The following is a 115,343-nucleotide window of genomic DNA, read 5'->3' as shown; positions in this document are numbered from 1 at the left end:
GGCTTTCGACGTGGCGGTGATGACCAATCTGTCCCGTGACCATCTCGATTACCACGGCACCATGGAGGCGTACGCGGCCGCCAAGGCCAAGTTGTTCGCCTGGAGTGACCTGCGCTGCCGTGTGGTCAATCTTGACGACGCATTTGGTCGACAGCTCGCTGCGGCGCCTCACCCTTCGCGCCTGGTGACTTACAGCCTGGAAGACAGCAGTGCTTATCTGTTCTGCCGTGACGCGCATTTCGATGACGACGGCGTGCGCGCGACCCTGGTAACGCCCCAGGGCAGCCATGCGTTGCGCAGCAGCCTGCTGGGCCGTTTCAACCTGAGTAATGTGCTGGCTGCGGTCGGCGCGTTGATGGGCCTTGATTATCCGCTCGACGACATCTTGAAAGTACTGCCGACGCTGGAAGGCCCTGCTGGCCGGATGCAGCGTCTGGGCGGTGGTTCACGTCCGCTGGTGGTGGTCGATTACGCCCACACCCCTGACGCGCTGGAAAAAGTGCTCGCGGCGTTGCGTCCCCATGCAAAAGGTCAACTGACCTGCCTGTTCGGCTGCGGCGGCGATCGCGATCGCGGCAAGCGCCCGCTGATGGCGGAAGTGGTCGAGCGTCTGGCCGACAAAGTGCTGGTCACCGACGACAACCCGCGCAGCGAAGACCCGTCCCGTATTTTCGATGACATCCGTACCGGATTCGTCTCGGCTAACGCAGTGGATTTCGTTGCCGGGCGTGGTCAGGCCATCGCGCAAATCGTTGCACAGGCGTCCGCCGCCGATGTGATCGTGCTGGCCGGCAAGGGCCACGAGGATTACCAGGAAATCAACGGAGAGCGTCAGCCGTTTTCCGATCTTGAAGAAGCCACCAAAGCGCTCGACGCCTGGGAGGCTGCACATGCTTAAGCCGCTCTCGTTCAGCGAGCTGCTGGTGCCGCTCGACGCACGTCGTGTCGGCCATGACTGCAGTTTTTCCGGTGTCAGTATCGACAGCCGTGCGATCACGCCCGGCCAATTGTTCGTGGCGCTGACCGGCCCGCGTTTTGATGGGCACGATTACCTCGATCAAGTAGCCGCCAAAGGGGCGGTTGGCGCGCTGGTTGAGCGCGAGGTCCCGTGCAGTTCGCTGCCGCAGTTGATCGTCACCGATACCCGCAAAGCCCTCGCGCAACTCGGCGCGCTGAACCGCAATGCCTTTATAGACAAGCCGGTCGCTGCGATCACCGGTTCCAGCGGCAAGACCACCGTGAAGGAAATGCTTGCGAGCATCCTGCGCACCCGTGGTCCTGTGCTGGCGACGCGGGGGAACCTGAACAACGAACTCGGCGTGCCGCTGACGCTGCTGGAGTTGGCGCCGGAATTCGAAGCCGCGGTCATTGAGCTGGGCGCATCCCGTGTGGGCGAGATCGCGTTTACCGTCAGCCTGACCAAGCCCCACGTCTCTGTCCTGACTAATGCCGGGACCGCTCATGTGGGCGAGTTTGGCGGTCCGGAAAAGATCGTTGAAGCCAAGGGTGAGATCATCGAAGGCCTGGACGCTCGCGGTACTGCGGTGCTGAACCTTGACGACAAGGCGTTCGATATCTGGGTGGCTCGCGCCGGCTCGCGCAAGGTGTTGAGCTTCGCGCTCAACAACAGCCGTGCTGACTTCTACGCCAGCGACCTGGGCATCGATGCGCGCGGTTGCCCGGCGTTTACGCTAAACACCCCGAACGGCTCCGCGCCGGTGCAATTGAACCTGCTCGGCACCCACAACGTTGCCAATGCATTGGCCGCGGCCGCTGCTGCCCACGCGCTGGATGTATCGCTGGCAGGCATCGTCACCGGGCTCGACAACGTACAGCCGGTCAAAGGCCGCACCGTCGCGCAACTCGCGCCGAGCGGCATGCGCGTCATTGATGACACTTACAACGCCAACCCCACTTCCGTCGCTGCCGCGACCGACATCCTCACCGGTTTCCCGGGCCGCAAGGTTCTGGTGCTGGGCGATATCGGCGAGCTGGGCGCCTGGGCGGAGCAGGGCCATCGCGATGTCGGCGAATACGCAGTCGGCAAAGTCGACGCCCTGTATGCCGTCGGTCCGTTGATGGCCCATGCGGTCAAGGCTTTCGGGCAGGATGCCCGCCATTTTGAAACTCAGGCCGAGCTGATCGAAGCCCTCGGCGCCGAGCACGATAAAAACACCACCATTTTGATTAAAGGTTCACGCAGCGCTGCGATGGAAAACGTCGTAGCGGCCTTATGCGGAACACGCCTGGAGAAACATTAATGCTGCTGCTGCTGGCCGAGTATCTGCAACAGTTCTACAAAGGCTTTGCGGTCTTTCAGTACCTGACCCTGCGCGGGATTCTTGGCGTGCTCACTGCATTGTCACTTTCCCTGTGCCTGGGCCCGTGGATGATCCGCGCCCTGCAGAGCAAGCAGATCGGTCAATCCGTGCGCAACGACGGACCTCAATCGCACCTGTCCAAGTCCGGCACGCCGACCATGGGTGGCGCGCTGATTCTGTCTGCAATTGGCATCGCCACGTTGTTGTGGGCCGACCTGAGCAACCGCTACGTGTGGGTCGTGCTGATCGTCACGTTGCTGTTTGGCGCCATCGGCTGGGTCGACGACTACCGCAAAGTGATCGAGAAGAACTCGCGAGGCCTGCCGAGCCGCTGGAAATACTTCTGGCAATCGGTGTTCGGCCTGGGCGCGGCGATCTTCCTTTATATGACTGCGCAATCGCCAGTGGAAACCACGCTGCTGGTGCCGATGCTCAAAGACTTCAGCATCCCGATGGGCATTGGTTTCATCGTGCTGACCTACTTCGTCATCGTCGGCTCCAGCAACGCCGTGAACCTGACCGATGGCCTCGACGGCTTGGCGATCATGCCAACCGTGATGGTCGGCGGCGCGCTGGGGATCTTCTGCTACCTGTCGGGTAACGTGAAGTTCGCGGAATACCTGCTGATCCCTTACGTGCCGGGCGCGGGCGAGCTGATTGTGTTCTGTGGCGCGCTGATCGGTGCGGGTCTGGGCTTCCTCTGGTTCAACACCTACCCGGCTCAGGTCTTTATGGGCGACGTCGGTGCACTGGCACTGGGCGCGGCATTAGGCACCATCGCGGTCATCGTCCGTCAGGAAATCGTCCTGTTCATCATGGGCGGCGTTTTCGTAATGGAAACCCTGTCAGTCGTCATTCAGGTCGCATCGTTTAAGTTGACCGGCCGCCGCGTTTTCCGCATGGCGCCCATCCATCACCACTTTGAACTCAAGGGCTGGCCCGAGCCGCGTGTGATCGTCCGTTTCTGGATCATCACCGTGATTCTGGTGTTGGTCGGCCTTGCCACGTTGAAACTGAGGTAGAACGAGTGTCACTGATCGCTTCTGACCACTTCCGCATCGTTGTCGGCCTCGGCAAGAGCGGCATGTCCCTGGTTCGCTTCCTGGCGAACCGGGGCGTGTCGTTTGCTGTCGCCGATACGCGGGAGCACCCGCCAGAACTCGCGACGTTGCGCCGTGATTACCCGCAGGTCGAAGTGCGCTGTGGTGCGCTGGACGTTGAATTCCTGTGCCGCGCCGATGAGCTGTATGTCAGCCCCGGTCTGGCGCTGGCCACCCCGGCCCTGCAGCAAGCGGCCATGCGCGGCGTGAAGCTGTCCGGCGACATCGAGCTGTTCGCTCGCAATGCCAAGGCGCCGATCGTGGCCATCAGCGGATCGAACGCGAAAAGCACGGTCACCACGCTGGTGGGCGACATGGCGGCGGCAGCGGGCAAGCGTGTTGCTGTGGGCGGCAATCTCGGCACGCCGGCGCTGGATCTGCTCAGCGATGACGTGGAGCTGTATGTAATGGAGCTGTCGAGCTTCCAGCTGGAAACCACCGATCAGCTCGGCGCTGAAGTGGCGACCGTGCTGAACATCAGCGAAGACCACATGGACCGCTACACCGGCCTGCCGGCTTATCACCTGGCCAAGCACCGGATTTTCCGTGGCGCGCGGCAGGTGGTGGTCAATCGTCAGGACGCGCTGACCCGCCCGCTGATCGGTGAAGGCGTACCGTGCTGGACCTTCGGTTTGAACAAGCCCGACAGAAACGGCTTTGGCTTGCGCGAGGAGAGCGGCGAGAAATATCTGGCCTTCCAGTTCGACAACCTGCTGCCGGTCCGCGAGCTGAAAATCCGTGGCGGCCACAATCAGGCCAACGCCCTTGCTGCGCTGGCGCTGGGTCATGCGGTGGGCCTGCCGTTCGACGCCATGCTTGCCAGCCTCAAGACATTTGCAGGTCTCGTTCATCGCTGCCAGTGGCTGCGTGCGCTCAACGGCGTGAATTACTACGACGACTCCAAAGCGACCAACGTCGGTGCTGCACTGGCAGCGATCGAAGGCCTTGGCGCCGACATCGACGGCAAGCTGGTGCTGATTGCCGGCGGCGATGGCAAGGGCGCGGATTTCACCCCGCTGAAAGCCCCGGTTGCCGCCCATTGCCGCGCCGTGGTCCTGCTGGGCCGCGATGCGGATTTGCTCGCCGCGACCTTCGGCGATTCGGTGCCTCTGGTACGCGTCACTACATTGGAAGAAGCCGTGCAACGTGCTGCTGATATCGCTCTGGAAGGGGACGCCGTATTGCTGTCGCCCGCCTGCGCAAGCCTGGACATGTTCAAGAATTTCGAAGAGCGCGGACAACTGTTCGCCCGGGCCGTGGGGGACTTGTCATGATTTTTGGCGTGATCAAGCCGTACCCGTCGCCGATCATCAGCGGCCGTGGCGTTGACGTCGATTTCCCGATGCTCGCCGGTTGCCTCGCGTTGCTGGGCCTGGGCCTGGTCATGATCACTTCCGCATCGTCGGAAGTGGCCGCCGTGCAGTCGGGCAACGCGCTGTACATGATGACCCGTCACCTGATCTATCTGGTGCTGGGCCTGATCGCCTGCGTCGCGACCATGATGGTGCCGGTCGCCACCTGGCAGCGTCTGGGCTGGCTGATGCTGATCGGCGCGTTCGGTCTGCTGATCGCGGTGATCGTGCCCGGCATCGGGCGCGAGGTGAACGGTTCGATGCGCTGGATCGGCTTCGGCATGTTCAACGTGCAGCCGTCGGAAATCGCCAAAGTCTTCGTGGTGATTTTCCTCGCCGGTTACCTGATTCGTCGCCAGCAGGAAGTGCGCGAGAGCTGGATGGGCTTCTTCAAGCCGTTCATCGTGCTGCTGCCGATGGCGGGTCTGCTGCTGATGGAGCCGGACTTCGGCGCCACGGTCGTGATGATGGGCGCAGCGGCGGCAATGTTGTTTCTCGGCGGCGTGGGCCTTTTCCGTTTCAGCCTGATGGTCGCGTTGGCGGTCGGTGCGGTGTTCGTGCTGGTTCAGGCTCAGCCGTACCGGATGGCGCGTCTGATTACCTTCACTGACCCGTGGTCCGATCAGTTCGGTTCCGGCTACCAGCTGACCCAGGCACTGATCGCCTTCGGGCGCGGTGAATGGTTCGGCGTCGGCCTGGGCAACAGCGTGCAGAAGCAGTTCTACCTGCCGGAAGCACACACTGACTTCGTGTTCTCGGTACTCGCCGAAGAGCTGGGCGTGGTGGGTTCGCTGGCCACGGTCGGGCTGTTTGTGTTCGTGAGTATCCGTGCGATGTACATCGGCATGTGGGCCGAGCGCGCCAAGCAGTTTTTCGCCGCGTACACCGCGTATGGCCTGGCCTTCCTGTGGATTGGTCAGTTCCTGATCAACATCGGCGTGAACGTCGGTTTGCTGCCGACCAAGGGCCTGACCCTGCCGTTCCTCAGCTACGGCGGCAGTTCGTTGATTATCTGCTGCGCCAGCCTGGGCCTGTTGCTGCGCATCGAGTGGGAATCGCGCAACAACATGGGCAGTGAAGAAGCCGAGTTCCAGGAAAGCGACTTTGCCGAGGAGCCGACCCATGGCCGCCGGTAACGTTTTGATCATGGCGGGCGGCACCGGTGGCCACGTGTTCCCGGCGCTGGCGTGCGCCCGTGAGTTCCAGGCCCGTGGTTACACCGTGCATTGGCTGGGGACGCCACGCGGCATCGAAAACGAGCTGGTCCCCGCGGCTGGTTTGAAGCTGCACTTGATCAACGTCACCGGTTTGCGTGGCAAGGGGCGCCTGTCGTTGCTCAAGGCGCCGTTCATGTTGCTCAAGGCGTTGTTGCAGGCGCGCAGGATCGTGGGCGAGTTGAAGCCGGTCTGCGTCGTCGGTTTCGGCGGTTATGTGACAGGCCCTGGTGGTCTGGCGGCGAAGCTCGCCGGTGTGCCGCTGATCATCCATGAGCAGAACGCTGTCGCGGGGACGGCCAATCGCAGCCTGGCGTCCTTCGCGGCGCGGGTGTGTGAAGCGTTCCCGCAGACCTTCGCCGCATCGGCCAAGCGTCGCACCACCGGTAACCCGGTGCGCGCCGAGCTGTTTTTCGAAACACCGCGCCAGACCCTGATCGGCCGCCGGCCGCGTTTGCTGGTGCTGGGTGGAAGCCTGGGCGCCGAGCCGCTGAACAAATTGCTGCCGGAAGCCCTGGCGCAAGTGCCTGCCGACATCCGCCCTGAAGTGTTTCACCAGGCCGGCAAGCATCACGATGAAGTGACCGCCGAGCGGTACCGCGCCGCCGGTGTCGAGGCGCAGGTCGCCCCGTTCATCAAAGACATGGCCCAGGCCTATGGCTGGGCGGATCTGGTGGTCTGCCGCGCAGGTGCGTTGACCGTCAGTGAACTGGCTGCTGCCGGGCTGCCGTCGTTGCTGGTGCCTTTGCCCCACGCGATCGACGATCACCAGTCGCGCAACGCCGAATATCTGGCTCGCGAGGGCGCTGCCTTCGTCATGCCGCAAGCGACAACTGGCGCCGCCGAAATGGCCGCTCGCCTGAAAGAGGTTTTGATGCAACCCGAACAATTGAACCGCATGGCCGTCACCGCTCGCCAACTGGCCAAGCCTGATGCCACCAACACCGTCGTCGACATCTGCCTGGAGGTGGCCCATGGTTGAGAATCAACGCGCCATGCCACAGCCGGAAATGCGCCGCATCCGTCGTATCCACTTCGTGGGCATTGGCGGCGTGGGCATGTGCGGGATCGCCGAAGTGTTGCTGAACCTGGGCTATGACGTGTCCGGTTCCGACCTCAAGGCTTCGCCGGTGACCGAGCGTCTCGAATCGTTTGGCGCGCAGATCTTCATCGGCCATCGCGCAGAAAACGCTTCGACGGCGGACGTGCTGGTGGTGTCCAGCGCAGTGAACACCTCCAACCCGGAAGTGGCCACTGCCCTTGAGCGTCGCATTCCCGTGGTGCCACGGGCCGAAATGCTGGCCGAACTGATGCGCTATCGCCACGGCATTGCGGTCGCCGGTACCCACGGCAAAACCACGACCACCAGCCTGATCGCTTCGGTGTTCGCGGCCGGTGGCCTTGATCCGACCTTCGTGATCGGCGGGCGTCTGAACGCTGCCGGCACCAACGCCCAGCTCGGCACTAGCCGTTACCTGATCGCCGAAGCCGACGAAAGCGACGCGAGCTTCCTGCACCTGCAGCCGCTGGTGGCCGTGGTCACCAACATCGACGCCGACCACATGGCGACCTACGAAGGCGACTTCAACAAGCTGAAGAAGACCTTCGTCGAATTCCTGCACAACCTGCCGTTCTACGGTCTGGCCGTGGTTTGCATCGACGATCCGGTGGTGCGCGACATCCTGCCTTCGGTCAAGCGTCCAATCATGACCTACGGCTTCGATGACGCCGCCGACGTGCGCGCGATCAATGTACGTCAGGACGGCATGCACACACACTTCACCGTGCTGCGTCGTGACCGCGAGCCGCTGGACGTGTCGGTCAACATGCCGGGCAAGCACAACGTGCTGAATTCGCTGGCGACCATCGCCATCGCCACTGACGAGGGCGTCTCTGACGAAGCCATCATTCAGGGGCTGTCGGGTTTCCAGGGTGTCGGTCGTCGTTTCCAAGTCTATGGCGAGCTGCCGGTGGAAGGCGGCAACGTGATGCTGGTCGACGACTACGGTCATCACCCGCGCGAAGTGGCTGCCGTGATTAATGCCGTGCGCGGTGGCTGGCCGGACCGTCGTCTGGTCATGGTCTACCAGCCGCACCGCTACAGCCGCACCCGCGATCTGTACGACGATTTCGTGCAGGTGCTCAACGAGGCCAACGTGCTGCTGCTGATGGAAGTCTATCCCGCCGGTGAAGAGCCGATTCCGGGCGCGGACAGCCGTCAGTTGGCCCACAGCATTCGTCAGCGCGGTCAGCTTGATCCGATCTACATCGAGCGTGGCGTCGAACTGGCCCCGCTGGTCAAACCGCTGCTGCGCGCCGGCGACATTCTGCTGTGCCAGGGCGCCGGCGACATCGGCGGGCTCGCACCGCAATTGCTGAAAAGCCCGCTGTTCACCGGCGCCATCGTGGCCTCAACCGAAGGTAAGCTGAAATGACAGCCGCCCTGCAGTCCGCCCTGTTCTCGACGCTGGAGCCGAAACGCTTCGGGCGCGTCGCCGTGCTGTTTGGCGGCAAGAGCGCGGAGCGGGAGGTTTCCCTGAAATCCGGCGGCGCGGTGCTTGAAGCCCTGCAAAGCGCAGGCGTCGATGCGTTCGGTATCGACGTGGGCGAGGATTTCCTGCAGCGGCTGGTCAGCGAAACAATCGATCGCGCGTTCATTGTGCTGCACGGTCGCGGCGGCGAAGACGGCACCATGCAGGGTCTGCTGGAATGCCTGGAAATCCCTTACACCGGCAGCGGCGTACTCGCGTCGGCGCTGGCGATGGACAAGCTGCGCACCAAGCAGGTCTGGCAGAGTCTCGGCTTGCCGACACCCCGTCACGCCGTGCTGAGCAGCGAGGCGGATTGTATTTCTGCGGCGACGGAACTGGGCTTTCCTTTAATCGTCAAACCCGCCCATGAAGGTTCCAGTATCGGTATGGCCAAGGTGACCGGCGTCGACGAATTGATCGCTGCCTGGAATACCGCCAGTACCTACGATTCGCAAGTGTTGGTTGAACAATGGATTGAAGGTCCGGAGTTCACCATCGCCTCTCTGCGTGGGCAGGTATTGCCTCCCATCGGTCTGGGTACTCCCCACAGTTTTTACGACTACGACGCCAAATACCTCGCTTCCGATACCCAGTACCGGATTCCGTGCGGCCTCGATGCAGCCAAAGAAGATGAACTCAAGGCACTCACGGCTCGGGCCTGTGAAGCGGTCGGCATTGCCGGCTGGGCGCGCACCGATGTCATGCAGGACGCTAACGGCAAATTCTGGTTGCTGGAAGTGAACACCGTTCCCGGCATGACCGATCACAGTCTTGTGCCCATGGCCGCACGTGCTGCCGGGCTCGATTTCCAACAGTTGGTGTTGGCGATTCTGGCCGACAGTGTCCAGGTGCGAGGGTAAATCATGCACGGCGCACAGGTTCGTCATCAGCAATCCGCTACCGGCCGCAACAAGCCGGTACCGCGTGGTGCCAGCCGCATGGTTGCCAAGGAGCCCATGTCGTCGCGCATGTCGCGACCGAACTTCGGTTTCCTGCGCAGCCTGATGTGGCCAGTGCTGCTGGTGGTGTTTGGCTTCGGTACGTACGAAGCCGCCCAACGCCTGCTGCCTTACGCCGACCGGCCGATCTCGCGGATCAACGTGCAGGGCGACCTGAGCTACATCAGTCAGCAGGCCGTGCAGCAGCGGATTGCGCCGTTCGTGGCGACCAGCTTCTTCAACATCGACTTGGCCGGCATGCGCACCGAGCTTGAGCAAATGCCGTGGATTGCCCACGCCGAGGTCCGCCGCGTCTGGCCGGATCAGGTGGTGATCCGTCTGGAAGAGCAATTACCGGTTGCACGCTGGGGCGATCAATCCCTGCTGAACAACCAGGGTCAGGCATTCACTCCGCGTGAACTGGCCAACTACGAACACCTTCCGCAGTTGTTCGGGCCTCAACGGGCTCAACAGCAGGTGATGCAGCAGTACCAGGTGCTGAGCCAGATGTTGCGCCCGTTGGGGTTCTCCATCGCTCGCCTGGAACTGCGCGAGCGAGGCAGCTGGTTTCTGACCACCGGCGCAGGCAATGCAGGCCCTGGCCTGGAACTGCTGCTGGGACGAGGCAACCTGCTTGAAAAGATGCGCCGCTTTATCGCCATCTACGACAAGACACTGAAAGACCAGATCACGAACATTGCGCGAGTCGACCTTCGTTACAACAACGGCCTGGCCGTTGGTTGGCGCGAGCAGGCAGCAGCGCCAACGACGGACAAACCCGCCGTCGCGAAGAATTGATAAGAGGCAGGACCCATGGCAAACGTGCAAAGCGGCAAAATGATCGTCGGATTGGATATCGGCACCTCCAAGGTGGTGGCGCTGGTAGGCGAAGTCGCGGCTGATGGCACGCTGGAAATCGTCGGTATCGGCACTCACCCGTCCCGCGGTCTGAAGAAAGGCGTGGTGGTGAATATCGAATCCACCGTGCAATCGATCCAGCGCGCCGTAGAAGAAGCGCAGCTGATGGCCGGTTGCCGGATTCACTCGGCCTTCGTCGGCGTGGCGGGCAACCACATCCGCAGCCTGAACTCCCACGGCATCGTGGCTATTCGCGACCGCGAAGTGAGCTCGGCCGACCTTGAACGCGTGCTCGACGCTGCCCAGGCCGTGGCGATCCCGGCTGACCAGCGCGTGCTGCACACCTTGCCGCAAGACTACGTCATCGATAACCAGGAAGGCGTTCGCGAGCCACTGGGCATGTCGGGCGTGCGTCTGGAAGCCAAGGTTCATGTGGTGACCTGCGCGGTGAACGCGGCGCAGAACATCGAAAAATGCGTGCGCCGCTGCGGCCTGGAAGTCGACGACATCATCCTTGAGCAACTGGCCTCGGCTTACTCGGTGCTGACCGACGACGAGAAAGAACTGGGCGTGTGCCTGGTGGACATTGGCGGCGGCACCACCGACATCGCGATCTTCACCGAAGGCGCGATCCGCCACACCGCCGTGATCCCCATTGCTGGCGACCAGGTCACCAACGACATCGCGATGGCGTTGCGTACACCGACCCAGTACGCCGAAGAAATCAAGATCCGTTACGCCTGCGCCCTGGCCAAACTGGCCGGTGCCGGCGAAACCATCAAAGTGCCAAGCGTCGGCGACCGTCCGCCCCGTGAACTGTCCCGTCAGGCTCTCGCCGAAGTGGTCGAGCCGCGCTATGACGAGCTGTTTACCCTGATTCAGGCAGAACTGCGTCGCAGCGGCTACGAAGACCTGATCCCGGCCGGCATCGTGCTGACCGGGGGCACCTCGAAAATGGAAGGCGCGGTCGAACTGGCCGAAGAAATCTTCCACATGCCGGTCCGCCTCGGCGTGCCGCACAGCGTCAAAGGGCTCGCGGACGTTGTTCGCAACCCGATCTACTCAACCGGCGTCGGCCTGTTGCTGTACGGACTGCAAAAGCAGTCTGACGGCATCTCGCTGTCCGGCCTGTCCGGCTCCGGTAGCAGTTATAGCGATGAACCGAAGGCCCCAGTGTTAGAGCGTCTGAAGCGCTGGGTTCAGGGGAATTTCTAAGATTCAAAAAGCGGTAGGCAGGCAACAGGCGACATAAAACTAGAGAACTGAAGGAGAGGGAACATGTTCGAGCTCGTAGACAACATCCCACAAAGCCCGGTAATTAAAGTTATCGGCGTTGGTGGTGGCGGCGGCAACGCAGTCAATCACATGGTCAAGAGCAACATCGAAGGCGTCGAGTTCATCTGCGCCAACACCGATGCTCAGGCACTGAAAAACATTGGCGCACGTACCATTCTGCAATTGGGTACCGGCGTGACCAAAGGCCTGGGCGCAGGTGCGAACCCTGAAGTTGGCCGTCAGGCTGCACTGGAAGACCGCGAGCGTATCGCTGAAGTGCTGCAAGGCACCAACATGGTCTTCATCACCACTGGCATGGGCGGCGGTACCGGTACCGGTGCGGCTCCGATCATTGCCGAAGTGGCCAAGGAAATGGGCATTCTGACTGTTGCGGTCGTGACTCGTCCGTTCCCGTTCGAAGGCCGCAAGCGCATGCAGATCGCCGATGAAGGCATCCGCGCGCTGTCCGAAAGCGTCGACTCGCTGATCACCATTCCCAACGAGAAACTGCTGACCATCCTCGGTAAAGACGCCAGCCTGCTGTCGGCTTTCGCCAAGGCTGACGATGTACTGGCCGGTGCCGTTCGCGGTATCTCCGACATCATCAAGCGTCCGGGCATGATCAACGTCGACTTCGCTGACGTACGCACCGTGATGTCCGAAATGGGCATGGCGATGATGGGCACTGGCTGCGCCAGCGGTCCGAACCGTGCGCGTGAAGCCACCGAAGCTGCTATCCGCAATCCGTTGCTGGAAGACGTGAACCTGCAAGGTGCTCGCGGCATTCTGGTCAACATCACTGCCGGTCCTGATCTGTCTCTGGGTGAGTACTCCGACGTGGGTAGCATCATCGAAGCGTTCGCCTCCGAGCACGCGATGGTCAAGGTCGGTACCGTTATCGATCCGGACATGCGCGACGAGCTGCACGTGACTGTGGTTGCCACCGGCCTGGGTGCAAAAATCGAGAAGCCTGTGAAGGTCATCGATAACACCATGCAGACCGCTCAAGCCGCCCCTGCGCAGCAACACGCCGCACGCCAAGAGCTGCCTTCGGTCAACTACCGCGATCTGGACCGTCCAACCGTGATGCGCAATCAGGCACACGCGGGCGCAACAGCCGCAGCGAAGATGAACCCGCAAGATGATCTGGATTACCTGGACATTCCAGCGTTCCTGCGTCGTCAGGCTGATTAATGGGTTCTATCAGGGGTATAAGGGTGATTGGTGTTCAGCAAAGGCGGGGTCTGCTATCATCGCCAGCCTTTGTTGATACTAATTCGCGATACGCGCTGAAGCGGCCAATGCCATGATTAAACAACGCACCCTGAAAAATATTATCCGTGCCACAGGTATCGGCCTGCACTCTGGGGAGAAGGTTTACCTGACCCTCAAACCAGCGCCTGTGAACGCTGGCATTGTGTTTTTCCGTACCGACCTTGAGCCGGTGGTCCAGATCAACGCTCACGCGTTGAATGTGGGTGACACCACGCTTTCCACGACGCTGTTCAATGGCGACGTGAAGGTCGATACGGTCGAGCACTTGCTGTCGGCCATGGCCGGCCTTGGCATCGATAACGCCTACGTTGAGCTTTCTGCCTCCGAAGTTCCAATCATGGATGGCAGCGCAGGTCCCTTCGTATTCCTGATTCAATCGGCTGGCCTGGAAGAACAGGACGCACCGAAGAAATTCATCCGCATACTTAAAGAAGTGTGCGTAGAAGAAGACGGCAAGTCCGCCAAGTTCTTACCGTTTGAAGGGTTCAAAGTGGGGTTCGAGATCGATTTCGATCACCCTTATCTGAAGAATCGCACTCAAACCGCTTGCGTGGATTTTTCCAGCACTTCGTTTGTTAAAGAAGTAAGCCGTGCGCGGACATTCGGTTTCATGAAAGACATCGAGTATCTGCGTAAGCACAACCTGGCTCTGGGCGGCAGCGTTGAAAACGCGATCGTCGTGGACAAGGACGGCGTGTTGAACGAAGACGGTCTTCGTTATGAAGACGAGTTCGTGAAGCACAAGATTCTGGATGCCATTGGTGACCTGTATCTGTTGGGCAACAGTCTGATCGGCGAGTATCAGGGCTTCAAGTCGGGACACGGTCTGAACAATCGTTTGCTGCGTGCGTTGATCGCTCAGGAAGACGCTTGGGAAGTTGTGACCTTCGAAGATGCCAGCACCGCACCGATCTCTTACATGCGCCCCGTTGCGGCGGTGTAACAGTCTCTTCTTCCTAGTTTTGATGTTTTCAGGCCACCTTCGGGTGGCCTTTTTTATGGATTGTCGATTGGATAGCGTGCATATCCGTTTTTTGTGTGTACTGGAATTATGGTTCCGCCCTTACGGCGGGTCACTTTTGGCAAGAGCGCCCGGATTGCCGGCCCAGCCAAAAGTAACCAAAAACGCTTTGCTCCTGGTTTGGCCCGACTTCGTCGGGTTCCTTCACTCCGGTCCCGCTCCGTGGGCCCGCGCCGAACGGGCATCCATGCCCTGACGGCGCTCTCGCCGCATCCATGCGGCTCGGCCCCCTACGCGAGACCTGCGTTCAGCCTGCACCCAAGTCGCGTTTTGCGGTGAATGAACCTCTTGCGTATGAAGATCAAGATCAAAAGCAGATCAAAGGCAGAAGCACATCAAAAGCTTCCCGGCTGAGGCCGGTGCTACGGGGGGGGGCGCCGCCGGCCCAACTGGCTGCACGCGGCGTTATTGTAGGACCGGCTTTAGCCGGGAAGAGGCCTTGGCGGGCGCTGGCATTCTCGGACTTGCCAACACCACTGATGCTGGTCGTGCCCACGCTCCGCGTGGGTATGCATCCCTTGGGGCTCCGCGTCCGGTCTCTAGCTGAATGCTGCGAATCGGAGGGGAGGGGTGGGCAGTATCATGATTTCTCAGCCTCTTTCGTCACGGCATGCGCGGCCAGCCGCTCAAGCGCAGCACGCAGTTTCGGGTCGGTGATGCCTTCCGCTGTGGCGGTGATGGTTTCGGCTGCGGACACCGAAAGGTCTCGCAAATGTCCCACCTCTCTCCGGTGGGTTCTCGCGGGCTGTACCTTCAGTTGCAGCCGGGTGAGGTTGGCGAATTCCTTGAACGCGACCAGTTGCCGTTGCAACCGCTTCTGTTGATAGCGCAGTCGAGTAGCCCAATGGCCGTCGGTGACGATGAGCAGCAGTGTGCCTTCGCGCCATGACGCGACGTGGCAGTGCTCGCGCGCTGCGGGTTGCAGCTGGCTTTCCAGCAGACGCTGCAAGTGCGCGAGGCGTTGGGCGTGGCTGAAGATGGCTTTGAGCGGCCGGGCTTCGCGCAGGAGAACAGCCGGTGCGCGCGCCGGTAGGGGACGAAATGCCATGATAGGGTTGCCTTGTGTTGCCAGGGCGGGATCTTAGCAGAATCGGCTGAAGCACCCTCAGGTCAGGCGTTTCGGCTGCAAATGCGCTACGCGATCATGAAAAAACATTAATAAAACTTCTGGCCTTCATGGGTTGAAGTCACGGGAAATGACCCTATTGTACTTCTGCCCCGTAACATTGCTGTGCCAGCATCGTGGAATAACGCCACTTTCCTCACCACCATTTCCGGGTAGAATGCTCGTTCGCATGCGGCCATCAGGGCTGCTCGGGCGACTCACGGGGCCGCCCTCCATCCCTATGTGTGGAAGATCCTTTCGATATGTTTGCACCTTTGTTAAAAAAACTTTTCGGAAGCAAAAACGAGCGCGAAGTGAAGCGCATGCTCAAGACGGTCCAGGTCGTCAACAGCTTCGAAGAGCAAATGGTCGCCCTCTCGGACGAACAGCTGCGCGCCAAGACCGATGAGTTAAAGGCCCGCATAGCCAAAGGTGAGACCCTCGACCAGCTCTTGCCCGAAGCCTTCGCGGTCTGCCGCGAGGCGGGTAAACGCATCATGGGCATGCGTCACTTCGACGTACAGCTGATCGGCGGCATGACACTGCACGAAGGCATGATCGCCGAGATGCGTACCGGTGAGGGTAAAACCCTCGTCGCGACCCTCGCGGTTTACCTCAACGCACTGTCCGGGAAGGGCGTGCACGTGGTCACGGTGAACGACTACCTGGCACGTCGTGACGCCAACTGGATGCGCCCGCTGTATGAATTCCTCGGTCTGACCGTAGGCGTGGTCACGCCTTTCCAGCCGCCGGAAGAGAAGCGCGCCGCCTACGCCTCCGACATCACCTACGGCACCAACAACGAATTCGGTTTCGACTATCTGCGCGACAACATGGCATTCAGCCTGGAAGACAAATTCCAGCGTGAACTGAATTTCGCCGTGATCGACGAAGTGGACTCGATCCTCATCGACGAAGCCCGTACGCCGCTGATCATCTCCGGCCAGGCCGAAGACAGCTCCAAGCTCTACACCGAGATCAACAAGCTGATCCCCAAGCTCGAGCAGCACATCGAGGAAGTGGAAGGCCAGGTCACCCAACAGGGTCACTACTCCATCGACGAGAAGTCCCGTCAGGTGGAGCTGAACGAGTCCGGTCACCAGTTCATCGAAGAGATGCTCACCGAAGTCGGCTTGCTGGCTGAAGGCGAGAGCCTGTACTCCGCGCACAACCTCGGTCTGCTGACCCACGTCTATGCCGGTTTGCGTGCCCATAAGCTGTTCCATCGCAACGTCGAATACATCGTTCAGGACGGCCAGATCCTGCTGGTTGACGAACATACCGGCCGTACCATGCCGGGTCGTCGTCTGTCCGAAGGCCTGCACCAGGCCATCGAAGCGAAGGAAGGCCTGAACATCCAGGCCGAGAGCCAGACCCTGGCCTCGACCACCTTCCAGAACTACTTCCGTCTCTACAACAAGCTGTCCGGCATGACCGGTACGGCGGACACCGAAGCGTTCGAATTCCACCAGATCTACGCCCTGGCGGTGATGGTCATCCCGCCGAACAAGCCGTTGGCGCGTAAAGACTTCAACGACCTCGTCTACCTGACCGCCGAAGAGAAGTACGCGGCGATCATCACCGACATCAAGGCCTGTCTGGCCGAGCAGCGTCCGGTGCTGGTGGGTACGGCGACGATCGAAACCTCGGAGCACATGTCCCGCCTGCTGGTGCAGGAAGGCATCGAACACAAGGTTCTGAACGCCAAGTTCCACGAAAAAGAAGCTGAAATCATTGCCCAGGCCGGTCGTCCGGGTGCGCTGACCATCGCCACCAACATGGCCGGTCGCGGTACCGACATTTTGCTGGGCGGCAACTGGGAAGTTGAAGTCGCCAGCCTTGAAGACCCGACGCCAGAGCAGATCGCGCAGATCAAGGCCGACTGGCAGAAGCGCCATCAGCAGGTGATCGAAGCGGGCGGTCTGCACGTTATTGCGTCCGAGCGTCACGAATCCCGCCGTATCGACAACCAGCTGCGTGGTCGTGCCGGTCGTCAGGGTGACACGGGTTCGAGCCGTTTCTACCTGTCGCTGGAAGACAGCCTGATGCGCATCTTCGCCTCTGACCGGGTGAAGAACTTCATGAAGGCGCTGGGCATGCAGTCCGGCGAAGCGATCGAGCACCGCATGGTGACCAACGCGATCGAAAAAGCGCAGCGCAAGGTCGAAGGCCGCAACTTCGACATCCGCAAGCAACTGCTCGAGTTCGACGACGTGTCCAACGAACAGCGGAAAGTGATCTACCACATGCGTAACAGCCTGCTGGCTGCGACCAACATTGGTGACACCATTGCCGAGTTCCGCGAAGAAGTTCTTGATGCCACCATCTCCGCGCACATTCCGCCGCAGTCGTTGCCTGAGCAGTGGAACGTGGCCGGTCTGGAAGCCGCGCTGAACAGCGATTTCGGCGTGAAGCTGCCGATCCAGCAGTGGCTCGACGAAGACGATCACCTGAACGAAGACACCCTGCGTCCGAAGTTGATGGAGGCCATTCTGGCGGCCTACAACGAGAAAGAAGACCAGGCCAGTGCCGAGGCGCTGCGCACGTTCGAGAAGCAGATTCTCCTGCGCGTACTGGACGACCTGTGGAAAGATCACCTGTCGACCATGGACCACCTGCGTCACGGCATTCACCTGCGCGGTTACGCTCAGAAGAACCCGAAGCAGGAATACAAGCGCGAGTCGTTTGCCCTGTTCCAGGAGCTGCTCGATTCGATCAAGCGCGACGCCATCCGTGTGCTGTCCCACGTTCAGGTTCGCCGCGAAGATCCGGCCGAGGAAGAGGCGCGTCTGCGTCGGGAAGCCGAGGAGCTGGCCCAGCGCATGCAGTTCCAGCACGCCGAAGCACCAGGCCTGGAGCAGCCGGACCTGCTCGCTGAAGACGGTGAAGACGTCGCGGTAGCCGCTGCGGCCGCACTGTCGCCGGTTCGTAACGACCAGAAGCTGGGTCGCAACGAATTGTGCTGGTGTGGTTCGGGCAAGAAATTCAAGCACTGTCACGGTCAGATCAGCTGAATCGCCGACCGCGACAGGCTGTAGCTGAACTGTAAAATCTCGCCGCGACCGGCTCTGCCGTCGCGGCGTTTTTCAATCAATCGAGCCGTGTCGGCAAGGCCGCGCGGTGTGACTGTCTTTCAAGGAGCGCACTTCATGGCTGTTGGTCTTGGTCCTTTGCCGACGCTGCACCCGGTTCCCGGTTTTGAACTTGGCATCGCTTCCGCCGGCATCAAGCGCCCGGGGCGCAAAGATGTCGTGGTCATGCGCTGCGCCGAAGGCTCCAGCGTCGCGGGTGTGTTTACGCTGAACGCCTTTTGCGCGGCGCCGGTCATCGTCGCCAAACAGCGCGTGCAGGGCACCGTGCGTTATTTGCTGACCAACACCGGCAATGCCAACGCGGGCACGGGTGAACCTGGGCTGGCGGCTGCCGAGCGGACCTGCGCGAAGCTGGCCGAGATCACCGGCGTGGATGCCAGCGCCGTGCTGCCGTTTTCCACGGGCGTGATCGGCGAGCCATTGCCTGTCGAGAAGATCGAAGGCGCGCTGCAGGCGGCGCTGGATGATTTGTCCGTCGACAACTGGGCTGCGGCGGCCACCGGCATCATGACCACCGACACGCTGCCGAAGGGCGCGAGCCGTCAGTTCGTGCTTGATGGCGTGACAGTCACCGTGACCGGCATCAGCAAAGGCGCGGGCATGATTCGTCCGAACATGGCGACCATGCTCGGTTACATCGCCACCGACGCCAAGGTGGCGCCGGGCGTGCTGCAGGACCTGATTCGCGACGGCGCCAACAAGTCGTTCAACCGCATCACCATCGATGGCGATACATCGACCAATGACTGCTGCATGCTGATCGCCACCGGCCAGGCCGATTTGCCTGCAGTGACCGAGGCCAAGGGTCCGCTGTTCGAAGCGTTGAAAAAGGCCGTATTCGAGGTGTGCATGGACGTCGCGCAAGCTATCGTCCGTGACGGCGAGGGCGCCACCAAGTTCGTGACCGTTGAGGTGAACGGCGGCGGCAATCATCAGGAATGCCTGGACGTGGGTTACACCGTCGCGCATTCGCCGCTGATCAAAACCGCGCTGTTTGCATCAGACCCGAACTGGGGCCGAATCCTGGCGGCCGTGGGTCGCGCAGGCGTGCCGAACCTCGACGTCAGCAAAATCGACGTGTTTCTGGGTGACGTCTGCATCGCCAGCAAAGGCGCTCGGGCCAGCACCTACACTGAGGAGCAAGGCTCGCTGGTGATGGCGCAGGAAGAAATCACCATCCGCATCGAGCTGGGCCGTGGCGACTGCAGCGAAACCATCTGGACCACCGATCTGTCGCACGAGTACGTGAAGATCAACGCGGAATACCGTACCTGAGTCACGAGCGAGTCCACCGGTTTCAACGGAGCCAAGACATGAGCCTGCACCTGATCATCGGCGACAAACGTTATTCCTCATGGTCGCTGCGCCCGTGGCTGGCGCTTGTGCTGACCGGTGAGGCGTTCACCGATCAGGTGATTCGCCTGAATCAGGCTGACACCACGCGCTTGATTCTCGAGCATTCGCCGACCGGTAAAGTCCCTGCGCTGAAGTGCGAGCACGGCACCATCGTTGATTCGCTGGCGATCTGTGAGTACCTGGCGGAGCGCTTTCCAAAGGCAGGATTGTGGCCGGCGGACGTTGCCGCCCGCGCTCAGGCTCGGTCGGCGTGCGCGCAGATGCACAGCGGCTTCGTCGGTCTGCGCTCGCGTTTGCCGATGGATTTGCGTCAGGACGAGGCGCTGGAAGTCATCGCGGTCGAAGCTCAGGCCGATATCGACCGCATGATTGCGCTGTGGCGTGAATGCCGCGCGGTGTCGGGTGTGAAGGAGGGCTTCCTGTTCGGCACGCCGGGCATCGTCGATGCGTTCTTCGCACCGGTCGCCGTGCGATTTCGCACCTATCGCGTCGCGCTGCCAGCGGACGCGGCCGCCTACGTCGAAACGATTTATCAGTGGCCTGCGTTCAAGCGCTGGCAGCAGGCGGGTCTGGAGGAAGGTTGAACGTGAAACGCATCCATGTGGCCGCGGCGGTTATTCGTGGCACCGACGGCAAGATCCTCATCGCCCGACGCGCCGACAAGCAGCATCAGGGCGGCTTGTGGGAGTTTCCCGGCGGCAAGGTTGAACCGGCTGAATCGGTCGAGGCCGCGCTGTCCCGCGAGCTGCACGAAGAGCTCGGCATCATCGTTACTGCGGCGCGTCCGCTGATCAAGATCAAGCACGACTACCCGGACAAACAGGTGTTGCTGGACGTCTGGGAAGTCTCGTCGTTCACCGGCGAACCCCACGGTGTTGAAGGCCAACCCCTGGCGTGGGTATCGCAACGGGAACTGGCCGAGTATGAATTTCCGGCGGCGAATCGGCCGATTGTGGCCGCTGCGCGTTTGCCGGGTGAGTACCTGATCACCCCGGACGATCTGGATACCCCAGAGCTGCTGCGCGGTATACGCACGGCGGTGCCTGGCGGCATCAAGCTGGTTCAGCTTCGCGCGCCGAACATGTACGACCCGAAATACCGTGACGTCGCGGTTGACGCGGTCGGGCTGTGCGCGGGCAAGGCGCAGTTGATGCTCAAGGGGCCGCGGGAATGGCTAGGCGACTTTCCGGCGGCGGGCTGGCACCTGACCAGCGAACAGCTGCGTAAATACGCCAGCAAGGGCCGTCCGTTTCCTGAAGATCGCTGGCTGGCAGCCTCATGTCACGACGCTGAAGAGTTGAGCCTGGCCGAGCAGATGGGCGTGGATTTCGTCACCCTCTCGCCCGTGCTGCCAACGCAGAGCCATCCGGACGCCCAGCCGCTGGGTTGGGAAAAGGCCCGCACGTTGATCGAGGGCTTCAGCAAGCCGGTTTATCTGCTGGGCGGGGTAGGGCCGACGGACCGTCAGCACGCGTGGGAATGTGGCGCGCAGGGTGTGGCCGGAATCAGAGCGTTTTGGCCGCAAGGCTAATCAATACCTACATCGTTATAAGAGCCTGCAAGCTGTCTCTCATCGCACAGAGAGACGCCACAGATGCACCTGCTGACGAAGGAGTTGTGGGAGCGAGCTTGCTCGCGAAGAGTCCTGTACATCTACTAGATATCTAGTGGCTGAAATGCAGTCTTCGCGAGCAAGCTCACTCCCACAGGTTTTGCATTTGCCAGCTGATTAGCGGTGTATCAGCACATCATCACCGCAGCGCAGTCCTGCTTACTCCCTAGCCAATCACTGCGGCTTCTTCGCAGGCTCCCACAAAATCTCCGCCACGCCCTCACGCCGGGCAATGATCCGCGCCGCAACAAACAGCAGATCCGACAGCCGATTGATGTACGCCAGACCAACCCCGGCCAGTGGCTCGATCGCGTTCAGGTGCTGACAACGCCGCTCCGCCGTACGCGCCAGGCTTCGGCACACATGGGCCTGGGCGATCAACGTCGAACCGCCCGGCAGGATGAAATTCTCCAGCGGCCCCAGCTCTTCATTCCAGTGATCGATCGCCGCTTCCAGGCGCTCGATCTCTGCCGCATTCAGCGCCTTGTATTCCGGCATCGCCAGCTCGCCGCCCAGGTCGAACAACCGATGCTGACAGGGCGCCAATACGTCGATGACTTCCTGCAGCGCCGGATGACTCGCGACTGCTGCCGTAAGGCCGGCCAGCAATACGCCCACCTGACTGTTCAGCGAATCAACTTCCCCAATGGCCTCGACCCGCGGGTGATCCTTCGGCACTCGGCGACCATCGCCCAAACCCGTTTCGCCGGTGTCACCCGTGCGCGTGTAAATTTTCGACAAGCGAAATCCCATGGCTCTACTCCCGGTCGTTCTGACCAATGACCTGTGGTGCAGGCATATCTATCGAATTGTCCACCAGCGGCAGACGCAAGGTGAAACAGGTGCCTTGGCCGAGGGTGGAATGCACCTCCATCTGGCCCTTGTGATTGTTGGTGATGATGAAATACGACACCGACAGCCCGAGGCCCGTGCCCTGGCCGATTTCCTTGGTGGTGAAAAACGGCTCGAAGGTGCGCTTGCGTACGCTTTCCGGCATGCCGATGCCATTGTCTTCTACCTGAATTTCAGCCCAGGGCGGGTTCAGGCGCGTGCGCAAAATAATGCGCCCCGGCTCACTGGCATTCTCACGCTGATGGATGGCCTGAGCGGCATTCTTCAGCAGATTGAGCAGCACCTGCTCCAGCTCGTTGGCCGTCGCAGGCACCGGGCCCAGATCAGGATCGAACTGGCGAATGATGTTCTGGCCCTTGAAGTCAAAACCGATGGTCAGGTCAAAGTCGTTGCTGGCGATCTCCACCGCTTGATCAATCAGTGCCGGCAGATCACACGGCGCCAACTGACGGTTGCTGCGGCGGCTGAAGCTGAGCATGTGGCTGACGATCTTTGCCGCCCGCGCTCCGGCTGACTGGATGCCGTCCAGCAACTGCGGCACTTCGCGCGCGATCAGGTATCGATTCACCGCCGCCAGCTCGATGCCTTCCTGCTGGGCCTGCTCGAGATTCTTTGGCAAATCGGGCGACAGCCGACGGCGGATGTTCTGCACGTTGTGCATGATTGCCCCGAGGGGGTTGTTGATTTCATGGGCCATGCCGGCGGCGAGCCCACCCACCGAGAGCATTTTCTCCGACTGCACCATCATTTCCTCCAGCGACAGGCGCTGGGTGATGTCATCGATGCGGATCACCGCGCCACGGCCGGCATCGCCGGTCAGGGGATAGAAGGTGAGGGCGTAATGGCGCGACTCTTCGCCTTTGACCCAAGTCACGCGCTCGATTTTGGTGACGGTGTGGCGTTCGACGGTCTGTTTGATCTGCGGCAAAAACGCGCGCATCGGCGGGAACGCCGAGTAAATCGGCTGGTTCAGCGCTTCGTCCAGTGGCGTACCGGACAGGGCGCCGGCCTCCTGATTCCACTGGGTAACGTACAACTGCTCGTCCAGGGCGATCAGCGCCGACGGCATGGAGTCGATGATGCTGTTGAGGTAGTTCTGAAAGCCCGTAAGCTTCTTCTCGATCTTGCTGCGCACCTGAACTTCAAGCTCCAGCTTGCGGTTGGTGTGACGGGTTTCTTCCGCCAGACCCTGCGCCTGATCGTAGGCGTCCTGGGATTCATCGCGGGCGCGTCTGAGCTGCTGCTCACGGGCTTCCATGCGCGAAAGCATGGTGTTGAACGCCTCGGCCAGCGAACCGATTTCGTCCTTGTTGCCGGGCGTCGCCCGCAGCGCGTAGTTCTCCTCGCGGGTAACCCGCCGCGACAGGTCTTCCAACTGGTAGATCGGCTCGGTGATAAAGCGCCGAATCTGCCGGGCCACACCGGCCCAGAGCAAGATGCTGAAAATCAGGATGCCAAGGCTGGCGGTCAGCGTGCCGGTGTAGAACGCCGTCGGCAATTCGCTGCTGGCGACCAGCAACAGATGGCCCTGCGCCTGTCCGGCTTTGGGAATGGGGATGACCTGAGTGTTGCGAAACTCGGTAACGCGCCAGCTCTCCAGATCCCGGTAGTGGTCGGGCATGCGCAGCTTGTTGCCCTGCTGCATCTGCGCCAGACGCGTACCGCTGCTGTCGTACACCGCCGCCGCCCGTAACGGGCCGTAGTTTTTCAGTTCACTGAGCAACGTCTGGGCGTTGGAGGTCGAAGACAGAGCGTGCTCGGACAGGCCGGGATTGCTGATCAGCCGACCGATCGTTTGCAAAGCCTGGGGCGCCATCGCTTCCTGGGAAATGTAATAGGCGGCGCTGATGAACGTCAGGTTGGCGACCACCAGCACGGTGGTGAGCAGTACCAGCAGGGCGGCCAGGAGCTTTTGACCGACCGGAAGGTTTTCGAGGCGCTGGCGCAATGGCATGGGGCAGGTCACCGGAATGAGGAGCGGGCAGGTTAGCGCTGTTCAGCCGTTGCGCAAACCGTCAGTCGCTGGGCAGGCCGCGGGCGTTGAGGTGTTCGATCAGGCGCAGGCGTAACTGATTCAGCATCGGCGCAGGACAATCGAGGGCAGCCGCCGTGGCGCAGGCATGCCCGAGCAGGTAGCGGATCTCGGTACGACGACCTTGGGCAACGTCCTGATACATCGAGGAATAATTACCGGCGGTGGCGGCAATTACCTGTTGCACTTGATCCAGCAGCCCTTCAGCCGCGCCGGGCTGACCACAGCCGTGCAATACGTGGCCGAGCTCGACGCACAGCGCCGTTACTTCTTCTGCATGAGCCTGGAGCTCTCCGTTGCGGCATTGATGCAACACGGTCAGCGGGTTGATGGCGCAGTTGAGCGCAAGCTTGCGCCAGAGGCGTTCGGATAGGTCGGCGGTCCACTGATGGGGAATGCCGGCCTGCCTGAGGTCGTCCAGCCAGGCGGGCGATGCGCCGTGTTGCGTGTCCCCCAGCCAGTTGAAGCCCTGTCCGGCAAACACCGCGCTCCAGTCTTCATCGCGGTAGGCGCCTTCGGTGCTGGAGACGAAAATGCAGCGTGCATCCGGAATCATGGCGGCTACGGCGTCCTGGCTGCCCAAGCCATTTTGCAGGAGCAACACATCAGCCTTGTCGGTCAGGCGATGGGCGACGGCTGCAACCGCGCGTTCGGCGTCGTAGGCCTTGCACGCCAGCAACAGACGCTCGATGGGCTCGCCTGCGCTGGCGGTCTGTGCCGGGATGGCAAACCTCTGGCGCTCGCCGTTTTCGATAAGTGCCAGACCCGCTTGCGCGTTATAGGCCGCCAGTCGGGCCTCGTCGCGCAAGATCAACCGCACGGGCAGACCCGCCCGGGCCAGTCGCGTGGCCCAGAGAATGCCCAGACTGCCCGCGCCCAGAACGTGCCAGCACACGGGATTCAAAAGAAATCACGCCCGATGACGAAGATCTCGGTGGGCAAGGAAAACGAAATCAACATCGCAGGCTCACATGATCGTGGGAAAAGTCTCGTTATAATGACCGGGCTTTCATACCGTCAAGTCAGGCGTGCTCCATCCATATGTTGAGCCGCGCCGTATCAATTGGAGAATCTACATGCCCTCGTTCGACGTAGTGTCCGAACTGGATAAACACGAAGTCACGAATGCCGTCGACAACGCGATCAAGGAGCTGGACCGCCGCTACGACCTCAAAGGCAAAGGCAGCTTCGAGTTCACGGAAAAAGACCTGCTGATCAAGATGACCGCCGAAGAAGGCTTCCAGCTCGAAGCCATGATCGAGATCCTCAAGCTGGCCCTGGTCAAGCGCAAGATCGATGTGCAGTGCCTGGAACTGAAAGATCCCTTCGCGTCCGGCAAGGTCATGAAGCAGGAGGCCACGCTCAAGGAAGGCATCGACAAGGAGCTGGCGAAGAAGATTGTTGCTCACATCAAGGAAGCCAAGCTCAAGGTTCAGGCGGCGATTCAGGGCGAGCAAGTGCGCGTTACCGGCAAGAAGCGTGACGACCTGCAAGAAGCGATTGCTGCGCTGCGTGGTCACGAGTTCGGCATGCCGCTGCAATTCAACAACTTCCGCGACTGATCGCCCCGCGATTTGCCCTGCGATTTCATGTTGGCTCAGGAACCCGAGGGGTTCCTGTGCGTCCGAATGCAGGTCTCGCTGAAATAACGGGCCCACTCGGCGCCGTTGCTTCAGCCTTCCATGTCGCGACCCCGAGGAGAAATAGATGGACTTGGATTTAAACAGCCAGGTAGACCATCTGGTGAAAGCGTCTCAGGCCTGGATCCCGATGGTCATGCAGTACGGCAGCAAGGTGCTGCTGGCAGTGGTGGTCCTGCTGGTCGGCTGGTGGCTGATCAACAGACTGACTTCCCGCGTGGGCGCGTTGTTGGCGCTGCGCCACGTCGACCTGGCGTTGCAGGGCTTTATCAGCAGCATCACCAACATCATTCTGAAGATCCTGTTGATCGTCAGTGTCGCCTCGATGATCGGGGTAGAAACCACTTCATTCGTTGCCGCGATCGGTGCGGCGGGTCTGGCGATCGGCCTGGCGTTGCAAGGCAGTCTGGCGAACTTCGCCGGCGGCGTTCTGATTCTGCTGTTCCGTCCATTCCGCATTGGCGACTGGATCGAAGCCCAAGGTGTATCCGGCACCGTGGACGGGATTCAGATCTTCCACACCGTGCTGCGCACCGGCGACAACAAAACGGTGATCCTGCCCAACGGCAACCTGTCCAACGGGATCATTACCAACACCAACCGCCAGCCAACGCGCAAGATCACCTTCGACGTGGGCATCGACTACGACGCCGACCTCAAGCAGGCGCTGCAAGTGCTGATGGACATGGCGGACGATCCGCGCATCTTGCAGGACCCGGCGCCGCAGGCGGTGGTCGCGGCATTGGGCGACAGCTCGATTACCGTGTCCCTGCGTGTGTGGACCAAGACCGGTGACTTCGGTGACGTGTCGAACCGCTTCAACGCTGAAATCCGCGACCGCCTGCGCGCGGCCAACATCGACATTCCGTTCCCGCAGCGGGTGATTCGTGTGGTGCAGGACGAGCAGCCCACGAAGGCGTAACGCTCGACCGCAGAAAGCCCCGACTCGTGAGAGTGCGGGGCTTTTTGTTGAGTGGGCCACGGGAGCGTGCACGTCAAACATGGCGACACTGCGGATCGTGAACGCGGACGACAACTTGTGGGAGCGAGCTTGCTCGCGAAGGGGCCGGAGCATACGAAGCATCTTTAGCGGTCGGGCTAGAGTCTTCGTGAGCAAGCTCACTCCCACATTTACGGAGTATCCTGCGCGATCGCACATGGTCCGGACGATAAGCGCTGCCTAGAGCACCGAGTCCACAGGCTTGGCCGGCTCTTCGCCTTCTGCCGCTTCTTCCCGTGCTTCCCGGCGGGCTTCCTGCGCCCAGTGCAGGGCGATCATGAACAACGTCGGCACGCCCATCAATGCGGTCGCCAGGAAGAAGTTGTGATACCCGAGCTTTTCCACCATGACCCCGGAATAGCCGCCGATCAGACGCGGCAACAGCAGCATGATCGAACTGAGCAGCGCGTATTGGGTCGCCGAAAACTTGAGGTTGGTCAGGCTCGACAGGTAGGCCACGAACGCCGATGTCGCGAGTCCCGAGCTGAAGTTGTCCAGCGAGATCGTGACGATGAGCATCTTCAGGTTCGGGCCCATGTCGGCCAGCATCAGGAACAGCAGGTTGGTGGCTGCCGACGTGATACCGCCGATGAACAGGATCGGCAGAATGCCGAAACGCACGATGGCCAGTCCGCCAAATGCCGCGCCGGCCAGGGTCATGACCAGACCGAAGATCTTGCTGACGCTGGCAATCTGATCCTTGGTGAAGCCCTGGTCGATGTAAAACACGTTCGCCATTACGCCCATGACCGTGTCGGACATGCGATACGTGGCGATCAGCCCCAGCAGCAGAAAGGCCTGCCAGCGATAACGCAGAATGAAATCGTTGATCGGCGTCAGCACCGGCGCCAGGCCGCGGCGGCCCATGGACGACAGGCAGGCCACGGTCAGCAGCGTGTAAAGGATCGCACGCAAAAAGGCGCGGTCTTCCATCAGCAGGTCTTTCCAGGTGGTGCCCTGAAACAGCACGCTGGCGAAGTCGGTGTTGTACAGCTGGGTGAACATCGCTGGCACCGAGACCAGCAGAATGATCAGCACGAACACCGAGGCCAGCTGGTGAGCAAAGCCGTAGCGCACGGCCGACAGCTGCGTGCGGATCGGCACGGACGGTTCACGCATGATCAGGCTGGTGATCAGCGCAGGCACCATGAGCAGGCCGAACAGCACGTACGTGCCGGCCCAGGCCGAGTGTTTGTAGGCGAAGCCGGTCGAACCGAAGCCTTCGGCGAAGTACAGCGCGCCGGCAGTGGCGAGGAGGGCGGCGACGCGGTAACCCGCCATGTAGCTGGCGGCAAGGGTCGCTTGCTGGCTGTCGCTGGCGATTTCCAGGCGGTAGGCGTCGATGGCGATGTCTTGGGTCGCCGAGGAAAACGCGACCAGCACGGCAATCGCGATCAGCCACGACAGGTGCTGCTGCGGGTCACAGAAGCCCATGCCGATCAGGCCCAGGGTGACCAGCGATTGCGAGAGTACCAGCCACGAGCGCCGTCGGCCGAGCCGGCCCAACAAAGGCAGGCTCCATTGATCGAGCAGCGGCGACCAGACCCACTTAAAGGCATAGGCCAGACCGATCAGGCTGGCATAGCCAATGGTTTCACGCGCGACGCCGGCTTCACGCAGCCAGACCGACAGCGTGGAGAACACCAACATGTAGGGCATGCCCGCGGCAAAACCGAGCAACAGGAGCACAAACGTAGAGGGGCTGGCATATGCGGCGAGCGCGGCGCGCCAGGTTTTGCGGGGCATGGGCTGGAATCTGCCTCAGGTTACGTAAACAAAGCGCGCACTCTAACCGTTGTGCTCTGTCGGGCGCCAGCCATGACGCTGCATATCCACACGATTGTTACGGATGGTCACGCCCTCGGCCCGCAACCGTGCGCGTTGCTCTTCGCCCGAGACGGTTCCGGGGGCCAGGCTGATGCGCCCGCCAGCGCCGAGGACGCGATGCCAAGGCAGACTGCTGCCGTCCGGCAACTGACTCAGCGCTCTGCCAACGAAGCGTGCCGCTCGTCCCAAACCGGCCAGCTCGGCCAGTTGGCCGTAACTGACCACTTTGCCCTCCGGGACTTGATGCAACGTAAGGTATAACGCCGTGCGCCGTGCCTCTGCGGGAGAGAGACCGTTCGGGTCGCCGTGCGCGGGAGATTGTTCGATCACGCATTCGTTCCTGTAAAAGGGATGAACGGGAATTTTCGATAAGGAACTTGAGAAATTTCCTGCTGTCAGTGTTACCTGTGTCGGCGGTCTGCCGATTGCCACGACGTTATCCATCCGGATAATGCCCGATTTCCCGCGAACCAGAGCCTTGTCGTTGCTTATGTTGTCCAGAACCCTGTTGTGCGTTGCGTTTGCCAGTGCCTCTACTCCATTGCTCGCTGACACCGTCTGGTTGAAGAACGGTGACAAGCTGACGGGGACTATCAAGGTCTTCGACGGCGGCAAGCTGCTGCTCAATACCAAATATGCAGGCGACATCCCGCTGGACTGGAAGGAAATCAAAACGCTGGAAAGTGACCAGCACCTCCTGGTAAAGCAGGACGCCACTACAGGCGAGATCTCCAAATCGCTGCAGCCGGCCGAAGACGGCAAGGTCACCCTGGCCAACGGCGATGCGCCGAAGACGGTTGAGCTGGCAAGCATTCAGCAGATCATGAAGCCCAAGCCGGTGGTCACCGATCTGGTGTGGAAGGGCAATATCGATGCAGCGCTCGACTTCCAGCGCGCCGAGAACGACACCGACGATTACAACATCGCCTTCAAAACCTCCGCGACCCACGGCCAGTGGCGCCACAACGCCAAGGGCGAGTACAACCGCGAGTCGCAGGACAGCCTGACCACCACCAACAACTGGGACGCCGAGTACTCGGTCGACCGGTTCTTTACGGACAAATGGTTCTGGGACGGTCGCATTACCTACAAGCGTGACACCATTGAAGACCTGGCCCGTCAGCGCACCGTCGGTACCGGTCCGGGCTACCAGTTCTGGGACGACGAACTGGGCGCGTTCAAAGTCGGCGCGCTGCTTAACCGCACCGATTTCGAATACTCCAACGGCGAGAAGGACAACTTCTATTCCGTGTCCGGCACGTGGGACTACAACCGTTACCTGATCGGCAAGAAGGTCGAGTTCTTCACCAACGGTGAAGTCGGCAAGCCTATCAGCGGCGTAGCTGACTATAGCCTCGAGACGGAAGTGGGCCTGCGCTACAAAGTCACCGAATGGGCGTCGCTCAATCTCAAGGCCGAGAAGGACATCATCAGCGGTTCCGACAACGGCGATCTGGACAAGACCCGCTATACCGCCGGTTTCGGTGTGGCCTGGTAACGTCTTCTCTATAACGGCTGCGCGCGCGTAAACGGAATCCTGATGCGCGCGCCGGTCGGTTTCATTTTCCACGCGTATTCTTTTACGCGAACCCTCCGCAAAATCGTCACTCCCGCTCAATCTGGCACCTTCCACCGATAACGCTTATCGTGTGGCATGCGTCGCCGTCAGCTGCTTCGCGTCCCCCGATGCTTTCGTTTTTTGTTCAGGAGCCCCATATGAGCGCCAGCGCCAACCGGCAAGCCCGTACCTTGCTGCTCAAGGAATACCGTGGCGTGTTGTCGACCCATTCCAAGTCGATGCCCGGTTATCCGTTTGGCTCGGTGGTGCCTTACTGTCTGGACGATCAAGGCCGTCCGCTGATCCTCATCAGCCGCATCGCACAACACACCCACAACCTGCAACTCGACGCCAAGTGTTCTTTATTGGTGGGCGAGCGCGGCGCCGAGGATGTGCAAGCGGTGGGGCGCGTCACGCTGATGGCCGAGGCTGAAAAAATCATCGACCACGCCCAGGTTGAAGCCGCCGCTCAGCGTTACTACCGTTATTTCCCGGAATCCGAGAGTTACCACAGCGCCCACGATTTCGATTTCTGGGTGCTGAAGCCGGTGCGCTATCGCTTCATCGGCGGGTTCGGCGCGATCCACTGGCTGGACGACGCAGCGCTGGCCAATCCCTTCGCTGGCGCTGCCGAGCTGAGCATGGTCGCGCACATGAATGCCGACCACGCCAAAGCCATCGCCCACTACGTCGAACTGGCCGGTCTACCGAAGACTGAACTCGCCACGCTGGTGGGCATCGACAGTGAGGGCATGCACTTGCGCCTGGGCCAGAGTCTGTACTGGCTGGCCTTCGCAGAGCCCTGTAATACGCCGACACAAGTCCGCCAAGCCTTGACTCAGCTGGCTCACGCTGAAAAATGGCCCACACTTGAACAGGCTGAGGCTTGAATTAACGACTTTGCGACGTCACGTAAGGTCTACTGGAAGCCTTCTTCCGTCTAGGAACTCACTTTGATGCGCGTTTTTCTTTTGCTTTTATTGCTTTTTCCGGTGCTCGAATTGTTCGTGCTGGTGAAAGTCGGGATGTCGATCGGCTTTCTGCCGACCTTCCTGCTGGTCGTTGCCGGGTCGATGCTCGGTGTTTTCGTGGTGCGGATCGCCGGTGTGGCCACCGCGTTGAGCGCCCGACAGAGTCTGGCCCGTGGCGAACTGCCCGCTCAGCAGATGCTCGACGGGCTGATGATGACCATCGGCGGTGGCTTGCTCGTGCTGCCTGGCTTCATCAGTGACGTGCTGGGCCTGCTTTTCCTGATGCCTTTTACCCGTCGCCTGATCGTCGGCAAGGTGCGCAACCGTGCCGAGGCCCAGGCCGCGCGCCAGCGTGCGTTTGCCGAAAACATGCATGCGGCAAATTCGACCGGCTCCATGCACCCCGGTGCTGCCCGTCCTGAAGCACGTCGCCCTGAAGTCATCGAGGGTGAGGTGATCGAAGGCGAATTCGAGCCGCTGGATAAAAAGTGATTCAACGCCACCATGACACGGCACCTGCGGGTGCCGTGTTCGTTTTTGCGACCGCCATTCATGCAAAAAATTTCTACGGTCAGCCTTGAATTCGGCTTGCTCGCCCTTATGTATGGGTCACCGCAAGGTTTCTGGCGCGTTTCGTCAGACCGTATTCTGCGGTTCGCTCGCGAACCGTAACCGGCAAGCCCGGATGTTTTAACCCGCCGGTGTCTGCACCGGGCGTTTAAAAACCATAATTAGGAGATCGACAATGAAGCTTCGTCCTCTGCATGACCGCGTCGTAATCCGTCGCAGCGAAGAAGAAACAAAAACTGCTGGCGGTATCGTGCTGCCTGGTTCGGCTGCTGAAAAACCTAACCGTGGCGAAATCCTCGCCGTCGGTAACGGTCGCATCCTGGACAACGGCGAAGTACGCGCGCTGGCCGTGAAAGTGGGTGACAAAGTGGTGTTTGGCCCTTACTCCGGCAGCAACACTGTGAAAGTAGACGGCGAAGACCTGCTGGTGATGAGCGAGAACGAAATCCTCGCGGTCGTCGAAGGCTGAGTTGATACCCCATTTCCCGTTACTACAAAGTATTTAAGGAATAACGATCATGGCTGCTAAAGAAGTTAAGTTCGGCGATGCTGGCCGTAAAAAAATGCTGGCTGGTGTCAACGTCCTGGCCGACGCAGTAAAAGCAACTCTGGGCCCAAAAGGCCGTAACGTCATCATCGAAAAAAGCTTCGGCGCTCCGCTGATCACCAAAGACGGTGTGTCCGTAGCCAAAGAAATCGAGCTGAAAGACCGTTTCGAAAACATGGGCGCGCAGCTGGTCAAAGACGTTGCTTCCCGTGCAAACGATGACGCTGGCGACGGCACCACTACGGCTACCGTTCTGGCTCAAGCCATCGTCAACGAAGGCCTGAAAGCCGTCGCTGCGGGCATGAACCCGATGGACCTGAAGCGCGGCATCGACAAGGCGACCATCGCCATCGTTGCCGAGCTGAAGAAGCTGTCCAAGCCTTGCACCGACTCCAAGGCCATTGCCCAGGTCGGTACTATCTCGGCGAACTCCGACAACTCCATCGGCGACATCATTGCCGAAGCAATGGACCGTGTAACCAAAGACGGCGTTATCACCGTTGAAGAAGGTTCGGGCCTGGAAAACGAGCTGTCTGTTGTTGAAGGCATGCAGTTCGACCGTGGCTACCTGTCCCCGTACTTCATCAACAAGCCGGACACCATGGTTGCCGAGCTGGACAGCCCGCTGTTGCTGCTGGTTGACAAGAAGATCTCCAACATCCGCGAAATGCTGCCCGTTCTGGAAGCCGTTGCGAAAGCTGGCCGTCCTCTGCTGATCGTCGCTGAAGACGTTGAAGGCGAAGCGCTGGCGACTCTGGTCGTGAACAACATGCGCGGCATCGTTAAAGTTGCAGCGGTCAAGGCCCCTGGCTTCGGCGACCGTCGCAAGGCCATGCTGCAGGACATCGCTGTTCTGACTGGCGGTACCGTTATCTCGGAAGAGATCGGCCTGAGCCTGGAAACCGCTACCCTGGAACACCTGGGTAACGCCAAGCGCGTTGTGCTGAACAAAGAAAACACCACAATCATCGACGGTGCCGGCGTTCGTGGCGACATCGACGGTCGTATCGCGCAGATCCGTCAGCAGATCGGCGACACGTCTTCGGACTACGACAAAGAGAAGCTGCAAGAGCGTCTGGCCAAGCTGTCGGGCGGCGTTGCAGTGATCAAGGTCGGTGCTGGTTCCGAAGTTGAAATGAAAGAGAAGAAAGCCCGCGTTGAAGACGCCCTGCACGCAACCCGTGCAGCCGTTGAAGAAGGCGTGGTGCCTGGCGGTGGTGTTGCACTGGTTCGTTCGCTGCAGGCGATTTCCGAACTGCGTGGCGACAATGCTGATCAGAACGTCGGTATCGCGCTGCTGCGTCGTGCGGTTGAAGCACCTCTGCGTCAGATCGTGGCGAACTCGGGCGACGAGCCTAGCGTTGTGGTCGACAAGGTCAAGCAGGGTACCGGTAACTACGGTTACAACGCTGCGAGCGGCGAGTATGGCGACATGATCGAGATGGGTATTCTCGATCCGGCCAAGGTGACTCGCTCTGCTCTGCAGGCTGCTTCGTCGATCGCCAGTCTGATGATCACCACTGAGGCGATGATTGCTGATGTGGCTGATGAGAAGGCTGCCGGTGGCGGTATGCCTGACATGGGCGGCATGGGTGGTATGGGCGGCATGATGTAAGCCAGCCGGTCCCCGATGTAGAAAAAACCCCGCTTAGGCGGGGTTTTTTTATGGGCGGCGCTAAATGACTCCCTCCGCGAGTGACCTTTGAAAAGCCTCAGGATCAAGAGCGTCTGCCTAGGGGCAGACATTTCGCCTCCGGCGAGTTACTTGGAAAAGCACCCCAAGTAACCAAGGGTGCTTGCTCCTGGTTGGGCCCGACTTCGTCGGGTTCCTTCACTCCGGTCTCGCTCCGTGGGCCCGCGCCGAACGGACATCCATGTCCTGACGGCGCTCTCGCCGCATCCATGCGGCTCGGCCCACTGCGCGAGACCTCCGTTCAGCCTGCACCCAAGTCGCGTTTGGCGGTGCTTGGACTTCTTGTGCACGAAGATCAAAGGCAGATGCAGATCAAAGGCAGATGTAGATCAAGGGCTTCCCGGCTAAAGCCGGTCCCACAGGGTGCACGCGGTGCTTTCAGTGGGACCGGCTTTAGCCGGGAAGAGGCCAGCAGGAGCGCTGGCATTGTTGGACTTGATTGAAGGGGACTGAGCTGATCGTGCCCACGCTCTGCGTAGGCATGCATCCCGTGACGCTCCGCGTCACTCTGGAAGCGATTACCCTGTAACGACTTCTCCATTCACCACCACATCCTCCTTCTTCGCCGGTCGGTACAGCACGACGTAATACGCGCCCAGGCAAAGCAGCCAGCAGAACACGGCTGTCCAGATGTTGTGGGAGAAGAAGTGCGCGCCTTGAAGCATTCGACCGATGGAGAAGACGGTGCCCAGGCTCGCCGCGAAGATCAGGCCGGCTTTGGCCAGGCGGGGTTTGCGGTCGCGGAAGACGAAGAACAGGGCGAAGAGTGTGAAGCCGGTCGCGGCATGACCGCCGGGCCAGCAGCGGCCGGGTTTGTCGGTGGGGGGGCGGGGGCTGAGGAGCTCGCTGTAGGTTTCCTGGCCGCCGAACTCTTTCAGGCTCCACGGGCATTGCACCGATGTCACGACTTTCACCGGCGTCACGAAGCTGGTCGATAACGCCATCGACAGCACCATGCAGCCCAGTTCACGTTTCCAGGGTTTGAGCACGCTGACGAAGAAGGAGGCGATGAAGCTGGCAAAGGACAACACCCCGATGGCGATCACGGCCTGTTTGGCGCGGTCGTGCAGGACGTCTTCGAGGAAGAAACTGTGCCGCCCGATGAATTCTCTCGCCACCGGGTCGTAGGCCAGTTTGGCGATGTCCATGTCCAGCGAAGTCAATTCAAGCAGAATCAGAACGACGGCGGCCACGGCCGGGATGCCCAGGTAAACCCAAAAGTTGATCGGACGTGAAGCGGGCCGTTCAAGTGCGTGTGACATGGCGAATCCCGTGTAGTGGGCGAGGGGAGAGCGGGGGGCGTATTGAGCCGGAGCGGTGCGAAGTCTGAGCAGAATGCTGTCGCGGCGCCGTGAACCGCGAGTGAAAAAAACGTTATGCACGGCGGTGCTGGCCCTCGAGCGCGCATCGCCGTAAGCTGCCGCCAACTCAGACCTTGTTGAGCGGCATCTCACGCCGTGTCCCGGGTCTCGCCACACCGCATAGGGAGACACGCGCCATGAGAATTCTGCTGGTTGAAGACAACCGCGACATCCTGGCAAACCTCGCCGATTACCTCGGTTTGAAGGGTTATACCGTTGACTGCGCGCAAGACGGTCTGTCCGGCCTGCACCTGGCGGCGACCGAACATTACGACTTGATCGTGCTCGATATCATGCTGCCCGGCATCGACGGCTACACCCTGTGCAAGCGCCTGCGTGAAGACGCCCGCCGCGACACGCCGGTAATCATGCTCACCGCCCGCGATCAGCTTGACGACCGGTTACAGGGGTTTCGCTCCGGCGCCGACGACTACCTGCTCAAGCCGTTCGCGCTATCGGAACTGGCGGCGCGTATTGAAGCGGTGCTGCGGCGTGCCCAGGGTGGCGGGCGGCGTACCCTGCAGGTCGCCGATCTGATCTACGACCTCGATACCCTGGAAGTGATCCGTGAAGGGCGCCTGCTCAAACTCAACCCGGTTGGGCTTAAGTTGCTCGCAGTGTTGATGCAAAAGAGCCCTCACGTCCTGCGTCGTGAAGTGCTGGAAGAAGCGCTGTGGGGCGATGATTGCCCGGACAGCGACAGCTTGCGCAGCCATGTTCACCAGTTGCGCCAGGTCATTGACAAACCATTCGCCAAACCACTGTTGCAGACAGTCCATGGTGTCGGATACCGCCTCGCAGAGGGGCGTGATGGAGTTTAAGCAGAGCCTCGCCCAACGGATCATCATTGCCTTTGCGCTGATGAGCGCGCTGGTTGCCGGGTGCTTCGCGATGGGTATCGTCGCGACGGTGCACCTGGTCGAAGAAAAGCTGATTTCGGCAGGACTGGGCGGCGACCTGACGCGTCTGCTGCTGATGGACAGCGTCAACGACTGGAACCACCGCCCGGAGCCGGATCAGCTGTTTTACTTCAGCGGCGGTCCGGGGGATTTCGAGCTGCCAAAGGACCTGCGGCATCTTGAACCGGGCTTTCACGAAGTGTTTCGCGGGCCTTTGTCGTACCACGCCATGGTTGAGATCGTCGACGGTCGCCACTATGTCTTGCTCCAGGATCAAAGCGATTTCGAAGAGCGTGAGCGCGTGCTGTTCGCCGTCGTGCTGGTGGGCTTTGTGCTGGCATTGGCGCTGGCGATTTTCCTCGGCTGGATACTGGCGCGTCGAGTGATGGCGCCGGTGGTCCGGCTGGCGCGACAGGTGCGTCATCGCGATCAGTTGCTCGGCCTCGCGCCGCCCCTGGCCCCCGACTACGCCGCCGACGAAGTGGGTGAGCTGGCGGTGGCCTTTGACGCCACGCTGGGCCGTCTCCGTGACGCGCTGACCCGCGAGCGGATGTTCACCAGTGATGTCAGCCACGAACTGCGCACGCCGTTGATGGTGCTGGCGAGTTCCTGTGAGCTGCTGCTGGAAAACCCGGCGCTTGACCAACGCGCACGGGCCCAGGTCGAGCGCGTGGCGAGGGCCTGCGAAGAAATGCGCGATCTGGTGCAGACCTTCCTGATGCTCGCCCGCACCCAGCGCGATGACCTGGCGCTTTATCCCCAGCTGACCCTACACGGCGCTGCCCAACAGCTGATCAGCCTGTGGCGCGAACCGATCGAACGCAAAGGCCTGACCCTGGAATACTTGCCCGGTGAGCCTTCCGAAACGGCTTACAACGCGACCTTTCTTTACGCCGTGATGGGCAACCTGCTGCGCAACGCGCTGCACTACACCGAGATCGGCTTTATTCGCCTGACGCTGCGCGAAGGCGGGTTCATGGTTGAGGATTCCGGCGTGGGCATTCCGGAAGAAAAACGTGAGGCGATGTTTCAGCCATTCGTGCGCGGCACCGAGCAACGGGGCGAAGGTCTGGGGCTGGGACTGTCGTTGGTGCAGCGCATCTGCGAAAACCAGGGGTGGTCGGTCAGCCTGGACACCATGGAGCCAAACGGCTGCCGGTTCAGCGTAGACATGGGTTTGCGCCCTGGCAAAGACCCCATGCGGATCCCGGCGACAAATGTACAGCCTGTGTAAAGGTGCTGAAATGGACCGGGACATGGCCGTATGCTGGCCCTAAGTTCTTGAATAATCTCGTAACATTTGTTCACTTTTCCGGACGCTTTTTTCACATTCATCTGACCTGAGCGTGACGCTTCGCTGCTTAGTTTGGCCCTCTTATCAAAGGAGAGGCAGCCATGAGCAAGCGGATCGAGCTGGATTTTTCGCGTAAATACGACGACGAACACGCTAAAAGGTATCTACGCAAACACAACGACGGACTGGCAAGACGCTTGTCGGATCGCCGGGATAAACAACTGGCGCGTCGCGCGCTGGCGCTAGCGGGCGAACCGGGGCTGGTGCTGGACCTGCCCTGTGGCGCCGGACGTTTTTGGCCAGTACTGGCCGAAAAAGCCAACCGGGTGATTATCGGGGCGGACAATTCGGCGTCGATGGTCAAGATTGCCTGCGAGTCGCAACCTGCGGAAATCGTCAAACGCGTCCAGCCATTGCAGACCTCGGCCTTTGCGATCGAGATGCCGGACAACGCTGTCGACAGCATCTTCTGCATGCGCCTGATGCACCACATCGGCAAGGCTGAAGACCGCGCCGTGTTGCTGAAAGAGTTTCACCGGGTGAGCCGGGATAGCGTGATTGTGTCGCTCTGGGTGGATGGCAATTTCAAGGCCTGGAAGCGCAGACACGCTGAAAAATCAAGGCCGCAACGTGATTACCAGAACCGCTTCGTGCTGCCGGTTGCGACCGTGGAAGCCGAATTTGAACAGGCAGGGTTTCGGATTCAGGAGCGCCTGGATTTCCTGCCGATGTACGCCATGTGGCGTGTGTATCTATTACGTAAGAGGTAACAGGATGGCCGTGGATTTCGCAACAGAGTTAGCCGTTCCCGCCAAGGACCGCTTCGCCTACTTCTGGAATACGCGAGGCGAATGGGTCGAAGAACCTAACGTGCGCCGTGGCGGTGAAAGTGGCGTGCAGCGTGTCGTCTCGGAAAACGGTCGGCTGCTGTATGTGAAGCGCCAGACAGGCCATATCTATCGCAGCTGGTTGCACCCTTTCGGTCGCCCGACCGTTCTGCGTGAGCGCGATGCCCTCGAAGGCCTCCGCCAGCTCGACGTCAATGTGCCGCGCATGGTGTTCTGCGGTGCCGAGCGCGACGAGAACAACGAGTGGCGTGCGTTGCTGGTCACGGCCTCGCTGGACGGCTTCGACGAATTCGAAAACTGGCTGCGCGCCGGCGGGCGCGAGCAATACGGCGAAGTGGTGTACGAGCAGATGCTTCAGGAAATCGCCAGCAACCTGGCCCGCATGCATAAGGGTCGCTGGCAGCACAGCTGTATCTACATCAAGCACGTCTTTGTTCGCGTTGTAGGCGAGGGCGCCAATGCCAAGGCTGAGGTCGCGCTGCTGGATCTCGAGAAGTGCCGTCAGCGCCTGACGTCTTATGCCGCCGCTCAGCACGACATGAAACAGCTTCGTCGCCATTCGTCGTTTCAGCCTGCGGACTGGAGCAAGCTGGTCTATTTTTACGAGACCGCGTTTGGCAGGCCCATCAAAGGTTTACAGCGATGAAGTTAGAAATGGCGCGAGGTTTGTTTTTGGTCGGAGCGTTGGGAGTGACTTCCATCGCTTTGGCCGCCTGGGATCAGCCCGGTCCGAAGATTTTGAGCGCAGTGCATGGCGAAGGCCATTGCCCGCTGCCTCGAGTGGCCAAGGTGTCTGACACGGCCCGACCCGATCACGATCTGCTGTTGTTGATGTTCGGCCTGGCCCAGGGGAGTGGACCGCAAGGCTGACTCCTTCCTGTTGCGTTGACCCAAAGGCCCCGAAAAATCAGGGCCTTTTTTATTGGCGCCGTGGGACGTCAGCATTTGCACGTCCCATTGGCGCGATGTAAATCCCCTACAGAATTGCGTCAGGCACCGCTACTCGTAGGGGGGATACCCGCATCGCCGATGGCACTGCTGTCAGGCTGCGCCTCATCGCGCCGCGCCAGCAGCGTATACACGCACGGCAGCACGAACAGCGTGAACAACGTCCCCACTGACATCCCTGTGGCAATCACCAGACCGATGTCGAACCGGCTGACCGCCCCCGCGCCGGTCGCGAGGATCAGCGGCACCATGCCGAACACCATTGCCGCCGTGGTCATCAGTACGGGTCGCAAGCGAATTGCCGCCGCTTCTTCGACCGCTTCCCGCGCCGTCAGGCCTTTGTCGCGGCGTAGCTGGTTGGCGAATTCGACGATCAGAATGCCGTGTTTGCTGATCAAGCCGATCAGCGTGACCAGACCCACCTGGGTATAGATATTCAGCGACGAGATGCCGAGGAACAGCGGAATCAGCGCGCCGCAGATCGACAGCGGCACCGTGACAAGAATCACCAGCGGATCGCGGAAGCTCTCGAACTGTGCCGCCAGCACCAGAAAAATGATCGCCAGGGCCAGTCCGAACGTGACCCACAACGCATTGCCTTCCTGCACGTACTGGCGCGACGCGCCGGCGTAGTCGTAGGCGAAACCTGGCGGCGATTCTTCGATCGCGATCTGTTTGACCAACTCGATCGCCTCAGCCTGACTCACCAGTGGGAAGCCGGAGATGATCGCCGAGTTGAGCTGCTGGAACTGATTGAGCTGCCGGGGTCTGGCCCGGTCGCTGACAGTGATCAGCGTCGACAACGGCAGCATCTTGCCACCGGTGTTCTTGACGTAGTAATTCGCCAGCCAGGCCGGGTTGTCGCGGTAGGCCCGTTCAACCTGCGCGATGACCTTGTAACTGCGCCCGTCGATGGTAAAGCGGTTGATTTCCGCCTCCCCGAGCAACGTCGCCAGGCTGCCGCCCAGGTCCTGCATCGACACGCCCATCTGCGCGGCTTTGGCGCGGTCGATGTCGACCACCACTTCCGGCTTGTCGAACGCCAGGTCAACGTCCAGAAACGCGAACTTGCCCGAGTCGGCGGCGCGTTTCTTGATGCGATCCGTCACCTCAAGCAGCGCGGCGTAGTCACCCGGTGTATTGATCACGAACTGAAACGGCAGCCCTTCGCCGGTGCCGGGCAACGACGGCAGGTTGAAGCCGAATATCTGCAGCCCGGTAATACCGTTGAGCTTGGCTTGCACTTCGGGCAACAGCTCCATTTGCGTGCGGCTGCGCTCGTCCCATGGCTTGAGCAGGAACCCGCCGACGCCGGTCTGCACGCCATTGAAACCGTTAATCTGGAACGAGGAGTAATACTCCGGGAACGCCTTGAAGAGGCTGATGAACTGATCGGTGTATGTGTTCATGTAATCAAGGTTGGTCGGCTGCGGCGCCGTCGCCATCATGAAGATGATGCCCTGGTCCTCGTCCGGCGCCAGTTGCGACTGGCTGAGCTTTAGAAACACCGGAATCAGGCATAGCACCAGCACCGCAAACACGATGACCACCGGCCGCGTATTCAGCGTGCCGTGAAGGACACGCTGGTAGCGGACCTTCAGGCTTTCGAAGGCGTGATCAAGCTTGTGCGCCAGGCCGCTGGGATTCTCTTCCCGGCGCAGGAGCACGGCGCACATCATCGGCGACAGGGTCAGCGCGACGATCCCGGAAATCACCACCGCACCCGCCAGCGTCAGCGCGAACTCCTTGAACAGCGCGCCGGTCAGTCCCTCCAGAAAACCGATGGGTGCATACACCGCTGCCAGGGTGATGGTCATCGATACCACGGGCATGGCGATCTCGCGAGCGCCCTCGATGGCCGCATCGAAGGGCGTCTTGCCTTCTTCGATGTGCCGGTGAATGTTCTCCACCACCACGATGGCGTCGTCCACCACCAAGCCGATGGCCAGCACCATCGCCAGCAGCGTCAGCAAATTGATCGAATACCCCATCAGCTGCATGAAAAACAGCACGCCGATCATCGACAGCGGGATGGTGATCACCGGGATCAGCACCGAGCGCAATGCACCCAGAAACAGGAACACCACCACGATGACGATGAGCACCGCTTCGATGAGGGTTTTCACCACTTCATGGATCGAAGCCTGAATGAACAGCGTGGCGTCGTAGGCGATGGACGCTTTGAGGCTCGGCGGTAATTGGGCTTCCAGCTCCGGCAGGATGCGCCGCACTTCCTTGATCACGTCCAGCGGGTTAGAACTGGGCGTGCCCTTGATGCCGATGTACACCGACGGCGTGCCGTCGAACGAGCTGACCGTGTCGTAGTTTTCGGCGCCCATCTCTACCCGGGCTACATCACCCAGCAGTACGCGGCTGTCGCCCACGGTCTTGAGCGGAATCGCCGCGAAGGTCTCCGGGGATTTCAGGTCGGTGCTGGCGTTGACGCTGGTGACCACGTACTCGCCCTTCACCTCACCCGCAGCGGACAGGAAGTTGTACTTGCGCACGGCTTCGGTGACGTCGTTGGCGGTCAGGCTGAAACCGGCGAGTTTGACCGGATCGAGCCACAGGCGCATGGCGAACACCTGATTGCCCAGAATCTCCGCTTCGGCCATGCCTGGCAGCGTCGCCAGCTTTGGCTGAATGACCCGGGACAGGTAATCGGTGATCTGCGGGTTGCTCAGCTCGGCGCTGTAGAAGCTGATGTACATCAGCGCCGAGGCGTCGGCGGCCTCCTTGCTCAGGACCGGGTCTTCGGCGTCCTGGGGCAGCTTGTTCTTGACTTCGTTGGCCTTGGCCAGCAGCTCGGTGTAGAGGCGGTCGCTGTTGGAGCCGATGCGCGCATAAATGGAAATGACCGAGAAGTTCTGCCGACTGACCGAGGTCATGTAGTCGATGCCTTCGGCGCTCGCCAGACTTTGCTGCAGCGGCTGGGTGATATAGCCCTGAATGGTTTCGGCGTTGGCGCCAGGGTAGGCCGTGGTCACGGTGATCAGCGCGTTTTCCATCTGCGGGTACTGGCGGATGGTCAGCTTGCTGAACGCCTGAAAACCCAGCAGCACGATCAATAGACTGATCACGCTGGCAAGCACCGGGCGACGGATGAACGGGTCTGTAAAGGCCATGATCGATTCCTTGATCAGTCCGCTTTGGGCTGGCTGTTCTGCGCCGCCGGGGTGGCGTGCGACGGAGTTGCCGGGTCGACCACGATGGCGACGGCGGCGCCGTTATCCAGTTTGAGCTGGCCGCCGGTGACGACCCGTTCGCCGGCTTTCAATCCTTTGCTGATGATCACCAGGCCGCCGCGACGCTCGCCGGTTTCGACAAAGCGCCGCTCGACCATGAGCTGAGGCTCGCCCTTGCTGTTGTTTTCCGGCTGGCCGTCGGCGGTCTTTTTCGGCACGACGACGTACACCGAATTGCCGTACAGCGTGTAAGTGATGGTGCTTTCCGGCAGCACCAACTGCGGTGTGTCCTGCCCGAGCAGCACTTGCAGGCTGGTGAACATGCCGGGCAGCAGCTGGCTGTCGGGGTTGGGCAGGGTGGCGCGAATCAGCACATTGCGGGTGGTGTCTTCGACCTTGGGGTTGATGGCGCTGATGCGTGCAGTGAAGACGCGTTCGGGGTAGGCCGCGACGCTCACCTGCACCTCTTGGCCGAGGGCCAGTTTCGGCAGCATCTGCTCCGGCACGAAGAAGTCGGCGTACAGACGGGTCAAGTCCTGAAGGGTGGCGATCACTGTGCCGCTGGCAAGGTAGTCGCCCACGTCAACCTGACGAATGCCGATGGTGCCGCTGAAGGGCGCGAGGATGCGCTTCTTAGCCAGGGAGGCGTTCAATTGCGCGACGGTGGCAGCGGCCTTCTTCTGGGTGGCGGCGAGCTTGTCGAAGTCGCCGCGGGAGATGGCGGATTCGCCCACCAGTTTGCTGCCGCGGCCGTACTCCACCTGTGCTAGACCGAGGTCCGCTTCGGCGGTCCCAAGCAGGGCCTTTTCCACATCGCTGTCGAGTTGCAGGAGCGGCTGACCGACCTTGACCTTCTGGCCGGATTCGAACTGCACGGCCTTGACCGTGCCCGCGATTTCCAGCGACAGGTCCACGCCCTGGAAGGCCTTGAGCGTGCCGATGGCCGGCAGACGATTCTGCCACTGGCGCGCCTCGACAACCGCCACCGCGACGTTGGTCGGCGGCTTCGGCGCCGTGAATTGCTGGATCTGCTGATAGACCGAAAACGCCTTGTACCCACCCAGGGCCAGCACCACGATCAGGACAATACCCAACATGATCAACATGCGGCGACGCAACATATTCCACTTCCTTGGAAAACCGACGAATCAGGCGAGCACGTTAGTCGTGTCGGGGTTTAGTTGCCAGTGGCGGTGATTGATTTTGAGAGCGCTTCCCGCGAACTGTAGGAGCTCGCGTGCCCGCTCCGGCAGCACCGTTGATAAATGTGGTGCCCTGAATCTGGATTCGTGTAGGGCGATTCCGGATCTTCGTTAGGACGCGTCCCCTTCGTGTTTTCCGTATGGAGTCGCACTTTCAAATCACGCATCTTCACCCGCTTTGGCGCGCAGCGGACTTGCCGCCTGCCGCGATGCACGACTACCCGAAGCAACTTCATGCTTTCAACGAGGAAGGATCCGTCCATGATTACCACTACCTGCGAATCGGGCAGTTGTGCGACGGGCTGCCGGTTGTCAGGCCTGAATTGTCGAAGCGCAAGCCATTGCCTGCTTACCATTTTCCAGATGCAAGCTTCTCGGGTTTCACCGCGCCTTACGACGCTCTCGACCGACGGCATGTATTAGAGGTCTGCCCGTTTCGGGCGTGGTCACTGGTGCTGCACAAGCAGAAAAGGTACAGCTTGGCGAATGCCTACAACCTGGGGCTGATGAGCATTCTGTCGTACAGCAATGAAGACAAAACGCGGCACGGCGCCCCTGCAGAGTTTTTTGCGCGGCAGTGTCTGGACATGTCATGAACGCCGCGGGTTTGGGATGGGGGGAAGAACTGGCCCTGTGTCGTCGCCGACGTCCCTTTTGATGACCGATATGAGCCTTGCGAAGTGTTGAACAGTACCAAAGTAGCCATTCCTCAGGGCGATACTCAACTCTTCTACGTCCGTCTGTGCTGCACTGGAAGTGACACGGCAAGCAGAAGGCGGCCCCGAAGCTTTGTTGCGTCTTGATGCGAGTGTCAGTACATCAGGGGCATGGAATGTTTAGTTTTGCTTCATGTTCAAGAACTACCGTGGCCTGTCTTCTGATATTCGGTTCCGTGGGTGGCTGCGCGAAAGACCTCAGCTTTTCTCCCACCCCGGGAGGCGAGAAGGTGACTATTACGGTCAAGGTGCCCAAGGACCTGATAACTGACTCAATGCATGTCATGTACCGGTCCTCAATCTGTAAACGCATTGCGCACGACAGTAACGGGCGTCCCGAACCGCTTGATGGATACAACGGGTATGAGATGGAGCTCAAGCGTGCAGGAAATGACGACACCTTTACCGCACAGTTATTTGTTGACGGTGGTGGTCCATGCGAGTGGCATTTAAGCAACGTAAGGTTCGGCGTTTCGTACCCTGTGCCCAATGTCTTGGGGGAGGACGTAATAGAGGGGGCAGGTGGGAACATCATTGTGGTGTTCGATCACAATAATCCTCAACTTCAAACGGGCTATTCCTGGACGGCAGAGGGGCCTGATCTGAATGTTGTGAAAGATTACTATCCATGGATACACGAAAGTTACATTCGGGGGCATCAGAAGTGGGCCATGCTTGCCGATGAGGAAGGAGGTACGTTTACCTACGAGGCACGTCAAGCTCGAAACATATATTTCGAGCCCGTACTGCATAGAGACTATGTGGTGCGATCGGCGGAGCCCAAAAAACACAAAAGGGGTGATTACATCACTTTCGTTTATCCCGATGGAACGAAGCAGTTCGACGGGCGAGCGGTGCCTGACTTTGAAAAGATGCAGAAGGTTCGCCTGGGGGGCGACGGCAAATGAATGAGGTTTCTCATTGCACAGCCGCCGCCTGGCCGCCGCATATCCCCAATCAAACCAAATGCAAATGGTTGTCCCACAACCCCGCTGGCAGCTCCAGCGGCTTGGCGACCAGCGCTGTCTCGCGGCAATCATAGAATCGGCAGCGGCCCTGGCCTGAGGTGACGACGAAGCCGTCCGCCACGGCGCCCACCCCGGCGCAATCAGGCAGCGGTGCGTCGAGCTTCAGCGCGCCGCTGTCCAGGTCCCAGATGAAGAAGCGGTTGCCCCTCGGCGCGGTCAGCGCCACCAGCCGCAGGTCGTTATGAATGGCAACGCTGGCGGTGTAATGCGCCATGGCCTGCAACTGCTGCTCCGCCACCGGAAAGGCCTGGAACGGCTGGCCCGGTCGCTTGATGGCGAGCAGCTCGGCGGATTCGTGGGAAGGCCCCATGAACTGCTGCCCCGCCACGATGGTGCCGTCGCTGGCGATCGCCATATGCCGCACGCTGTTCATCTGCTGCGACAACGACTCTTTGCTCAGCAGCGTGCCGTCGCGCTGCATCAGCACCAAGCTCGGTTCCATGGCATCGAGGTTCATTTCGACGCGGCTCTCGGCCTCGGTGCGAATGCCGCCGTTGGCGACTGCGACGGTCTCGCCATCCGGCATCCATGACACCTGATGCGGTCCTACGCCATGGGTGGAAATTTCCCCGGAGCGTTGCAGCCGCTGATCAACGAATCGATACACGCCCAACAGCCCTCGGCCCGGTTCTGTCGTGTCGTTTTCGGTGGCGTACAGCCATTCGCCGTCTTTGTGAATGACCGCGTGGCCGTAGAAGTGTCGGTGGGGTTGCGAGGTGATGGTTTGCAGCAGACGACCGTCGCGCAGGTCGATCAGGTAACTCTCGGTCCCCGGCCGGCGCGCGACGAACAGCGCGATCGGCAGGTTCGGGTGATTGATGATGTCGTGACAGCGCTGGGCAACGGCGGTGGCAAACACTTGCGTGCCGTCGACGCGATAACCCACGGCGAAGTGCTGGCCGTTGCCGTCGTCCCGCGCGGACAACAGCAGCGGGCTTTCGCCTTTTTTCGCGAACAGCGTCCAGCCGCCAAACGTGACGGCGCTGAGCAGCAGGCTGCCCAGACCCAGAGCCTGACGTCGCAACATATCAGTCACCATCATTGGCGTTGAAGCCCAGTTGAATGCCTAACGCCTTGGCCAGTTCGCCTTCGTGCAGGCGATGAACCACGTTGAGGCTGTCGTAGAAAGCGTTGAGCTGCTGGCGGCCTTCTTCGCTGGCCAGCAGATCGCCGAGCGGCGGTTTCAGCGCGGCCAACTGTCGATTGCTCTCGGCGTAGGCGGCGTCGATCTTGTCGGCCAGAGGCTTCTGCTCCTTGGGCAACAGCCCGCGCAGACCCTTGTTGTCGACGCCGGCCCAGACCGTCTGCGCACTGGCCAGACTCGCCTGCAAGCTGCTGAGCGAGGCTTTGCTGCGCCAGGCTTCGGCCTGAAACGGCTGCGGCACGCCCTTGGTGCCACGGCCGAGCGGGGTGCCGAGCTTTTTCTTCAGCGAGTCCAGTGCGGTCACTTGCACGCGCAGCAACTCGGCAATGGCTTCGTGGGAATCGGCGTAGCGCTGGTTGGGAAACTTGCTCAACTGAGCGAGCATGCCGTCGTTGCTGTTCCAGCTGCTGAGGATGTCTTCGGCCAGCGCTTTCTGACGCTCGCCGATGGCCACCAGCAGCGGGCAGTAGCGGGCTTTCTGCTCGGCATTGGCCATGTCAATGTCGGCGTCGAAGAGGATGTATTCATAGGCCGACAGGCCCTGAACCACCACGCTGGATTTGCTCAGGGCGTCGGCGCTGATCTGTGGCTGTGCGGTCACCAGTTGCTCCACCTGACGACCGACCAGGTTTTTCTTGTCCGGCCAGAACTGAATCTGCCAGGCGCGATTGCCTTCGGCGAGCGGCCCGATCAGCAACGGTTGCAGCTCGGCCCAGGCTTTTTGCGCGTGGAGGAAGTCGGCACGGGCGGTTTCCAGGTCGGATTTTCCCTGGCAGTAGGACAGCGCGCTGATCGCCAGCTGCCGGTCGGCATCGACCCAACGGCTGTAGGTCGGCAGGATGACCTGACTGGCGATGGCGGCAGACGTCACGGCTTGCGGGTCCGACGGCGCGCACGCGCCCAGTGCCAGTGCGGCGAGGCTGGTGAGCAACAACTTGGGGCGGAACATGCCCGACTCCTTATCTTCAGAAATACGTTAGAGAGAATTCAAGAACGCCAGCAGCGCTGCGCGTTGTTCCGCGTCGAAAGCCAGCACCTGACGTTGCGCCGGCAGTGCCTCGCCACCGTGCCAGAGTACGGCCTCCATCAGGTTGCGGGCGCGGCCGTCGTGCAGAAACTGCGTGTGGCCGCTGACAGTCTGGGTCAGGCCGATGCCCCACAACGGCGGGGTGCGCCACTGCTGGCCGCTGGCCTGAAATTCGCTGAGATTGTCGGCCAGGCCTTCGCCCATGTCATGCAGCAACAGATCGGTGTAAGGACGGATGACCTGATTCGCCAGCTCAGGCTCGGCGGCGTCAGCGGAGGTAGTGAATTGCGGCGTGTGGCACTGCTGGCAGCCGGCCTTGAAGAACAGGCTCTTGCCCGCCAGCACCTGCGGCTCAGCCACATCGCGACGCACCGGAACGCCGAGGTTGCGGGTGTAGAAGGTTATCAAGCGCAGGATGTTGTCGCTGACCTCCGGCTCACCGTTCGGACCATTGCCATTGGGCGCAGCGAGGCATGCGGTCTGTGACGGTGTGCAGTCGTCGACCGGCATCAGGGTGGACGTCAGTCCCATGTCCCCTGCCAGCGCGTGGGCATTCTGCTGTTTGATGCCGGGTTGCGAAGCTTTCCAGCCGAAACGGCCGAGGACGGATTTCTGCTGTTCATCGTCCCAGACCCAGTTGGGTTTACCGGTGATGCCGGTGCCCTTTTCATCGTTCGGGTTGGCGTTGGCCAGAATCGCCGCCTGTGGGATGGCTTCCAGAAGGCCCAGACCAATCATCGGCGGGGCAATGCGCGCAGAGGCTCGCGTCTGCGGGTGCATCGGGCCGTAACCGGGTTGGGTGATCTGCAGGGTAGGGCGGCGTAGATGCACCGGAGTGCCGTCGCGAAAATGCACGGTCATCGAATCGTAATCGACCCGAACCTTCCCCTCGGGCGTGACGCCGGGGATGGCCATGTCCTGGAGTTGCTTGCCGTATACAGGCTCTGGGGTAAGGCCCAGCCGCTTGATGTCCTCGACGAACGCCGGATCGTCGGGAATCGACAGGCGCACCAGCATCGACACGGCGTTGTCGGCGCCAGGCTCGGGCGGGTGGCCGCGGCCGTCCTTGATGTGGCAGTTCTGGCAGGCGTTAGTGTTGAACAGCGGGCCCAGGCCGTCGCGGGCAGTGGTAGTCGACGGCGCAATCACCCAGGGGTTGCGAAAGAAGCTGTTGCCGACGCTGAAGTCCAGCCGCCGGACAGGCGACAGGTTGGCTGAAGGCAGGGAAAACGCATTGCGGTCGCTTTTGTTGACGGTGGTGGCGCCGCCAGAGCGCGACTCGCCCGGTTCGGCGGCGGTGAAACGCGGGGCGTCATCGCACCCGCTCATGGCGAGGGCCATCAGCAGGAGAGACGAAGGACGGAACCACGCAGTCATACAGGTCCTGCAAAGGGGGGAAATCGGGGCGAGCAAGCTTACCAGCCCCGAGTTTGATGAATAAGAGGGATTAGCGTTTGCACGCCCTCTCGTAACGTGTTGTTACCAAATCATCCGCGAGTGACGGGCCCGCAAAACTCATGCGCCGGCGATCTCCAGCGCCGGGTTTTCCACAAGCAGTTGCATGAGACGCCGCTCGCCCTCGACCACCTTGAATGACCGGTAATCGCCGATGCCGTCGAGCTGCCGCTCGCGCTCGCGGATCGCCAGCTCCTTGGCCCTCTCGTACCCGTAGTGCTCGACCCTGAACGACTTGGTGACGCTGCTGCCGTTGCGCAGCGTGGTCCGCGCCACCCAATAGGCGATGCCGGTATAGCAGCGGTAATGCACCCCCGGATAGCCGCTGGTGTTGGTGGCGATGATGCGCTGGCGGATGTCGCGGCTGAGCTTGGGCAGGTGAGCCAGCAGCAATTGGTCACGGCACGCGTCGGCGGCTTTTCGTGCCGGATCACGGCCGCCATAGCGGGAGAAGGAAAACAGTCGGTTGAAGGTTCTGCCGTCGCGGTAGATCGTCACCTTCCAGGCGCGCGGCCCCTTGACGCCGACCAGCAGGTGGATACCGTAATCGTTGGCTTTGAGCTTGCTGACGCGGCGCCTTTTATTGTTTCTCTTGGGCACTTTCTGTCTCCTCCTGGATAGGGTGGGGTCAAGGAAGTGCGCATGATCGGCGGCGGGGGAGGCGTGTTCAATCCGACAAGGACCGAACAGGAAATGCCCTACAAAGCTTACAGACCGGTCCCCGGATAAGGCCCGTTTTGGTGGTGTTTGAAGCGTCGATTGACGAAAAAAATGCCGGCCCGTGGTCGGGTCGGCATTCGTTTGCAACGGGACCGACTTCAGCCGGGAAGGCGCGGCCTTGCCGATTTGAAGCGGACGTGAAGCGGATCAGAACTCGTGGTCGGCGTTGTCCGGGTTCAGATCAGTGATGCCCAACTTGCCGGCCGCTTGCTCAATGGCCCCGGTCTGTTTGACCAGCGCGGCGATGGCGTCGCGCACGACCTGGTTGCCTGCCGTATTGCCCGCCGCGATGAGCTGGTCGAAATGCTCGCCCTTGTTGGCGTGGTCGACGATGACCTGCAGCTTTGCCTGGGTCGCGTCAAGGTCGGCGCGCACGGTCTGGTCGGTTGCAGCGTCGGCGGTGGCGACCAGCGAGGACAGGCTCGCGCCGCTCACTTTGCTGCCGTCGACGCGGGTGTATTCACCCAGGTAGACGTTGCGGATGCCCAGGCCATTGTAGAAGTGCGAGTTGTGGGTGTTGTCGCTGAAGCAATCGTGCTCGTCTTCGCTGGAATTGGCCTCCAACGCGACTTTCATGCGCTCGCCCGCCAGTTCACCGAGCGACAGGCTGCCCATGCCGAACAGCATTTTGCGCAGCCCGCTCTCGGCGGACTCCGCTTCCAGCGTGGCGCGGTAGTTGTCGGCGACGCCCGGTTTCCAGTTGTTGACCATTTCTTCGAGGTCGCTGACCAGCAGGTCAGTGGCGGCCTTCAGATAAGCGCGACGGCGGTCGTTGTGGCCGCCGGTGCCGCCCTGGCCTTCAATGTAGTCGCTGGCCGGACGCTCGCCGGCGCCCGGATTGGTGCCATGCAGGTCCTGACCCCAGAGCAGGAATTCGATGGCGTGATAACCGGTGGCCACGTTTGCTTCCGAACCACCGAGCTCGTTCAGGCTGGCCAGTTTTTCAGGGGTGATTTCGCTGACGTCGACTTTGTCCTCGCCCACTTGCACTGATTTGTTGGCGATGATGTTGGCGGTGGCACCCGGGTTACCCAGTGCGTGCTGGTAATCCTTGGCGACGTAATCGATCAGGCCCTCATCCAGCGGCCATGCGTTCACCTGACCTTCCCAGTCGTCGATGATGGTGTTGCCGAAGCGGAATACTTCGCTCTGCATGTACGGCACGCGCGCTGCTACCCAGGCTGCACGCGCTGCTTTCAGGGTCTGGTCATTGGGTGTGGCGAGGAAAGCGTCGACTGCCGTGCTGAGCTTTTTGGCAGTGGATTCGGCGTCGCTGAAAACGGCAAATACGATATTGGCGTAGTTGGCGACTACTGCTCTGGTGGCGGTTTCGTTGGGCTGGGCAGGTGCAGCGGCGGCGGTTGGCGCTGGAGCCGGGGCGGCAGCGGCGGCAGGTGCGGGGGCAGGCGCTGCAGCGGCGGGCTTGTCCTTGCCTTGATCACAACCGGCCAGAGCAATAGCGACAGCCAGCAGACTTGCGGTTGCCAGGGGCATACGAATCATGACGGAATCCTGCATCGAGAAGAGGTGTGAACGGTGGCGAACGCCAGAAAAATGCTGCGACATAATGCGAAAGATTTGCATTCTGTGTAAAGGCCATTAGCCCAGGCAGGCGGGGGGAGATATTTCAAGCTGTTTCAAGAAAGGGTCCGGCCGGGGCCCAAGCGTGAATGGCGGTGATCTGCGCAACGCCTGCTTTCGTGCCGGGGGGCAGGCGTGCTACAGCGCCTCGCTGTGGGTCCGTTGCGCCTGTTTCAGGTAAACCAGTAACTCCCGCGCTGGCAGAGGCTTGCTGTAGAAGTAGCCCTGGCCTTCGTGACAACCCTCGGAAATGATGTAGGCCTCTTGCTCGGCGGTCTCTACGCCTTCGGCGATCACCTGCATGCCCAGACTTTTGCCGAGCTGAATGATGGCGCGCACGATCGTCGCGTCGTCATCGTCGTCGAGCAGGTCCTGCACGAAGCTCTTGTCGATCTTGATCTTGTCCAGCGGCAGGCTTTTCAGATAACTCAGCGATGAATAACCGGTCCCAAAGTCATCGATGGCGATCAGCGCCCCGGAGCGGCGCAGGCTCAACAGGTGCTGCGCGGCGGTGGTGATGTCTTCCATCAGACCGGTTTCCGTGACTTCCAGCTCCAGACTGCGGGGTGGCAGGCGGTAGATTTGCAGCAAGTTGTTCACCACCCGCGGCAATTCGGCGTGGTGCAGTTGCACCGTGGACAGGTTCACCGCCATGCGCAGGTCGGTGAAGCCCTGATCGTGCCACTCGCGCAGCTGTTTGCAGGCCTGATCCAGTACCCATTCACCAATGGCGATAATGGTGCCGTTCTGCTCGGCCAACGGAATGAACTGATCCGGCGGCACGAAGCCATGCTCCGGGTGAATCCAGCGGATCAGCGCCTCGACCCCCACTACGCTGTGGTCGCGATAGCTGATCTGCGGCTGATAGACCAAGTGAAACTGCTCGCGGGCCAAGGCTTCACGCAGGTCTTTTTCCAGCTCGCGACGACGACGCATCTCGCTGTCGACGCTGGCGATATAAAACTGGTAGCGGTTACGCGAGCGTGTCTTGGCCAGCGTCATGGTCTGTTCGGCTTTCTGCAGCAGCTTCTCGGTGCTGTCGCCATCTTCGGGGAACAGCGTGATGCCGATGGTGGCGCGCAGACGAATCTCTTGCTGATCGACGGCGAAGGGCGCTTCCAGGTCGTCGAGAATATTCTGCGCCAGCTCGGCGGCTTCATAGGGCTGTTCGATATCGGCCTGAACCAGCGCGAACTGGTCGCCGCCCAGACGGGCAAGGGCGCCGAGGCGGCCGCTGTGGCTGCGCAGGCGATCGGCGAGGGCCAGCAGCAACTGATCGCCGGCCTGATAACTGAATTGTTCGTTGATGCCTTTGAAGTCATCCAGCCCGACGCACAACACCGCGACGCGATGCTGCACTTTTCCGGAATCGACGAGGATCTTGTCCAGTTGCTTCTGCAGTTGCAGCCGGTTCGGCAGACCGGTGAGGAAATCGTACTGGGCCATCCGCAGCAGGCTGGATTCAGCCTCGTGGCGCAAATTGGTGTTGCGCTCGATGGACGCCAACAGTTGGTTGGCGGTGTTGACCCAGACCCCCAGTTCGTTTTTTTCATGGCCTTTGAGCAACGGCAACTGGTGTTCGCTGGGGCGGTCGGGGTTGATGCTGGTCAGGTGCTCGATGATTTTCGACAGCGGTTTGGTCAGTAGCCAGTGGTAAACCAGGTACAGCACCAGGCCCATCGCCAGCGCGCGCAATACGCCGGAAATGAAAATGATCATCGAGTTGGTGAGGAAGGTTTCGCCGTAGGTGGCGGTGTCGAGGGTGATGCGCAGGTCGCCGTAATATTCGCTGTACGGGCTGCGGCCGACCAGTTGCGTGGTGAAACTGCGTTCCTGGCCCAGGATCAGATCGGTCAGCCAGCGGGTGGGGGTGGTTTCGAGGTCTCGGGATTTCTCGGCGAGCACCGTCTCGTTGGGATGACCGATGGATGCCATCCGCACGGCCTTGTCCTGAAACAGCCCTTCGATGACCTGCATGCCCATTTCCCGGTCCAGGCTATAAACGGCCTGAGTCGACGGATCGCGGAACATGTCGAGGATACGCGCCGCATCCGAGGCAACGGCCTGGCGGGTTTTGTAAGCGTCGTAGACGATCTGTGCGCAACTGAGCACGACCCCGACGATCAGCGCGGACAGCAGCACAACGCGAAGCAGCTTCACCGACAGGCTGTGTTTGAGTTCCAGCTTCAAATGGCCATTCCTTTATCCATGCTGATAGCGGGCTGACTGCGTGCAGGCACTGGCAATGCAGGCATTCGGATCAGGCGCTCCCGGCGTGCGCATGACCCCAGCAATCGGGGAAAACAGTTGATAGGCGGACCACTCAGGCTATCCGTACTGTGTCGGTCATGCGCGGGGAAAACTTGAGCCCAGCCGTTTGAATCAGCACGAAATTTGATATTAGTCCGCTATCGCTTCCAGACAATACATAAACGACAAACAGAAGGCGAAAAAAAACCCGGACGTGCCGGGCTTTTTTTATTCGAGCATTCAAGCGTTCATCAGGCTGTGAAGCTTTTGCCTTCAAACTGCTCGGCAACGAACTTCCAGTTGACCAGGTTCCAGAACGCCTCGACGTACTTCGGACGCAGGTTACGGTAGTCGATGTAGTAAGCGTGTTCCCAGACATCGCAGGTCAGCAGCGGGGTGTCGCCGCTGGTGATCGGGTTGCCGGCGCCGATGGTGCTGGCCAGTGCCAGGGAGCCGTCAGCTTTCTTCACCAGCCAGCCCCAGCCGGAGCCGAAGGTGCCGATGGAAGTCTTGCTGAACTCTTCCTTGAACTTGTCGAAGGAGCCGAAAGCCGCGTTGATTGCGTCCGCCAGAGCGCCAGTCGGTTGGCCGCCGGCGTTTGGCGCCAGGCAGTTCCAGTAGAACGTGTGGTTCCAGACTTGAGCGGCGTTGTTGAAGATACCGCCCGAGGAGGTCTTGACGATTTCTTCCAGAGTCTTGCCTTCGAACTCGGTGCCTGGCACCAGGTTGTTCAGGTTCACGACATAGGTGTTGTGGTGCTTGTCGTGGTGGTATTCCAGAGTTTCCTTGGAGATGTGCGGTGCCAGAGCGTCATGTGCGTAGGGCAGCGGAGGCAATTCAAAAGCCATGGTAATTCTCCTAATCAGGTCAGTTGCGGTTTGCGCAAGGCCGATCACGGGCGGCCAGACAGAACTTACGCCGGCGAGTTTGTACTCTTTGCAGCGCAGGGGCTGGATCATAGCACCGGCCCCTGACCTTAACCACGCAACAACTGTGTGGGATAGAGGTTCCAGAGCGTTGCGCTGAAATGCGCGCCGGCGAGACGAAATGCTCACGCCGTTCTGATCAACTGCACCGCTACGCTGAACATCATTACTGCGACCATCAGGTCCAGCAGACGCCAGGTTGTCGGACGGGCGAGCCATGGGGCCAGCCAGGCGGCGCCGATTGCCAGCGTTGAAAACCACACCACCGAAGCGCTGGCCGCCCCCGCCACGTAGGCGCCGGGCACCGCTTGCTGGGCGCCGAGGGAGCCGATCAGCAGCACCGTGTCGAGATAAACGTGCGGGTTCAGCAAGGTCACCGCCAACGCGGTCAGTAATACAGCGCGTCGTGAGCGCTGGCCGTCGGTGTCGCCCTCGGCGAGGCTCTGCGGCGACAGTGCGCGGCGTAAGGCCATGGCGCCGTACCACAGCAAAAATATCACGCCGCCCCAGCGCGCCACCGCCAGAAGTGTAGGGTTATGGGACAGCACATTGGCAAGGCCGAACACACCGGCCGCCACCAGAATGGCATCGCACACGATGCACAGCAGGGCCACGGAAAGGTGGTGTTCGCGACGCAGACTTTGCGCCAGCACATAGGCGTTCTGAGTGCCGATGGCCATGATCAGCCCGAGGGAAACCAGCAGGCCGTTGAGGTAGCTTTGCCACATGATGTCGGGCCTCGATCAGTTCAGGAATTAGCGGGATCAGGCATTCGTCGCCAGTGCGCGCAAGGTGGCCATGGCTTTTAGCGCGTCGTCCTTACCCACGAAAAGGTGGTCGTGGTAAAAGCCGGCGACCACGTTGCAACTGATGCCCGCCTGGCCCAATGCGCTGGCGAACGCCGCGGTCAGTCCGACTGCCGCGAGCGAGGAATGAACGGTCAGGGTGATCCAGGCCATGACGTAATCGCAGTCAAGGCCCAGTTGCCGCGCCTGATTGCGTTCGAGGATGACGGTCAGGCCTTCGTGTTCGCGAAAGCTGCCGACCACCTCGATGCCTTCCACGCGTTTGCTGTCCGCCACGGTACAGAACACGTATTCACCGTCGTTCAGTTCAGGGTTCATGCTGCGCAATAGCGCGCTGAGGGAGGTTTCGCCAGTCATTGATATTTCGCCATTACTAAGGGACGCATCAGTCAGTGGTGGCGATTGTCGGTTGAACGCGGGTATAAGAAAAACCAATAACGCTCATTCCCCATTAGGGAAACTGATGTTCGACTACAAATTACTTTCCGCGTTGGCGGCCGTGATCGAGCAGTCCGGTTTCGAACGCGCCGCTCAGGTACTCGGCCTTTCCCAGTCAGCCGTGTCCCAGCGCATCAAGCTTCTGGAGGCGCGGGTCGGCCAGCCGGTGCTGGTTCGTGCAACCCCGCCGAGCCCAACGGAGATCGGCCGGCTGTTGCTCAACCATGTTCAACAGGTGCGCTTACTGGAACGCGACCTGCAGAGCGTGGTGCCGGCCCTGGACGAAGGCGGCATGCCTGAACGTTTGCGCATCGCGCTGAACGCCGACAGCCTGGCGACCTGGTGGGCCCTCGCGGTCGGAGACTTTTGTGCAGAGCATCGACTCCTCACCGACCTCGTCGTCGAGGATCAGGATGTCGGCCTCAAACGCATGCGCGCCGGTGAAGTGGCCGCATGTCTGTGTGGCAGTGAACGGCCGGTGGCGGGGGCGCGGAGTTTATTACTCGGCGCCATGCGTTATCGGGCGTTGGCCAGCCCTGACTTCATCGATCGGCATTTCCCACAGGGCGTCACGCCTCAAGCGGTAGCCCGATCGCCCGCGCTGGTGTTCGGCCCGGATGATTTCCTGCAGCACCGCTACCTCGCTTCGCTGGGTGTCGAAGGCGGTTTCGAGCATCATTTGTGTCCTTCGTCCGAAGGTTTCACGCGCATGGTCGAAGCCGGAATGGGGTGGGGGCTGGTGCCGGAATTGCAGGTCCGTGGGCAATTGGCGAGCGGTTTGTTGGTCGAGTTGCTGACCGATCAATGCATTGATGTGCCCTTGTACTGGCATCATTGGCGCAACGGCGGCCGGTTGTTGACGGAGTTGACGGACCATCTGGCGAAAAAAGCGGGGCAGTGGCTGGTGCCGTTGGGGACTGAGTGAACGTCAGTAGTCGACGCAGCAGATTGTAGGATCGGTCGTGGCGCAGCCGCGGCGATCACAGGCAAAAGAAGATGAAACGGAGCAGGCAATGAAAATTCTGGTCACCGGCGCAGGCGGCTTCATCGGCGGACGCTTCGCGCGTTTCGCGCTGGAGCAAGGTCTGAGCGTCCGGGTCAACGGCCGTCGCGCTGAGGGTGTCGAGCATCTGGTGCGGCGCGGGGCCGAGTTCATCCAGGGCGATCTTTCCGATCCGGAGCTTGTTCATGCGCTGTGTGACGACGTCGAAGCCGTGGTCCATTGCGCGGGGGCGGTGGGTACATGGGGGCGACGTCAGGACTTCCATCAGGGCAACGTTCAGGTCACTGAAAACGTCGTCGAAGCGTGCCTGAAACAACGGGTTCGGCGGCTGGTGCATCTGTCGTCGCCCTCGATCTATTTCGATGGCCGATCGCACCTCGATATCCGCGAGGAGCAGGTGCCCAAGCGCTTTGGCAATCACTATGCCGCGACCAAATACCTGGCCGAACAGAAGGTGTTTGGTGCCGAAGAGTTCGGTCTGGAAGTCATCGCCCTGCGCCCGCGTTTTGTGACGGGTGCGGGTGACACGAGCATTTTCCCGCGACTGCTGCAGATGCAGCAGAAGAAGCGCTTGTCGATCATCGGCAACGGCTTGAACAAGGTTGATTTCACCAGCATTCAGAACCTCAATGAGGCGCTGCTCAGCAGTCTGCTGGCCGCCGGCTCAGCGCTGGGCAAGGCTTACAACATCAGCAACGGCGCGCCCGTCCCGCTTTGGGACGTGGTCAATTACGTCATGCGCCAGATGGAGTTGCCACCGGTGAGACGCTATCGGTCTTACGGCCTGGCGTACACCGCGGCGGCCATGAACGAGGCGGCGTGCCTGATCTGGCCGGGGCAACCTGAACCGACGCTGTCGCGCATCGGGATGCAGGTGATGAGCAGGGATTTCACGCTTGATATCAATCGCGCCAGGCATTATCTGGATTACCAGCCTGACGTCAGCGTGTGGACTGCCCTCGACGAGTTCTGCGGTTGGTGGAAAGCCCAGCACGGCGGCGCGTTATAAAAGGCGTCAACATCCGTGGTTATACTGCGAGCCATTCAGATTCAGCGGTTTTTTCAAAGGTAAACCCATGCGCAAAGATCCCTATGACGACGTCGATGACGTCCCGAGCCTCAGCGCCAAAGACGATGACGATGATTTTCTGCCGCCGCCGGGTGCCCGCGAGCGCACGACGGTGTACTCGCGCGACACGCCAGTGGTGAAGGTGAAGGCGCCCGGCACCGGCGCGTTGTGGGCGCTGATCTGTGTGCTGTTTATCGCTTTTTGCGGCCTGGGGTGGTGGAGTTTTCAGCAGGTGTCGTTGATGGAGCAGCAGCTGGTTGCAACGCAGGAAAGCTTTGCGAGGATCAGTGAGGAGGCGGCGGGGCGCTTGCAGGATATTTCCGGGAAGGTGGTCGCCACCGAGTCGATGGCGAGCAGCAGCGAGGCGTTGAAGGCGCAGATCAAGCAGTTGCAGGATCAGTTGGCGGATCAGAGCAAGCAGCAGCAGGGTGTGGCGGGTTTGCAGGGCGGGCTGGACAAGCGGCTGGAGCAGATCAGTACGCAGAGCGCGCAGCAGCAGGCAACCAACCAGCAGTTGCAGGACCAGCTCAAGGCCGTGACGACGGAGCTGGCAGCGTTGAAAGCGGCGGTGCCGGATGGCAAGTCGATTCAGACTGAGCAGGAGCGGCTGGAGACGCAACTGAAGGGTTTGAATGCAGATGTGGCGAATCTGAAGAAAGCGAACGGCAGTCAGGCGATCGAGCAGCTTGAGCAGGATATGGTGGTGGTGAAGAGCGAGTTGGAAAATCGTCCGGCGGCGGCTGCTTCGTCAGGGGCGAGTCTGCAGGAGTTCGATGCGTTTCGTGCGCAGATGACGCGGACGATCAATACGTTGCAGAGTCAGATTCAGACGTTGTCGCAACAGATCAACGCTCGACCTTGAAGCACCCCCTCCCGACGACGGCGCCTGTTGTGATGTTGTCGGGGGGGACTGACACAAAGTGAAGTCTAGGAGTGAATGTTTAACTCCAACCTGTAGGCTATTTCCGATTTTGATATTTTTTAGGATTTTGAATGGCGTTTATTTTTATTTGAATTATGGTTCTGTTCAGTAACTCGCAAGACAGTGAAGCGCTTCAATGACGAAGCTCTTTTGAAGAACGATACAACTCCAACGGGGTGTTTCGTTACAGCAATCAAGGATGACTCAAATGAATGGATTCAAGACTAAACACGGCCAAGGCCGCTCGATCGGTAAAAGCATCGTCAGCGGTGCGGGCCTTGCCCGAAGTGCTGCAAAGCCGCCCAGCATCAAACCCGGCATCAAGCCTCCGGTGACGAAGCCGCCGGTCATCAAGCCTCCCGTTACAAAGCCGCCTGTTACAAAGCCTCCGGTCGTCAAGCCACCCGTTATCAAACCACCTGTGACAACTCCGCCCTCAATTAAACCGCCGGTCATCCGACCGCCCGTTGTAAAGCCAGTGAAACTACCACAGTCGGCGGTTAAACCCCGTCCGCCCAAGCCTGTCACTACGGGGCCGGTCAAGCCACCCGCGTCGTTGGTGCTGCCGCCCAAGCCGCTGATTCCGCCTCGTCTGGCTGAAGTGCTGTCGGTGGTTGATACGATTACCGGTGTCATTTCGTTGTTGTATCCGTTGGGTACCTATCTGCTGCCAAGCGGAGACAGACAGTTGCCGGACGGCCGCGTAGCCGACGCCGGAGGCGAGTACGTCACGGATGCCGATGGCAACGTCCAATATCTGGACGGGACCATTATGTACGCAGACGGGACGATCAAGTTTCCGGACGGCACCTACCAATATACCGACGGCAGTTATATGTACCCTGATGGCACCGTCGGTTATCCGGACGGTACCTGGCGGTTCCCGGATGGTACTGTGACGGATTCGGAAGGCAATGTGTTGGCTACTGATTATCCGGAGCTATAAGTTAAAACGTTAGTTGCTAAAAAAGCCCCGGCTCTTTCGAGTCGGGGCTTTTTTATTATCGTTGTATTACTTTATGAGCGGTGCGCTTACAGCGTTGGGTAATCCAGATAACCCTCAGCGCCTTTCGCATAGAAAGTCTCTGGATGCGGCTCGTTCAGCGGAGCATCCTTGGCCAGACGCGCCGGCAGGTCAGGGTTGGCAATGAACGGCACGCCAAACGCCACTGCATCTGCCTTGCCGCTCGCCAGCCACTGGTTGGCGCTTTCTTTGGTGAACTTCTCGTTGGCGATGAACACGCCGCCGAAGGCTTCTTTCAGGCGCGGGCCGAGGCTGTCGTCGAGTTCGCGTTCGCGGGCGCAGATGAAGGCGATGCCGCGTTTGCCGAGCTCGCTGGCGACGTAGGTGAAGGTTTCGGCCAGGTTGGCGTCGCCCATGTCGTGGGCATCAGCGCGGGGTGCCAGGTGTACGCCGACACGGCCAGCGCCCCAGACTTCAACGGCGGCGTCGGTCACTTCCAACAGCAGACGTGCGCGATTTTCCAGCGAGCCGCCGTAGGCATCGGTGCGGGTGTTGGTTCTGGTTTGCAGGAACTGGTCGAGCAGGTAACCGTTGGCGCCGTGGATCTCCACGCCGTCAAAGCCGGCGGCCTTGGCGTTCTCGGCACCGACGCGGTAGGCGTCGATGATCTCTTCGATTTCCGCCAGTTCCAGTGCGCGCGGGGTGACGTAATCAGACAGCGGACGCACCAGGCTCACGTGGCCTTTTGGCTGGATGGCGCTTGGCGCGACCGGGGTTTCGCCGTTCAGGTAAGTCGGGTGGGAAACGCGACCCACGTGCCACAGTTGCAGCACGATCTTGCCCCCCGCCGCGTGCACGGCTTTGGTGACGTTGGCCCAGCCGCGTACTTGGTCATTGGACCAGATGCCCGGGGTGTCAGGGTAGCCAACGCCCATTGGCATGACCGAAGTGGCTTCGCTGATGATCAGACCGGCCGAGGCGCGTTGAACGTAATACTCGGCCATCATCGCGTTGGGCACGCGGCCTTCGTCGGCGCGGCATCGGGTCAGCGGCGCCATGACGATACGGTTGGCCAGTTCCAGGTCACCCATCTTGATCGGGTCAAAAATAGTGGTCATCGTGAAATCCTTAGTGCAATCGGTAAAAGGTGGATCCGCAGGTTTCAAATTCGGGGAATCAGTTCGTCACAGGGACCATTTCGACATCGCTGCGCTGACGGAAATTGATCAGCGTCACCAGCAGGGCCAGCACCGCCAGTAAGCCGGCGGCCAGCGGTACGGTGGTCAGGCCGAAGCCATGGGCGATGACGCTGCCGCCGACCCAGGCGCCCAGCGCGTTGCCGACGTTGAAGGCGCCGATGTTCAGGGTCGACACCAGATTGGGCGCGGCCTTGCCGAAGGTCACCACGTTGATCTGCAGGGCAGGCACGGCGGCAAACGCGGCGGTGGCCCAGAGGAACAGGGTGATTTCAGCCGGGATGAACGCCGTGCTGGTCCAGCTCAGGACCGTTGAGATCACCGCCATGGCAATGAACACGCCGATGAGCGTGGCGGCGAGTCGACGGTCAGCCAGCTTGCCGCCGATGATGTTGCCCAGCGTCAGGCCGAGGCCAATGAGCATCAGCGTCCAGGTCACCCCCAGCGGCGAAACACCCGTGACTTCGCCCAGCAATGGCGCGACGTAGGTGAACAGCGCGAACACGGAGGCGGCGAACAGCGCGGTCATGCTCAACGACAGCCAGATGCCCACGCCTTTGAGCGCAGCCAATTCGGCGCGCATGTCGAGTTTCTCCTCATCGCGTTTGCTCGGCAGGAAGCGAATCAAGCCAATGAACGCGATGACGCCGATCACCGTGACCGCGAAGAAAGTCGAGCGCCAGCCGGCCTGTTGTCCCAGCGCGGTGCCCAGTGGCACGCCGAGGACGTTCGCCAGGGTGAGACCGGTGAACATCAGCGCGACGGCCGATGCCCGGCGATTGGCCGGAACCAGGCCCGCCGCCACCACCGAACCGATGCCGAAGAATGCGCCGTGGCACAGCGCGGTGACCACGCGGGCGAACATCAGGATGTTGTAATCCGCCGCCAGCGCGCAGAGCAGGTTGCCGATGATAAAAATCCCCATCAGCGTGACCAGCGCAGCTTTGCGTGGCAGCTTCGCGGTGGCCATCGCCATGAACGGCGCGCCGATCGCGACCCCTAGGGCGTAACCGGTGACCAGCCAGCCGGCGCCGGGGATGCTGACGCCCAGGTCGCGTGCGACGTCGGGGAGCAGGCCCATGATGACGAACTCGGTCGTCCCGATGGCAAAGGCGCTCAAGGCCAGAATGAGTAATGAAAGGGGCACGTCGCGTCTCCTGAAAGGCGGGTGTGGGGCGAGGGGCTCAGAGCCGCTGCGTCAATTGCTGCAAGAACGCCTGAATGACGTCTTCGTTGCGCTTGAAAAAATGCCACTGGCAGTGTTTTTGGCTAGTGATTAACCCGGCGCGCTGAAGCGTTGCCAGATGAGCCGAAACGGTCGACTGCGACAACCCCGCGCGCTGATCGATCTGGCCGGCACAGACGCCGCCATCAATGGTGTGACGCTGATCGGGGAAGGTCGCAAGCGGGTCTTTGAGCCAGTCCAGAATCTGCCGGCGAACCGGGTGGGCGAGGGCTTTGATGATGTCGTCAATGTCGATGTCGGTAGGCATGTCGTTCTCAGTGCAGGTGCGCTGTATCGCGATGGGGCGAACCTTATATCTATAAATCGCGATATACAAATATGAATAGGTGCTTAGGACTGGCTGAATTGTTATATCGGGTTATAACGATATGAGCCCGGCCTGATCTCTGGGTGTAGCCTTCACCGGCATTCCTGCTTTACAGGCGCAGGAAATGTGGCGACTGTACGAGCGTCATTGCGAATGAGTCCCCGCACAGTCGGCGGAACCAGGCGCAGAAAAAAGGCTCGCAGCAATAGGCAACAAGCATGAATTACCTCGCACACCTGCACCTCGGCGGGCAGGCGCCGGCGCAATTGCTGGGCAGCCTGTACGGCGACTTCGTCAAAGGGCTGCTGCCCGGCCGTTTCCCGGCAGACATTGAAAGCGCGATCCGGCTGCATCGGCGTATTGATGCATTCACCGATTCTCACCCGATGATCAAGCAGGCACTTGGACGTTTTCCCGATGGCCGTCGGCGCTATGCCGGCATCGCACTGGATGTGTTTTTCGACCATTGCCTGGCGCGGGACTGGCACGTGTATTCCGACGAGCCGCTGGATACCTTCACCGGAAGGGTCTACCGCGTGCTGGCGGAAGAGCCCGCATTGCCAGAACGACTGGCGCTGCTTGCGCCGCGCATGGCAACGCAAGACTGGCTGGGTTCGTACCGTGAGTTTGCGGTGGTGGGCGATGCGCTGGCCGGCATCTCGCGACGCTTGTCACGGCCTGAAGGGCTGGCCGGGGTTTATCAGGAGTTGCACGCGCTGTATCGACCGCTGAGTGACGACTTCAGCGCGTTTTACCCTGAGCTTCAGGCGTTTGCTCAAGCGGCTTTGGCGGCGGAACGTAAGATCGCCGGTTGAACCGCCTCGCCGAACAACGCGACCTGCACCGCCTGCTGGGCTTCGAACGCCAGCGCTGCGCGTTCTTTTCCCTGGGAAGCGATGGGCGAGAGCAGCTGGATGTGCACCTCACTCACCTCATTGGCAAACAATCGACGCAGGTGCGAGAGCAAGTCGTCGTCGCCAATGAAGGGCGCGATCTGATCCGGCTGGCCGTCACGCACATATTGAATGGCAACAGGCTGCACCCGCACGCCGGTTTCAATCGCGCTGGACAGCAGGCGGCCATGGAACGTACGCAAGCTGCGGCCATCGGTGGTGGTGCCCTCGGGGAAGATCACCAGCGAATGCCTGCCGAGTAAATGCTGCCCCATCTGCTTCTGAATCAGCTTGCTGTCGCCCGAGCCCCTGCGGATGAACAGTGTCCCTGCTTTCAACGCCAGCCAGCCCGCCACCGGCCAGGTGCGCACTTCGGCTTTGGACAGAAAGGACAGCGGCGCCAGCATTCCCAACAGCGGGATGTCGGTCCACGACACATGATTGCTCACCCACAACATTGGCTCGTTCGGCAGCTTGCCGCTCACTTTTACGCGAAACGGCAGCGCGGCACTCAGGCGCGCCATGAACCAGGCGGTCCAGCGCTGGCGACGGGCCATGGAGTTGCCGATGCGCAGGCGTTCCATCAGGGCAAAGGTGCCGGCAATGCTCAGGCCCAGCGCAATGACCCAAAGTACCCGCACCACGCGCGCATGACTGCGCCACGTGCTCATCACACCGCTGCCTTGAAGTGGCGAGCGTAGCGTGGGCACAAGTCGTCGCGCTTGAGCAGGATGAAGACATCGGCGACCTGGAAGTCTTCGTCCCAGCACGGTTCGCCGCAGATCTTCGCGCCCAGGCGCATGTAGGCCTTGAGCAGCGGCGGCATCTCGCAGATCACGTTGTTGGGCAGGTCCAGCGTCGGCAGCGGATTCTTCGGTTCGGCGCGCAGGTGCTCGTTGCACAGATAACGCTCGCGCAGGCGTTGCATGATCGCGTGAGCCTGAATGCCGCCGTCCTGCATCGGGATGCTCGCGCAACCCATCAGGTAGCTGTAGCCGCCTTCGTTGAGGATCTCGGCCAGTTCGCTCCACAACACGGCGATGGTGCCGCCGTTGCGATAGGCAGGGTCGACGCAGGTCCGACCCAGTTCCAGAATCGGGCCCTGTAGGTGTCGCAGGCCGTGCAGGCTGAATTCTTCTTCGCTGTAGAATTTGCCCAGGGTGTTGGCGGCTTTGTGATCCAGCAAACGGGTGGTGGCGACCAGACGACCGCTGCTCAGGTCGCGCACACCGATGTGCATGCAGTGAACGTCGTAATCATCGATATCCAGGCCCAGCTCGGCGCCCTTGAGCCTGGCGTTGAACTCGCCGCTGAACACACTGAAGCGCAACGCCTGTGCTTCCTGCAGGGCCTTCTCACCGACCAGGCGTTCAGCCTGCAGGCGACGTTCGGTTCGGGTGTCTCGAATGCTGGCGATCTGAGTCATGCGGCGTCTCCGTAATCCCGCCTTCGGCCAGGCGGGTCGACTGATTGTTCGAGCATTGCTGTCCGAATTCAGGCTAGGGAGGGGCCGTGTCACGACCATTAAGCTTTGGTGATGGTTGCGTGACAGGGGATTTGGGTTCCCGGCGCTGTCATAGTTGACTGCTAGGGTTGATCTCATCCGAGCCCGAGCCCCCTCCATGACCCGCTTGCTTTTCACCCTCGCGCTATTACTCGCCAGCTGTTCAGTCGCCGCCGAAACCTGGCCCGCGCCGGAGTGGTCCCAGCGCCTGCTCATTCGAAAAGACGCTCTATCCGCCCTTGAGTCCTACGCGTTCCCGGCCCGTGACGAAACCACCCGCCAAGGCGTGCGCACGGACGCGCTGCTGATCATTCACGATGGCGAAGTGGTGTATGAACGTTATGGTGGCGTAACCCGAGCCGACACCCCGCACCTGACCTGGTCAATCAGCAAAAGCATTCTGGCGAGCGTGCTGGGCGTCGCGTTTGGTGAACGCCGTTTCAAGCTTGAAGACGCCGTCGCGAGGTTCTACCCGCCATTCAGCGCGCATCCCGACGTCAAACTTCAGGACCTTCTGCACTGGGCTTCAGGGCTGGACTGGCAGGAGGATTACGAATACGCGCCGCTCAACTCGTCGGTCGTCGCAATGCTCTACACCCAAGGGCGCGGCGACATGGCGCGGTACACCGCCGAGCACGCCGTCGCCAGCGCGCCGGGCACTTCATACCGCTATTCCAGCGGCGACAGCACGGTCCTCGCGGCTGCGCTGAAAGGCATTGTCGGTGAACGCGCCTACAGCGATTACCCCTGGACCGCGCTGTTCGAACCGCTTGGCATCACCAGCGCCACGTGGGAGCGCGACGCTGCCGGCACTTTTGTCGGGTCGTCCTACGCGTACATGACGGCCCGCGATCTGGCGCGCATCGGCCTTTTGATGGAACGCGGCGGGCGCTGGCAGGACCGCCAGTTGCTGCCCAGGGCCTGGGTTGATTTCAACCTGACCCCGTTCAAATCCCTGACGCCGACCCCAACCGATGAAGCCCCCGGCGGTCACTGGTGGCTGAACAAGACCGCCGATGGCAAGCCCGGTCCGTGGCGCGACGCACCTCCCGACACCGTTGCCGCCCTCGGCCATTGGGGGCAGGCGCTGTACGTAATCCCCAGCGCGAAGCTGGTGATCGTTCGTTACGCCGACGATCGCGACGGCAGCTATGACCACAACCAGTTGCTCAAGCTGGCGCTGAAGGCCGTGGCCGGGGAGGGTGATCGATGAACGCTCGTAAAGCATTCATCCGCCGCCGCCCGTTCAGCAGTCTCGGCATATTGCTTCTCTTAATACTTGCCGGCCTGATCTGGAACTGGCGCGTTCAACTGCAGGTCTTTCCCAGCATCATCAGCGCCTACACCGCCAAGGAATACTGCTCGTGCCGCTTCGTCATGAATAACCCCGCAGACTATTGCCGCAGCTACGTGAAGCAATGGCTGCCGAGTACGCTTGACGAAGACGCCCTGAACAAGCGCATCACCGCGACAGGGCTGGGCCGCGAAAGCGAAGCCCGCTGGGAAGGTCCACGCCAGGGCTGCCGGTTGTCATCGCCGGTGCCGTAGAACGTTGAAGTTTGCCTGCGGTCAGACAGCCGGATAGGGTTGCGTATCGCACCCTCTGGAGTCTGCATGTCCATTCGCATTCCATCCTCGCTGGCCCGCCCGGCAAGCGCTGCTCAAAACTGCCTGCTGACCGCCATGGCGAGCCGCCCATGAGGGGCGCGATTTTCCCGTGGCGTGAAGAAAACCAGTTCAACTTACTGATCGACGGCCCTGCGTTTTTTCCGCGCATGATCGCCGCGATCGAAGGCGCGCAGCAGCAGATTGAGCTCGAGCTGTATCTGGTCGAAGCCGGCGCCTGTGCCGAAGCGATCGTGCAGGCGCTGGTGAGTGCGGCGAGCCGCGGGGTCATCGTGCGGTGTCTGTTCGATGGCTTCGGCTCGGCGGCTTTCACCATCGGCTTGCGCAAGCGCCTGACCGATTCGGGCGTGATCCTGCGTTTCTATAACCGGGTGCATTGGCGACGCGGCTTTCGAAACCTCTACCGCGACCATCGCAAGTTACTGCTGGTCGACAAAGAGCTGGCGGTAGTGGGCGGGACTGGGGTCACCGATGAATTCTGGCGCCCGGACCTGAACAGCAGCGAGTGGCATGAGGTGATGGTCGAGATTCGCGGCCCGCTGGTAATCGACTGGCAAGCGCTGTTTGACCGCCAGTTTCACGCCAACCCTCGGCGGCGAGCGTGGCGGCCCGCGGAAAACTTCGGTCTGCCGCGCTTGCCCAAGGCGCCCGTCGGTGGGGATGGACTGGGGCGCGTGGCGTATGCCGATTCCCGTCAGCATCGGGATATCGTGCAGTCACTAGTGCGCGCGCTGAACACCAGCAAGACGCGCATCTGGCTGGCGACGCCGTATTTTCTGCCGACCTGGAAAGTCCGCCGCGCGTTGCGTCGAGCGGCCTCTCGGGGCGTCGACGTGCGCTTGTTGCTGACCGGGCCGCGCACTGATCATCCGTCGGTTCGCTACGCCGGCCACCGTTATTACCCGCGCTTGCTCAGGGCCGGGGTGAAAATCTTCGAATACCAGCCGTGCTTCCTGCACCTGAAAATGGTCCTGATCGACGACTGGGTGAGTGTGGGCTCCTGCAACTTCGATCACTGGAACCTGCGCTTCAACCTGGAAGCCAATCTCGAAGCGATCGACCCCGCGCTCACCTTGGCTGTCGCCAGCAGCTTTGAACAAGACTTCACCGTCAGCAACCTGGTCAGCCTCGATGACTGGAAAGCCCGGCCGCTGTGGCGCCGCGTGCAACAGCGCGTTTGGGGCTGGGTGGATCGACTGGTCGTCAACGCGCTGGATCGGCGGGGCTAGAAAAATCCAGGCGCGCTTTCTTTTACCGATGGAATGTCAGGAAGTTTCCTATTGGTCTGGCTGGTTTGACGCCGCTTCTGCCGTATTTCAGCGTGTGGACCTGCAACAGGTGCTTGCCGTCAGGGTCCAGCACCCCAAGCGTTGACGAATCGCCACCGTCGAGATTCCAGGATGAGGCGGCGGGTAGGCCTTCTTCATTTGTAAGGTTCAGGTTGTCCAGTCGAGCCATGACGGTCGCCCATTCAAGCATCGTGAAACCAGGCTCATCAGTTTTTCTACTAAAGGTGCCTCGGCCCGGGTTAAGCGCGATAGCCAGACGCGTTCTGGCTGTGTTGTTTTCTGCGAGGCTGATCGCTGAGCGCGCATTGGGGTCGCTGGCATGACCTAAGGCGCCCACGTGGGCCGTTTCTTCGCCATAGATGTGTTTTGTTTGAAGGCTGTCACTGCGTGAAAACTCCATGACGCCTCTTGTTGTCAGTTTGGGGGCCACATGAATGAATGAACCGTCTCCTAGCTGCAGTTTTGAATAAGCTGACCTGTAGTCTTCAGGCGGGTCGATATAAGGCTTTTGAAGGCCGTCGATGAAGTTCCTTCCAACTGAGGCGTATTCCAGGTTTGGAGGTTGGGGGGATGGCAAAGGCAAAGGTCCTGACATGGGTTGCCTGGCTCCCATATTGAAATATCCACCGTTTATGTAAGCCGTCGGCATCGAACCGCTGGCGGTTTTGATTGCGTCACCTGCGGCTCTACTCAGCGGTATTGCCGCATCGCCTCCTGATACTTTTCCCCTAAGACTGCTGCTCAGAGACAGGTAGGTGAATTCGCGTGGCGCTGCCGCTTGGCGATCAAGCTCAATGCCGACTTTTGCGAATACAGCGTTGTCGCCTTTAATCGATACGCCGATAACTCCTTTAGTCAGTGTTTTAACTCTAATGGGCGATATAAATCTCCTGATTTGACTCTGCAACACGGTTGCGGCCCGATTCGCGTCCATACCCACCAGCCCATTGGTATCGAACTTACTCACGGGCGAGTTGCTGACGAAGCAGTAAAGATTCAGCCCATCGGCACTGCCTTGCGGATCGGGGTTTATCCATCGCTGTAACCACGGTGCGTAATAACGCATGCCGTAGTAATAGAGCCCTGTGACATCGCGCTCTTTGCCGCTGTAGCGAACGGTTCGGTATTTGGCTTCAACGGCGCTACGCGCGGTCCACCAGGCGGTGCCGCCGAACGGGTAATAACCTTCTTGGGTAATTACGCCACCCTGGTCGTCCAGCTCCAGCGTGCTGGAGCCCAGATGATCACTCAACTCATAACGCACCTGATTGTCATCGATCCCATCGGGCTTGTTGGCCTTCCAGTGCAAAATCCGTACGCTGCTGCCTCCTGCCTGAACAGTTGCCACTTCCAGAATCTCTCCACCCGGCTGGTTGCGGATTTCCAGCCCATCGAGGTAACGGACCTCGGACACCAGCGTTCGGCCGCTCGCTTGCGCCTTGGTGATCTTGCGCAAGCGCTTGCCCCCGCTGTCATAAATATAGTGTTCGTCATCGTTTGCTCCGTCCTCCCGGCGCACGGTCGTGACCAACCGTAGCTGGTTGCGCACGTCCCATTCCAGGGTCTGGCCGCGAACCAGTTCCTGCAGATTGCCATTTGTGTCGAATCCGGATGCAAAGTCCGCGTCGGTTTCATCGTGGGGCAGGCTGCGGTTGCTGTCGGGTGCCACGTCCATTTTGCGCGTGAAGGCTTGCCCACCCGCATGATGCATTTCCAGCAGGTTGCCCCCTGCGTCGTAGCGGTAAGTCTGGGAGTAATTGGCCAGGTTATTAGGGTCCGGGACCGGGATGATCGCGTCGGGCAATGCGGGGCCGTGACTGGCACCGGTCGAGACCTCACGCCCACTGGCTTCCATCAGTTGATAAAGAGTGTTGTAACGGTAGTGACTGACGGGCTCAATCTTCTGGTTGTCAGCAAAACGGGTCGGCTGGCTGGCGTCCTCAGCGCCAACGACGTTGCCCGCTGGATCGTATTGGTAGTTCAAGTCCGACAGCAGTGTGCCATTGGCTTTTTTAGCGGTCATTCGAGCTGTACGTCCACTTGCCGGCTCGTAGGTGATTTCGCGGATAACCCCGTTACCGAATGTTTGCGCCAAGACCTGGCCGCTGGCGCTGTAAGCGATTGCGCTGACCAAGCGCTGAGGAGCCGATGTGCCCGCCAGTTCTATCCGGGACTCCTGAAGCTGGCCGCTGACGCCATAGGATGATGTGCGCCGATTGCCCGCCGGGTCGGTCTGTTGGACGGCCTCCGCCAGCGCATCGACAACGGCCGAGCTGAAATACCCTTCGCCTGCTTCGAGCAGCAGATCGCGTTCAATGACGCTTTCTGGCCAGTCCGGTGATTGCAGGCTGAGCAGCAGTCGCCGATTTGTCAGCAGTAAGCCGCCCGCCAACCCGAACTCACACCCCAACACTGTGCCTGCCGGATCGTCATGACGTATCAGTTGACCGCATTGATTGTGGTGCGCCGATTCCGTCGAACTGTCGCCATAGGTGAAGCGTTCGACAATCGCAGGCTCGCCATCCGCCGGTTTTTCAGTGAATGACGCGGGACGAAACATCGGGTCGTAATCGACGTGAACACTGCTGCCTCTGGCGTCCCAACTGTCCAGTAACTGGCCGGCAGCTCCGCTCAGTGTCAGCTTCCAGCCCGTGTCGACGCTCTGCTGCAGAAGTGCTACGCCGGACAGCGAGTGAATCGTAGTGGTATTGAACGGCGATCCCGTGCCCGCGAAGCGCGGATCCTGATCGGCAACGTGCCGACCCGCTTCATCCCAGACATGTCGCGTGATGCGTGGCTCGGCGACCTCCCCTTCGACTGCTCGGCAATAGGCGATATGCCGCACCAACAAGGCACGCGGGTCGACGACCTGTAATTGTGGGGTTTTACTGTGCAGGTTCATGGAGGCGACTTCCTTTCTACGGGTGAATTGCAGGCGCTATTTGAGTCAGCATCGAGTCGCTGTAAACCCCCTTGAGCCTGGTTCATGGCGCATCACCCATGTCTGCGGCCGCCGGGCCGGCTGGCGGTTAATCAGGCCTGAGCATTCGGCTCAGGCCTGCTAATACAGATCTGAAAATCCGATTTTGCTGACGTTTCGGGCTGCACGGATGGCGAGCATCTCCTCTTCTGTATCGTTCTCGTCCTCGCTGATGCTGTACCAGGTCAGATAAGTCTGGCGTCGCATGAAATCAGCCGCTGTGTAGGTCACGGTCGGGCGCCCAAGCGGGTCGTAATGTTGCTTGTCGCAGTAACCGTAGTCTCGGATGGACTGGTCGTTTACGTAGCGGTGCGTGTTGGCGAAGTAGGGTCTGTAGATCCGGATCGGCAGGCCCTTGGTGTTGTATTCCACCCGTTCGCTGACCCGCCAGCGAGGTGAGGCGGGTACAACAACCGGCCCAACTTTCCCGTCTTTTTCCTTTCCGGTAACGGGATCAACTGTGGGTTTGCTTTTCGCGACTTCCAGATTTCCAGTGTCGGAATCGACTTTATAGGCGTCACCGTCCTCCACCAGTTGGCGGGTCTGCAGAACGCGACCGAAGCCGTCGTAGGACACCAGTGATAGACGAATCTGCCGTTCCGGGTCATCCGGATATCGGTCAGCTACCAGCGTGGCGGTGTGCACAGGTTGATGCTGTGAAGACTGGTCCATCCAGCTGAAAGCGTCGTAGCAGTTATAAGTGGCGCGCCGGCCCAGGGTTAGAGGCGCCGAAGCGATAGCTTCGCCAGGTGTTACCGGATAAGGCAGTGTTCCGATGGGGTCAAACCCCACCTTGACGCCCAGCTCGGTGCCGTAAAAGCTGGTGGCACGCAGTTGACCAAAGGCGTCGTAGGCCGCCTCCTGAGTGTTTTGGTTCGGGTCGACGAGGCGGACGGGCTGCAAGGTCCGATACTCATAGGTGGCTGTGGTTTTACAACCTGTCGGGTCCGTCATGCTCGTAACGAGCAGCCAATAGGCGTCGTACTCCACAGTGCTCCAGCCATGACTGCTCGTCGGCTTGAACGCTGTGACATGGTAAAAAGCCGCCGCTGGGGCGTAAGTATTGAAGCCGCGTCTGACCGACCACAGGTTCAGCCCGTCATCGGGTAGAAAACTCGGCATCTGTTCATAGTTGAGCGCAACCAGGCGCTCGGTCAGTTCCTGGGGCCCCATCACGCGGTCGTAGGCGCTCAGTGCGTGATCATCCAGTTCGGCCAGTTCGACGGCATCGGGAAGCGCCACGAACGTCGCCTCTTTTCCTGTGCAGTCTACGTAGCGCTGCAAGGAGAGTGCAGTCAGCGTGCGCGGCAACCCGTTGAATTTGCCCGAGGGATTGATGAAGGCCTCGTAACTGATTTCCGCCATCGAGAATGTCGTGGCGGGAGCGAGCATGGCATTGCTGCGCTGCCGGTAAGGCAGGCCCAATCGCCAACTTTGTGGTGCCTCAAGATGAATCGGCTCAACACGCTGCTCCTGAAAATAAAAGCTCTGTTGGGCATCATCATGGGAGGCCTGCCACCAGGTCTGCTGGTACTCGTCGTCGAAGGGAGTGTCGTCGCCGAATGTCTTGCGCCGGGCGCAGTTGACCGACGCGACGTGTGTCAGTGTGCCGAACTTGTCCCAGGCCAGGCTCACTGTTCGATCGCACTGCGGATCGTCCGCCTGGCGTTCGTATCGATAACTGATCGACTCAAGCGCCAGCGGCAGCATGCGCGCATACGGCTGGAACGGGCTGAGCAGTGCCAGTTGCCTGACCAGATAGCGCGAGCTTTGCACCGAATACGGCACTGATTGCACGACGGCGCCGTCCAGGCCGAATACCTCAACGCGCAACACGCTGCCAGCCAGCGCGCGGGCCATCTCCCGGCCGGTGGCGTCATCGATCTTGTCGATGATTTTGTCGACTGATCCATCGAACTCTGTCAGCAAGTGAGCACCGAGCACCTGAGCGTCGGGATCGCTTGCGTTGTAGTCGTCAGGTTCACGTTGCGGGTAGCGGCCGGTATGAAACCAGGTCTTGGTCATGACGGGCGCGGTAAAACCCTCATTTTTGTCCGGAGCGGCGGGCGCGTCGGTGTCGGTTTGGATCAACAAGCCGAAACCGCGGAATTCTCGCTCGCTACCCTCGTAAAAGCCTTGGCGGTACTGGAATTTCTGGGTCAAAAGGTTTTGCGTGATCTCGTCGAACTGGGTCTGCCTGACCACCACATGCACTGGAAACGGCAGCTCGGGTACCGGTGCTTCGGCGCATGCGAGCAGCTCGTGTTTTTCGTCCAGCCATTCCTGCGCGGAACTGCGGTAAAACACTTCGCTGAGCGCGCCCATGTTATTGCAGCTGCGCTGCAGCAAATACGGTTTGAGATAAGGCTTCAGCGGCGCCCTGCGTTCCGAATAGTCGAAGCGCCAGTGGAGCGGCTTCATGTGCGGCGTCGTCAGCACCAGGCTAGAGCAGCCCAGCCCCCGAAGATCCGTCATGCTGACCTGACAGAACCGGTCGTAGCGCACGCCGTCCGGCCAGTTTTGCACGTGGGCTTCATTCAGCCCATTGCCGCCGCGGTTCATGAAAATGCTGAAATGATCGGGCTCCAGATACAAAAGGTCGGCGGCCCCGGAGCCGTCCATGTCGGCCAGTCTGATTCTTCCCGCATCAAACGCTTCATAGCTGAAGGGCAGGGCGGCGAACAGTTTGCCGCTGCCGAAACGCCCGGCGCCCAGATTGGGCCAGAACCAGACGCCGTCGTGCCGGATACGTATCAGATGCTGTTGCCCGGTGCCCAGAATGTCGGAGAAGGCCACCAGCTCATTAGGGCTGTTGCTCAGCAGCGGGAGACTGTCGTCATCGTGCGGGACATCGATTCCGGGGCCGAAACCGCCAGCCCGTTTGTTGGCATAGAGACGCACGCTGCGTGGGCCGATCAATGCCAGATCGCTCAGGCCGCCGCCGATCAGGTCAGCCAACTGCCCTTGCGGGTGAAAAAATTCGGGAGGAAAGGCGCCGAACGTCGCGAACCTGGACCAACTGCGATCAGGGTTCAGGGTGAAAAACCCCGCCATGCCCGGCTGTGCCACCAGCCAATCCAGCCGACCGTCGCCGGTGAGATCGACAAGGGATTGGCGGACAGGTTTTGTAGCGTCGGCTGCGGGGATGTTCGGCAGCCCCTGCCAGGGGCCGTATTGGATGGCGTCCGGGTCTTCGGATGTTCCGTCCCGCAACGGCTCACGGTAATACCAGGCCTTGTCCTGTTGATAAAGCACGCCGGGGAGGCCGTCGCCATACAAGTCCACGAGCTGATAGTGCTGACCGTCATTCAAGCCCGGTAGGTCATCGAACGGATGGAAGCCGCCGACGCTGACGTCGAACTCGCCCCACTCGAATACGACCGGAGGGCGCGGCTGCAGGTAATCCTTGTCCGCATCAAGAGGATCAGCTGCCACCCCTTGCAACTGAGCTTCCCGCAGCATGTTGTAGCCCAAGCCCAGCGTCTGATATTTCAGTAGCAGGCGGGTGATCAACCGTGGTTCCTCGCCCAGCCCCTCGTCAGGAAAATGATGAAACATCAGGACCTGCTGGCACAAACGCAGGTTGCCCAGCTCGAAACCGTACGCAAAGCTTGAGTGCGGATCGGAACGCACCGGCCAGGCGTGCTCGTCGGTATAGGCTGGAATGCCCCTCTCATCGGTGTTGCGCTCGCCGTAATCAAACAGCAGGTCGAAATGCCAGCTCAGGCTTTCCAGCTGCTCCGGCTTCCACAGATACAGATCCGGCGATTGCGCCTTATTGCCATAGCGCACGCGCCATAGGTAGCACTGGGCAATGTAGTCCCGCGGCGAATCATCAGCCAGGCCCACTTCGTCTTCGGCCTTGTACTCGTAAAGAATGTGCTCGCCCAGCGCATTCATCGTTTCTTCCAGCAACCACTCGGCAACGTGGTTGGGATTAGCCGGGTCGGTACGGCGCGATCCGGGGTTCTTGCCGTAAAAAGCCAGGCTGCCATCGGCGCCGTGAATCAGCCAGAAACCTGGGTCGCCAAGATCAATGCGCCAGTGTTCAATGCGATCAAACGCGCCTTCGACCCGGGCGAAATAACGGATGACCTGATACGTCTCGTCCAGCTCCAGTTCGAGATACTTGCTGACGGTCTCGAACACCAGCGAGCCATCGTCGGAACGCTCAGGCAGCCAGACTTCGCCGCTCGGGCCAAGGATTACATCGTCATCGGTGTAAGTCGGCACGCCTTTGCTGGCGCGCCGGGCCACGCAGCCAACGTTAAGTCCCCAGCCCATGCCAAACAGCCCATTGCCCGCGGTGCTCTGGTAACCCAAGGCTAACGCAGGCGCATAACCCCGGCCCGCTGTAATGGGCAATGAGATACCGAATGACGCCGAACCACTGACGCCCACCGCGCCCCAGCCCTTGCCGATGCTTTGAATCGCGCCGCCGCCCTTGGGCAAGGATGGCGCTGAAATGCCGGGTTGTTGTGCCTGGTTCTCCATGACAGTGATCTCCCTGAGAACAGTGACTCAGAGTTTCACTGCGACATTGTCCTGTCACCTGTCATCAATACCAGTAGAGGCCTCATCCACTGGATTTGTCAGGCAAATCAATTGCCTCGCAGCGTTCGTCGGGTTAGACCGAATTGCGATAGTCATTAACGCCATTGCTGATAAGAGGCGCGTACTGACACTGTTTGACAAGCAAAAATAAACCCGGCCAACGCCGGGTTTATTCATGCAGCACAGCTGTTACTGCACTTCTACCGCCAGGCTTTCACTGATCTTCTTCTGCCAGATGGCGGGACCTGTGATGTGAACCGACTCGCCCTTGCTGTCGACCGCAACCGTCACCGGCATGTCCTTGACCTCGAACTCGTAGATCGCTTCCATGCCCAGTTCCGGGAACGCCAGCACCTGCGACTTCTTGATCGCCTGGGCGACCAAGTAAGCGGCGCCGCCAACGGCCATCAGGTAAACGGCTTTGTTGTCCTTGATCGCTTCGATGGCGGTCGGGCCGCGCTCGGATTTGCCGATCATGCCCAACAGGCCGGTCTGCTCGAGGATCTGGCGTGTGAACTTGTCCATCCGCGTCGCGGTGGTCGGACCGGCCGGGCCCACCACTTCGTCACCGACCGGATCGACCGGGCCGACGTAATAGATGAAGCGACCCTTCAGGTCCACCGGCAGGGTTTCGCCCTTGTTCAGCATCTCGACCATGCGCTTGTGCGCCGCGTCGCGACCGGTGAGCATCTTGCCGTTGAGCAGGACGGTTTCGCCCGGCTTCCAGCTCTGCACGTCTTCCGGCGTCAGCGTGTCGAGGTTGACGCGGCGCGCCGACGGGCCGGCTTCCCAGACGATCTCCGGGTAAGCGTCCAGCGGCGGTGCTTCCAGGGAAGCCGGGCCGGAGCCGTCGAGCACGAAGTGGGCGTGACGGGTGGCGGCGCAGTTGGGGATCATGCACACCGGCAAGGACGCTGCGTGGGTCGGGTAATCCATGATCTTCACGTCAAGCACGGTGGTCAGACCGCCGAGGCCCTGGGCACCGATGCCCAGCTGGTTGACCTTCTCGAACAGCTCCAGCCGCATTTCTTCCAGGCGGTTCGACGGGCCGCGCGCCTTGAGCTCGTGGATGTCGATGGATTCCATCAGGACTTCCTTGGCCATCACCGCAGCTTTCTCGGCGGTACCGCCGATGCCGATGCCGAGCATGCCCGGTGGGCACCAGCCCGCGCCCATGGTCGGCACGGTTTTCAGCACCCAGTCGACGATCGAGTCGGATGGGTTGAGCATCGCCATCTTCGATTTGTTTTCCGAACCGCCGCCCTTGGCCGCCACGTCCACTTCCACGGTGTTGCCCGGGACGATGGAGTAGTGGATGACCGCCGGTGTGTTGTCCTTGGTGTTCTTGCGGGCGCCGGCCGGATCGGCGAGGATCGAGGCGCGCAAGACGTTTTCCGGCAGGTTGTAGGCGCGACGCACGCCTTCGTTGATCATGTCGTCCAGGCCCATGGTGGCGCCATCCCAGCGCACGTCCATGCCAACGCGGACGAACACGGTGACGATGCCGGTGTCCTGGCAGATCGGCCGATGACCGGTGGCGCACATGCGCGAGTTGATCAGAATCTGGGCCATGGAGTCGCGTGCGGCGGGCGACTCTTCACGCAGGTAGGCCTCGTGCATGGCTTGAATGAAGTCAACGGGGTGGTAATAAGAAATGAACTGCAAGGCGTCGGCGACACTCTGGATCAGGTCATCTTGCTTGATCACGGTCATGGGGCGCGCTCCTCTGATTGGCGGGAACATTCGAATTGCGGGTGGCGACGATACCGCCTAGGCCGGACGAAAGCATCTTGATCAGGCGTCAGACAGCCGGGCAACACCTCGGCGGGTCAGGGTAAAAAAGGCGCGGCAGTATAACCCGAGGTCGATTAAGGTACATCTGCCAACGGCTAAACCATGGTCGAAAGCGCCCCACGGCATGCGCACTGAATCATCCATGAAACAGATTGCTACGGCCGTCTGGAAACACAGGAATTTGAATAGTCATTTTTTGGCGCACGCACTACAGTGGCAAGCTGCCTGCATTATCGCGCACGGCGCAGGCATGTTTTGATCTGTTGCCTGAAAAGTATCACAGGTCATCTTGCCGGTACGGGACGGACCCTTAATACCCATGATGAGTCAACGAGTGACTGCCCAAACCATCCAGCGTTTGCTGTTGAAACGTTTTGCGCTCGCTACCGGCACCTACGTGCTGGGGCTGATGCTCGTATGGATGGCGTATTTTACCGGCTACTACCACGCCACTTTCTTCGGGATCTGGTGCACGAGCGTACTCGTGCTCTTCTGCCAGGCCGCGCTGAGCCTGGTGTTTTTCGGGGGTTACAACCGACGTTTCAAAGACCCCAGCCTCACCGAATTCCAGGTGCTGCTGGGTCTGGCCTGGCAGACGTTTCTCATCAGCCACATGGAAGCCTCCCGCGGCACCTTTCTGGTCATTTACGTGCTGGTGCTGATGTTCGGATTGTTTCACCTGCGCCCCAGTATTTTCGCCCGCTGCGCCCTGTTTGCCCTGTTGGGGTTTGCCGGCGTCAACCTGTGGGACGCCAGTCGCGGACGGCTTTCGGATCCGGGGCTCGCGGCGATTCAAACCTGCGCGCTGTTCATCGTCTTCTCCTGGTTGTGCCTGTTCGCACGCTTCGTGCAGAACTCGCGCAACCGCATGCACCAGCGGCGGATCACCTTGCAGGCGCATCAGGAAACCCTGCGTGGCATGATGCTGCAGCTTGAAGAACTGGCGTCCACCGACGAACTGACCAACCTCTGTAATCGCCGGCACTTCCTGCGCATTGCCACCCGTGAGCTCGAGCTCATGGACGGCAATTACACCGCCGGCCTGGCGCTCATTGATCTTGATCACTTCAAGCGGGTCAACGATATTCATGGCCACGCGACGGGGGACCGGGTGCTGCAGATGTTCGGCAAAACCGCTGCCGAGTGCTTACGCTCCGACGACATCCTCGCGCGCTATGGCGGTGAAGAATTCGTCTTGCTGATCCCGCGCTGTACCCGTGCACAACTGGTCGAATGTTGCGAGCGCATTCGGCTCGCCTTCACCCATGTCACGCTGCCCGAACTTCCGGAGCTGGACCTGAGTTTGTCGATCGGCATGACGGTGATCGAGCGCGGCGATCACATGGACCGTGCCCTGCAACGTGCCGACCAGTCGCTGTATCGCGCCAAGCACCAGGGCCGCAACCGTTGCCACGGCGCCTGGGATTACGCCGATGCCTGAGTTGCGAGTGGGCGACCGGCATTGGTCGGTAGCGCCTGCGGCCAATTTGCTGGATGCCCTCAACGACGCCGGATTGTCCGTTCCCTACAGCTGCCGCGCTGGCAGTTGCCACGCGTGCATGGTCCGTTGCGTCAGCGGCGATCCGCTGGACGCCGCGCCCGATGCACTGGATACCGACAAGCGCGCCCAAGGCTGGCGGCTGTCGTGCCAGTGCCGGGTAACGAGCGATCTGACCGTTGAAATATTCGACCCCTCGCGCGATGGCTTGCCGGCAACCGTCGTCGGGGCTGACTGGCTCAGTCCGTCGGTGTTGCGCCTGCGACTGAATCCCGAACGCCCGTTGCGCTATCGCGTCGGCCAGCACCTGGTGCTTTGGACGGCAAGCGGCGTGGCGCGGCCTTATTCCTTGGCGAGCGTGCCGGGGGACGATCCCTTTCTGGAACTTCACATCGATTGCCAGCGTCCGGGCGCCTTTGCCGACGTCGCCCGTACACTGCAACCGGGCGATCCGATCCGCCTCGGCGAACTGCAGGGCGGCGCGCTGCGCTACGATCCCGACTGGCAGGACCGGCCATTGCTGCTGTTAGCGGCAGGCACCGGATTGGCCCCGCTCTGGGGTGTATTGCGCGAGGCGTTGCGGCAGGGCCATCAGGGTCAAATTCGCCTGATACATCTGGCGCGCGAGCCTCAAGAGCATTATCTGAGTCACGCGTTGAGTGAGCTGGCGAACCAGCATTCGAACCTGCACATGGAGCTGATCGAGCAGGAAAACTTTACGGCCGAGCTGAGTGCGTTACGCGTGACATCTCGTCAGACCGTTGCGCTGGTGTGCGGGTCGCCTGCCAGCGTTGAGGCGTTTTCGAAGCGGCTGTTTATCGCAGGACTGCCGCGCAGTCAGTTGCTCGCGGATGTGTTTGTGGAGAAGGGCTGACGGCCTGTACGTTCAAGGACATGAAAAAGCCCCGCTCTCTCACGAGGCGGGGCTTTTTTGTGTTGCAGTGACGCTTAAACCATTGGGTCGCCGACGTGCAGGATCTTCATGCCGTTGGTGCCGCCGATGGTGTGGTAGCTGTCGCCCTTGGTCAGGATGACCCAGTCGCCTTGCTCGACCAGGCCGCGCTTGACCAGTTCGTCCACAGCGGACTGGCTGACCTGACCGGGCGGCAGTGCGGCCGGGTCGAACGGAATGGTGTAAACGCCACGGAACATCGCCGCGCGCGCCTGAGTGCCGCGGTGCGGAGAGAACGCGTAGATCGGCACCGAGGAGCGAATGCGCGACATGATCAGCGGTGTGTAGCCGCTTTCGGTCAACGCAATAATCGCTTTCACGCCAGGGAAGTGGTTGGCGGTGTACATGGCCGCCAGCGCAATGCTCTCGTCACAACGGGTGAACGAGTGACCGACGCGGTGGCTGGAAGTCTTGCCGGTCGGATGACGCTCGGCGCCGACGCAGATACGCGCCATCGCTTCCACGGCTTCGACCGGGTACGAACCGGCGGCGCTTTCGGCAGACAGCATCACGGCGTCGGTGTAGTCGAGCACGGCGTTCGCCACGTCAGACACTTCAGCGCGGGTTGGCATCGGGCTGGAAATCATCGATTCCATCATCTGCGTGGCAACGATCACCGCTTTGTTGTGGCGACGTGCGTGCAGGATGATTTTCTTCTGGACGCCCACCAGCTCGGCGTCGCCGATTTCCACGCCCAGGTCGCCACGGGCAACCATGACCGCGTCACTGGCGCGGATCAGCGCATCGAGGGTTTCGTCGTCAGCAACGGCTTCGGCGCGTTCGATCTTCGCCACCAGCCAGGCCGTGCCGCCGGACTCGTCACGCAGCTTGCGCGCGTATTCCATGTCGGCGGCATCACGCGGGAACGAAACGGCCAGGTAATCCAGGTCCATTTCGGCAGCGAGCTTGATGTCCTGCTTGTCTTTTTCAGTCAGTGCCGGCGCTGTAAGGCCGCCGCCGCGACGGTTGATGCCTTTGTGATCCGACAGCGGGCCGCCGATGGTCACGGTGCAATGCAGTGCATCGGCGGTCTGTGTATCAACGCGCATGACCACGCGTCCGTCGTCCAGCAGCAGCTCGTCGCCGACGCCGCAGTCCTTGACCAGATCGGGGTAATCGATACCGACGATGTCCTGGTTGCCGTCCGTCAGAGGATGGCTGGTGGAGAAGATGAACTTGTCACCTACCTTCAGCTCGATCTTCTTGTTGACGAATTTGGCGATGCGGATTTTCGGGCCTTGAAGGTCACCCAGCAATGCAACGAACCGGCCGTTCTTGGCGGCGATGTCGCGGATCAGCTTCGCGCGAGCCTTGTGCTCGTCGGGCGTGCCGTGGGAGAAGTTCAGGCGGGCGACGTCCAGGCCAGCAAGAATCAGCTTCTCGATGACTTCTGGCGAATTACTGGCAGGGCCCAGTGTGGCTACGATTTTGGTGCGGCGAACGGTCATGCACAAACTCCTTAAATGAAGCGCAGCGAGAGGCTACTACTGTATTGCTCTGTAGTCATTGTTCCTTTGCACTACCTGACCCCCTGATCGCTGGGCAATCGGCAGGCCGGCGGCACTGAAATCGGCCTTGAAGAAATCCCGAAATACGCCGATACAAGGGCTGAGCACAGGAGACTCTCATGCGAATCGTGATGATATTAGTGGCGCTGCTTGCCTTGGGTGGCTGCACCCGCTGGGCAATGAACAGCCATTTGAACAACGCCAACCGCGCCTATGCCCAGGGCGACTGTGACGCGGTGATGTACAACCTGTCGAAAGTCGATCGAGAAAGCCGTTCGCGTCGTTACGTACAGCCCGAAGTGTCGATGTTGCGTGGCCAGTGCCTGGAACGCCAGAAGTTCTACATGGACGCGGTCCAGACCTACCAGTTCATCATCACGCAGTTCCCGGAAAGCGAATATGCATTCCGCGCCAAGGCACGGCTGGACACGCTGCATCAGCTGGGCCATGACAACCTGGCGCCGCCCGCCACACCACGTGCTGCTTCACGCTAGTTACACCCGAGTGGATATACGGTCACGTTTCCGGGTGGATATCGGGAAAACCTGAGCTAAGCTGCGATGAGTAGGGACCTAAGGGTTTGGGTGGAGGCGGCAGCGCCACTGATCCGAAAGCGAGGGCGATAGGGATGTTCAGCGCTGATCGGCAACTTGGATCAGTGACTTTTGCCCGTGCTGAATGAGTCAGATGTCGTCATTGTTTTCAACGATGGATGATGACGTCGCGGGTCTGGCAGTTCCGTGCAACCGAATCTCAAAGCACTAGCGCGGCCATGCTCAATGGTCATCTCAGGGCGAGTGTCCGAATGCTTAATGAAAGACGAATAGAACGTCACCAACTGCCTTACTACTTGCAAGTGTTCAACCGGTACACCGATAAACCGTTGGGTTGCCTGGGTAACGTGTCTGAACAAGGCCTGATGCTGATCAGCGATCTGCCCATTCTGGTGGGGGCCGATTTTCAGCTGCGCCTGAAAGTGCCCGACGGGAAGAACGGCCTGTACAACATTGATATCGACGCCAGCTGCCTGTGGTGTCAGGAAGACGAAACCCCGCGCGTGTTCGATTCCGGCTTCCGGCTGCAAGCGGCGCCGGCGGAATACTTTGTCCTCATTCAGGCCTTGCAGCACTACTTCAGTTTCTATCCGCTGGAAGCGTCCGCCTGAAGGCAGGCGCCCTACAAAGCTCCGGCCTTTTTCCAGCTCATGTATCGGCTGACCAACTCCGGGCCCAGCTCACTGGGGCGCACATCCAGCACCGGGATGCCATGGGCGACCAAACGCTCATGCAGCCCGCTCCGGGCGTTCAGCAGGTCGACCGTACCGCAATAATCCACGGCCTGTTGCGAGGTCTGCACCGGCGCTTGACGCAGATCGTCGAGCACAACTTCGCGCAAACTGGCTATCAGCACGCGATGATGGCGACTCAGCTGTTTGACCGCTTCCAGTAACTGCTCGTCATCCTCGTCCCGCAGATTAGTCACCAAGACCACCAACGCCCGGCGTTTCTGCCGCGCAAGGATGTTTCGCATCGCTACCGCGTAATCCGCAGGTCGCTGGGTCGCGTTGACGTTGTAGAGGTGATTCAACAGCACGTTCAACTGGCCCGCGCCTTTGACGGGTGGCAAATGCCGGTCCTGTTCGCCCGCAAAGGTGGAAAGCCCGACTGCGTCGCCCTGACGCAAGGCCACATAGCTCAGCAGCAGGCAGGCGTTGAGTCCGTGGTCGAAGTGCGTCAGATCGCCGTCCTGGCTGCGCATGCGTCGGCCACAGTCGAGCATGAACAGGATTTGCTGATCGCGCTCATCCTGATATTCCCGTGCAATGGGCGCGCGATGCCTGGCCGTGGCCTTCCAGTCGATCTGACGCAGGCTGTCGCCTTCACGAAATTCACGCAGCTGGTGAAATTCCCGGCCCAGCCCCCGGCGCGGCTGTTGGCGAATGCCGATCTGCCTGAGCCAGTTCTCGACGCCCAGCAGCTGTCCGTCGTGCAACCGGGCAAAATCCGGGTACACCCGGACGGCGTCATGGTTGGGCACATACCGCCGGGATGACCAAAGGCGCAACGGGCTGCGGATGAGGATCTCGGTCCGTTCGAAGGTGAAATCCCCGCGACTGGCCGGCCGCAGCCGGTAAGTCAGCTGCGTCTTGCGCTGTGGGCGCAGCGCGACGTTCTGAGGCAGATGTTCGGTTTCGTAGCGGGCGTCCGGCTCGGAAGGGCCATGGTCAAAGAGCGTCACGTGCAGTGCGCGGGGGGAGTCGTGTTCCAGCTCGACCTGCACCTCGCTCCAGCGCCCCATTCCCAGACTGCCGGCCAAGCGCCGCTTGACCCGAGGGGAGGGCAGACGCCACAGCCATGCCGCATCCAACGCAGCGACGGCAGTCATCACCCACAGCAAGGTCCAGAAAACCCCGTCCAGCCGGGCAACCGGACCGCGCCCCAATGCCTGCAGAATGCCGAGCAGCACCGACACGCCGAGCAGAACGGCCAGCCACCAGAGCATCCGTGTCGACGGCGTGAGCAGTTGCTTCATCGACGTGGCGCCGCCACCTGATCCAGCATTTGCTTGAGCACTTGATCCACCGACAAGCCTTCGATGTCCAGCTCCGGCGCAAGCCTCACCCGATGACGCAGCACCGCCAGCGCGCAGCCCTTGACGTCGTCAGGTACGACGAACTCGCCGCCGCGCAACAGCGCCCGCGCGCGGGCTCCCCGAATCAGTGCGATGGACGCGCGCGGCCCTGCGCCGAGTGTCAGGCCCGGCCACGTGCGAGTGGCGCGAGCAAGTCGCACGGCATAATCGAGGACCTGTTCATCCACCGGCAGATCGCCGGCGATGCGTTGCAGCGCGAGCACATCCTTTGCCAGCATCAGGGTGCGCAAGGGCTGGACGTCGAGCATGTCGGAACGGGTCGAGCGCGTGACCTGACGGACCATCTCCAGCTCCTGATCGGCCTGGGGATAATCCATGCGCACTTTGAGCATGAAGCGGTCGAGCTCGGCTTCGGGCAGTGGGTAGGTGCCTTCCTGTTCAATCGGGTTCTGCGTCGCCAGCACCATGAACGGTTGCGGCACCGGTAACGCACGGCCCTCCAGCGTGACCTGACGTTCCTGCATCGCCTCAAGCAACGCGGCCTGGGTTTTGGCCGGTGCGCGGTTGATCTCGTCCGCGAGCAGCAAATGGGTAAACAACGGCCCCTTGCGCAGCTTGAACTGCTCGCTCTGCATGTCGTACACGGCATGGCCGGTGACGTCGCTGGGCATCAGGTCAGGGGTGAACTGAATCCGCGCGAACTCGCCGCCGAAACATCGGGCCAGCGCCCGCACCAGCAGCGTCTTGCCAAGCCCGGGCACACCTTCGAGCAAGACATGGCCACCGCCGATCAGTGCGGTCAGTACATCATCAATCACGGCGTCCTGACCGATGACTGCTTTTTGCAGCTCGTGCCGCACTGCCTGTGCCAGATGAATCGCGCGCTGGCGCTGCTGCGCTGGATGGCTGCCCGAGGCAGTGGCCGGTTCGGTGTGCGTGGGGTCCACAGCCGCGGTTTCGGGAGTGGGGAGGTGATGGGACGCGTGACTTGGCTCGGTCGGTTGATCGCTCATAAGGCATTCCTGATGGTTTGCAGGTACGCAACCTGACGGGTGAATTCGCTGCTGGACAGGCGCTGCTCCGGCCGCGGGCGTAATGCCTGACCGATGCTGCTGGTGGACTGACGCGTCATGCGCGCCAGCGTTTGCCATTGTTCGGTGACGGCCAAGGTTTCGAAGCCGGGGTGGCGCTGCCGGGCGCGGCGCAGGATGTCCTGCTGCAAGGCGCGCAACGCGGCATGCTGACCTTCTCGGCGGAGCATGAAGTCGGCGCTTGCGCGCAGGTGTTCGCTGAGCTGACGGCGGCCGCGCGGCGGGATGGGCAACATCGGGCCGTAGCGCATGCCTGCGTGCCACAGCGTTGCAACGAGGCACAGCGCCAAGGCGAGCAGCGCCTGGGGAAAGTATTTCCAGAGCAGCCCGAACAGGTTGTCGTGTTCAGTGCGCAGCACCATCGTGACAGTGCTGTCCTGGCTCAGGTACCAGAGCAGCCAGGCATTGTCGTATTCACCGATGGCTTGGGTTTTCCAAAGGTCGGCGTCGGTGACGACAGTGATCAATCCGGAGCCGTACACCATTTGCAGCAGGTGCGTGGCGTCAGCGCTGTTGGCCCATGACTGTGCGTGATCCTCGGGGTCATCGAGATGGAAGGCCGGGTCGAAGCTCATGTAGGCCGGATCGTTTTCGTTTTGCACGAACAGCCGGGTCAACTCGGGCCACGGCGTTTGGGGGCCCTGAATGACCGGCGTGCTCAGTGGGATGACCGGCTTGAGCTGTTCGCGCTGTCGTTCGCGGTCCTGCTCTTGCAGATCCTGGGTGAGAAATTGGTGAATCTGCAATTGATCCAGCAACAGGTCGCCGCTGCTCCCCTTGGCCGGGTCCCACAGCTGTTCGGCGACAAATAGAAGACGGCCGCCTGATCGGGTCCAGGCCAGCAAGCGCTTGACCTCGGACGGCGTCATCCTTTCGCGGAAATCCAGCAGCATCAGCGTTTGCGGCTGGTCGCGGAAGTCAGGGAGAGTGGTGAGCGTTTCAACGGTCTTCACCTGGATGTTTCGTTGACGCAGGAACGTCTGCGCGGCGAGATAAGGGTTTGCCAGCGCTTCCGGCGAAGGTCCCTGGTCAACGGTTTCCTCATAACGTTCGAGCCGCTTCAGCACAGGCACACTGGCGATGACGAGGCTCACCAGCATCAGCGCAACGACCAGCCCGATGATCCAGCGCCGGCTCATGTGCGTGCTTCCTGCGCGAACAACTTCCGCCAGCCTGAACAGAGCGCCTGTCGTGCATGATCCGGTGGCAGCTGGTGCCCGTACGCGAGATTTTGCCAGTGGCGCGTCAGCTCATGGCTGAAGTCATCGAGGGATGGCTGCTTGAGCTCGGCAATGCGTGCCAGTATCTGGCCCTCGGTGTCCGCGCTTTTCAGCGGCAACTGGTAATCCGTCAACAGTCGGCTCAGCAGTGCGCGGTAAAGCAGACTCAATGCCTCGCGCGGTGACTGCTGCCACAGCCTCTCGGCTGCACCGGCGACATCCGTTGGCAGGGTTTCAGCGCGAACTTGCAAGCCAAAGAGTTGGTGGGGGATGTCTCGGGGTGCAATTGCCTTGCGGGGGCTTTTATCCACGAAGGTGGCGAACCAGGCCCGATAGCGCCAGATCACCCACGCGACCGTGAGGCCGAGTAGTGTCCATAACATTGCGCCAAACATCGTCGACAGGGTTTTGCCCAGGTTGAGCGCGCCGACGACCAGTCGCGCCAGCCAGTTCGGTGTCTCGGCTGACTTGGCATCATGCTTGGCATCGTAAGCGGGCTGGGCGATGCGCCACCCTGAGACCGGTTTGGGATTTTTGAACGGGGGTTGCTCAAGCACTGAATGGATGGCGTTTTGTGACGCCTGGCTGGTCAGCGGCTGATTGAGCAGGCGAGGTGAGTCGGGCGGTGCCACGTCCTCGTCAGTCTGCGGGTTGTCCAGCGGCGGCAGCGGGCAACTATTGCCCGACTCGCTGGGTGTTTCGTCCGCCATTGACGGGGCTGCCATCAACTGGTTTGCCGCCGACTCTGCCATGGCGGAAGACGGCAACAGCGTCAGCGCAAGGAAGCCGCCGAATAACAACGCCAGTGCACTGCCCAGAACACGCTCGCGCAGCTTGCGGAAACCCAGTTCGATGTCCCAGGCCTCCAGTGCAGTTCGGCGATTGAGGTACAGCGAAAACCCGCAGGACACATAAACCGGTCCCCACACGATCAACACCAGCGCATAAAACCCGTTGGTCAGATGCTCAAGCCAGTTCCACTCACCCTCAATGTCCAGCAAGCTGCGCCATGACCAGTCGGCTTCGATCTGGGGCGGAATCATGGCGTAGAACAGCACCATCAGGCCGATCCAGAAGGTCATTTCAAGGGTGCTGCCCAGTGCGGTCAGCAGACGCGCCGCCCGGGAATCCTTCTGGCCAAGTACGGCAATGCGCTGCGCCCGCGGTAACCCGTCAAGTCCCTCGAGTTGCTGCACCGGCTGGTAAAAGCTGCGGCTGAGGCTCAGACGCCGCCAGGTCAGGGTCGCGAATAACTGCGGTTTGAGTGCGGACGGAAAACTTTTCAGCGCCTGCTTGAGCGAAGGTGTCGAGCCGAACAGAGCTTGGGACAGAATCAGCAGCGGCAGCCGTTCGTATGCCGGTTTCAGCCACCAGAACACCAGGACTGACACCGACGGGTAATCCCACAGCAGCAGCGTCAGGAGCGCGAAGACTGGCAAGGTAACGAAGGCCCAGCTGGTCATCAGCAAAGCGCGGTGCCGTTGCGCCAGGAGGACGCCCAGATCGATGGCTTCCCAGGGCGTACGTGGGCGTATCGCTACGCTGGCGTCAGTCAGGCGCATGGGGCGTGCGTCCGGCAAGCGTCAGGTAGGCGCCGACCAACAGCCATAAAGAAGCGCCTACTCCATATTTGGCCGTCGCTGGCGGCCAGCTCATCGAGGACCAGTACGCTTCAATGAATGCGGCGATGAGCAGGAACATCATCACCCCGCCAATTAGTCGTACGCTGATCTGGGCAGCCTGGGGAAGCGCCTCGCCTCGGCGCAGGCGACCGGGAGCGACCAGCGCCCATCCGAGTTTTAGCCCCGCCGCACCCGCCAGCGTGATGCCGGTCAGCTCAAAGGCGCTGTGCCCGACCACGAACGGCCAGAAGGTTGCGCCCATGCCTGCCTCGGTGAGATGGCCCGCAACCGCGCCAATCATCAGCCCGTTGAAGAACAGAAAAAACAGACTGCCGACGCCGAAGAACAGGCCACTGGCGAAGGTCTGGAAAGCGATGCCGATGTTGTGCATGACGTAGTAACCGAACATCAGCCAGTCAGTGCTGGAGGCGCGCTCGGCCGTCTGCCCGATACGCCGTGCGGCGGGCTCGTACATGGCGTGCATCTCGGCGACATCGGCGGGGCTGACGACGCTGTAGACCAGATCCGGATAGCCGTAGACCAACAGCGCCATGAACGTCAGGCTGCCAAAAAACAGCAGGCCGGCGAGGGCGACCCATCGCCATTGAGTACGCACCAGCCGCGGAAAGTCCGCCAGTACAAAACTCAGCAACTGCGCGGTGAATTGACTTCGGTGGCGATACAACTGCTGGTGGCCGCGCATCGCAAGCTGTTGCAGTCGCTCGACCAGATGACTGGCGTACCCACGGGCAATCGCCAACGAAAGGTGTTGGCAGATCTGACGGTATTCGCGGCTGAAGCCGGCACCGGATTCACTTTTACGGCGACTCCCTTCCAGCACCTCAAGGCGCGTTGCAAAGCGCTGCCAGTCTTCTGCATGGCGTTTTTCGAACAGGCTCTGCTTCATGGCGAGCCGGCCAGGCTGCGCGCAATGCCATTCAATTGCTGGACGGGATAGTGAAGATCTCGCGAGGTCGATAATTGCAACGGCTGCGTGACGATGGCAGCAAGCTCTTGAGCCCTCGCCGATGAAAGTGTGCCTTGCCGCTCGGCAAAGGCTTGTATGGCGCGCTGTTCCTCCAATAAGAGGGGCAGCGGCGGACTCATCTCGGTGGCTTCAGCCAGCGGCGGCCGTTGAGGGGGTAAATCGCGATAGATCACCAGCGTGCCGGCCGCGAGATCTCCAAGGCGTTTGAACAGCGGGTGCTGCAGGCAGGTGAACGCGCCAACGCAGTAGCCGAAGGGCAGCATGTCTACGAAGCGCAGCAAGTTGCGCAGCACTGACGCCGACCAGCCGATTGGCGTGCCGTCATCGTGAATGACCCGTAGCCCCATGATCTGCTTTCCCGGCGTGCGTCCCTGATGCAGCACCTCGAAAAGCACCATATAGCCCCAGGTTCCGAGAAACAGCGCGAGCATGAACAGCCCGGTGCCGAAGTCGCCCAACGCTCCCAGCACTATAAACAGCGCAGCCAGGAGTGCGCCACGAATCATCAGGTCGATGCCGAAAGCAATTGACCGGGACAGCAACCCGGCGGGGCGCAGGATAAGGTCTATGCCCTCAGGTGTTTCCATGCGAACACGAGTGTCCAGCAGGGCAAGCGGTGCAGCAATTCCTGGCTCTGCATGGGAAAGGGACATAAAGAAAGATGCGCCGGTGAAAGAGGTTTGATGCTAGCCACGCCGGAGCGGCTAAGCAACAGGATGATTCTGGTCGAAGTGTGGGAATAGTCCTGTTACAACTTGCTGGCCACAGAAAGCCGCCACTTTCGCACAAACTGTGTCGCAGTATCCCAAGCCGTAGGGTTTATTGACTGGCGTCAGGCGCGGAGGGGCGTCTGTTAAACTCGCCCGGTCTTTTGTTCAGGATCAGCCCGTGACTTCCAGCATTTTCTGGTACGACTACGAAACCACCGGGATCAATCCACGCAACGACCGGCCGCTGCAAGTGGCGGGCATTCGTACGGACGATCAACTCAACGAGATCGGTGAACCGATCAACCTCTATTGTCAGCCCAGCGATGACATCCTGCCCCACCCGGCGGCGTGCCTGGTGACAGGCATCACGCCTGACCGGCTCGCGGAAAAAGGCTTGTGTGAAGCAGACTTCATGACCCGGCTGCACGCTGAGATGTCTCTGCCCGGCACGTGCAGCGCGGGTTACAACACGTTGCGTTTTGACGATGAGATGACCCGCTACAGTCTTTATCGCAACTTCTTCGATCCCTATGCACGGGAATGGCAGGGCGGCAACAGCCGCTGGGATTTGATCGATGTGGTGCGCACGGCTTATGCGTTACGCCCCGAGGGCATTGTCTGGCCGGAAGAAGAGGGTCGGGTCACCCTGAAACTCGAGCGGCTGACGGCGGCCAACGGGATCGACCATGGCCATGCCCACGACGCGCTCTCCGATGTCCGTGCAACCATCGCGCTGGCGCGTCTGGTCCGCGATAAACAACCCAAACTTTACGCTTATCTTTTTGGCTTGCGCTTCAAGCACAAGGTCCAGGATCAGATTCGGTTGATGCAGCCGCTGGTGCATATATCGGGTCGATTTTCCGCGGCACGAAGTTATGTGAGCGTCGTACTCCCGCTGGCCTGGCATCCGGTTAACCGAAATGCATTGATTATCTGTGACCTGTTCCATGACCACAGCCCGTTGCTGGAGGAAGACGGAGACACCTTGCGTCAGCGTCTATATACCCGCCGCGAAGATCTGCTCGAAGGCCAGTTACCGGTTCCGCTCAAATTGTTGCATGTTAACAAATGCCCCGTCATTGCCCCGCTGAGCGTGCTTCGCGAGGAGGACCTTCAGCGTCTGCAACTGGACATGAGTGTTTATAAAACGCGCGTGGCCGCTTTGAATGAAGGGCAGGCGATCTGGCAGGACAAGTTGAAGAGCGTGTATGCCAACGACAACTTCGCTGCCAGTGAGGATCCAGAACAGCAGTTGTACGATGGCTTCATCAATGATCGGGATCGTCGTCTCTGCGAGCAGGTGCGAATTGCCGAGCCCCAGCAACTGGCTACCGATGGCTGGCCGTTCGATGATCCCCGATTGCCTGAATTGTTATTCCGGTACCGCGCCCGCAACTTCGCCGAAACCCTCAATGTTGCCGAGCAACAGCGCTGGTTGGCGTTTTGTCAGTTGCGCCTGAGCGATCCTCAGGCCGGCGCGCCCAATACGTTCAAGGCATTCAGCCGTGCGCTGATCGAACTCTCGCTGAAGGCCACCCCCGAGCAACTCAAAGTACTCGCCCAGTGGCAGGAATACTCTCTGGTGTTGAAACAGCGCCTGGGGCTTTAAGCGAGGAGGAGTAAACGACAGGCAATAAAAAACGCCAGCATAAGCTGGCGTCTTCTTGGGTCAAACATCTCTGCGCGACGGCTGACTCTACACCCGGTAATTAACCCAGCAGAGTTGCCCAGCCTTCAACTTCGTCGCCACCCCACTTGGCTTTCCACTCTTTCAGCGTCTTGTGGTTACCGCCTTTGGTTTCGATGATTTCACCGTTGTGCGGGTTCTTGTATTGCTTGACCTTGCGAGCGCGTTTGGTGCCAACCGGCTTTGCAGCAGCGCCACGTGGGGCCTTCATTTTCGAATCGGGATCCAGCAGCGCGATGATGTCGCGCAGGGATTTCTGATACTCGCCCATCAACGTGCGCAGTTTGCCTTCAAACTCAAGTTCTTTCTGCAGTTTGTCGTCTTGTTGCAGGTTTTGCAGGCGTGCTTGCAATTCTTTGATGGCTTCTTCTGTTGCGCGGTATTCGTTGATCAGTGACATGGGGGGTACCTATGTTGTGATGGGCATGATGCGATGGCGCATAATAATCAGAGTGTTTGCGCAAGTAAACATTTAAGAAAAGTTTTGTCCGTAGCATTTTGAAATAGCCGCAGACTTATCCTCGATTCAGATACACATGTCGCGTTATACCGCGCCAATGACCTTACCGTTTTTAGTGAAGTATCTGGCGTCGAGTTTCTGCCGCCGATGACCCTGTCGGGTACTTAAGCATTGATTTCGGCAGGGTGCGCTTTTTTGCCGCCTGAAATGAGTGTCATACAGGTACTGCACAGTCCATCGCTAATCGCTAGAATGGCGGCCTTTGCGAAGTTCTGGAGTTTTTCACATGCGCACTTTTCGTCTGGTGATTGCTTGCCCGGACCGTGTCGGTATCGTTGCCAAGGTCAGTAACTTTCTGGCATCGTACAACGGCTGGATTACTGAAGCGAGCCATCACTCTGACAACCTCAGCGGCTGGTTTTTCATGCGCCATGAAATCCGCGCCGATTCTCTGCCTTTCGACCTCGAAGGTTTCCGGCAAGCCTTCGCGCCCATCGCCGAAGAGTTTTCGATGGACTGGCGGATTACCGACTCTGCGCAGAAAAAACGCGTCGTGCTCATGGCAAGCCGGGAGTCCCATTGCCTGGCCGACCTGTTGCACCGCTGGCACAGCGATGAACTGTACTGTGAAATCGCCTGCGTGATTTCCAACCACCAGGACCTGCGCAGCATGGTCGAGTGGCACAACATTCCGTATTACCACGTGCCGGTTGATCCAAAAGACAAAGAGCCGGCGTTCGCCGAAGTCTCGCGTCTGGTCAAACAACATGAAGCCGACGTTGTTGTGCTGGCGCGTTACATGCAGATCCTGCCACCGCAACTGTGCCGGGAATACGCGCACCAGGTCATCAATATTCACCACAGCTTCCTGCCTTCGTTTGTCGGCGCCAAGCCGTATCACCAGGCGTCGCTGCGGGGCGTGAAACTGATCGGCGCTACTTGCCACTACGTCACCGAAGAACTGGACGCCGGTCCTATCATCGAGCAGGACGTGGTGCGCGTCAGCCATCGCGACAGCATCGAAAACATGGTGCGTTTCGGTCGCGACGTGGAAAAGATGGTGCTTGCTCGCGGCCTGCGCGCGCACCTGGAAGACCGCGTGCTGGTGCATGACAACAAGACAGTGGTCTTTGATTAAGAAGTGATCAGGCGGTTTTGATGTGCCGCTGAAGTTTCAGCGGCATATTTCAACATGATTGTTTGCGAACAATCAGGCTTCTACGGCGAGACAGGCAAACAACATGACCGACCCCCTCGACAGAGCCACTTCCAAAGCCCCGCCGACCCTTGGCGAGGGATGCCTGAGCCGTTATGACGTCGACGCAATGTCGCCGGAGGACGGAACGGACTTCGAGGGGGCCGAAGCATTATGGAAAGAGCTGACTTCCGCCAGACCGCAAGACGAATCAGACGGTCTTGATCCGCAGTAACTTGTTCAACAGGGGGCGCCCGACCATCAACAGAAACACCGGACCGCCCGCGACCAGATAGAAATAGTAGGTGACGATCCGCCAGATAAGGATCGCCGCCGCGGCCGTCGACTTGCCCACCATCGGCGCCAACAAGGCCGCCGACGTCAACTCCGCCGCCCCGGCACCGCCCGGCGACAGGCTGAACTGCCCAGCGCTCAACGACAGCATCTGCACCAGGAACGTCCACGCCCAGTCGATGTTCACGCCCAGCCCTTGCAGCGCCAGGTACAGCACGCTGTAACGCAAACTCCAGTGCACGCAGGTCAATGCAAACACCTGCAGCAGGATGCGATGGGGCATCTTCCAGGTTTCAGCCAGGGCGTCGCGAAAGTGCAGCAGCTTGCGCGCCCAGCGAATACGCGTGGTGTTCTTGCGTTTCAGGCGCTTGAGCACCCGACCGTTGAACAGAATGATGCGTCGGTGATACCGCGCGAAACCCGCGCACGCACAAAGCCCGGCACCGATCAGCAGGGCGCTGGCAATGAGCATCCATTCCAGATTTTCGCTGAGCTGGTGGAACACTGCGTAAATCAGGATGCCGATCAGCGCGAGCAGGAAAAACACCAGATCCATCAGTTGGTCAGTGGCAAAAGCCGCTGTGCTTTTCGCCGGACCAATACCGCTACGCGAGAGCAGTGCGACCAGCGTCAACGGGGCGCCACTGCCCCCGGGCGTCGCACAGTAGGCGAACTCCGTGGCCATCACCACAGCGAGGCTTTTGCGCATGCCGAGCCCGCTGGCCGCGTCGCCAAGCAGCAGGCGCAGGCGCATCGTGTTCATGCACCAGCCCACCAGCACCATGACAAACATGCCGATCAGGAGCATCACCGGGAAGTTGCGCAGGCGATGAAACATGTCTGCGCCGCCCATAAAGAACGGAATCAGCAGGGCGAGTATCAGCGCGGCGGCGAGCCAGCCAAGTCGCCTCACGCCGCAGACCTGGCGGCATTCAGCCCTTGTAACCAGGCAAATTTGCTCGTTGGCGTACGGCCGTCGCTGAGCAAGCGCTCAAGGGCTTGCAGCCAGTAACGACGGGAAAAATTGTGGCGCATGTCTACAGGGTGCAGACCCAGACGAATAGTTGCGGCGTTGTGCAATTGAGCCTCACGGTGGTTGCTGACGATCTTCGATACGCCCCGGCGCCATGCGCTGCGAGCGCTCCAGACGATGCCGGGTGCATCGATCTCGGAAAAGTCCGGCAGACGATACAAGTGTTGGGCATCACTTGTGTAGTCCAACGGCAATTTTCGAAGGGCATCACGTGTGCCTTTGCTCATCAGCCAGGCCGGGGCAACGAATCCGTGCAGCGGCCAGTCGTTGCGCCGGAACACTTCCATGCCGGCTTCCAGTCGCTGCATCGCCTGCTGCTCGTTGAGGGTGTAGAACTCGCCTTCCCAGGTGTAGATGCGCCGCATGAAAAACTCATGGGGCGTGCATGGGGCAGGGCTGTCGTCGCAATGGTAATAGCCGTGCAGCGCCAGTTCGTCACCCCGTACGAGGCGGTCGTGCATCAACCGCTGGAAATCCGGGTTGGCGTCGATCGGATCGTGCTTGTGGAAATTCGGCACCACCAGCCAGGTGATGGGAATGTTCCCTAGCTTGTCGACCGCCTCAACGAAGGGTCGATAATCCGGCCAGGTTTGCGGGGCCACGTCGTGGAGCACCAGCATCAGGCTGCGCTGCGTGATTGCGGTAATCTCAGCCATGGGCGTAGACCGGCTGACGGGCGCCGAGTACTGCCTGGTAATGGCCGAGCAAGCCGGCGACCACGGCGTCCCACGCATAATGTGCCTCGACATGACGCCGCGCCTCTTCGCCTCGGGATGGGGCGTTCTCGGCAAACAGCTGACGCACCGCTGCCGCCATGGCCAGTGGTTGATTGGGTTCGCACAACAGGCCGCAGTGCTCGGGGATGATTTCGCGGAAGGCCCCGGCATCGACCGCCACTACCGGAATCCCGCTGGCCATGGCTTCAATCACCACCAGACCGAAGGTTTCCTGATCCCCTGCATGCACCAGCGCATCGGCACTCGCCAATAGGCGCGCGACTTCGGCAGCAGGACGAAATTTATCCACAGCCGTGACGTTGGCCGGCACGCCGGTCGGCATATGGGAGCCCACCAGCAACAGGTGATAACCCGCGCCCAGCGCCTTCATGCAGTCGAGCAGAACGGTCAGGTTTTTCTCCTTCGAACCTCGGCCCGCAAAGATAAGCAGGTGGGTTTCATCCGACAGGCCCAACTCGGCCTTGAGACCGGCGTCTCGCCGAGAGGGATGAAACGCCTGCAGATCAACCCCCAACGGCTGCACATGAACGTTCTTCACACCCAGGCAGATCAGCTTGTCCGCCATCGCCGCGCTCGGCGCCAACACTCGGTCAAAATTGCCGTAGAGCTTGCTGACGTAATTCTCGACGTTGGCCCCCAGCCAGGTGCCGATTCGGTTGCTCACCAGCAGCGGCAAGTCGGAGTGGTAAAAGCCAATCACTGGCACGTCCAGTTGGCGTCGGGCATCCAGTGCAGCCCAGGCGGTAAGATAAGGATCGCCGACTTCAATGAGGTCTGGCCGCAGACTTCGCAGGGCCTCTCGCCAGGGACCGACGCGCAGTGGAAAACGATAGCCGTTGCCAAACGGTACGGGCGGCGCCGGAACCCGGTACACGCCGTCTTCATGACTGCTTTGCGGGCCCGGGATAAGCAGGCTGTGTCGTACGCCCGGGTATTGCGCGAGGCGACGGTGTTTGGCGTCCAGATACGTGCGCACGCCACCGCTGGCAGGGGCGTAGAACATGGTCATGTCAGCGATATGCACAGTAAGGCTCCGTCCGGTGGTCGGTACTTGCGGTTGACCATCCACAGATACAGATGTTCGGTTTCAGATCATCACACCCCTGCCCATGGGTGGGCGCCGCAACGCTTGCGCTAGAGTAGAGAAGTGGCCTTGGGGCTGATCAGCGGTGGCGGTCCATTCGGACCGTTGCCGCAGTGCCCTCGGGATTATCAAATGCGACGCTTGGGTGAACGGATGGCTGACTCACAACAGATTCTTATTGGCGCTGACCTGAAGGGCCAGCCGATCGGGCAGGCGATGCGTCTCGCCAATCGTCACGGACTGGTGGCCGGCGCGACGGGCACCGGGAAAACCGTCACCTTGCAGCGCTTGGCGGAAGTGTTCAGCGACGCCGGCGTGGCCGTGTTCGCGGCGGACATCAAGGGTGATCTCTGCGGGCTCGGCGCCGCGGGCAACCCTCAAGGCAAGATCGCCGAGCGCATCGCCGGCATGCCCTGGCTGCACCATAAACCTCAGGGCTATCCGGTGACACTGTGGGACGTGCACGGTGAAACGGGCCATCCGTTGCGCACAACCCTGTCGGAAATGGGCCCGCTGCTGCTGGGAAGTTTGCTGGAATTGACGGACAGCCAACAATCGGCGCTGTACGCCGCGTTTAAGGTGGCGGATCGGGAAGGGCTGTTGTTGCTGGACATCAAGGACCTCAAGGCGCTGCTCAATCATTTGCGCGATAACCCCGAAGTGCTCGGCGATGACAGCGCGCTGATGACGACGGGGTCCAGTCAGGCGCTGCTGCGTCGGCTGGCCGTCCTTGAGCAGCAGGGCGCCGAGGCCTTGTTCGGTGAGCCGGCGCTGCAACTGGAAGACATTCTGCAGCCTGCAAGCGACGGCCGCGGGCAGATTCATTTGCTGGATGCCAGTCGGCTGGTGCACGAGTCGCCGAAGGTCTATGCCACCTTCCTGCTGTGGCTGCTGGCCGAGCTGTTCGAGCAACTGCCCGAGCGCGGCGATGCCGATAAACCGTTGCTGGCGCTGTTCTTCGACGAAGCGCATTTGTTGTTTGCGGATACGCCAAAGGCGCTGCAGGAGCGTCTGGAACAAGTGGTGCGGCTGATTCGCTCGAAAGGCGTCGGCGTGTATTTTGTCACCCAGTCTCCCGGGGATCTGCCGGACACGATTCTGGCCCAGCTCGGTTTGCGCATTCAGCATGGCCTGCGCGCGTTCACCAGCAAGGAGCAACGATCGCTGAAAGCCGTTGCGGACGGTTTTCGCCCCAATCCCGAGTTCGACGCGCTTTCGGTGCTGACCGAACTGGGCATCGGTGAGGCGCTGGTGGGCACGCTGCAGGACAAGGGCACGCCTGAAATCGTCCAGCGGGTGCTGGTTGCCCCGCCGCAATCGCGCATCGGGCCGTTGACCCAGGCTGAACGCGCCGCCCTGATGGCCCGGTCGCCACTGGCCGGTCGTTACGACAAGCCCGTGGATCGCGAATCAGCTTACGAAATGCTGCTGGCGCGCAAAGGCGCTTCGACGGACCCCGCGCAAAAACTGCCCGCCGAGGAGAAGTCAGAAGGCGGCTTCGCCGACATGGCCGGTGGTTTTCTGGGTGGACTGGCGGGGCAGGCGGTCAAGAGTGCGATGCGTCAGGCCGCAACCCAGATCGGTCGCGAGCTGGTGCGGGGATTGATGGGCTCGTTGTTGGGCGGTGGTAAAAAACGCCGTTAAAACCTTCGCCCACACGCTCATTCCGACGAACACCTTGCTGATCTCGCACCCACAAAAAAGCCCATTCAATGAATGGGCTTCTTCAGATCATGCCGGGCAGTCAGGTCAGGCCAGCGCTTTGGACGCCAGCCAGAACAACCCTGCCGACAGCGCGACCGTGGCGGGCAGGGTCAACACCCACGCCAGCAGAATGTTACGTACGGTGCCGCCTTGCAGGCCGCTTTTGTTCGCCACCATGGTCCCGGCCACGCCGGACGACAGGATGTGAGTGGTCGAAACCGGCAGGCTGAACACGTTGGCCAGCGCGATGGCGCTCGCGGTGGTGATCTGAGCGGACATGCCCTGCGCGTAGGTCATGCCTTGCTTGCCGATCTTCTCGCCGATGGTCAGCACCACACGTTTCCAGCCGACCATGGTGCCAATACCCAGCGCCAGAGCAACGGCGAAGATCACCCAGAACGGGGCGTATTCAGTGGTGGCGGTCAGGTCCTTGCGCAGCTTCTCCAGATCCGATTTTTCACGGGCATCCAGCGCCGGCAGCTTGCCGACCTTGCGCGCCGTGTCGTCCAGGCACAGCAGGTAACGACGCACTTCGATGCGACGCTCCGGTGCGAGGCTGTGGTAGTCATTGACGCCCTTGAGGTTGTTCAACAGCGCATCAATGGTCGGCTCGGTCTGCTCGGGGTTGCAGCTGAAGCGCTCAGGCAAGTCGCCCGCCGCTGATTTACCCAGTGCCAGGTACTCGCCCAGCGTCGCGTTGTTGCGCTGGTAAAACTGGCTCAGGTGCTGGGTCGCGTCGCGGGTGCGTTCGATCTGGTAGGTCGTGGTGCTCAGGTCCAGCACGAACTGCGCCGGGACGATACCGATGAGCACCAGCATGATCAGACCAATGCCTTTCTGGCCATCATTGGAACCGTGCACGAAGCTCACCGCCATCGCGGAAATCACCAGAACGAGGCGATTCCAGAATGGAGGGTGTTTTTTGTCATCGAGCTTGCGGCGTTGTTCCGGGGTCTTGTGCATCTTGGACAGGGGACGCCAGGCTTTGAGACCCAACAACACCAGACCTGCCACGATGAAACCGGCCAGTGGTGAAAACACCAGCGAAGCGCCGATGTCGATCGCTTTCTGCCAGTTCACGCCTTCGCCCAGCGGGATGTTGTTGATCAGCGCATTGGCCAGACCGACACCCAGAATCGAACCGATCAACGTGTGGGAGCTGGACGCCGGGATACCGAAGTACCAAGTGCCGAGGTTCCAGGTGATGGCCGCAGCCAGCAGCGAGAACACCATGGCCAGACCATGACCGGTGTTGACGTTGATCAATAACTCGACCGGCAGCAGATGGACGATGGCATATGCCACGCCGACGCCACCCAGGAGCACCCCGAGGAAATTGAACACGCCCGAGAAAAAGACTGCCAGATGGGGCGGCATGGCCTTGGTGTAAATGACTGTCGCCACCGCGTTGGCGGTGTCATGAAAGCCATTGATGAACTCGAAGGTGAGGACAAACGCCAGGGCGAGCAACAGGCTCACAATTACCCAAGCATCCAGTCCGCTGAATAGATCGATCATGGAAGGTTTTCTGACCCGGTCTTAAGGGGGCGGGATTATGACAGAAAAAAAACTGCGCGATAGGCGCGCGGATCATTGGTAGCAAACGGCAACCCAATTTCTGTCTCATCAGCCCGTTGACTTCCTGTCCGGAATGACGGTGCGAAGCACCCCTGAATCAGGGTCGAATCTATTAAGCCCGGTCTTTCAAGCAACAGCGGGTTCGCCGTCGGCTGCCTGGGTCAGCGACAGGCAAGCCACCTGCTCAAGGCTCTTCCTTGAGTTCTTCTTCCATCTTTTGCAGTTCTTGCTTGAAAGCCTGATCGAGCAGGCTCGCCCGTTTGCGCCACGGCTTGCGTTCTGGCTCGGGCTGAGCGGCGTATGTTGTGACTTCGCCGCCGTAAACTTCCTTGTAACGTTGTTCCTGGCGCTCTAATTCTGCGCGCAGTTCATCTTTGGTCACATTAATACCTGATCGGTTGAGTTTAATCCCGGTGCTGACGCCGAGTCTGAAAGTGTCGGGCCTGACGATCGCACTGTATCGGATCAGGAATAACCATCGGGCAGGAGCGCTGCGCAAGATGATTCACACTTCAAACAGGGGCGGCTACGTACACCGGAATGACAAAACTGTCGTAGCAACATTCTTTATTGATTGTCTGCAGGATGGCAAATGACCGTGGTATTGGCCTGCCGCCGCTGAACATTGCGATCGAATCGGGCAATGCCTGCGTGAGTTTGGATCCATGCCGAATGGGCGAGGGGATTAAACCACGCGATAGCGTTCCGGAGCTTCAATGCCGGTCACTATCGCGAAGATGCGCAGGCGAGTCAACTGTCGAGAGTGTCGCAGTCGAACATTGGAAGATTTATACCTTTTTTATGTACGAAGGTTCCTAAGTTACAGACTCGGGTTTACGTCAGAACTTTGTGAGTCAAATGTTTAACGCGACAGGCAGTTTTCTGGCGACGTAAATTCTCGGGTATGAAGGTGCGAATAGCAAATGTGTACTTATTCGGTTACAGATAATGCGGAGGGCGGAAACAAAACGGCCTTGCGGTTAGCAAGGCCGTGCCCGGGACTTCTCAGTGGGTACCTGACCAGTAATCCAAAGAAGCCTCATGGCAGGGTGAAAGGTATAAGCAACGGTGCGGCCGGTCAATTGCGATTATCGGCCACTCGTTCGATAATCGCCCAAAGCTCACTTGCCGTGGCTCTGGAAACAGGCGAGAGTGGCGGTCTACAAGGCTTCCGCGGCCACGACGAACGGTGTCAGCATGAACGACCAATTGCGTAATTCTTTCACGTCACTTGCGCCGCCGATTGTTGCGTCCCCTGCTAAAAGGATTCAGGCGCTCACCGGTGATCCGGACTTCATGACCTCGCTGGCGCGCGGGTTGGCCGTCATTCAAGCGTTCCAGGAGCGCAAGCGGCACCTGACCATCGCCCAGATCAGCCACCGCACGGAAATTCCCAGGGCCGCGGTCCGTCGTTGCCTGCACACACTGATCAAACTGGGTTACGCCACCACGGACGGGCGCACGTACTCGCTGCTGCCTAAAGTACTGACGCTCGGCCATGCGTATCTGTCGTCCACACCCCTGGCGGTTTCGTCGCAGCCGTATCTGGACCGCATGAGTGATCAGCTGCACGAAGCCTGCAACATGGCCACGCTGGAAGGCGACGACATTCTTTACATTGCGCGCTCGGCCACGACTCAGCGACTGATCTCCGTGGATCTGGCGGTGGGCGGGCGTTTGCCGGCTTACTGCACGTCCATGGGCAGGATTCTGCTGGCAGCGCTGGACGATGTGTCGTTGCAGGAATACCTCGCCCACGTGGATCTGCAACCCAAAACCAGTCGCACCTTGCGCACCCCCGAGGCCTTGCTCGAATGCCTGCAGCAAGTGCGGCAGCAGGGCTGGTGCATTGTCGATCAGGAACTGGAGCAGGGTTTGCGTTCCATTGCCGTGCCGGTCTACGACGCATCGGGTCAGGTGCTCGCGGCGCTTAATGTCAGCACCAGTGCAGGCCGAGTGGCGCGCAATGACCTGGAGCAGAAGTTTTTGCCGATCATGCTGAATGCCAGCCGTGACCTGAGCACGCAGCTGTTTACCTGACGGCTATAAAGCGGTGAGACCGTAGCTGGCTCCGGTCTCCACTAACCGTTCGGTGATCGAACACTTAGTCGGTTATCGGATTGTCCCGTCCTTTGCCCAGGCATAACCTCATTCTCAACGCCAAGCCGACAAGGGTATGGCAACCGAGTGTGAACCTGGAGCACCCCATGGCTGCAATTCTTTCCCTCCACGAGGCTGTGAAGCAGTTCGTCAACGATGGCGACATCGTTGCACTGGAAGGCTTTACCCACCTGATTCCTACAGCGGCTGGCCATGAACTCATCCGTCAGAAGAAGAAAGATCTGACGCTGGTGCGCATGACGCCCGATCTGATCTATGACCAGTTGATCGGCGCAGGCTGTGCGAAACGGCTGATTTTCTCGTGGGGCGGTAACCCCGGGGTTGGCTCGTTGCATCGGCTTCGTGATGCCGTCGAACGGCAATGGCCGCAGCCCATGGAGATTGAAGAACACAGCCACGCCGACCTCGCCAACGCGTACGTGGCGGGCGCGTCGGGCCTGCCGTTCGCGGTGCTGCGGGCGTATGCCGGTTCCGATCTGCCGAAGGTGAACCCGCTGATCAAATCCGTCACGTGCCCGTTCACCGGAGAAGTGCTGGCGGCGGTGCCCGCGGTACGCCCCGACGTCACGGTGATCCACGCGCAGAAAGCCGACCGCAAAGGCAACGTGCTGCTGTGGGGCATTCTCGGGGTACAGAAAGAGGCAGCGTTGGCGGCCAGACGCTGCATCGTCACGGTCGAGGAAATTGTCGATGACCTCGAGGCGCCGATGAACGCCTGCGTGCTGCCAACCTGGGCGCTGAGTGCCGTTTGCGTCGTGCCGGGCGGGGCGCATCCTTCCTACGCCCACGGTTACTACGAACGCGATAACCGTTTCTATCAGGCATGGGACGCCATCGCCCGCGACCGTGAGGCGTTTACCGACTGGATCGACGCATACATCCATGGCACCCGGGATTTCGGCGAGTTCAAGAACAAGCTGGCCCACGTGGCGGAGACTAACCAGTGAGCTATTCCACCAGCGAAATGATGACCGTCGCCGCCGCGCGCCGGTTGAAAAACGGCGCTGTGTGCTTTGTCGGCATCGGTCTGCCCTCGAAAGCGGCCAATCTGGCGCGCCTCACTTCCTCACCTGACGTCGTACTGATTTACGAATCAGGGCCAATCGGCGCGAAGCCAGACGTGCTGCCGCTGTCCATCGGTGACGGCGAGCTGGCGGAAACCGCTGACACCGTGGTGTCCACCAGCGAGATATTCCGTTACTGGCTGCAGGGCGGGCGTGTCGATGTCGGTTTTCTTGGCGCGGCCCAGGTCGACCGTTTCGGCAACATCAACACCACTGTCGTCGGCGATTATCACCACCCGAAGGTGCGCCTGCCGGGTGCGGGGGGCGCGCCGGAAATTGCAGGGTCGGCCAAAGAAGTGCTGATCATCCTCAAGCAGTCGCCACGGACATTCGTCAACACGCTGGACTTCCTGACCTCGGTCGGCCACGGCGAAGGGGGCGACTCCCGAAAACGCCTCGGCCTGCCGGGTGCCGGGCCGGTCGGCATCATCACCGACCTGTGCATCATGGAGCCGGAGGAGGGCACCCACGAATTCGTCGTGACCACGCTGCATCCCGGCGTGACCCGCGAGCAGGTGATCGCCGCCACCGGTTGGGACCTGCGCTTTGCCGACACGGTCGTGCAATCCGACGCGCCTACCGCGTACGAACTGACCGCGTTGCGTGATCTGGAGGCGCGGACCGCTGCCGCCCATGGCCAGGCCCCGGGAGAAGCATGATGCGCGACGTATTTATCTGCGACGCGATTCGCACCCCTATCGGCCGTTTTGGCGGCGCCCTAGCGACCGTTCGGGCGGATGACCTGGCCGCGTTGCCGATCAAGGCCCTGATGGCGCGCAACCCGTCGGTCAACTGGAATGAGCTCGACGAAGTATTTCTCGGCTGCGCCAATCAGGCCGGTGAAGACAACCGCAACGTCGCACGCATGGCGGCGCTGTTGGCCGGGTTGCCAGCCACTGTGCCGGGCGTGACCCTTAATCGCTTGTGCGCTTCAGGCATGGACGCGGTGGGTTCTGCGTTCCGTGCCATCGCCTGCGGTGAAATGGAGCTGGCCATTGCCGGCGGCGTCGAGTCCATGTCCCGCGCGCCGTTTGTGATGGGCAAGGCCGACACGGCATTCGGCCGCGGGCAGAAGCTGGAAGACACCACCCTGGGCTGGCGCTTCGTCAATCCGCACATGAAAGACCAGTACGGCGTTGAGAGCATGCCGCAGACCGGCGACAACGTCGCTGAGGATTTCGGCATCTCCCGGGAGGATCAGGACGCGTTTGCCCTGCGCAGCCAGCAGCGCACGGCCGCGGCTCAGGCCGCGGGCTTCTTCGTCGAGGAGATCGTGCCCGTGCGCATCGCCCACAAAAAAGGCGAGACCGTCGTCGACATCGACGAGCACCCCCGTGCCGACACCAGCCTTGAAGCGCTCGCCAAGCTGAAGCCGGTCAACGGGCCTGGCAAAACGGTCACGGCCGGCAACGCCGCAGGCCTGAACGACGGCGCGGCGGCGATGATTCTAGCGTCCGCCGAAGCCGTCAAGAAGCACGGCCTGACGCCGCGCGCTCGCGTGCTGGGGATGGCCAGTGCCGGCGTTGAGCCTCGCGTCATGGGCATCGGCCCGGTCCCGGCGGTGCGCAAGCTGGTGGCACGACTGGGTCTGGCGGTCAGTGATTTCGACGTCATCGAGCTCAACGAAGCGTTCGCCAGCCAAGGCCTGGCGGTCATGCGTGAGCTGGGCATCGCCGACGACTCGCCGAAGGTCAATCCCAATGGAGGCTCGATTTCGCTGGGACATCCGCTCGGCATGAGCGGCACGCGGCTGGTGCTGACGGCGTTGCATCAGCTGGAGAAAACCGGCGGCAGCAAAGCGCTGGCCACGATGTGCGTTGGCGTGGGGCAAGGCCTGGCCCTTGCGATAGCGCGCTAAACGACCTTCTTGGGAATCAACCACCCGAGTCATCGTTTGCCTCTGCGAAAGGGGCAACTTGCTGACTTGGGTGGTTGTCCTTGTGATGTCGAAACGTTACTGCTTAAGTCTAAATGTTGCAGGTTATGTCTTAGACTGGCTGACCTTACTAACACCTGGGGAGATAATAATGACAACGACTCACTACACCGGCGAAGAACGGCGCAAGCGGATCTTCGCCATCGTCGGGGCCTCATCGGGCAACCTCGTCGAATGGTTCGACTTCTACGTCTACGCCTTCTGCGCCATCTATTTCGCGCCTGCGTTTTTTCCTTCCGACGACCCGACCGTTCAACTGCTCAACACCGCGGGCGTCTTCGCCGCAGGCTTTCTGATGCGTCCCATCGGCGGCTGGCTGTTCGGTCGCGTGGCCGACAAGCACGGCCGCAAGAACTCGATGATGATTTCCGTGCTGATGATGTGCGCGGGCTCGCTGGTCATTGCCTGTCTGCCCACTTACGCGTCGATCGGTGCCTGGGCGCCGTTTCTGTTGTTGATGGCGCGCCTGTTCCAGGGCCTGTCGGTGGGCGGCGAATACGGCACCACGGCCACGTACATGAGCGAAGTCGCGTTGCGGGGGCAGCGCGGGTTTTTCGCTTCGTTTCAGTACGTGACGCTGATTGGCGGCCAGCTGTTGGCCGTGCTGACCGTGGTCATCCTGCAGCAGTTTCTCAGCGCCGATGAGCTCAAAGCCTACGGCTGGCGGATTCCATTCGTGGTCGGTGCGGTGGCGGCGGTGATTTCGCTGGTGCTGCGCCGGTCGCTGAAAGAAACCACCACCGCTGAAGTGCGTCAGAACAAGGACGCGGGCAGCATGTCTGCCCTGTTCCGCGATCACAAAGCGGCGTTCATCACCGTGCTGGGCTACACCGCCGGTGGCTCGCTGATTTTCTACACCTTCACCACGTACATGCAGAAATACCTGGTGAACACCGTGCACATGGATGCCAAGGTCGCGAGCTATATCATGACCGGCGCGCTGTTCCTGTACATGTGCATGCAGCCGGTGTTCGGCATGCTCGCCGACAAAATCGGCCGTCGCGCTTCGATGCTGTGGTTCGGCGGGCTGGGCACGCTGTGCACGGTGCCGCTGCTGCTGACCTTGAAAACCACCACCAGCCCGATCATCGCCTTCGTGCTGATCACCCTGGCCCTGGCGATCGTCAGTTTCTACACCTCCATCAGCGGCCTGGTGAAAGCCGAGATGTTCCCGGTTCAGGTTCGGGCGCTGGGCGTCGGCCTGGCCTATGCCGTGGCGAATGCGATTTTCGGCGGCTCGGCGGAATACGTGGCCTTGGGTCTTAAGAACATGGGCATGGAAAACACCTTCTACTGGTACGTGACTGCAATGATGGCGATTGCTTTCCTGTTCAGCCTGCGACTGCCGAAGAAGCCTGCTTACCTGCACGAAGATCACTGATCCCGGACCTTGGAGCCCGCGTCTTTGCACGGCGCGAGCTGTCCACGTTCATCACACTTATTCCACGTGTTTCACGGAGCGACTGCCATGGCGTTCGTACAACTCGAAGACGGTGAACTGCATTATCAAATCGACGGCCCGGAGTCTGCGCCGGTGCTGGTGCTGTCCAACTCGCTGGGCACTGACCTGCATATGTGGGACGCGCAGATTCCGGCGCTGAGCAAGTCATTCCGCGTCGTGCGTTACGACACCCGCGGCCACGGTCAGTCCCTCGTCACCCAAGGGCCTTACACCATCGAACAGCTGGGACGAGACGTGCTGGCGCTGCTTGATGCGTTGAAAATCGACCGCGCGCATTTCTGCGGATTGTCCATGGGAGGCCTCATCGGGCAGTGGCTGGGCATCCACGGCAACGACCGGCTGCACAAGCTGATTCTGTGCAACACCGCAGCAAAGATCGGCGATTCGGAAACGTGGGCGCCGCGCATTGCGCAGGTGGAGAAGGGCGGCAAACGGGCAATGACGGAGATGGGCGCTGGCGCCGTAGGGCGTTGGTTCACCCCCGGCTTTGTCAGCCAGCACCCCGATAAAGTCACGCCCATCACCGACGTGCTGGCGGCAACTTCTCCGCTGGGTTATGCCGCCTGCTGCGCTGCCGTTCGGGATGCGGATCTGCGCAAGGAAGTCGGTTCGATCACCGTGCCCACGCTGATCATCTGCGGCAGCCATGACGCCGTCACCACGGTGGCGGACGGGCACTTTCTGCAGAACCACATCCACGGCAGCGAACTCTCCGACTATTACGCCGCGCACCTGTCCAGCGTTGAACTGGGTGAAGTCTTTGCACTGCGTGTGACGGAGTTTTTGTTGGCGTAACCGCTGTGGCCTTTGCTTGAAACAGCCTGGAAAACAGGCAAAAAAAACCCACCAATCGGTGGGTTTTTTCATACGCGGCGTATCAGAACAAGCGGGTAGACGGCACATCACCCGCGGTTGGCTGACGCTCGCCGGTCGGGGTCTGTTCGTACCAGCCGCCGCCGAGAGCGCGGTACAGATTGACCTCGCTGTTCAGCTGCGACAGACGATCGGTAATCAACGACTGCTGCGCGCTGAACAACTGACGCTGGGCGTCGAGGAAGGTCAGGTTGCTGTCGATCCCGATGCGATAGCGACGCTCGGCCAGACGGTAGTAGTCCTGGTTGGCGTTGACGAAATCGGTCTGCGCCTTGAGCTGATCGGTGTAGGTCTTGCGCGCGGCCAGACCGTCGGAGACTTCCTGAAACGCCGTCTGAATCGCCTTCTCGTAGTTGGCGACGCCGATGTCTTTCTGGATCTTCGAGTAGTCGAGGCTCGCGCGCAAACTGCCCGCGTTGAAGATCGGCAGATTGATCGACGGCTCGAACAGCCACGTCCCCGAACCGCCTTTGAACAGACCGCTCAGGTCGCCGCTCGCCGTACCGGCACTGGCCGTGAGGCTGATGCTGGGGAAGAACGCGGCGCGTGCAGCGCCGATATTGGCGTTGGCGGCTTTCAGGTTGTATTCGGCCTGCAAGATATCCGGACGGCGTTGCAGCAGCTCAGAAGGCAGCCCCGGCGGCATTTCGTTGAGCATGTCAGCGCTCAACGGCTTGGACGCGGGCAGGTTGGCCGGCAGACTGGTGCCCAACAACAGCACCAGATTGTTTTCGTCCTGGGCGACCAGTCGCTGGTACTGGGCCAGCTTGACGCGGGCGCTCTCTACGGAGGTGCGCGATTGCGCCAGATCCAGTGCCGAAGCCACACCCACTTCGCTGCTGCGAGAGGTCAGACGCAGGCTTTCCTCGAAGGCGCCCAGGGTGTCCTGGGTCAGCTTCAACAGCTCTTTGTCCGCTTCCCACGTCAGATAGGCGTTGGCCACGTTGGCCACCAGACTGATCTGCGTGCTGCGTCGGCCTTCTTCACCGGCGAAGTAGGTTTGCAGCGCCTGCTCACTGAGGCTGCGCACTCGTCCGAACAGATCCAGCTCATAGGAACTGATGCCCAGACCCACCGAATACTGACTGGTGATACCGGACTCGCCCGTTTGCGACAGGTCGCCCGGCACGCGCTGACGCGTGCCGGTGCCCGAGGCTGCAACAGCCGGGAACAGGTCCGCACGTTGAATGCGGTACTGCGCGCGGTAGGCGTCGATGTTCAGCACGGCGACGCGCAGGTCACGGTTGTTCTGCAGCGACGTCTGAATCAGCTGCTGCAGCGCCGGGTCATGGAAAAACTGACGCCAGCCTTGCTCGGCCGCCGCCTGATTCGCCGCCTGGGCCGGCGAGTATGCCGGACCTTGCGGGAACTGAGCCGGCACCGGTGCGGCGGGCTGCTTGTAATCGGGGATCAACGAGCAGCCGCCGAGAATGAACGCGGTGACCGCCAGCGAGATCAGGGACTTGCTCATTGGCCAGCCTCATCGTGTGGAGTGTGTTTCTGTTTGCCTTTGAACAGCGAAGATATCGAAACGAAGAACAACGGTACCCAGAAGATCGCCAGGATAACCGCGGTGATCATACCGCCGATTACGCCCGTACCGATTGAATGCTGGCTACCGGCACCGGCGCCCGAGGAAATCGCCAGCGGAACCACACCGAGAATGAACGCCATGGACGTCATCACGATGGGCCGCAGACGCATCCGGCAGGCTTCGATGGTTGCGTCGACGATGCCCTTGCCCTGTTCATGCAGCTCCTTGGCGAACTCGACGATCAGAATAGCGTTTTTCGCTGCCAGACCCACCGTCACCAAGAGACCTACCTGGAAGAACACGTCATTGGACAGGCCACGCAGGCTCGTCGCGATCAGCGCACCGATAACCCCAAGCGGGATGACCAGCAACACCGCGATCGGAATCGACCAGCTTTCGTACAGCGCCGCCAGACACAGGAACACGATCAGAATGGACAGTGCGTACAGCGCGGGCGCCTGAGAACCGGACAGACGCTCTTCATAGGACAGACCCGTCCAGGAAAGACCCACGCCGGCCGGCAACTTCTTCGCCAATTGCTCGACCTCGGCCATCGCCTCACCGGTGCTGTAACCCGGCGCCGGAGTACCCAGTACTTCCTCGGCCGGTACACCGTTGTAACGGGACAGCTTCGGCGAACCGAACACCCACTCGCCGGTGGCGAACGAGGCAAACGGCACCATCTCGCCAGCGGTGTTGCGCACGTACCACTTCTTCAAGTCTTCCGGCTTCATCCGCGCACTGGCATCGCCCTGCACGTACACCTTCTTGACCCGACCGCGGTCGATGAAGTCGTTGACGTAGTTGCCACCCATGGCGATGGACAGCGTGGTGTTGATGTCCGACAGGCTCAGGCCCAGGGCCTGCGCACGCTCGTCATCGATAACCAGTTGGTATTGCGGCTCATCGTTAAGACCGTTCGGACGCACGCCCGCCAGAATCTTGCTCTGTGCCGCCATGCCCAACAGCTGGTTACGCGCTTCCATCAGCTTGGCGTGACCCACGCCGCCCTGATCCTGCAAGTACACGTCGAAACCGGTGGCGTTACCCAGTTCCAGTACCGCAGGCGGTACGACCGCAAAGGTCATTGCGTCGCGGAAACCGAAGAAGTGCTGCTGCGCCCGTTTGGCCAGCTCGAAAACACTGTTGGAGGCATCACGATCGCCCCACGGTTTCAGCATGATGAACGCCAAACCGGAACTCTGACCGCGACCGGCAAAGTTGAAGCCGTTAACGGTGAACACCGAGTTGACCGCGCCGGATTCTTCTTCCAGCAGGTACTTACGCATGTTGTCGATGACGGTCTGCGTACGTTCAGCCGAGGAGCCTGGAGGCGTCTGCACCTGCGCGAAAATCACGCCCTGGTCTTCTTCCGGCAGGAACGCGCTCGGAATGCGGGTGAACATCCAGATGGTGCCGCAGACGATCAGCGCGTAAACGATGAAGGCCGGAATCTTGTGCTTGAGCATGTTGCCGACGCCGCGCTCGTAGCTCACTACGCTGCGGTCGAAGGTGCGGTTGAACCAGCCAAAGAATCCACGTTTCGGCTGCCCGTGCTTCTCGTGATCGATCGGCTTGAGCAGGGTGGAGCACAGCGCCGGGGTGAAGATCAGCGCGACCAGTACCGAAAGTGCCATCGCCGAAACAATGGTGATCGAGAACTGCCGGTAGATCACACCCGTAGACCCGCCGAAGAACGCCATTGGCAGCAGAACCGCACACAGGACGAGTGCGATACCGACCAGTGCACCCTGGATCTGCTCCATGGATTTGATCGTGGCGTCCCGCGGCGAAAGTTTGTCCTCCGCCATCACCCGCTCGACGTTTTCCACCACAACGATGGCATCGTCCACCAGCAAGCCGATGGCAAGGATCACCCCGAACATGGTCAGCGTGTTGATGGTGAAACCGGCAGCAGCAAGGATCCCGAACGTACCCAGCAATACCACCGGCACGGTCATCGTGGTGATGATGGTGGCGCGGAAGTTCTGCAGGAACAGGTACATCACCAGGAACACCAGGATGATCGCTTCACCCAGGGTGTGTACCACGCCGGTGATGGATTCCTGAACCACTGGCGTGGTGTCGTACGGGTAAACCACTTTCATGCCAGGCGGAAAGAACGGCTCCAGCTGGGAGATCGTGGCGCGGATCGCCTTGGCGGTGTCCAGCGCGTTGGCACCGGTCGCCAACTTGATCGCCAGACCGGAGGCCGGCTTGCCGTTGAACTGCGCGTCAATGCTGTAGTTCTCGCCACCCAGACCGACTTTGGCGACATCCTTAAGGCGAACCTGCGAACCATCCTGATTGACCTTCAGCAGAATGTTGCCGAACTGCTCGGCGGTCTGCAGACGGGTTTTACCGATGATCGTGGCGTTCAGCTGCTGACCCTTGAGCGCAGGCAAACCGCCAATCTGGCCGGAAGACACCTGAACGTTCTGGGCAGTGATGGCCGTTTTAACGTCGACCGGGGTCAGCTGGAAGTTGTTCAGCTTGGCCGGGTCGAGCCAGATACGCATGGCGTACTGGGCACCGAAGACCTGGAAGTCACCCACACCGGAGGTACGGGAGATCGGGTCCTGCATGTTCGACACGATGTAGTTGGACAAGTCTTCCTTGCCCATGCTGCCGTCTTCGGACACCAGACCGACGACCATCAGGAAGTTCTTCACCGCCTTGGTTACACGGATACCCTGTTGCTGCACCTCTTGCGGCAGCAGCGGGGTGGCCAGGTTGAGCTTGTTCTGCACCTGAACCTGAGCGATGTCCGGGTTGGTACCCTGGTTGAACGTCGCGGTGATGGTCATGCTGCCGTCGGAGTTACTTTCCGAGGACACATAACGCAGGTTGTCGATGCCGTTGAGCTGCTGCTCGATCACCTGAACCACGGTGTCCTGCACGGTCTGCGCGTTGGCACCCGGGTAGGTCACGGCGATCGCGATGGCCGGCGGTGCAATGGCCGGGTATTGGTTGATCGGTAGCTTGAGGATCGACAGCGTCCCCACCAGCATGATCACGAGGGCAATTACCCACGCGAAGATCGGCCGGTCGATAAAAAATTTCGACATGAATTACTCCCCTTTGCTGCCTGCGGCTTTATCAGTTGCCGGGGCAGTTGCCGGGTTAGCTGCGTTGACGTTGGTGGCTTCGGCCACTTTCACTTCAGCGCCTGGCTTGACGTATTGCAGCCCTTCGGTAATCACGCGATCACCTGCGTTCAGGCCCTTTTCAACCAACCAGTCGCTGCCGATGGTGCGGTTGGCAACCAGCGTGCGGGACTCGACCTTGTTGTCGGCGTTCACCACCAATGCGGTTGGCGTGCCTTTCAGATCACGGGTGATGCCTTGCTGTGGAACCAGGATCGCGTTCTCGGCCACGCCCGATTGCAGTCGTGCATGCACGAACATGCCCGGCAACAGAGTGTGATCCGGGTTCGGGAACACGGCGCGCAGCGTCACGGAACCGGTGGTCTGGTCGACCGACACTTCGGAGAACTCAAGCTTGCCTTCGATGGGGTAGAGGCTGCCGTCTTCCAGTACCAGCTTGACCTTCGCGGAGTTCTCGCCGGCTTTCTGCAGCTTGCCGCTTTCCAGTTCGCGACGCAGCTTGAGCATCTCGGCCGAAGACTGGATCACGTCGACGTAAATCGGGTCGAGCTGCTGAATGGTGGCCATCGCATCGGCCTGGCCGTTGCTGACCAGCGCACCTTCCGTCACCAGCGAGCGACCGATGCGGCCGGAGATCGGCGCATAGACCTTGGTGTAGCGCAGGTTGATCTCCGCTGTCTGCACCGCCGCCTTCGCTTCACGAGCCGAACCCACCGCCGTGTCGTATTCCTGACGGCTGACGGCTTGCTCGTTGATCAGCTGCTTATAGCGGCCAGCGAGGGAGTTGGAGGATTCGTAGGTCGCTTTGGCGCTGTCCAGGGTGGCCTGGTAAATCGCCGGGTCGATCTGATAGAGCTGCTGACCGGCTTTGACGTCCGCACCTTCAGTAAACAGGCGCTTGAGAATGATGCCGTTCACTTGCGGACGCACTTCGGCGATACGGAACGCAGTGGTCCGACCGGGAAGTTCAGAGGTGAGGGTGTAGGCCTGGGTTTTCAGAGTAACGACGCCGACCTGAGGGGGCGGTGGTGCTGCGGCCGCTTCTTCCTTCTTGCTGCATCCGGAGAGCAGCGATGCCAGGGCGACGGCAGTGACCAGTACGGTAACAGCTGGCTTGAATTGCATGAAGATCCTCGGGTCAGGAGCCTGAACTCATGGGTAGTGGAAAGAGGGCGGGAAAGTATTCCAGCTAGATAAGTAGGATGCTAATGAATATACTTACATTCACGGTTGTTTGTAAACACCCACGAGTGCGACACTCCAACGCACCGAGGGTATCGATTGTAGGTCCGGGACAAGGCATTACAAAGGCCGCCCGACGTGCTGTGCAGGCCACTCGACCAGAGCGCCTGAGGCACTTTCATTGAGGTTTTTACTGCCATGGTTCGACGCACGAAAGAAGAAGCCCAGGAAACGCGCAAGCAGATCCTCGAAGCTGCCGAGCAGGCTTTCTACGATCGAGGGGTCTCCCGCACGACGCTTGCCGATATTGCGGCCTTGGCTGGCGTGACCCGCGGCGCGATCTATTGGCATTTCAGCAACAAGGCCGATCTGGTCCAGGCCATGCTCGACAGCCTGCATGAGCCTCTGGAAGAGATGGCGAGGGCGAGCGAAAGCGAAGATGAAGTAGACCCGCTGGGATGGACGCGCAAGCTTCTCATTCATTTGTTTCAGCAAGTTGCCAGCGATCCTAAAACCCGTCGCATCAATGAAATTCTGTTCCATAAATTCGAATTTACCGACGAAATGTGTGACATGCGGCAACAACGGCAATTTGTCTGGCTTGACGCCAACGAGCGGATTGCGCTGGCGCTCAGTAATGCTTCCCGGCAAGGCCAGCTCCCCGCTGACCTCAATCCGCAGCGCGCTGCGATCTGCCTGCATGCTTATATCCACGGCATCATCGGCCAGTGGCTGCTGGTGCCGGAAAGCTTCCCGCTGCATGACGACGCCGAGCGTCTGGTCGATGGCATTCTCGACATGCTCCGCTTCAGCCCGGCGTTACGCGATACCACGTCGGCCTAAATGGCGTTTGGCCTGTATCTATACCGCGCCTGACCTTCGCTGAAAAGGCGGTTTACCTTCGCTTTACTCAGCGAAACCGGTGATTCAGCGCTCATTCAGGTCCGGGTACTCATTGAAGTGCCGAATGCTGCCCTATCGCAATCTCCCGTCTACGCTTGGCCCATAACCAATAAGAGTGGGGGCGAAGCGATGGCAGTCGTGTCAAAAAACGCATGCAGCAGGCTACTGATGGGTGTGCTCGCTGCCTTGTGCATCGGGCAGGGCTGGGCAGCAGGCGACGAAGCCGAGGAAGCGGCAGCGGCCAAGGGACTGCTGGAAAAAGCCGTTGCCCGGTATCGCGTCCAGGGAGACAAAGCGCTGGCCGAGTACAGCCGCCAGGGCGAGTTTGTTGATGGCGAGCGTTATGTTTTCGTCACCGATACCAAAGGCATCATGCTTGCAAGTGGCGGGCCATCGGTCGCGTTAATCGGCCGAGATGTGTCGTCCGTGCTTGATCCTGAGTTGCAGAAAACCTTCAGGCAGGTGCTGCAAACCCCGGAAAGCGCCGGCGTTCAGCAGGCCGAATATCGCTGGCAGAACTGGCGCGACGGCAAGGTCGAGCGCAAGCGGGTGTATTTCCAGCGCATCGGCGATCGAGTGTTGGCTGTCGGTTATTACTTGCCCCGTGCTTCGCCGGAGCAGGCGAGGGCGTTGCTCGACAAAGCTTCCAAGGCGCTGGACCAGGATAAAGACGGCACCCTCCATGCGATCAATGACCTCAAGGGCGGGTTTCTGCAAGACGATCTGTATGTCTTCGTGGTGAACGTTGAGACCAGACGCTACGTGGCCCACGGCACCAATCTGCGGCTGGTGAACACCGACTTCAGCAAGGTCAAGGATCCGGAAGGCAAACCGGTTGGCATTCCAATGCTCGAGCTGATCAAGAAGCAGCCCGAAGGCGAGTACGAATACCGCTGGCGCAATCCGGTCACCAGCAAGATCGAACATAAGCACGCTTACGTGCGCAAGGTCGGTGAATTCCTGGTGGCGGTGGGTTACTACAGCGGCTGATCGGTCTGGCAGGCTCGTTTATCGGTCCTTGTCGTCCCGCCCGCGCAGCAGGTTATTGGGCATTGCCAGCGCAGCTGACAGACCCAGTAGCGACACCGCCGCGCTGGCCATCAACAGATGCTGGAAGGTCATCGACAGTTGCCCGCGCAGCAATTCAAGGGCCGGGCCGCTGGCGGTATGCAGACTGTCCATCAGCACATTGCCCGAGCCCTCGCCCGGGATCGAACCGCCGCCGACCTGGGCGATGCCGGAACCGGCGAGCATCGCCAGCAGCAGCGCCGACATGGTCGCCACACCGACCGCGCCGCCCAGGGAACGAAACAGGTTGGTCGTGCTGGTCGCCACGCCCATGTCTTTGACCTCCACCGAGTTCTGTGTGCCCACCAGCGACGTCGGGAATTGCATGCCGCTGGCAATGCCGGTCAGGACCATGAACAGGCTGGTCAGAATGACCGACTGAGGTGGCGTGAAGGCGATGCCGAGGATCGCCAGCGGCATCAACGCTGCGCCAGTGAGGATGATTGGCTTGTAGCGGCCCGTCAGCGATGTGCGGCGGCCGCCGAAGTACGCGCCTATGGGCATGCCGATGGCCAATGGCATCAGGTGCAACGCCGCGCTGTCGGCACCTGCGCCGGTGACGGTCTGAAAACGCAGCGGCAGCAGTACGATCAGCGAGATGGCCTGAAAGCTGGTGAAGAAAATAGTGCACCAGCAGAGCACTGCGCTGCGATTGGCGAACAGGTGCATGGGCAGTAATGGTTCGCGGGTGCGCCGTTCGTACAACACAAAAATCACCAGCGCGAGCAGCGCGACCGACAATTGCATGACCACCGAATCATCGCGCCAGCCGTGGCCCTGACCGATTTCGGTAATGCCCAGCAGCAAGGCGGTCAGGCCGATGATCATCAACACCGTACCCAGGTAGTCGATCACCGGTTTGCGTTGAGGGATCGGCAGGCCAACCAGCGTTTTGCGCGCGACCCACCATGCAGCCAGCCCCAGTGGCAAGTTGATGATGAACACCCATCGCCACGACAGGTACTCGGTCATGAAGCCGCCGAGCACCGGCCCGGCCACGCTCGCCGCTGCGTACATCCCGCTGAAGTAACCCTGATAGCGACCGCGCTCCCGGGGCGGGACGATGTCGCCGATGATCGCCTGGCTCACGGAGACCATGCCGCCGGCGCCGATGCCTTGCAGCACTCGCGCCAGCACCAGTTGTTCCATGCTCTGGGCCATGGCGCAGAACAGCGAGGCCAGGGTAAACGTCGCCAGCCCGAACAGCATCAAGCGGCGCCGACCG

The 115,343-nt window shown here is 60.6% G+C and carries 97 protein-coding genes (2 of these 97 running past the window's edge); 54 read left to right on the top strand and 43 right to left on the bottom strand.

The genetic code is table 11. From position 1 onward, the window contains the following. The 12 genes from FX982_RS02860 to lpxC all read left to right on the top strand — a co-directional run. On the top strand, positions 1-898 hold the 3' portion of the coding sequence (locus FX982_RS02860; RefSeq protein ID WP_172609577.1) for a UDP-N-acetylmuramoyl-L-alanyl-D-glutamate--2,6-diaminopimelate ligase. Its footprint begins 566 nt before the window's first position; 898 of the gene's 1,464 nt are visible here — the last part of the coding sequence; its start codon lies beyond the left edge, outside the window; it ends in the stop codon at positions 896-898. After that, on the top strand, positions 891-2,261 hold the full coding sequence (locus tag FX982_RS02855) for a UDP-N-acetylmuramoyl-tripeptide--D-alanyl-D-alanine ligase (RefSeq protein ID WP_172609576.1): 1,371 nt from the start codon (positions 891-893) through the stop codon (positions 2,259-2,261). Before FX982_RS02860 ends, FX982_RS02855 begins: the two co-directional genes overlap by 8 nt. Next, a complete protein-coding gene (mraY, locus tag FX982_RS02850) occupies positions 2,261-3,343 on the top strand; it encodes a phospho-N-acetylmuramoyl-pentapeptide-transferase (RefSeq protein WP_122535936.1) in 1,083 nt (360 codons plus the stop codon). Before FX982_RS02855 ends, mraY begins: the two co-directional genes overlap by 1 nt. A gap of 5 nt (positions 3,344-3,348) precedes the next feature. Further along, on the top strand, positions 3,349-4,695 hold the full coding sequence (murD, locus tag FX982_RS02845; RefSeq protein WP_172609575.1) for a UDP-N-acetylmuramoyl-L-alanine--D-glutamate ligase: 1,347 nt from the start codon (positions 3,349-3,351) through the stop codon (positions 4,693-4,695). Beyond that, positions 4,692-5,909, top strand: a complete 1,218-nt coding sequence (gene ftsW / locus FX982_RS02840) for a putative lipid II flippase FtsW (protein ID WP_037014687.1) — start codon at positions 4,692-4,694, stop codon at positions 5,907-5,909. The genes murD and ftsW overlap by 4 nt, the downstream gene beginning before the upstream one ends. Continuing rightward, positions 5,896-6,969 (top strand): undecaprenyldiphospho-muramoylpentapeptide beta-N-acetylglucosaminyltransferase, encoded by a 1,074-nt coding sequence (murG, locus tag FX982_RS02835; RefSeq protein ID WP_172609574.1) that lies wholly within the window; start codon positions 5,896-5,898, stop codon positions 6,967-6,969. Before ftsW ends, murG begins: the two co-directional genes overlap by 14 nt. Continuing rightward, on the top strand, positions 6,962-8,422 hold the full coding sequence (gene murC / locus FX982_RS02830; RefSeq protein WP_122535939.1) for a UDP-N-acetylmuramate--L-alanine ligase: 1,461 nt from the start codon (positions 6,962-6,964) through the stop codon (positions 8,420-8,422). The genes murG and murC overlap by 8 nt, the downstream gene beginning before the upstream one ends. Beyond that, positions 8,419-9,378 carry a D-alanine--D-alanine ligase gene (locus FX982_RS02825; RefSeq protein ID WP_172609573.1) on the top strand — a complete coding sequence of 320 codons (960 nt, stop codon included), beginning with the start codon at positions 8,419-8,421 and terminating at the stop codon, positions 9,376-9,378. Before murC ends, FX982_RS02825 begins: the two co-directional genes overlap by 4 nt. Positions 9,379-9,381: 3 nt before the next feature. Next, a complete protein-coding gene (locus FX982_RS02820; RefSeq protein WP_172609572.1) occupies positions 9,382-10,254 on the top strand; it encodes a cell division protein FtsQ/DivIB in 873 nt (290 codons plus the stop codon). Between the two features lie 15 nt (positions 10,255-10,269). After that, positions 10,270-11,529, top strand: a complete 1,260-nt coding sequence (gene ftsA / locus FX982_RS02815; protein ID WP_037014678.1) for a cell division protein FtsA — start codon at positions 10,270-10,272, stop codon at positions 11,527-11,529. A 63-nt stretch (positions 11,530-11,592) separates the two neighbouring features. Then, positions 11,593-12,783 carry a cell division protein FtsZ gene (gene ftsZ, locus FX982_RS02810; protein WP_074884474.1) on the top strand — a complete coding sequence of 397 codons (1,191 nt, stop codon included), beginning with the start codon at positions 11,593-11,595 and terminating at the stop codon, positions 12,781-12,783. Positions 12,784-12,895: 112 nt separating this feature from the next. Beyond that, a complete protein-coding gene (gene lpxC / locus FX982_RS02805; RefSeq protein ID WP_065992158.1) occupies positions 12,896-13,807 on the top strand; it encodes a UDP-3-O-acyl-N-acetylglucosamine deacetylase in 912 nt (303 codons plus the stop codon). Between the two features lie 658 nt (positions 13,808-14,465). Here lpxC and FX982_RS02800 read toward each other — a convergent pair. Continuing rightward, on the bottom strand, positions 14,466-14,933 hold the full coding sequence (locus FX982_RS02800; RefSeq protein ID WP_172609571.1) for a DUF721 domain-containing protein: 468 nt from the start codon (positions 14,931-14,933) through the stop codon (positions 14,466-14,468). A 320-nt stretch (positions 14,934-15,253) separates the two neighbouring features. Between FX982_RS02800 and secA the strand changes: the two genes are divergently transcribed. The 4 genes from secA (at position 15,254) to FX982_RS02780 (ending at position 20,969) form a co-directional block, all read left to right on the top strand. Then, the gene (gene secA, locus FX982_RS02795) at positions 15,254-18,004 is read left to right on the top strand and encodes a preprotein translocase subunit SecA (protein ID WP_172609570.1); all 2,751 of its coding nucleotides are present in this window, start codon (positions 15,254-15,256) and stop codon (positions 18,002-18,004) included. A 135-nt stretch (positions 18,005-18,139) separates the two neighbouring features. Further along, entirely contained in the window at positions 18,140-19,357 is a 1,218-nt protein-coding gene (argJ, locus tag FX982_RS02790) for a bifunctional glutamate N-acetyltransferase/amino-acid acetyltransferase ArgJ (RefSeq protein WP_172609569.1), read from the top strand. 38 nt (positions 19,358-19,395) lie between these two features. Beyond that, positions 19,396-20,022: a glutathione S-transferase family protein gene (locus FX982_RS02785; RefSeq protein WP_172609568.1), complete on the top strand. Its 627-nt coding sequence runs from the start codon at positions 19,396-19,398 to the stop codon at positions 20,020-20,022. A gap of 2 nt (positions 20,023-20,024) precedes the next feature. Then, a complete protein-coding gene (locus tag FX982_RS02780) occupies positions 20,025-20,969 on the top strand; it encodes a Nudix family hydrolase (protein ID WP_172609567.1) in 945 nt (314 codons plus the stop codon). A 255-nt stretch (positions 20,970-21,224) separates the two neighbouring features. Here FX982_RS02780 and FX982_RS02775 read toward each other — a convergent pair whose 3' ends face one another. The 3 genes from FX982_RS02775 to FX982_RS02765 form a co-directional block, all read right to left on the bottom strand. Then, on the bottom strand, positions 21,225-21,803 hold the full coding sequence (locus tag FX982_RS02775; RefSeq protein WP_172609566.1) for a cob(I)yrinic acid a,c-diamide adenosyltransferase: 579 nt from the start codon (positions 21,801-21,803) through the stop codon (positions 21,225-21,227). 4 nt (positions 21,804-21,807) lie between these two features. Next, complete coding sequence (locus tag FX982_RS02770; RefSeq protein ID WP_172609565.1) at positions 21,808-23,856, bottom strand: sensor histidine kinase; 2,049 nt, start codon at positions 23,854-23,856, stop codon at positions 21,808-21,810. A gap of 61 nt (positions 23,857-23,917) precedes the next feature. Then, on the bottom strand, positions 23,918-24,829 hold the full coding sequence (locus tag FX982_RS02765) for a putative 2-dehydropantoate 2-reductase (protein WP_172609564.1): 912 nt from the start codon (positions 24,827-24,829) through the stop codon (positions 23,918-23,920). Positions 24,830-25,010: 181 nt separating this feature from the next. Here FX982_RS02765 and FX982_RS02760 point away from each other — a divergent pair, with 181 nt between their 5' ends. Next, positions 25,011-25,496, top strand: coding sequence for a YajQ family cyclic di-GMP-binding protein (locus FX982_RS02760; RefSeq protein WP_065992166.1), 486 nt, complete (start codon positions 25,011-25,013; stop codon positions 25,494-25,496). Positions 25,497-25,647: 151 nt separating this feature from the next. Then, positions 25,648-26,496, top strand: a complete 849-nt coding sequence (locus FX982_RS02755; RefSeq protein WP_172612962.1) for a mechanosensitive ion channel family protein — start codon at positions 25,648-25,650, stop codon at positions 26,494-26,496. A 258-nt stretch (positions 26,497-26,754) separates the two neighbouring features. Here FX982_RS02755 and FX982_RS02750 read toward each other — a convergent pair whose 3' ends face one another. Both FX982_RS02750 and FX982_RS02745 read right to left on the bottom strand, forming a co-directional pair. Next, complete coding sequence (locus FX982_RS02750; RefSeq protein WP_172609563.1) at positions 26,755-28,320, bottom strand: AmpG family muropeptide MFS transporter; 1,566 nt, start codon at positions 28,318-28,320, stop codon at positions 26,755-26,757. 42 nt (positions 28,321-28,362) lie between these two features. Then, the gene (locus FX982_RS02745; protein ID WP_241072676.1) at positions 28,363-28,731 is read right to left on the bottom strand and encodes an MGMT family protein; all 369 of its coding nucleotides are present in this window, start codon (positions 28,729-28,731) and stop codon (positions 28,363-28,365) included. Positions 28,732-28,891: 160 nt separating this feature from the next. Between FX982_RS02745 and FX982_RS02740 the strand changes: the two genes are divergently transcribed. The 5 genes from FX982_RS02740 to groL all read left to right on the top strand — a co-directional run bounded on the left by FX982_RS02740 (position 28,892) and on the right by groL (position 33,662). Further along, a complete protein-coding gene (locus FX982_RS02740) occupies positions 28,892-29,899 on the top strand; it encodes a DUF481 domain-containing protein (RefSeq protein ID WP_122535949.1) in 1,008 nt (335 codons plus the stop codon). A gap of 218 nt (positions 29,900-30,117) precedes the next feature. Further along, the gene (locus tag FX982_RS02735) at positions 30,118-30,849 is read left to right on the top strand and encodes a HugZ family protein (protein ID WP_172609561.1); all 732 of its coding nucleotides are present in this window, start codon (positions 30,118-30,120) and stop codon (positions 30,847-30,849) included. Positions 30,850-30,915: 66 nt separating this feature from the next. Beyond that, positions 30,916-31,422 carry an FxsA family protein gene (locus FX982_RS02730; protein WP_172609560.1) on the top strand — a complete coding sequence of 169 codons (507 nt, stop codon included), beginning with the start codon at positions 30,916-30,918 and terminating at the stop codon, positions 31,420-31,422. 253 nt (positions 31,423-31,675) lie between these two features. Continuing rightward, the gene (locus FX982_RS02725; protein WP_037014630.1) at positions 31,676-31,969 is read left to right on the top strand and encodes a co-chaperone GroES; all 294 of its coding nucleotides are present in this window, start codon (positions 31,676-31,678) and stop codon (positions 31,967-31,969) included. A gap of 49 nt (positions 31,970-32,018) precedes the next feature. Then, entirely contained in the window at positions 32,019-33,662 is a 1,644-nt protein-coding gene (groL, locus tag FX982_RS02720) for a chaperonin GroEL (RefSeq protein ID WP_122535952.1), read from the top strand. A gap of 596 nt (positions 33,663-34,258) precedes the next feature. On the opposite strand, the gene FX982_RS02715 is transcribed toward groL, so the two are convergent. After that, positions 34,259-35,002, bottom strand: coding sequence for a phosphatase PAP2 family protein (locus FX982_RS02715; protein ID WP_172609559.1), 744 nt, complete (start codon positions 35,000-35,002; stop codon positions 34,259-34,261). Between the two features lie 236 nt (positions 35,003-35,238). Between FX982_RS02715 and colR the strand changes: the two genes are divergently transcribed. The 5 genes from colR (at position 35,239) to FX982_RS02690 (ending at position 39,012) form a co-directional block, all read left to right on the top strand. Then, complete coding sequence (gene colR, locus FX982_RS02710) at positions 35,239-35,922, top strand: two-component system response regulator ColR (protein WP_172609558.1); 684 nt, start codon at positions 35,239-35,241, stop codon at positions 35,920-35,922. Further along, positions 35,912-37,234, top strand: coding sequence for a sensor histidine kinase (locus tag FX982_RS02705; protein ID WP_172609557.1), 1,323 nt, complete (start codon positions 35,912-35,914; stop codon positions 37,232-37,234). The genes colR and FX982_RS02705 overlap by 11 nt, the downstream gene beginning before the upstream one ends. A gap of 161 nt (positions 37,235-37,395) precedes the next feature. Continuing rightward, complete coding sequence (locus FX982_RS02700) at positions 37,396-38,064, top strand: class I SAM-dependent methyltransferase (protein ID WP_172609556.1); 669 nt, start codon at positions 37,396-37,398, stop codon at positions 38,062-38,064. Positions 38,065-38,068: 4 nt separating this feature from the next. Continuing rightward, positions 38,069-38,788 carry a lipopolysaccharide kinase InaA family protein gene (locus tag FX982_RS02695; RefSeq protein WP_172609555.1) on the top strand — a complete coding sequence of 240 codons (720 nt, stop codon included), beginning with the start codon at positions 38,069-38,071 and terminating at the stop codon, positions 38,786-38,788. After that, complete coding sequence (locus tag FX982_RS02690; protein WP_065992187.1) at positions 38,785-39,012, top strand: hypothetical protein; 228 nt, start codon at positions 38,785-38,787, stop codon at positions 39,010-39,012. Before FX982_RS02695 ends, FX982_RS02690 begins: the two co-directional genes overlap by 4 nt. A 119-nt stretch (positions 39,013-39,131) precedes the next feature. Here the strand turns inward: FX982_RS02690 and FX982_RS02685 are convergent, their stop codons facing one another. After that, positions 39,132-42,215: a multidrug efflux RND transporter permease subunit gene (locus tag FX982_RS02685; RefSeq protein ID WP_172609554.1), complete on the bottom strand. Its 3,084-nt coding sequence runs from the start codon at positions 42,213-42,215 to the stop codon at positions 39,132-39,134. 14 nt (positions 42,216-42,229) lie between these two features. Further along, positions 42,230-43,396: an efflux RND transporter periplasmic adaptor subunit gene (locus tag FX982_RS02680; RefSeq protein ID WP_172609553.1), complete on the bottom strand. Its 1,167-nt coding sequence runs from the start codon at positions 43,394-43,396 to the stop codon at positions 42,230-42,232. Positions 43,397-43,617: 221 nt separating this feature from the next. Here FX982_RS02680 and FX982_RS02675 point away from each other — a divergent pair, with 221 nt between their 5' ends. Beyond that, the gene (locus FX982_RS02675) at positions 43,618-44,073 is read left to right on the top strand and encodes a hypothetical protein (RefSeq protein ID WP_172609552.1); all 456 of its coding nucleotides are present in this window, start codon (positions 43,618-43,620) and stop codon (positions 44,071-44,073) included. Between the two features lie 350 nt (positions 44,074-44,423). Next, positions 44,424-45,101: a hypothetical protein gene (locus tag FX982_RS02670; RefSeq protein WP_172609551.1), complete on the top strand. Its 678-nt coding sequence runs from the start codon at positions 44,424-44,426 to the stop codon at positions 45,099-45,101. Positions 45,102-45,150: 49 nt separating this feature from the next. On the opposite strand, the gene FX982_RS02665 is transcribed toward FX982_RS02670, so the two are convergent. The 9 genes from FX982_RS02665 to FX982_RS02625 form a co-directional block, all read right to left on the bottom strand. Then, on the bottom strand, positions 45,151-46,248 hold the full coding sequence (locus FX982_RS02665; protein ID WP_172609550.1) for a DUF1513 domain-containing protein: 1,098 nt from the start codon (positions 46,246-46,248) through the stop codon (positions 45,151-45,153). A 1-nt stretch (position 46,249) separates the two neighbouring features. Beyond that, positions 46,250-47,314, bottom strand: a complete 1,065-nt coding sequence (locus tag FX982_RS02660; protein ID WP_172609549.1) for an imelysin family protein — start codon at positions 47,312-47,314, stop codon at positions 46,250-46,252. 27 nt (positions 47,315-47,341) lie between these two features. Continuing rightward, entirely contained in the window at positions 47,342-48,769 is a 1,428-nt protein-coding gene (locus FX982_RS02655) for a di-heme oxidoreductase family protein (protein WP_172609548.1), read from the bottom strand. Between the two features lie 138 nt (positions 48,770-48,907). Then, positions 48,908-49,447, bottom strand: a complete 540-nt coding sequence (locus tag FX982_RS02650) for an AP2/ERF family transcription factor (protein WP_163021986.1) — start codon at positions 49,445-49,447, stop codon at positions 48,908-48,910. Positions 49,448-49,714: 267 nt separating this feature from the next. Then, positions 49,715-51,070, bottom strand: coding sequence for an imelysin family protein (locus FX982_RS02645; RefSeq protein ID WP_172609547.1), 1,356 nt, complete (start codon positions 51,068-51,070; stop codon positions 49,715-49,717). Positions 51,071-51,286: 216 nt separating this feature from the next. Then, entirely contained in the window at positions 51,287-53,338 is a 2,052-nt protein-coding gene (locus FX982_RS02640; RefSeq protein ID WP_172609546.1) for a putative bifunctional diguanylate cyclase/phosphodiesterase, read from the bottom strand. A 311-nt stretch (positions 53,339-53,649) separates the two neighbouring features. Beyond that, on the bottom strand, positions 53,650-54,246 hold the full coding sequence (locus FX982_RS02635) for a superoxide dismutase (protein WP_065992213.1): 597 nt from the start codon (positions 54,244-54,246) through the stop codon (positions 53,650-53,652). A gap of 203 nt (positions 54,247-54,449) precedes the next feature. Next, positions 54,450-55,052: a LysE/ArgO family amino acid transporter gene (locus tag FX982_RS02630; RefSeq protein ID WP_172609545.1), complete on the bottom strand. Its 603-nt coding sequence runs from the start codon at positions 55,050-55,052 to the stop codon at positions 54,450-54,452. 36 nt (positions 55,053-55,088) lie between these two features. After that, on the bottom strand, positions 55,089-55,487 hold the full coding sequence (locus FX982_RS02625) for an ACT domain-containing protein (protein WP_172609544.1): 399 nt from the start codon (positions 55,485-55,487) through the stop codon (positions 55,089-55,091). 106 nt (positions 55,488-55,593) lie between these two features. On the opposite strand from FX982_RS02625, the gene FX982_RS02620 reads away from it, so the two are divergent. The 4 genes from FX982_RS02620 (at position 55,594) to FX982_RS24470 (ending at position 59,508) form a co-directional block, all read left to right on the top strand. Further along, positions 55,594-56,493 carry a LysR family transcriptional regulator ArgP gene (locus FX982_RS02620; protein WP_172609543.1) on the top strand — a complete coding sequence of 300 codons (900 nt, stop codon included), beginning with the start codon at positions 55,594-55,596 and terminating at the stop codon, positions 56,491-56,493. 88 nt (positions 56,494-56,581) lie between these two features. Further along, the gene (locus FX982_RS02615) at positions 56,582-57,580 is read left to right on the top strand and encodes an NAD-dependent epimerase/dehydratase family protein (protein WP_172609542.1); all 999 of its coding nucleotides are present in this window, start codon (positions 56,582-56,584) and stop codon (positions 57,578-57,580) included. A gap of 67 nt (positions 57,581-57,647) precedes the next feature. Then, positions 57,648-58,502 carry an ATPase gene (locus tag FX982_RS02610; RefSeq protein ID WP_172609541.1) on the top strand — a complete coding sequence of 285 codons (855 nt, stop codon included), beginning with the start codon at positions 57,648-57,650 and terminating at the stop codon, positions 58,500-58,502. A 268-nt stretch (positions 58,503-58,770) separates the two neighbouring features. Next, a complete protein-coding gene (locus tag FX982_RS24470; RefSeq protein WP_216843207.1) occupies positions 58,771-59,508 on the top strand; it encodes a hypothetical protein in 738 nt (245 codons plus the stop codon). Positions 59,509-59,594: 86 nt separating this feature from the next. Here the strand turns inward: FX982_RS24470 and FX982_RS02600 are convergent, their stop codons facing one another. Genes FX982_RS02600 through FX982_RS02590 form a run of 3 tightly spaced genes read right to left on the bottom strand, consistent with a single transcriptional unit; the run spans position 59,595 to position 62,215 of the window. Then, complete coding sequence (locus FX982_RS02600; RefSeq protein ID WP_172609540.1) at positions 59,595-60,644, bottom strand: alkene reductase; 1,050 nt, start codon at positions 60,642-60,644, stop codon at positions 59,595-59,597. Between the two features lie 58 nt (positions 60,645-60,702). Then, the gene (locus FX982_RS02595; protein WP_172609539.1) at positions 60,703-61,869 is read right to left on the bottom strand and encodes an MFS transporter; all 1,167 of its coding nucleotides are present in this window, start codon (positions 61,867-61,869) and stop codon (positions 60,703-60,705) included. Between the two features lie 37 nt (positions 61,870-61,906). After that, a complete protein-coding gene (locus FX982_RS02590; RefSeq protein WP_172609538.1) occupies positions 61,907-62,215 on the bottom strand; it encodes an ArsR/SmtB family transcription factor in 309 nt (102 codons plus the stop codon). A gap of 278 nt (positions 62,216-62,493) precedes the next feature. Here FX982_RS02590 and FX982_RS02585 point away from each other — a divergent pair, with 278 nt between their 5' ends. Further along, positions 62,494-63,090, top strand: coding sequence for an ACP phosphodiesterase (locus tag FX982_RS02585; RefSeq protein ID WP_172609537.1), 597 nt, complete (start codon positions 62,494-62,496; stop codon positions 63,088-63,090). Here FX982_RS02585 and FX982_RS02580 read toward each other — a convergent pair. Together FX982_RS02580 and olsB are read right to left on the bottom strand one after the other, a co-directional pair. After that, entirely contained in the window at positions 63,051-63,839 is a 789-nt protein-coding gene (locus tag FX982_RS02580; RefSeq protein WP_172609536.1) for a lysophospholipid acyltransferase family protein, read from the bottom strand. The two genes, FX982_RS02585 and FX982_RS02580, sit on opposite strands and share 40 nt — an antisense overlap. Further along, entirely contained in the window at positions 63,839-64,594 is a 756-nt protein-coding gene (gene olsB, locus FX982_RS02575) for an L-ornithine N(alpha)-acyltransferase (RefSeq protein ID WP_172609535.1), read from the bottom strand. Before olsB ends, FX982_RS02580 begins: the two co-directional genes overlap by 1 nt. Positions 64,595-64,790: 196 nt before the next feature. Here olsB and FX982_RS02570 point away from each other — a divergent pair, with 196 nt between their 5' ends. From FX982_RS02570 to FX982_RS02560, 3 genes are all read left to right on the top strand, one after another. Next, positions 64,791-65,885: a serine hydrolase domain-containing protein gene (locus tag FX982_RS02570; RefSeq protein ID WP_172609534.1), complete on the top strand. Its 1,095-nt coding sequence runs from the start codon at positions 64,791-64,793 to the stop codon at positions 65,883-65,885. Next, positions 65,882-66,220, top strand: a complete 339-nt coding sequence (locus tag FX982_RS02565) for an amidase (protein ID WP_172609533.1) — start codon at positions 65,882-65,884, stop codon at positions 66,218-66,220. The genes FX982_RS02570 and FX982_RS02565 overlap by 4 nt, the downstream gene beginning before the upstream one ends. Before the next feature lie 149 nt (positions 66,221-66,369). Beyond that, positions 66,370-67,527: a phospholipase D-like domain-containing protein gene (locus tag FX982_RS02560; protein WP_172609532.1), complete on the top strand. Its 1,158-nt coding sequence runs from the start codon at positions 66,370-66,372 to the stop codon at positions 67,525-67,527. A 22-nt stretch (positions 67,528-67,549) separates the two neighbouring features. Here the strand turns inward: FX982_RS02560 and FX982_RS02555 are convergent, their stop codons facing one another. The 3 genes from FX982_RS02555 to FX982_RS02545 all read right to left on the bottom strand — a co-directional run bounded on the left by FX982_RS02555 (position 67,550) and on the right by FX982_RS02545 (position 76,834). Next, positions 67,550-70,489, bottom strand: a complete 2,940-nt coding sequence (locus tag FX982_RS02555) for an RHS repeat-associated core domain-containing protein (protein WP_172609531.1) — start codon at positions 70,487-70,489, stop codon at positions 67,550-67,552. A 159-nt stretch (positions 70,490-70,648) separates the two neighbouring features. After that, entirely contained in the window at positions 70,649-75,061 is a 4,413-nt protein-coding gene (locus tag FX982_RS02550) for a SpvB/TcaC N-terminal domain-containing protein (RefSeq protein WP_172609530.1), read from the bottom strand. A 249-nt stretch (positions 75,062-75,310) separates the two neighbouring features. Further along, a complete protein-coding gene (locus FX982_RS02545) occupies positions 75,311-76,834 on the bottom strand; it encodes a fumarate hydratase (protein WP_081567934.1) in 1,524 nt (507 codons plus the stop codon). Positions 76,835-77,249: 415 nt separating this feature from the next. On the opposite strand from FX982_RS02545, the gene FX982_RS02540 reads away from it, so the two are divergent. Continuing rightward, on the top strand, positions 77,250-78,356 hold the full coding sequence (locus tag FX982_RS02540) for a GGDEF domain-containing protein (protein ID WP_172609529.1): 1,107 nt from the start codon (positions 77,250-77,252) through the stop codon (positions 78,354-78,356). Beyond that, positions 78,349-79,287, top strand: a complete 939-nt coding sequence (locus FX982_RS02535) for an iron-sulfur-binding ferredoxin reductase (RefSeq protein WP_172609528.1) — start codon at positions 78,349-78,351, stop codon at positions 79,285-79,287. Before FX982_RS02540 ends, FX982_RS02535 begins: the two co-directional genes overlap by 8 nt. Positions 79,288-79,361: 74 nt before the next feature. Here FX982_RS02535 and pyk read toward each other — a convergent pair whose 3' ends face one another. Further along, positions 79,362-80,813 (bottom strand): pyruvate kinase, encoded by a 1,452-nt coding sequence (gene pyk / locus FX982_RS02530; protein ID WP_122535986.1) that lies wholly within the window; start codon positions 80,811-80,813, stop codon positions 79,362-79,364. Positions 80,814-80,992: 179 nt separating this feature from the next. Between pyk and FX982_RS02525 the strand changes: the two genes are divergently transcribed. Both FX982_RS02525 and FX982_RS02520 read left to right on the top strand, forming a co-directional pair. Next, positions 80,993-81,367, top strand: a complete 375-nt coding sequence (locus FX982_RS02525; RefSeq protein WP_172609527.1) for a tetratricopeptide repeat protein — start codon at positions 80,993-80,995, stop codon at positions 81,365-81,367. Positions 81,368-81,678: 311 nt separating this feature from the next. Then, positions 81,679-82,038, top strand: a complete 360-nt coding sequence (locus FX982_RS02520; protein WP_122535987.1) for a PilZ domain-containing protein — start codon at positions 81,679-81,681, stop codon at positions 82,036-82,038. Between the two features lie 11 nt (positions 82,039-82,049). Here the strand turns inward: FX982_RS02520 and FX982_RS02515 are convergent, their stop codons facing one another. Genes FX982_RS02515 through FX982_RS02490 form a run of 6 tightly spaced genes read right to left on the bottom strand, consistent with a single transcriptional unit; the run spans position 82,050 to position 89,039 of the window. Further along, positions 82,050-83,405: a DUF58 domain-containing protein gene (locus FX982_RS02515; protein WP_172609526.1), complete on the bottom strand. Its 1,356-nt coding sequence runs from the start codon at positions 83,403-83,405 to the stop codon at positions 82,050-82,052. Next, positions 83,402-84,478: an AAA family ATPase gene (locus FX982_RS02510; RefSeq protein WP_254074871.1), complete on the bottom strand. Its 1,077-nt coding sequence runs from the start codon at positions 84,476-84,478 to the stop codon at positions 83,402-83,404. Before FX982_RS02510 ends, FX982_RS02515 begins: the two co-directional genes overlap by 4 nt. After that, a complete protein-coding gene (locus tag FX982_RS02505; RefSeq protein WP_172609525.1) occupies positions 84,475-85,695 on the bottom strand; it encodes a DUF4350 domain-containing protein in 1,221 nt (406 codons plus the stop codon). The genes FX982_RS02510 and FX982_RS02505 overlap by 4 nt, the downstream gene beginning before the upstream one ends. Next, positions 85,692-87,338 (bottom strand): DUF4129 domain-containing protein, encoded by a 1,647-nt coding sequence (locus tag FX982_RS02500; protein WP_172609524.1) that lies wholly within the window; start codon positions 87,336-87,338, stop codon positions 85,692-85,694. The genes FX982_RS02505 and FX982_RS02500 overlap by 4 nt, the downstream gene beginning before the upstream one ends. Then, entirely contained in the window at positions 87,325-88,305 is a 981-nt protein-coding gene (locus FX982_RS02495) for a stage II sporulation protein M (protein ID WP_172609523.1), read from the bottom strand. The genes FX982_RS02500 and FX982_RS02495 overlap by 14 nt, the downstream gene beginning before the upstream one ends. After that, entirely contained in the window at positions 88,302-89,039 is a 738-nt protein-coding gene (locus tag FX982_RS02490; protein ID WP_172609522.1) for an RDD family protein, read from the bottom strand. The genes FX982_RS02495 and FX982_RS02490 overlap by 4 nt, the downstream gene beginning before the upstream one ends. A 235-nt stretch (positions 89,040-89,274) precedes the next feature. Here FX982_RS02490 and sbcB point away from each other — a divergent pair, with 235 nt between their 5' ends. Further along, entirely contained in the window at positions 89,275-90,705 is a 1,431-nt protein-coding gene (sbcB, locus tag FX982_RS02485; RefSeq protein WP_172609521.1) for an exodeoxyribonuclease I, read from the top strand. A gap of 100 nt (positions 90,706-90,805) precedes the next feature. Here the strand turns inward: sbcB and mvaT are convergent, their stop codons facing one another. Further along, positions 90,806-91,183, bottom strand: coding sequence for a histone-like nucleoid-structuring protein MvaT (gene mvaT / locus FX982_RS02480; RefSeq protein ID WP_172609520.1), 378 nt, complete (start codon positions 91,181-91,183; stop codon positions 90,806-90,808). 346 nt (positions 91,184-91,529) lie between these two features. Between mvaT and purU the strand changes: the two genes are divergently transcribed. Both purU and FX982_RS24495 read left to right on the top strand, forming a co-directional pair. Continuing rightward, on the top strand, positions 91,530-92,381 hold the full coding sequence (gene purU / locus FX982_RS02475; RefSeq protein WP_172609519.1) for a formyltetrahydrofolate deformylase: 852 nt from the start codon (positions 91,530-91,532) through the stop codon (positions 92,379-92,381). 103 nt (positions 92,382-92,484) lie between these two features. Then, entirely contained in the window at positions 92,485-92,673 is a 189-nt protein-coding gene (locus tag FX982_RS24495) for a hypothetical protein (RefSeq protein WP_254074870.1), read from the top strand. On the opposite strand, the gene FX982_RS02470 is transcribed toward FX982_RS24495, so the two are convergent. The 3 genes from FX982_RS02470 to FX982_RS02460 are packed head-to-tail and all read right to left on the bottom strand — an operon-like array spanning position 92,650 to position 95,511. Next, positions 92,650-93,585 (bottom strand): lysylphosphatidylglycerol synthase transmembrane domain-containing protein, encoded by a 936-nt coding sequence (locus FX982_RS02470; protein ID WP_241072683.1) that lies wholly within the window; start codon positions 93,583-93,585, stop codon positions 92,650-92,652. The two genes, FX982_RS24495 and FX982_RS02470, sit on opposite strands and share 24 nt — an antisense overlap. A 56-nt stretch (positions 93,586-93,641) precedes the next feature. Continuing rightward, positions 93,642-94,421, bottom strand: coding sequence for a DUF2334 domain-containing protein (locus tag FX982_RS02465; RefSeq protein WP_438826296.1), 780 nt, complete (start codon positions 94,419-94,421; stop codon positions 93,642-93,644). Next, positions 94,414-95,511 (bottom strand): glycosyltransferase family 4 protein, encoded by a 1,098-nt coding sequence (locus FX982_RS02460; RefSeq protein ID WP_172612959.1) that lies wholly within the window; start codon positions 95,509-95,511, stop codon positions 94,414-94,416. Before FX982_RS02460 ends, FX982_RS02465 begins: the two co-directional genes overlap by 8 nt. Positions 95,512-95,739: 228 nt before the next feature. Here FX982_RS02460 and FX982_RS02455 point away from each other — a divergent pair, with 228 nt between their 5' ends. Beyond that, complete coding sequence (locus tag FX982_RS02455; RefSeq protein WP_172609518.1) at positions 95,740-97,230, top strand: helicase HerA-like domain-containing protein; 1,491 nt, start codon at positions 95,740-95,742, stop codon at positions 97,228-97,230. 105 nt (positions 97,231-97,335) lie between these two features. On the opposite strand, the gene FX982_RS02450 is transcribed toward FX982_RS02455, so the two are convergent. Then, entirely contained in the window at positions 97,336-98,808 is a 1,473-nt protein-coding gene (locus FX982_RS02450) for an inorganic phosphate transporter (protein ID WP_122536001.1), read from the bottom strand. A gap of 244 nt (positions 98,809-99,052) precedes the next feature. Continuing rightward, positions 99,053-99,250 (bottom strand): hypothetical protein, encoded by a 198-nt coding sequence (locus FX982_RS02445; protein ID WP_037014498.1) that lies wholly within the window; start codon positions 99,248-99,250, stop codon positions 99,053-99,055. A gap of 815 nt (positions 99,251-100,065) precedes the next feature. Here FX982_RS02445 and pcaR point away from each other — a divergent pair. The 6 genes from pcaR (at position 100,066) to pcaD (ending at position 106,246) form a co-directional block, all read left to right on the top strand. Further along, complete coding sequence (gene pcaR, locus FX982_RS02440) at positions 100,066-100,908, top strand: pca regulon transcriptional regulator PcaR (RefSeq protein WP_172609517.1); 843 nt, start codon at positions 100,066-100,068, stop codon at positions 100,906-100,908. Between the two features lie 167 nt (positions 100,909-101,075). Beyond that, positions 101,076-101,936 carry a CoA transferase subunit A gene (locus FX982_RS02435; protein ID WP_172609516.1) on the top strand — a complete coding sequence of 287 codons (861 nt, stop codon included), beginning with the start codon at positions 101,076-101,078 and terminating at the stop codon, positions 101,934-101,936. Positions 101,937-101,953: 17 nt separating this feature from the next. After that, positions 101,954-102,712, top strand: coding sequence for a CoA-transferase subunit beta (locus FX982_RS02430; RefSeq protein ID WP_172612958.1), 759 nt, complete (start codon positions 101,954-101,956; stop codon positions 102,710-102,712). After that, entirely contained in the window at positions 102,709-103,911 is a 1,203-nt protein-coding gene (gene pcaF / locus FX982_RS02425; protein ID WP_172609515.1) for a 3-oxoadipyl-CoA thiolase, read from the top strand. Before FX982_RS02430 ends, pcaF begins: the two co-directional genes overlap by 4 nt. A 169-nt stretch (positions 103,912-104,080) precedes the next feature. Next, positions 104,081-105,370 carry an MFS family transporter gene (locus FX982_RS02420; protein ID WP_172609514.1) on the top strand — a complete coding sequence of 430 codons (1,290 nt, stop codon included), beginning with the start codon at positions 104,081-104,083 and terminating at the stop codon, positions 105,368-105,370. Between the two features lie 87 nt (positions 105,371-105,457). Further along, a complete protein-coding gene (gene pcaD, locus FX982_RS02415) occupies positions 105,458-106,246 on the top strand; it encodes a 3-oxoadipate enol-lactonase (RefSeq protein ID WP_172609513.1) in 789 nt (262 codons plus the stop codon). 82 nt (positions 106,247-106,328) lie between these two features. Here the strand turns inward: pcaD and FX982_RS02410 are convergent, their stop codons facing one another. Genes FX982_RS02410 through FX982_RS02400 form a run of 3 tightly spaced genes read right to left on the bottom strand, consistent with a single transcriptional unit; the run spans position 106,329 to position 112,090 of the window. Next, positions 106,329-107,795 (bottom strand): AdeC/AdeK/OprM family multidrug efflux complex outer membrane factor, encoded by a 1,467-nt coding sequence (locus FX982_RS02410; protein ID WP_172609512.1) that lies wholly within the window; start codon positions 107,793-107,795, stop codon positions 106,329-106,331. Next, positions 107,792-110,926: an efflux RND transporter permease subunit gene (locus tag FX982_RS02405; protein WP_172609511.1), complete on the bottom strand. Its 3,135-nt coding sequence runs from the start codon at positions 110,924-110,926 to the stop codon at positions 107,792-107,794. The genes FX982_RS02410 and FX982_RS02405 overlap by 4 nt, the downstream gene beginning before the upstream one ends. 3 nt (positions 110,927-110,929) lie before the next feature. Continuing rightward, entirely contained in the window at positions 110,930-112,090 is a 1,161-nt protein-coding gene (locus FX982_RS02400; protein WP_172609510.1) for an efflux RND transporter periplasmic adaptor subunit, read from the bottom strand. 255 nt (positions 112,091-112,345) lie between these two features. Here FX982_RS02400 and FX982_RS02395 point away from each other — a divergent pair, with 255 nt between their 5' ends. Then, positions 112,346-112,990, top strand: coding sequence for a TetR family transcriptional regulator (locus FX982_RS02395; RefSeq protein WP_122536010.1), 645 nt, complete (start codon positions 112,346-112,348; stop codon positions 112,988-112,990). Positions 112,991-113,179: 189 nt separating this feature from the next. After that, on the top strand, positions 113,180-114,040 hold the full coding sequence (locus tag FX982_RS02390; RefSeq protein ID WP_172609509.1) for a cache domain-containing protein: 861 nt from the start codon (positions 113,180-113,182) through the stop codon (positions 114,038-114,040). A gap of 18 nt (positions 114,041-114,058) precedes the next feature. Here FX982_RS02390 and FX982_RS02385 read toward each other — a convergent pair whose 3' ends face one another. Then, on the bottom strand, positions 114,059-115,343 hold the 3' portion of the coding sequence (locus tag FX982_RS02385; protein ID WP_172609508.1) for an MDR family MFS transporter. The gene runs 221 nt beyond the window's last position; only the last 1,285 of its 1,506 coding nucleotides appear in the window; its start codon lies off the right edge, out of view — the gene reads right to left on this strand; its stop codon occupies positions 114,059-114,061.

This window comes from Pseudomonas graminis (assembly GCF_013201545.1).
GTDB lineage: Bacteria > Pseudomonadota > Gammaproteobacteria > Pseudomonadales > Pseudomonadaceae > Aquipseudomonas.
The sequence above is the reverse complement of the archived record's forward strand: the minus strand, read 5'-3'. Positions and strand labels throughout refer to the sequence as shown.

Excerpts from the sequence above, each read along its gene's own strand:
- FX982_RS02855 (WP_172609576.1), top strand. The coding sequence starts at position 891 with ATGCTTAAGCCGCTCTCGTTCAGCGAGCTGCTGGTGCCGCTCGACGCA.
- mraY (WP_122535936.1), top strand. The coding sequence starts at position 2,261 with ATGCTGCTGCTGCTGGCCGAGTATCTGCAACAGTTCTACAAAGGCTTT.
- ftsW (WP_037014687.1), top strand. The coding sequence starts at position 4,692 with ATGATTTTTGGCGTGATCAAGCCGTACCCGTCGCCGATCATCAGCGGC.
- murG (WP_172609574.1), top strand. The coding sequence starts at position 5,896 with ATGGCCGCCGGTAACGTTTTGATCATGGCGGGCGGCACCGGTGGCCAC.
- murC (WP_122535939.1), top strand. The coding sequence starts at position 6,962 with ATGGTTGAGAATCAACGCGCCATGCCACAGCCGGAAATGCGCCGCATC.
- FX982_RS02825 (WP_172609573.1), top strand. The coding sequence starts at position 8,419 with ATGACAGCCGCCCTGCAGTCCGCCCTGTTCTCGACGCTGGAGCCGAAA.
- FX982_RS02820 (WP_172609572.1), top strand. The coding sequence starts at position 9,382 with ATGCACGGCGCACAGGTTCGTCATCAGCAATCCGCTACCGGCCGCAAC.
- ftsA (WP_037014678.1), top strand. The coding sequence starts at position 10,270 with ATGGCAAACGTGCAAAGCGGCAAAATGATCGTCGGATTGGATATCGGC.
- ftsZ (WP_074884474.1), top strand. The coding sequence starts at position 11,593 with ATGTTCGAGCTCGTAGACAACATCCCACAAAGCCCGGTAATTAAAGTT.
- lpxC (WP_065992158.1), top strand. The coding sequence starts at position 12,896 with ATGATTAAACAACGCACCCTGAAAAATATTATCCGTGCCACAGGTATC.
- FX982_RS02800 (WP_172609571.1), bottom strand. The coding sequence starts at position 14,933 with ATGGCATTTCGTCCCCTACCGGCGCGCGCACCGGCTGTTCTCCTGCGC.
- secA (WP_172609570.1), top strand. The coding sequence starts at position 15,254 with ATGTTTGCACCTTTGTTAAAAAAACTTTTCGGAAGCAAAAACGAGCGC.
- argJ (WP_172609569.1), top strand. The coding sequence starts at position 18,140 with ATGGCTGTTGGTCTTGGTCCTTTGCCGACGCTGCACCCGGTTCCCGGT.
- FX982_RS02785 (WP_172609568.1), top strand. The coding sequence starts at position 19,396 with ATGAGCCTGCACCTGATCATCGGCGACAAACGTTATTCCTCATGGTCG.
- FX982_RS02775 (WP_172609566.1), bottom strand. The coding sequence starts at position 21,803 with ATGGGATTTCGCTTGTCGAAAATTTACACGCGCACGGGTGACACCGGC.
- FX982_RS02770 (WP_172609565.1), bottom strand. The coding sequence starts at position 23,856 with ATGCCATTGCGCCAGCGCCTCGAAAACCTTCCGGTCGGTCAAAAGCTC.
- FX982_RS02760 (WP_065992166.1), top strand. The coding sequence starts at position 25,011 with ATGCCCTCGTTCGACGTAGTGTCCGAACTGGATAAACACGAAGTCACG.
- FX982_RS02750 (WP_172609563.1), bottom strand. The coding sequence starts at position 28,320 with ATGCCCCGCAAAACCTGGCGCGCCGCGCTCGCCGCATATGCCAGCCCC.
- FX982_RS02740 (WP_122535949.1), top strand. The coding sequence starts at position 28,892 with ATGTTGTCCAGAACCCTGTTGTGCGTTGCGTTTGCCAGTGCCTCTACT.
- FX982_RS02735 (WP_172609561.1), top strand. The coding sequence starts at position 30,118 with ATGAGCGCCAGCGCCAACCGGCAAGCCCGTACCTTGCTGCTCAAGGAA.
- FX982_RS02730 (WP_172609560.1), top strand. The coding sequence starts at position 30,916 with ATGCGCGTTTTTCTTTTGCTTTTATTGCTTTTTCCGGTGCTCGAATTG.
- FX982_RS02725 (WP_037014630.1), top strand. The coding sequence starts at position 31,676 with ATGAAGCTTCGTCCTCTGCATGACCGCGTCGTAATCCGTCGCAGCGAA.
- groL (WP_122535952.1), top strand. The coding sequence starts at position 32,019 with ATGGCTGCTAAAGAAGTTAAGTTCGGCGATGCTGGCCGTAAAAAAATG.
- FX982_RS02715 (WP_172609559.1), bottom strand. The coding sequence starts at position 35,002 with ATGTCACACGCACTTGAACGGCCCGCTTCACGTCCGATCAACTTTTGG.
- colR (WP_172609558.1), top strand. The coding sequence starts at position 35,239 with ATGAGAATTCTGCTGGTTGAAGACAACCGCGACATCCTGGCAAACCTC.
- FX982_RS02705 (WP_172609557.1), top strand. The coding sequence starts at position 35,912 with ATGGAGTTTAAGCAGAGCCTCGCCCAACGGATCATCATTGCCTTTGCG.
- FX982_RS02700 (WP_172609556.1), top strand. The coding sequence starts at position 37,396 with ATGAGCAAGCGGATCGAGCTGGATTTTTCGCGTAAATACGACGACGAA.
- FX982_RS02695 (WP_172609555.1), top strand. The coding sequence starts at position 38,069 with ATGGCCGTGGATTTCGCAACAGAGTTAGCCGTTCCCGCCAAGGACCGC.
- FX982_RS02690 (WP_065992187.1), top strand. The coding sequence starts at position 38,785 with ATGAAGTTAGAAATGGCGCGAGGTTTGTTTTTGGTCGGAGCGTTGGGA.
- FX982_RS02685 (WP_172609554.1), bottom strand. The coding sequence starts at position 42,215 with ATGGCCTTTACAGACCCGTTCATCCGTCGCCCGGTGCTTGCCAGCGTG.
- FX982_RS02680 (WP_172609553.1), bottom strand. The coding sequence starts at position 43,396 with ATGTTGCGTCGCCGCATGTTGATCATGTTGGGTATTGTCCTGATCGTG.
- FX982_RS02675 (WP_172609552.1), top strand. The coding sequence starts at position 43,618 with ATGGAGTCGCACTTTCAAATCACGCATCTTCACCCGCTTTGGCGCGCA.
- FX982_RS02665 (WP_172609550.1), bottom strand. The coding sequence starts at position 46,248 with ATGTTGCGACGTCAGGCTCTGGGTCTGGGCAGCCTGCTGCTCAGCGCC.
- FX982_RS02660 (WP_172609549.1), bottom strand. The coding sequence starts at position 47,314 with ATGTTCCGCCCCAAGTTGTTGCTCACCAGCCTCGCCGCACTGGCACTG.
- FX982_RS02655 (WP_172609548.1), bottom strand. The coding sequence starts at position 48,769 with ATGACTGCGTGGTTCCGTCCTTCGTCTCTCCTGCTGATGGCCCTCGCC.
- FX982_RS02645 (WP_172609547.1), bottom strand. The coding sequence starts at position 51,070 with ATGATTCGTATGCCCCTGGCAACCGCAAGTCTGCTGGCTGTCGCTATT.
- FX982_RS02635 (WP_065992213.1), bottom strand. The coding sequence starts at position 54,246 with ATGGCTTTTGAATTGCCTCCGCTGCCCTACGCACATGACGCTCTGGCA.
- FX982_RS02630 (WP_172609545.1), bottom strand. The coding sequence starts at position 55,052 with ATGTGGCAAAGCTACCTCAACGGCCTGCTGGTTTCCCTCGGGCTGATC.
- FX982_RS02625 (WP_172609544.1), bottom strand. The coding sequence starts at position 55,487 with ATGACTGGCGAAACCTCCCTCAGCGCGCTATTGCGCAGCATGAACCCT.
- FX982_RS02620 (WP_172609543.1), top strand. The coding sequence starts at position 55,594 with ATGTTCGACTACAAATTACTTTCCGCGTTGGCGGCCGTGATCGAGCAG.
- FX982_RS02615 (WP_172609542.1), top strand. The coding sequence starts at position 56,582 with ATGAAAATTCTGGTCACCGGCGCAGGCGGCTTCATCGGCGGACGCTTC.
- FX982_RS02610 (WP_172609541.1), top strand. The coding sequence starts at position 57,648 with ATGCGCAAAGATCCCTATGACGACGTCGATGACGTCCCGAGCCTCAGC.
- FX982_RS24470 (WP_216843207.1), top strand. The coding sequence starts at position 58,771 with ATGAATGGATTCAAGACTAAACACGGCCAAGGCCGCTCGATCGGTAAA.
- FX982_RS02600 (WP_172609540.1), bottom strand. The coding sequence starts at position 60,644 with ATGACCACTATTTTTGACCCGATCAAGATGGGTGACCTGGAACTGGCC.
- FX982_RS02590 (WP_172609538.1), bottom strand. The coding sequence starts at position 62,215 with ATGCCTACCGACATCGACATTGACGACATCATCAAAGCCCTCGCCCAC.
- FX982_RS02585 (WP_172609537.1), top strand. The coding sequence starts at position 62,494 with ATGAATTACCTCGCACACCTGCACCTCGGCGGGCAGGCGCCGGCGCAA.
- FX982_RS02580 (WP_172609536.1), bottom strand. The coding sequence starts at position 63,839 with ATGAGCACGTGGCGCAGTCATGCGCGCGTGGTGCGGGTACTTTGGGTC.
- olsB (WP_172609535.1), bottom strand. The coding sequence starts at position 64,594 with ATGACTCAGATCGCCAGCATTCGAGACACCCGAACCGAACGTCGCCTG.
- FX982_RS02570 (WP_172609534.1), top strand. The coding sequence starts at position 64,791 with ATGACCCGCTTGCTTTTCACCCTCGCGCTATTACTCGCCAGCTGTTCA.
- FX982_RS02565 (WP_172609533.1), top strand. The coding sequence starts at position 65,882 with ATGAACGCTCGTAAAGCATTCATCCGCCGCCGCCCGTTCAGCAGTCTC.
- FX982_RS02560 (WP_172609532.1), top strand. The coding sequence starts at position 66,370 with ATGAGGGGCGCGATTTTCCCGTGGCGTGAAGAAAACCAGTTCAACTTA.
- FX982_RS02555 (WP_172609531.1), bottom strand. The coding sequence starts at position 70,489 with ATGAACCTGCACAGTAAAACCCCACAATTACAGGTCGTCGACCCGCGT.
- FX982_RS02550 (WP_172609530.1), bottom strand. The coding sequence starts at position 75,061 with ATGGAGAACCAGGCACAACAACCCGGCATTTCAGCGCCATCCTTGCCC.
- FX982_RS02545 (WP_081567934.1), bottom strand. The coding sequence starts at position 76,834 with ATGACCGTGATCAAGCAAGATGACCTGATCCAGAGTGTCGCCGACGCC.
- FX982_RS02535 (WP_172609528.1), top strand. The coding sequence starts at position 78,349 with ATGCCTGAGTTGCGAGTGGGCGACCGGCATTGGTCGGTAGCGCCTGCG.
- pyk (WP_122535986.1), bottom strand. The coding sequence starts at position 80,813 with ATGACCGTTCGCCGCACCAAAATCGTAGCCACACTGGGCCCTGCCAGT.
- FX982_RS02525 (WP_172609527.1), top strand. The coding sequence starts at position 80,993 with ATGCGAATCGTGATGATATTAGTGGCGCTGCTTGCCTTGGGTGGCTGC.
- FX982_RS02520 (WP_122535987.1), top strand. The coding sequence starts at position 81,679 with ATGCTTAATGAAAGACGAATAGAACGTCACCAACTGCCTTACTACTTG.
- FX982_RS02515 (WP_172609526.1), bottom strand. The coding sequence starts at position 83,405 with ATGAAGCAACTGCTCACGCCGTCGACACGGATGCTCTGGTGGCTGGCC.
- FX982_RS02510 (WP_254074871.1), bottom strand. The coding sequence starts at position 84,478 with ATGAGCGATCAACCGACCGAGCCAAGTCACGCGTCCCATCACCTCCCC.
- FX982_RS02505 (WP_172609525.1), bottom strand. The coding sequence starts at position 85,695 with ATGAGCCGGCGCTGGATCATCGGGCTGGTCGTTGCGCTGATGCTGGTG.
- FX982_RS02500 (WP_172609524.1), bottom strand. The coding sequence starts at position 87,338 with ATGCGCCTGACTGACGCCAGCGTAGCGATACGCCCACGTACGCCCTGG.
- FX982_RS02495 (WP_172609523.1), bottom strand. The coding sequence starts at position 88,305 with ATGAAGCAGAGCCTGTTCGAAAAACGCCATGCAGAAGACTGGCAGCGC.
- FX982_RS02490 (WP_172609522.1), bottom strand. The coding sequence starts at position 89,039 with ATGTCCCTTTCCCATGCAGAGCCAGGAATTGCTGCACCGCTTGCCCTG.
- mvaT (WP_172609520.1), bottom strand. The coding sequence starts at position 91,183 with ATGTCACTGATCAACGAATACCGCGCAACAGAAGAAGCCATCAAAGAA.
- purU (WP_172609519.1), top strand. The coding sequence starts at position 91,530 with ATGCGCACTTTTCGTCTGGTGATTGCTTGCCCGGACCGTGTCGGTATC.
- FX982_RS24495 (WP_254074870.1), top strand. The coding sequence starts at position 92,485 with ATGACCGACCCCCTCGACAGAGCCACTTCCAAAGCCCCGCCGACCCTT.
- FX982_RS02470 (WP_241072683.1), bottom strand. The coding sequence starts at position 93,585 with ATGGGCGGCGCAGACATGTTTCATCGCCTGCGCAACTTCCCGGTGATG.
- FX982_RS02465 (WP_438826296.1), bottom strand. The coding sequence starts at position 94,421 with ATGGCTGAGATTACCGCAATCACGCAGCGCAGCCTGATGCTGGTGCTC.
- FX982_RS02460 (WP_172612959.1), bottom strand. The coding sequence starts at position 95,511 with ATGACCATGTTCTACGCCCCTGCCAGCGGTGGCGTGCGCACGTATCTG.
- FX982_RS02455 (WP_172609518.1), top strand. The coding sequence starts at position 95,740 with ATGGCTGACTCACAACAGATTCTTATTGGCGCTGACCTGAAGGGCCAG.
- FX982_RS02450 (WP_122536001.1), bottom strand. The coding sequence starts at position 98,808 with ATGATCGATCTATTCAGCGGACTGGATGCTTGGGTAATTGTGAGCCTG.
- pcaR (WP_172609517.1), top strand. The coding sequence starts at position 100,066 with ATGAACGACCAATTGCGTAATTCTTTCACGTCACTTGCGCCGCCGATT.
- FX982_RS02435 (WP_172609516.1), top strand. The coding sequence starts at position 101,076 with ATGGCTGCAATTCTTTCCCTCCACGAGGCTGTGAAGCAGTTCGTCAAC.
- FX982_RS02430 (WP_172612958.1), top strand. The coding sequence starts at position 101,954 with ATGATGACCGTCGCCGCCGCGCGCCGGTTGAAAAACGGCGCTGTGTGC.
- pcaF (WP_172609515.1), top strand. The coding sequence starts at position 102,709 with ATGATGCGCGACGTATTTATCTGCGACGCGATTCGCACCCCTATCGGC.
- FX982_RS02420 (WP_172609514.1), top strand. The coding sequence starts at position 104,081 with ATGACAACGACTCACTACACCGGCGAAGAACGGCGCAAGCGGATCTTC.
- pcaD (WP_172609513.1), top strand. The coding sequence starts at position 105,458 with ATGGCGTTCGTACAACTCGAAGACGGTGAACTGCATTATCAAATCGAC.
- FX982_RS02410 (WP_172609512.1), bottom strand. The coding sequence starts at position 107,795 with ATGAGCAAGTCCCTGATCTCGCTGGCGGTCACCGCGTTCATTCTCGGC.
- FX982_RS02405 (WP_172609511.1), bottom strand. The coding sequence starts at position 110,926 with ATGTCGAAATTTTTTATCGACCGGCCGATCTTCGCGTGGGTAATTGCC.
- FX982_RS02400 (WP_172609510.1), bottom strand. The coding sequence starts at position 112,090 with ATGCAATTCAAGCCAGCTGTTACCGTACTGGTCACTGCCGTCGCCCTG.
- FX982_RS02395 (WP_122536010.1), top strand. The coding sequence starts at position 112,346 with ATGGTTCGACGCACGAAAGAAGAAGCCCAGGAAACGCGCAAGCAGATC.
- FX982_RS02390 (WP_172609509.1), top strand. The coding sequence starts at position 113,180 with ATGGCAGTCGTGTCAAAAAACGCATGCAGCAGGCTACTGATGGGTGTG.